Source organism: Nocardia anaemiae NBRC 100462 (assembly GCF_001612725.1).
Taxonomy (GTDB): Bacteria; Actinomycetota; Actinomycetes; order Mycobacteriales; family Mycobacteriaceae; genus Nocardia; species Nocardia anaemiae.
The window spans coordinates 1-113095 of sequence record NZ_BDAZ01000004.1; the positions used below are offsets into that span (position 1 = coordinate 1).

At 65.1% G+C, this 113095-nt stretch carries 117 protein-coding genes and 2 pseudogenes (1 of these 119 cut by a window edge); 46 read left to right on the forward strand and 73 right to left on the reverse strand.

Annotated elements, in window-relative coordinates:
* The 9 genes from NA5_RS03315 to NA5_RS42780 all read right to left on the reverse strand — a co-directional run.
* Window positions 1–1075 (reverse strand): Ppx/GppA phosphatase family protein (locus NA5_RS03315; RefSeq protein ID WP_245672070.1); only part of this gene is annotated, 1075 nt, incomplete at its 3' end.
* An 818-nt stretch (window positions 1076–1893) separates the two neighbouring features.
* The gene (locus NA5_RS03325; protein WP_063813161.1) at window positions 1894–2508 is read right to left on the reverse strand and encodes a hypothetical protein; all 615 of its coding nucleotides are present in this window, start codon (window positions 2506–2508) and stop codon (window positions 1894–1896) included.
* 626 nt (window positions 2509–3134) lie between these two features.
* Window positions 3135–3287 carry a hypothetical protein gene (locus NA5_RS42020; protein ID WP_245672071.1) on the reverse strand — a complete coding sequence of 51 codons (153 nt, stop codon included), beginning with the start codon at window positions 3285–3287 and terminating at the stop codon, window positions 3135–3137.
* Window positions 3288–3424: 137 nt separating this feature from the next.
* The gene (locus tag NA5_RS42025; RefSeq protein WP_062981794.1) at window positions 3425–3724 is read right to left on the reverse strand and encodes an FAD-dependent oxidoreductase; all 300 of its coding nucleotides are present in this window, start codon (window positions 3722–3724) and stop codon (window positions 3425–3427) included.
* A gap of 253 nt (window positions 3725–3977) precedes the next feature.
* Window positions 3978–4475, reverse strand: a complete 498-nt coding sequence (locus NA5_RS03340; protein WP_245672072.1) for an alpha/beta hydrolase — start codon at window positions 4473–4475, stop codon at window positions 3978–3980.
* Between the two features lie 155 nt (window positions 4476–4630).
* Window positions 4631–4855: a translation initiation factor IF-1 gene (gene infA / locus NA5_RS03345; RefSeq protein ID WP_062981796.1), complete on the reverse strand. Its 225-nt coding sequence runs from the start codon at window positions 4853–4855 to the stop codon at window positions 4631–4633.
* Complete coding sequence (locus tag NA5_RS03350; protein ID WP_062981798.1) at window positions 4852–5649, reverse strand: GNAT family N-acetyltransferase; 798 nt, start codon at window positions 5647–5649, stop codon at window positions 4852–4854. The genes infA and NA5_RS03350 overlap by 4 nt, the downstream gene beginning before the upstream one ends.
* A gap of 394 nt (window positions 5650–6043) precedes the next feature.
* Complete coding sequence (locus NA5_RS03355) at window positions 6044–6688, reverse strand: class F sortase (RefSeq protein WP_245672073.1); 645 nt, start codon at window positions 6686–6688, stop codon at window positions 6044–6046.
* Window positions 6685–7566, reverse strand: a complete 882-nt coding sequence (locus NA5_RS42780) for a hypothetical protein (protein WP_062981800.1) — start codon at window positions 7564–7566, stop codon at window positions 6685–6687. Before NA5_RS42780 ends, NA5_RS03355 begins: the two co-directional genes overlap by 4 nt.
* Window positions 7567–8008: 442 nt before the next feature.
* On the opposite strand from NA5_RS42780, the gene NA5_RS03365 reads away from it, so the two are divergent.
* The 4 genes from NA5_RS03365 to NA5_RS42785 all read left to right on the forward strand — a co-directional run bounded on the left by NA5_RS03365 (window position 8009) and on the right by NA5_RS42785 (window position 12074).
* Entirely contained in the window at window positions 8009–8854 is an 846-nt protein-coding gene (locus NA5_RS03365; RefSeq protein ID WP_062981802.1) for a 3-hydroxybutyryl-CoA dehydrogenase, read from the forward strand.
* Window positions 8855–9053: 199 nt separating this feature from the next.
* On the forward strand, window positions 9054–10241 hold the full coding sequence (locus NA5_RS03370) for an Ig-like domain-containing protein (RefSeq protein WP_062981804.1): 1188 nt from the start codon (window positions 9054–9056) through the stop codon (window positions 10239–10241).
* 325 nt (window positions 10242–10566) lie between these two features.
* A complete protein-coding gene (locus tag NA5_RS03375; RefSeq protein WP_157110210.1) occupies window positions 10567–11019 on the forward strand; it encodes a hypothetical protein in 453 nt (150 codons plus the stop codon).
* A gap of 563 nt (window positions 11020–11582) precedes the next feature.
* Entirely contained in the window at window positions 11583–12074 is a 492-nt protein-coding gene (locus tag NA5_RS42785) for an STAS domain-containing protein (protein ID WP_062981807.1), read from the forward strand.
* 17 nt (window positions 12075–12091) lie between these two features.
* Here the strand turns inward: NA5_RS42785 and NA5_RS03390 are convergent, their stop codons facing one another.
* Window positions 12092–12523, reverse strand: a complete 432-nt coding sequence (locus NA5_RS03390; protein WP_062982350.1) for a MarR family transcriptional regulator — start codon at window positions 12521–12523, stop codon at window positions 12092–12094.
* A 137-nt stretch (window positions 12524–12660) separates the two neighbouring features.
* On the opposite strand from NA5_RS03390, the gene NA5_RS03395 reads away from it, so the two are divergent.
* Window positions 12661–13158, forward strand: coding sequence for an SPW repeat protein (locus NA5_RS03395; protein WP_084483880.1), 498 nt, complete (start codon window positions 12661–12663; stop codon window positions 13156–13158).
* Between the two features lie 434 nt (window positions 13159–13592).
* Here NA5_RS03395 and NA5_RS03400 read toward each other — a convergent pair whose 3' ends face one another.
* From NA5_RS03400 to NA5_RS03420, 6 genes and pseudogenes are all read right to left on the reverse strand, one after another.
* Window positions 13593–13781 (reverse strand): AAA family ATPase, encoded by a 189-nt coding sequence (locus NA5_RS03400; protein ID WP_062981808.1) that lies wholly within the window; start codon window positions 13779–13781, stop codon window positions 13593–13595.
* Window positions 13782–13825: 44 nt separating this feature from the next.
* The gene (locus NA5_RS42040) at window positions 13826–14041 is read right to left on the reverse strand and encodes a hypothetical protein (protein WP_062981809.1); all 216 of its coding nucleotides are present in this window, start codon (window positions 14039–14041) and stop codon (window positions 13826–13828) included.
* A gap of 88 nt (window positions 14042–14129) precedes the next feature.
* Window positions 14130–14375 (reverse strand): annotated as a pseudogene (locus tag NA5_RS42045) (cold-shock protein); the annotation flags it as partial.
* Window positions 14347–14562 carry an Rv3202a family protein gene (locus tag NA5_RS03410; protein ID WP_062981810.1) on the reverse strand — a complete coding sequence of 72 codons (216 nt, stop codon included), beginning with the start codon at window positions 14560–14562 and terminating at the stop codon, window positions 14347–14349. The pseudogene NA5_RS42045 and the gene NA5_RS03410, both read right to left, overlap by 29 nt.
* 188 nt (window positions 14563–14750) lie before the next feature.
* Window positions 14751–15053 (reverse strand): hypothetical protein, encoded by a 303-nt coding sequence (locus tag NA5_RS03415; RefSeq protein ID WP_062981812.1) that lies wholly within the window; start codon window positions 15051–15053, stop codon window positions 14751–14753.
* A 40-nt stretch (window positions 15054–15093) separates the two neighbouring features.
* Window positions 15094–15513 carry an Hsp20/alpha crystallin family protein gene (locus tag NA5_RS03420; protein ID WP_062982352.1) on the reverse strand — a complete coding sequence of 140 codons (420 nt, stop codon included), beginning with the start codon at window positions 15511–15513 and terminating at the stop codon, window positions 15094–15096.
* Between the two features lie 147 nt (window positions 15514–15660).
* Between NA5_RS03420 and NA5_RS03425 the strand changes: the two genes are divergently transcribed.
* Complete coding sequence (locus tag NA5_RS03425) at window positions 15661–15996, forward strand: MerR family transcriptional regulator (RefSeq protein WP_062981814.1); 336 nt, start codon at window positions 15661–15663, stop codon at window positions 15994–15996.
* 45 nt (window positions 15997–16041) lie between these two features.
* On the opposite strand, the gene NA5_RS03430 is transcribed toward NA5_RS03425, so the two are convergent.
* Window positions 16042–16272 (reverse strand): hypothetical protein, encoded by a 231-nt coding sequence (locus tag NA5_RS03430; protein WP_062981816.1) that lies wholly within the window; start codon window positions 16270–16272, stop codon window positions 16042–16044.
* A gap of 212 nt (window positions 16273–16484) precedes the next feature.
* Between NA5_RS03430 and NA5_RS03435 the strand changes: the two genes are divergently transcribed.
* The 4 genes from NA5_RS03435 to NA5_RS03450 all read left to right on the forward strand — a co-directional run bounded on the left by NA5_RS03435 (window position 16485) and on the right by NA5_RS03450 (window position 20177).
* Entirely contained in the window at window positions 16485–17264 is a 780-nt protein-coding gene (locus NA5_RS03435; protein ID WP_062982354.1) for an enoyl-CoA hydratase-related protein, read from the forward strand.
* Window positions 17265–17434: 170 nt separating this feature from the next.
* Window positions 17435–18505 (forward strand): CHAP domain-containing protein, encoded by a 1071-nt coding sequence (locus tag NA5_RS03440; protein WP_062981818.1) that lies wholly within the window; start codon window positions 17435–17437, stop codon window positions 18503–18505.
* A gap of 60 nt (window positions 18506–18565) precedes the next feature.
* Window positions 18566–19039, forward strand: a complete 474-nt coding sequence (locus NA5_RS03445) for a CinA family protein (protein WP_084483853.1) — start codon at window positions 18566–18568, stop codon at window positions 19037–19039.
* 145 nt (window positions 19040–19184) lie between these two features.
* Window positions 19185–20177, forward strand: coding sequence for a TIGR03557 family F420-dependent LLM class oxidoreductase (locus NA5_RS03450; RefSeq protein WP_062981820.1), 993 nt, complete (start codon window positions 19185–19187; stop codon window positions 20175–20177).
* A 22-nt stretch (window positions 20178–20199) separates the two neighbouring features.
* Here the strand turns inward: NA5_RS03450 and NA5_RS03455 are convergent, their stop codons facing one another.
* Both NA5_RS03455 and NA5_RS03460 read right to left on the reverse strand, forming a co-directional pair.
* Window positions 20200–20517, reverse strand: a complete 318-nt coding sequence (locus tag NA5_RS03455) for a protealysin inhibitor emfourin (protein ID WP_157110212.1) — start codon at window positions 20515–20517, stop codon at window positions 20200–20202.
* A 29-nt stretch (window positions 20518–20546) separates the two neighbouring features.
* Window positions 20547–21593: a M4 family metallopeptidase gene (locus NA5_RS03460; RefSeq protein WP_062981823.1), complete on the reverse strand. Its 1047-nt coding sequence runs from the start codon at window positions 21591–21593 to the stop codon at window positions 20547–20549.
* 448 nt (window positions 21594–22041) lie between these two features.
* Here NA5_RS03460 and NA5_RS03465 point away from each other — a divergent pair, with 448 nt between their 5' ends.
* Window positions 22042–22941 carry a glycoside hydrolase family protein gene (locus NA5_RS03465; protein ID WP_062981825.1) on the forward strand — a complete coding sequence of 300 codons (900 nt, stop codon included), beginning with the start codon at window positions 22042–22044 and terminating at the stop codon, window positions 22939–22941.
* Window positions 22942–23011: 70 nt separating this feature from the next.
* Here NA5_RS03465 and NA5_RS03470 read toward each other — a convergent pair whose 3' ends face one another.
* From NA5_RS03470 to NA5_RS03480, 3 genes are all read right to left on the reverse strand, one after another.
* On the reverse strand, window positions 23012–23896 hold the full coding sequence (locus tag NA5_RS03470) for a DUF4231 domain-containing protein (RefSeq protein ID WP_062981827.1): 885 nt from the start codon (window positions 23894–23896) through the stop codon (window positions 23012–23014).
* On the reverse strand, window positions 23893–28068 hold the full coding sequence (locus NA5_RS03475) for an nSTAND1 domain-containing NTPase (protein ID WP_063813167.1): 4176 nt from the start codon (window positions 28066–28068) through the stop codon (window positions 23893–23895). Before NA5_RS03475 ends, NA5_RS03470 begins: the two co-directional genes overlap by 4 nt.
* 226 nt (window positions 28069–28294) lie before the next feature.
* Entirely contained in the window at window positions 28295–29764 is a 1470-nt protein-coding gene (locus NA5_RS03480; RefSeq protein WP_062981831.1) for a multicopper oxidase family protein, read from the reverse strand.
* Window positions 29765–29981: 217 nt separating this feature from the next.
* On the opposite strand from NA5_RS03480, the gene NA5_RS03485 reads away from it, so the two are divergent.
* The gene (locus NA5_RS03485) at window positions 29982–30464 is read left to right on the forward strand and encodes a hypothetical protein (protein WP_062981833.1); all 483 of its coding nucleotides are present in this window, start codon (window positions 29982–29984) and stop codon (window positions 30462–30464) included.
* A 19-nt stretch (window positions 30465–30483) separates the two neighbouring features.
* On the opposite strand, the gene NA5_RS39040 is transcribed toward NA5_RS03485, so the two are convergent.
* Complete coding sequence (locus tag NA5_RS39040; RefSeq protein WP_176580243.1) at window positions 30484–32697, reverse strand: glycoside hydrolase domain-containing protein; 2214 nt, start codon at window positions 32695–32697, stop codon at window positions 30484–30486.
* Window positions 32698–32932: 235 nt separating this feature from the next.
* Between NA5_RS39040 and NA5_RS03495 the strand changes: the two genes are divergently transcribed.
* A complete protein-coding gene (locus NA5_RS03495; RefSeq protein ID WP_169811256.1) occupies window positions 32933–34063 on the forward strand; it encodes a helix-turn-helix transcriptional regulator in 1131 nt (376 codons plus the stop codon).
* Window positions 34064–34704: 641 nt separating this feature from the next.
* Here the strand turns inward: NA5_RS03495 and NA5_RS03500 are convergent.
* From NA5_RS03500 to NA5_RS39045, 6 genes are all read right to left on the reverse strand, one after another.
* Complete coding sequence (locus tag NA5_RS03500) at window positions 34705–35613, reverse strand: formylglycine-generating enzyme family protein (RefSeq protein ID WP_062982359.1); 909 nt, start codon at window positions 35611–35613, stop codon at window positions 34705–34707.
* 46 nt (window positions 35614–35659) lie between these two features.
* On the reverse strand, window positions 35660–38011 hold the full coding sequence (locus NA5_RS03505) for an arylsulfatase (protein WP_084483881.1): 2352 nt from the start codon (window positions 38009–38011) through the stop codon (window positions 35660–35662).
* Between the two features lie 311 nt (window positions 38012–38322).
* Window positions 38323–38532: a TOBE domain-containing protein gene (locus NA5_RS03510; protein ID WP_062981837.1), complete on the reverse strand. Its 210-nt coding sequence runs from the start codon at window positions 38530–38532 to the stop codon at window positions 38323–38325.
* Between the two features lie 152 nt (window positions 38533–38684).
* Window positions 38685–38831 (reverse strand): hypothetical protein, encoded by a 147-nt coding sequence (locus NA5_RS40115; protein ID WP_174555193.1) that lies wholly within the window; start codon window positions 38829–38831, stop codon window positions 38685–38687.
* A gap of 73 nt (window positions 38832–38904) precedes the next feature.
* Entirely contained in the window at window positions 38905–39312 is a 408-nt protein-coding gene (locus NA5_RS03515; RefSeq protein WP_062982361.1) for a TIGR03668 family PPOX class F420-dependent oxidoreductase, read from the reverse strand.
* Between the two features lie 57 nt (window positions 39313–39369).
* Window positions 39370–39963, reverse strand: a complete 594-nt coding sequence (locus NA5_RS39045; protein WP_157110213.1) for a cupin domain-containing protein — start codon at window positions 39961–39963, stop codon at window positions 39370–39372.
* Between the two features lie 32 nt (window positions 39964–39995).
* Here NA5_RS39045 and NA5_RS03525 point away from each other — a divergent pair, with 32 nt between their 5' ends.
* Window positions 39996–40811 carry an RraA family protein gene (locus NA5_RS03525; RefSeq protein ID WP_245672075.1) on the forward strand — a complete coding sequence of 272 codons (816 nt, stop codon included), beginning with the start codon at window positions 39996–39998 and terminating at the stop codon, window positions 40809–40811.
* 45 nt (window positions 40812–40856) lie between these two features.
* On the opposite strand, the pseudogene NA5_RS39050 reads toward NA5_RS03525, so the two are convergent.
* Window positions 40857–40991: pseudogene (locus tag NA5_RS39050) on the reverse strand (DnaJ family domain-containing protein); the annotation flags it as partial.
* Here NA5_RS39050 and NA5_RS03530 point away from each other — a divergent pair.
* From NA5_RS03530 to NA5_RS03560, 7 genes are all read left to right on the forward strand, one after another.
* Complete coding sequence (locus tag NA5_RS03530) at window positions 40990–41919, forward strand: N-acetylglucosamine kinase (RefSeq protein ID WP_062981841.1); 930 nt, start codon at window positions 40990–40992, stop codon at window positions 41917–41919. The pseudogene NA5_RS39050 and the gene NA5_RS03530 sit on opposite strands and share 2 nt — an antisense overlap.
* Before the next feature lie 63 nt (window positions 41920–41982).
* Window positions 41983–43512 carry a sodium:solute symporter gene (locus NA5_RS03535; protein WP_062981843.1) on the forward strand — a complete coding sequence of 510 codons (1530 nt, stop codon included), beginning with the start codon at window positions 41983–41985 and terminating at the stop codon, window positions 43510–43512.
* Window positions 43512–44672 carry an anhydro-N-acetylmuramic acid kinase gene (locus NA5_RS03540; protein WP_062981845.1) on the forward strand — a complete coding sequence of 387 codons (1161 nt, stop codon included), beginning with the start codon at window positions 43512–43514 and terminating at the stop codon, window positions 44670–44672. The genes NA5_RS03535 and NA5_RS03540 overlap by 1 nt, the downstream gene beginning before the upstream one ends.
* 2 nt (window positions 44673–44674) lie before the next feature.
* The gene (locus tag NA5_RS03545; protein ID WP_062981847.1) at window positions 44675–45538 is read left to right on the forward strand and encodes a MurR/RpiR family transcriptional regulator; all 864 of its coding nucleotides are present in this window, start codon (window positions 44675–44677) and stop codon (window positions 45536–45538) included.
* A 16-nt stretch (window positions 45539–45554) separates the two neighbouring features.
* Window positions 45555–46451, forward strand: coding sequence for an N-acetylmuramic acid 6-phosphate etherase (murQ, locus tag NA5_RS03550; protein ID WP_084483855.1), 897 nt, complete (start codon window positions 45555–45557; stop codon window positions 46449–46451).
* Between the two features lie 95 nt (window positions 46452–46546).
* Window positions 46547–46984 (forward strand): nuclear transport factor 2 family protein, encoded by a 438-nt coding sequence (locus tag NA5_RS03555; protein ID WP_062981849.1) that lies wholly within the window; start codon window positions 46547–46549, stop codon window positions 46982–46984.
* A 414-nt stretch (window positions 46985–47398) separates the two neighbouring features.
* Window positions 47399–48289, forward strand: coding sequence for a class I SAM-dependent methyltransferase (locus NA5_RS03560; protein ID WP_062981851.1), 891 nt, complete (start codon window positions 47399–47401; stop codon window positions 48287–48289).
* Window positions 48290–48336: 47 nt separating this feature from the next.
* Here the strand turns inward: NA5_RS03560 and NA5_RS03565 are convergent, their stop codons facing one another.
* Entirely contained in the window at window positions 48337–49104 is a 768-nt protein-coding gene (locus NA5_RS03565) for a trans-aconitate 2-methyltransferase (protein ID WP_062981852.1), read from the reverse strand.
* Between the two features lie 133 nt (window positions 49105–49237).
* Here NA5_RS03565 and NA5_RS03570 point away from each other — a divergent pair, with 133 nt between their 5' ends.
* Complete coding sequence (locus NA5_RS03570; RefSeq protein ID WP_062981854.1) at window positions 49238–49648, forward strand: nitroreductase family deazaflavin-dependent oxidoreductase; 411 nt, start codon at window positions 49238–49240, stop codon at window positions 49646–49648.
* 44 nt (window positions 49649–49692) lie between these two features.
* Here the strand turns inward: NA5_RS03570 and NA5_RS03575 are convergent, their stop codons facing one another.
* Window positions 49693–51210, reverse strand: a complete 1518-nt coding sequence (locus NA5_RS03575) for an FAD-dependent monooxygenase (RefSeq protein ID WP_157110214.1) — start codon at window positions 51208–51210, stop codon at window positions 49693–49695.
* Between the two features lie 224 nt (window positions 51211–51434).
* Here NA5_RS03575 and NA5_RS03580 point away from each other — a divergent pair, with 224 nt between their 5' ends.
* Window positions 51435–52925 (forward strand): carboxylesterase/lipase family protein, encoded by a 1491-nt coding sequence (locus tag NA5_RS03580; RefSeq protein ID WP_062981856.1) that lies wholly within the window; start codon window positions 51435–51437, stop codon window positions 52923–52925.
* 51 nt (window positions 52926–52976) lie between these two features.
* On the opposite strand, the gene NA5_RS03585 is transcribed toward NA5_RS03580, so the two are convergent.
* Window positions 52977–53864 carry a LysR family transcriptional regulator gene (locus NA5_RS03585; RefSeq protein WP_062981858.1) on the reverse strand — a complete coding sequence of 296 codons (888 nt, stop codon included), beginning with the start codon at window positions 53862–53864 and terminating at the stop codon, window positions 52977–52979.
* Between the two features lie 72 nt (window positions 53865–53936).
* On the opposite strand from NA5_RS03585, the gene dapA reads away from it, so the two are divergent.
* Window positions 53937–54821: a 4-hydroxy-tetrahydrodipicolinate synthase gene (gene dapA / locus NA5_RS03590; RefSeq protein ID WP_062981860.1), complete on the forward strand. Its 885-nt coding sequence runs from the start codon at window positions 53937–53939 to the stop codon at window positions 54819–54821.
* A gap of 69 nt (window positions 54822–54890) precedes the next feature.
* On the opposite strand, the gene NA5_RS03595 is transcribed toward dapA, so the two are convergent.
* The gene (locus NA5_RS03595; protein WP_062981862.1) at window positions 54891–55472 is read right to left on the reverse strand and encodes a P-loop nucleotide/nucleoside kinase family protein; all 582 of its coding nucleotides are present in this window, start codon (window positions 55470–55472) and stop codon (window positions 54891–54893) included.
* 19 nt (window positions 55473–55491) lie between these two features.
* The gene (locus NA5_RS03600; RefSeq protein ID WP_062981864.1) at window positions 55492–56694 is read right to left on the reverse strand and encodes a DUF418 domain-containing protein; all 1203 of its coding nucleotides are present in this window, start codon (window positions 56692–56694) and stop codon (window positions 55492–55494) included.
* Window positions 56695–56799: 105 nt separating this feature from the next.
* On the opposite strand from NA5_RS03600, the gene NA5_RS03605 reads away from it, so the two are divergent.
* The gene (locus NA5_RS03605) at window positions 56800–57552 is read left to right on the forward strand and encodes a TetR/AcrR family transcriptional regulator (protein ID WP_062981866.1); all 753 of its coding nucleotides are present in this window, start codon (window positions 56800–56802) and stop codon (window positions 57550–57552) included.
* Window positions 57553–57555: 3 nt separating this feature from the next.
* Here the strand turns inward: NA5_RS03605 and NA5_RS03610 are convergent, their stop codons facing one another.
* Window positions 57556–58359 (reverse strand): aldose epimerase family protein, encoded by an 804-nt coding sequence (locus NA5_RS03610; protein WP_062981867.1) that lies wholly within the window; start codon window positions 58357–58359, stop codon window positions 57556–57558.
* A gap of 193 nt (window positions 58360–58552) precedes the next feature.
* Here NA5_RS03610 and NA5_RS03615 point away from each other — a divergent pair, with 193 nt between their 5' ends.
* Window positions 58553–59062: a GtrA family protein gene (locus NA5_RS03615; protein ID WP_062982369.1), complete on the forward strand. Its 510-nt coding sequence runs from the start codon at window positions 58553–58555 to the stop codon at window positions 59060–59062.
* Window positions 59063–59119: 57 nt separating this feature from the next.
* Window positions 59120–60040: an LLM class flavin-dependent oxidoreductase gene (locus NA5_RS03620; RefSeq protein WP_062981869.1), complete on the forward strand. Its 921-nt coding sequence runs from the start codon at window positions 59120–59122 to the stop codon at window positions 60038–60040.
* Between the two features lie 3 nt (window positions 60041–60043).
* On the opposite strand, the gene NA5_RS03625 is transcribed toward NA5_RS03620, so the two are convergent.
* Window positions 60044–60433, reverse strand: a complete 390-nt coding sequence (locus tag NA5_RS03625; protein ID WP_062982371.1) for a VOC family protein — start codon at window positions 60431–60433, stop codon at window positions 60044–60046.
* Window positions 60433–60711, reverse strand: coding sequence for an ArsR/SmtB family transcription factor (locus tag NA5_RS03630; RefSeq protein ID WP_062982373.1), 279 nt, complete (start codon window positions 60709–60711; stop codon window positions 60433–60435). The genes NA5_RS03625 and NA5_RS03630 overlap by 1 nt, the downstream gene beginning before the upstream one ends.
* Window positions 60712–60808: 97 nt before the next feature.
* Between NA5_RS03630 and NA5_RS03635 the strand changes: the two genes are divergently transcribed.
* Window positions 60809–61495, forward strand: a complete 687-nt coding sequence (locus NA5_RS03635; RefSeq protein ID WP_062981872.1) for a hypothetical protein — start codon at window positions 60809–60811, stop codon at window positions 61493–61495.
* A 189-nt stretch (window positions 61496–61684) separates the two neighbouring features.
* Here NA5_RS03635 and NA5_RS03640 read toward each other — a convergent pair whose 3' ends face one another.
* The 3 genes from NA5_RS03640 to NA5_RS03650 all read right to left on the reverse strand — a co-directional run bounded on the left by NA5_RS03640 (window position 61685) and on the right by NA5_RS03650 (window position 63752).
* Window positions 61685–62170: a carboxymuconolactone decarboxylase family protein gene (locus NA5_RS03640; RefSeq protein ID WP_062981874.1), complete on the reverse strand. Its 486-nt coding sequence runs from the start codon at window positions 62168–62170 to the stop codon at window positions 61685–61687.
* Window positions 62167–63246 (reverse strand): NAD(P)H-dependent amine dehydrogenase family protein, encoded by a 1080-nt coding sequence (locus NA5_RS03645; RefSeq protein ID WP_062981876.1) that lies wholly within the window; start codon window positions 63244–63246, stop codon window positions 62167–62169. The genes NA5_RS03640 and NA5_RS03645 overlap by 4 nt, the downstream gene beginning before the upstream one ends.
* Window positions 63247–63323: 77 nt before the next feature.
* Entirely contained in the window at window positions 63324–63752 is a 429-nt protein-coding gene (locus NA5_RS03650; RefSeq protein WP_084483856.1) for a MarR family winged helix-turn-helix transcriptional regulator, read from the reverse strand.
* Between the two features lie 74 nt (window positions 63753–63826).
* Here NA5_RS03650 and NA5_RS03655 point away from each other — a divergent pair, with 74 nt between their 5' ends.
* From NA5_RS03655 to NA5_RS03685, 6 genes are all read left to right on the forward strand, one after another.
* Window positions 63827–64864, forward strand: a complete 1038-nt coding sequence (locus tag NA5_RS03655; RefSeq protein ID WP_062981880.1) for an ABC-2 transporter permease — start codon at window positions 63827–63829, stop codon at window positions 64862–64864.
* Between the two features lie 399 nt (window positions 64865–65263).
* Complete coding sequence (locus NA5_RS03665; protein ID WP_063813169.1) at window positions 65264–65785, forward strand: hemerythrin domain-containing protein; 522 nt, start codon at window positions 65264–65266, stop codon at window positions 65783–65785.
* A 91-nt stretch (window positions 65786–65876) separates the two neighbouring features.
* Window positions 65877–67247 (forward strand): tetratricopeptide repeat protein, encoded by a 1371-nt coding sequence (locus NA5_RS03670; protein ID WP_062981884.1) that lies wholly within the window; start codon window positions 65877–65879, stop codon window positions 67245–67247.
* 324 nt (window positions 67248–67571) lie between these two features.
* Window positions 67572–69845: a serine/threonine-protein kinase gene (locus tag NA5_RS03675; RefSeq protein ID WP_062981886.1), complete on the forward strand. Its 2274-nt coding sequence runs from the start codon at window positions 67572–67574 to the stop codon at window positions 69843–69845.
* Between the two features lie 153 nt (window positions 69846–69998).
* Window positions 69999–70220 (forward strand): hypothetical protein, encoded by a 222-nt coding sequence (locus NA5_RS03680; protein WP_062981887.1) that lies wholly within the window; start codon window positions 69999–70001, stop codon window positions 70218–70220.
* The gene (locus tag NA5_RS03685; protein ID WP_062981889.1) at window positions 70217–71482 is read left to right on the forward strand and encodes a hypothetical protein; all 1266 of its coding nucleotides are present in this window, start codon (window positions 70217–70219) and stop codon (window positions 71480–71482) included. The genes NA5_RS03680 and NA5_RS03685 overlap by 4 nt, the downstream gene beginning before the upstream one ends.
* Window positions 71483–71576: 94 nt before the next feature.
* On the opposite strand, the gene thpD is transcribed toward NA5_RS03685, so the two are convergent.
* The 11 genes from thpD to NA5_RS03740 form a co-directional block, all read right to left on the reverse strand.
* Window positions 71577–72452, reverse strand: a complete 876-nt coding sequence (thpD, locus tag NA5_RS03690) for an ectoine hydroxylase (protein WP_062981890.1) — start codon at window positions 72450–72452, stop codon at window positions 71577–71579.
* An 8-nt stretch (window positions 72453–72460) separates the two neighbouring features.
* Window positions 72461–72859, reverse strand: coding sequence for an ectoine synthase (locus NA5_RS03695; protein WP_062981892.1), 399 nt, complete (start codon window positions 72857–72859; stop codon window positions 72461–72463).
* Window position 72860: 1 nt separating this feature from the next.
* A complete protein-coding gene (gene ectB / locus NA5_RS03700) occupies window positions 72861–74129 on the reverse strand; it encodes a diaminobutyrate--2-oxoglutarate transaminase (RefSeq protein WP_062981895.1) in 1269 nt (422 codons plus the stop codon).
* Window positions 74126–74710, reverse strand: a complete 585-nt coding sequence (gene ectA / locus NA5_RS03705) for a diaminobutyrate acetyltransferase (protein WP_062981897.1) — start codon at window positions 74708–74710, stop codon at window positions 74126–74128. Before ectA ends, ectB begins: the two co-directional genes overlap by 4 nt.
* Window positions 74711–74859: 149 nt before the next feature.
* Entirely contained in the window at window positions 74860–75570 is a 711-nt protein-coding gene (locus tag NA5_RS03710; RefSeq protein ID WP_062981899.1) for a response regulator, read from the reverse strand.
* A gap of 232 nt (window positions 75571–75802) precedes the next feature.
* Entirely contained in the window at window positions 75803–76201 is a 399-nt protein-coding gene (locus tag NA5_RS03715) for a hypothetical protein (protein ID WP_245672076.1), read from the reverse strand.
* A 126-nt stretch (window positions 76202–76327) separates the two neighbouring features.
* Window positions 76328–77113 (reverse strand): RNA polymerase sigma factor SigF, encoded by a 786-nt coding sequence (locus NA5_RS03720; protein ID WP_062981904.1) that lies wholly within the window; start codon window positions 77111–77113, stop codon window positions 76328–76330.
* A complete protein-coding gene (locus tag NA5_RS03725; protein WP_062982375.1) occupies window positions 77103–77534 on the reverse strand; it encodes an ATP-binding protein in 432 nt (143 codons plus the stop codon). Before NA5_RS03725 ends, NA5_RS03720 begins: the two co-directional genes overlap by 11 nt.
* A gap of 115 nt (window positions 77535–77649) precedes the next feature.
* Window positions 77650–78357: a PAS and ANTAR domain-containing protein gene (locus NA5_RS03730; protein WP_062981906.1), complete on the reverse strand. Its 708-nt coding sequence runs from the start codon at window positions 78355–78357 to the stop codon at window positions 77650–77652.
* A gap of 44 nt (window positions 78358–78401) precedes the next feature.
* Window positions 78402–78800, reverse strand: coding sequence for an STAS domain-containing protein (locus NA5_RS03735; protein WP_062981908.1), 399 nt, complete (start codon window positions 78798–78800; stop codon window positions 78402–78404).
* A gap of 218 nt (window positions 78801–79018) precedes the next feature.
* Complete coding sequence (locus NA5_RS03740) at window positions 79019–79519, reverse strand: DUF6328 family protein (RefSeq protein WP_245672077.1); 501 nt, start codon at window positions 79517–79519, stop codon at window positions 79019–79021.
* Between the two features lie 202 nt (window positions 79520–79721).
* On the opposite strand from NA5_RS03740, the gene NA5_RS03745 reads away from it, so the two are divergent.
* The gene (locus NA5_RS03745; RefSeq protein ID WP_062981910.1) at window positions 79722–80054 is read left to right on the forward strand and encodes a hypothetical protein; all 333 of its coding nucleotides are present in this window, start codon (window positions 79722–79724) and stop codon (window positions 80052–80054) included.
* Window positions 80055–80132: 78 nt separating this feature from the next.
* Here NA5_RS03745 and mbp1 read toward each other — a convergent pair whose 3' ends face one another.
* Window positions 80133–80378: a microaggregate-binding protein 1 gene (gene mbp1, locus NA5_RS03750; RefSeq protein WP_062981911.1), complete on the reverse strand. Its 246-nt coding sequence runs from the start codon at window positions 80376–80378 to the stop codon at window positions 80133–80135.
* Between the two features lie 158 nt (window positions 80379–80536).
* Between mbp1 and NA5_RS03755 the strand changes: the two genes are divergently transcribed.
* Both NA5_RS03755 and NA5_RS03760 read left to right on the forward strand, forming a co-directional pair.
* On the forward strand, window positions 80537–82057 hold the full coding sequence (locus tag NA5_RS03755) for an FAD-dependent oxidoreductase (RefSeq protein ID WP_062981912.1): 1521 nt from the start codon (window positions 80537–80539) through the stop codon (window positions 82055–82057).
* A 142-nt stretch (window positions 82058–82199) separates the two neighbouring features.
* Window positions 82200–84995 carry an aminotransferase class I/II-fold pyridoxal phosphate-dependent enzyme gene (locus NA5_RS03760; RefSeq protein ID WP_062981913.1) on the forward strand — a complete coding sequence of 932 codons (2796 nt, stop codon included), beginning with the start codon at window positions 82200–82202 and terminating at the stop codon, window positions 84993–84995.
* 58 nt (window positions 84996–85053) lie between these two features.
* Here NA5_RS03760 and NA5_RS03765 read toward each other — a convergent pair whose 3' ends face one another.
* The 6 genes from NA5_RS03765 to NA5_RS03790 form a co-directional block, all read right to left on the reverse strand.
* Window positions 85054–85812 (reverse strand): ESX secretion-associated protein EspG, encoded by a 759-nt coding sequence (locus NA5_RS03765; RefSeq protein WP_062981914.1) that lies wholly within the window; start codon window positions 85810–85812, stop codon window positions 85054–85056.
* 137 nt (window positions 85813–85949) lie between these two features.
* Window positions 85950–87128: a WXG100 family type VII secretion target gene (locus NA5_RS03770; RefSeq protein WP_062981915.1), complete on the reverse strand. Its 1179-nt coding sequence runs from the start codon at window positions 87126–87128 to the stop codon at window positions 85950–85952.
* The gene (locus tag NA5_RS03775; RefSeq protein WP_062981917.1) at window positions 87125–87646 is read right to left on the reverse strand and encodes a hypothetical protein; all 522 of its coding nucleotides are present in this window, start codon (window positions 87644–87646) and stop codon (window positions 87125–87127) included. The genes NA5_RS03770 and NA5_RS03775 overlap by 4 nt, the downstream gene beginning before the upstream one ends.
* 55 nt (window positions 87647–87701) lie before the next feature.
* On the reverse strand, window positions 87702–88289 hold the full coding sequence (locus NA5_RS03780; protein ID WP_245672078.1) for a DUF3558 domain-containing protein: 588 nt from the start codon (window positions 88287–88289) through the stop codon (window positions 87702–87704).
* Window positions 88290–88476: 187 nt separating this feature from the next.
* On the reverse strand, window positions 88477–88683 hold the full coding sequence (locus NA5_RS03785) for a DUF397 domain-containing protein (RefSeq protein WP_062981921.1): 207 nt from the start codon (window positions 88681–88683) through the stop codon (window positions 88477–88479).
* Window positions 88680–89570, reverse strand: coding sequence for a helix-turn-helix domain-containing protein (locus tag NA5_RS03790; protein ID WP_063813172.1), 891 nt, complete (start codon window positions 89568–89570; stop codon window positions 88680–88682). The genes NA5_RS03785 and NA5_RS03790 overlap by 4 nt, the downstream gene beginning before the upstream one ends.
* A gap of 307 nt (window positions 89571–89877) precedes the next feature.
* On the opposite strand from NA5_RS03790, the gene NA5_RS03795 reads away from it, so the two are divergent.
* The 3 genes from NA5_RS03795 to NA5_RS03805 all read left to right on the forward strand — a co-directional run bounded on the left by NA5_RS03795 (window position 89878) and on the right by NA5_RS03805 (window position 90901).
* The gene (locus NA5_RS03795; RefSeq protein ID WP_245672079.1) at window positions 89878–90024 is read left to right on the forward strand and encodes a hypothetical protein; all 147 of its coding nucleotides are present in this window, start codon (window positions 89878–89880) and stop codon (window positions 90022–90024) included.
* A gap of 353 nt (window positions 90025–90377) precedes the next feature.
* On the forward strand, window positions 90378–90608 hold the full coding sequence (locus NA5_RS03800; RefSeq protein WP_062981927.1) for a hypothetical protein: 231 nt from the start codon (window positions 90378–90380) through the stop codon (window positions 90606–90608).
* Window positions 90608–90901: a hypothetical protein gene (locus NA5_RS03805; RefSeq protein ID WP_062981928.1), complete on the forward strand. Its 294-nt coding sequence runs from the start codon at window positions 90608–90610 to the stop codon at window positions 90899–90901. The genes NA5_RS03800 and NA5_RS03805 overlap by 1 nt, the downstream gene beginning before the upstream one ends.
* Before the next feature lie 84 nt (window positions 90902–90985).
* On the opposite strand, the gene NA5_RS03810 is transcribed toward NA5_RS03805, so the two are convergent.
* The 5 genes from NA5_RS03810 to NA5_RS41160 all read right to left on the reverse strand — a co-directional run bounded on the left by NA5_RS03810 (window position 90986) and on the right by NA5_RS41160 (window position 95071).
* A complete protein-coding gene (locus NA5_RS03810; protein WP_245672080.1) occupies window positions 90986–91528 on the reverse strand; it encodes an AAA family ATPase in 543 nt (180 codons plus the stop codon).
* A 47-nt stretch (window positions 91529–91575) separates the two neighbouring features.
* On the reverse strand, window positions 91576–91905 hold the full coding sequence (locus tag NA5_RS03815; RefSeq protein ID WP_062981932.1) for a hypothetical protein: 330 nt from the start codon (window positions 91903–91905) through the stop codon (window positions 91576–91578).
* Window positions 91905–92180, reverse strand: coding sequence for a hypothetical protein (locus NA5_RS03820; protein ID WP_062981935.1), 276 nt, complete (start codon window positions 92178–92180; stop codon window positions 91905–91907). The genes NA5_RS03815 and NA5_RS03820 overlap by 1 nt, the downstream gene beginning before the upstream one ends.
* A 112-nt stretch (window positions 92181–92292) precedes the next feature.
* A complete protein-coding gene (locus tag NA5_RS03825) occupies window positions 92293–94545 on the reverse strand; it encodes a serine/threonine-protein kinase (protein ID WP_084483857.1) in 2253 nt (750 codons plus the stop codon).
* A gap of 145 nt (window positions 94546–94690) precedes the next feature.
* Window positions 94691–95071: an ester cyclase gene (locus tag NA5_RS41160; RefSeq protein WP_062981937.1), complete on the reverse strand. Its 381-nt coding sequence runs from the start codon at window positions 95069–95071 to the stop codon at window positions 94691–94693.
* Between the two features lie 90 nt (window positions 95072–95161).
* Between NA5_RS41160 and NA5_RS03835 the strand changes: the two genes are divergently transcribed.
* Window positions 95162–95746 carry a TetR/AcrR family transcriptional regulator gene (locus NA5_RS03835; protein ID WP_063813192.1) on the forward strand — a complete coding sequence of 195 codons (585 nt, stop codon included), beginning with the start codon at window positions 95162–95164 and terminating at the stop codon, window positions 95744–95746.
* A 198-nt stretch (window positions 95747–95944) separates the two neighbouring features.
* On the opposite strand, the gene NA5_RS03840 is transcribed toward NA5_RS03835, so the two are convergent.
* The 8 genes from NA5_RS03840 to NA5_RS03875 form a co-directional block, all read right to left on the reverse strand.
* Entirely contained in the window at window positions 95945–96601 is a 657-nt protein-coding gene (locus NA5_RS03840) for a double zinc ribbon and FHA domain-containing protein (protein WP_062981941.1), read from the reverse strand.
* Window positions 96601–97887, reverse strand: a complete 1287-nt coding sequence (locus NA5_RS03845) for a vWA domain-containing protein (RefSeq protein ID WP_062981943.1) — start codon at window positions 97885–97887, stop codon at window positions 96601–96603. The genes NA5_RS03840 and NA5_RS03845 overlap by 1 nt, the downstream gene beginning before the upstream one ends.
* Window positions 97884–98948: a PP2C family protein-serine/threonine phosphatase gene (locus NA5_RS03850; RefSeq protein ID WP_062981945.1), complete on the reverse strand. Its 1065-nt coding sequence runs from the start codon at window positions 98946–98948 to the stop codon at window positions 97884–97886. The genes NA5_RS03845 and NA5_RS03850 overlap by 4 nt, the downstream gene beginning before the upstream one ends.
* Window positions 98945–101359, reverse strand: a complete 2415-nt coding sequence (locus NA5_RS03855; protein WP_084483858.1) for a serine/threonine-protein kinase — start codon at window positions 101357–101359, stop codon at window positions 98945–98947. The genes NA5_RS03850 and NA5_RS03855 overlap by 4 nt, the downstream gene beginning before the upstream one ends.
* On the reverse strand, window positions 101356–102534 hold the full coding sequence (locus NA5_RS03860; RefSeq protein WP_062981947.1) for a hypothetical protein: 1179 nt from the start codon (window positions 102532–102534) through the stop codon (window positions 101356–101358). The genes NA5_RS03855 and NA5_RS03860 overlap by 4 nt, the downstream gene beginning before the upstream one ends.
* A gap of 4 nt (window positions 102535–102538) precedes the next feature.
* Complete coding sequence (locus NA5_RS03865; RefSeq protein WP_062981949.1) at window positions 102539–103477, reverse strand: glutamate ABC transporter substrate-binding protein; 939 nt, start codon at window positions 103475–103477, stop codon at window positions 102539–102541.
* 38 nt (window positions 103478–103515) lie between these two features.
* Window positions 103516–104790 (reverse strand): GlnX family signal transduction membrane protein, encoded by a 1275-nt coding sequence (locus tag NA5_RS03870; RefSeq protein ID WP_245672082.1) that lies wholly within the window; start codon window positions 104788–104790, stop codon window positions 103516–103518.
* 72 nt (window positions 104791–104862) lie between these two features.
* Window positions 104863–105759, reverse strand: a complete 897-nt coding sequence (locus NA5_RS03875; RefSeq protein WP_062981953.1) for an IclR family transcriptional regulator — start codon at window positions 105757–105759, stop codon at window positions 104863–104865.
* Between the two features lie 314 nt (window positions 105760–106073).
* On the opposite strand from NA5_RS03875, the gene NA5_RS03880 reads away from it, so the two are divergent.
* Genes NA5_RS03880 through NA5_RS03900 form a run of 5 tightly spaced genes read left to right on the forward strand, consistent with a single transcriptional unit; the run spans window position 106074 to window position 112507 of the window.
* A complete protein-coding gene (locus tag NA5_RS03880; protein ID WP_062981955.1) occupies window positions 106074–106580 on the forward strand; it encodes a hypothetical protein in 507 nt (168 codons plus the stop codon).
* A gap of 12 nt (window positions 106581–106592) precedes the next feature.
* Window positions 106593–107327, forward strand: coding sequence for a vWA domain-containing protein (locus NA5_RS03885; RefSeq protein WP_062981957.1), 735 nt, complete (start codon window positions 106593–106595; stop codon window positions 107325–107327).
* Window positions 107328–107333: 6 nt separating this feature from the next.
* Entirely contained in the window at window positions 107334–108806 is a 1473-nt protein-coding gene (locus NA5_RS03890; RefSeq protein WP_062981959.1) for a protein phosphatase 2C domain-containing protein, read from the forward strand.
* A 9-nt stretch (window positions 108807–108815) separates the two neighbouring features.
* Complete coding sequence (locus tag NA5_RS41165) at window positions 108816–109904, forward strand: protein kinase family protein (RefSeq protein ID WP_169811257.1); 1089 nt, start codon at window positions 108816–108818, stop codon at window positions 109902–109904.
* Between the two features lie 14 nt (window positions 109905–109918).
* The gene (locus tag NA5_RS03900; RefSeq protein ID WP_169811258.1) at window positions 109919–112507 is read left to right on the forward strand and encodes an ATP-binding cassette domain-containing protein; all 2589 of its coding nucleotides are present in this window, start codon (window positions 109919–109921) and stop codon (window positions 112505–112507) included.
* A gap of 344 nt (window positions 112508–112851) precedes the next feature.
* Here the strand turns inward: NA5_RS03900 and NA5_RS03905 are convergent, their stop codons facing one another.
* Window positions 112852–113095, reverse strand: the 3' end of a protein-coding gene (locus NA5_RS03905) for a serine/threonine-protein kinase (protein WP_062981965.1). 1100 nt of this gene lie beyond the right edge of the window; only the last 244 of its 1344 coding nucleotides appear in the window; the start codon falls outside the window, past its right edge — the gene reads right to left on this strand; its stop codon occupies window positions 112852–112854.

Here is a 113095-nt window from a genome sequence, read left to right on the forward strand (position 1 = left end):
AAGCCTCATTACCGTCCGATGCCGTCGATCCGCCTGGCTCGGAGATGGCCGCGGTCGCATGCGGCGTTCCCTGGTCCGGGCCCGGTGACGACGGCGTCAATAGTCGCACCGGTGCGGCGGGCTGATCTTCGGGCATGGTGAACGGCCGCAGCGGCATGGCATCGTCGGTGGCGATCATGGTGGAGATATGTTGCAGGACAACGCCTTCGCGCAGTGCCCAGGGGCTGACCTCCAACCTATCGATACCCAGCGTCGACATCGTGGCATCGGCGATCGACGCCCCCGCCAATATCTGCCGGGCGCGCGGGCGTGACACGCCGCGCAGTGTCGCCCGCTCCTGGGCAGAGAGTGTCGACATCAGCCGCGCTGCCGCGCGCACATCGCGATGACGCAGCGGTCGCACCGCAAATGGTCCGTCCCGTTGCGGCGGGGCACCGGCAAGGCGTGCCAGTTGTTTGAAAGTCTTGGAACTGCCGATCACCCGCCGCGGTTGGCCCTCCCACAGCAGCCGGTCACGCACCTCTTTCAAACAACCCTTGATGTGGCTACGCATCGCCTTGTACTCATCTCGCGTCGGTGGATCCTTGCTCAGGAACACCCTGGTCAACCGGCCCGCACCCAGCGGCAGCGATAGCGCCAGCGCCGGTTCGGCATCGCGCCCAAGCGCCAATTCCATTGATCCCCCACCGATATCGAGCATGAGCAGTGTCCCGGCGCGCCAGCCGTACCAGCGTCGCACCGCCAAATACGTCAGGCGTGCTTCCTGCAAGCCGGTCAGAAACTGTGGACGGATGCCAGCGGCGTTCTCGACGCGGTCGAGCACCAACTGTTGGTTCGGTGCGTCACGAATAGCGGCGGTGACAAAGACATAGAAACTGTCGATTTCATATCGCCGCGCGGCCGACAGAATCCGTGTAATCGCCTCGACGAGGCGGTCGGTTCCCGGCTCGCTGATGACCCCGAAGGCATCGATGTCTTCGCCGAGCAGTACGGGCTCCTTCAATGCCCGAATCGGCAACGGCGGCGCTCCCGGCGAGGCATCCACGACAAGGAACTGCGCCGAGTTCGAACCCACGTCCAGCACACCGAGTCTCACCCTCGGGACGTACCCACCTCGGGCGAACCCATGTCTATGGGGTGAACCCGATATCGGTGGTCGGCGTGCACGACGGTAAGGCCGACCCGATGCCGATACGAGTGGTGTTCGGCAAACATATCGGCTGGACCGAAGGGGTCACATGTCGATGAGCGTGAGCGGCGCGGCGATAACCATGGAAGCCCACTTGACAGGCCCTCTTGCCATTGCACCGTTTGGTGATATTTTTTCTGTAGGGTCGGCTAGATCTCGTACTCGCTTCGCATCGAGGGAGATGTTGTGTTAATGGCCGGAAGCGTCGCCATCGCAAGGGCTTGCGCGGGAATTCTCGGTACTCTCGCGTGTCTGGTCGGAGTGAGTAACGCGCACGCCGATGATGAACCTGGCCCGTTAATAGTCGGTGGCACAGCATATTTCGCTATGGGCAGTTGGAACTGCTCGATCGGTGCGGATGGCACGGTGGGTTGCGACCTCGCAGCCCCGGCCCCGTCCATGAATGTGCTGTATGCCGGAATGCAGGTCACCCTGCCGAATGCGCCAGCCATAATCATCGACTCGACCATGTGGCCCGCACATCCTCAGTGGAACTCCAACGGCAGTCATACTGTGCCGGGCGGAAATCCGCCGCTGCCGCGCATCGAACCCGCGAGTTACCATGACCCACAGTATTCGTTCTCATATGCCGGAGCGAATTGCCAAATCACCTATCAAGGTGCGGCAGTGTGCACATCGATGGGGCACGGATTCAGCCAATGGGGACCAGTGCCGCACGGCTACTGATCCCCACGAATCACCGGCTACCGGTACCAGACACCGGAATCCCAATCACCGTAGTCCCACACGTTGAAATCGTAGCGACCATGCGCACCCCCGAACAGATAGCCCCACCATCCAGCCGAGGTGTCGCAGATCTGGTCGTCGTGGTTGCACACCGTCAGCACCGGAAAGTCGCCGAACCAGTCGTCGACACCGGCCAGTGGATAACCGACGATCCCACTCCCGGGAGTCGACGACAGACCACCCCAACCGGGCCCGGGGGCTCGCTTGGGATCCGACAGGAGAATAGCGTTGGCATCGCCGACATCCTGGTGGGCGGTGACCCAGGCGTGGACGATACCCGCGCCTTCGCTGTGCCCGATCAACCTGATGTGGTCGTATGGACATTCGCTGCGATGCAGCCAGAACAAGCGGTCGAGTTCGTTCAATCCCGACATCGGATCGAGCGAATTGTAACCGACAGGTTGATCCACGAAGGGGATGAACACCGACGAGGTGTTATCGCCGAGACCGCCGATACCGATGGCCCAGTCGCCAATACAGTTGTCGGCGTGCGCCTTCGGCTCCATCTCGTTGGTGAAGGAAAGGATGATGGCCAACAGTAATGCGGCGAAGAGCGCCGTTGCTCTACGCATGGTCGTACTTCTTCATTTATAGTGCCTCCGGGTCCAGCCCGGCTCGAATCAGGGAGTACCCAGAAGTTGCTCGCGTTCTTGCTTTCTGGCGAAATAGTTATGCAGACGATCTATATATTGGCCGTAACGCAATGTCGGAGACCATTATCCACAAAGGGGATCCGCTGGCCGAGTGTCGTCGCGAGCTCTACACTCCCCCTTTGCCCGAGCTTCGACGGTCGAATGTCGTGGGGCATGGCTGTGGGGAATGGTTGTTGCGGTGGACTTTTGGGATCAGGTGTCCGCAAGGTTGCCCCCAGCCTTACGGCAAAACGTTCAGGCCTCCGAATTGGGAGAGCTTGCCGGGTCGCCGTACTCACAGGTTGGCAGCGCGCCCTTGATGCTGCCACTGTCGAAATCCGAATAGCTTGTGGTCCGCGGGGTTTTACGCCGAGTCCCTTTCTCCTCGCCCGACCACCTCGTCCCCCGACCTCGAAGGCATGCAGCACACCCCGGTGATCTACCATGCGCGCGGCGCGATCGTCATCGTGCTCATCGCCGCCGGGCCCTGAACTCGCCTGGCCGAAACTTCGCTGTTCCCATTCTCTGGCCGCTGCGGCAACTGTCTCGTCTCGAGTACGCGTGGGTCACTCGGTGGCCATTTCGACAGCGACCACACCCGCGCCGAGAATCGCGAGCCGACCGGGCGCTTCCGCGGCGCTGGTGGCTTCGCGACCTGTCCACGGCTGCAACGCATCCAGACCCGGCAGCGGCGGCAGGCCGCGGCGGTGCCGGTGCACACCGTCACCGCGTGCCGGGCGGTGAGCCCTACGATGCCAGCCTCGGAGGTGTGGACGGTCACCCGCCGGGATCCGTCGAGCCTTGCGTGGCCGCGAATGAGCTCGACCCGCACGAAGTCCAGCCAGTCGACCTGGTCTCAGTCGCTCCAATCGGCCACCATGCGATCACCGTGCTTCAACACCGCGGGCGCGTCGAGTCGTCCGGTGATCGCGCCGCCGACGCCGGGGAACCGTGCGGCCTCGCGGTAGAGCAGGGCGGGGCGCAGCAGCGCCTTGCTGGGTTCCCAAGCCCAGTACGAAGATTCGCCACCGACCAGTTCGGATTCGACGATCACGGTGCTCAACCCGGCGGCACGGGTCCGATCGGCGACATTCTCACCGACCGGCCCGGCCCCGATGACCACGACATCGTAGGTACGAATTTCCTTGTCGGCCATGGGTTCACCGGCAATGCTGGAATCAGCGGCCCGGCGCGCGCTGAGTGACTTCCTGTAGCAACCAGCCGTTGCCGTCGGGACCGGTGAACGCGGCGAACGAACCGTAGCTGCGTCGCTGCGGATCCACCCCGGCGACGCGGTGCTGGGTTCCGGCGTGGTGGAAGACACCGGTGGCGTCGCGGAACGGTCCATCGACCGCGATCCCGCGCTCGGACAGCTGCGCGACGGTCTTCTCGAAGGTTTTTCGCGGTGGTCAGTGGGCAGAGTCGCGGGTCGCCTGCTCGATCACCCCGACGACCCGGTCGGGATGTGAGACGGCCACCGAATGCGATGCGGCGATTTCGGTGACCTGTGCGTGCGCCCGCTCGGCCATGAACCACTGTGCGGCGAACGGGATATTCAGGTCCTCGGTGGTGATCACGTCCCAGCTGGGCTTGTCCGTCCACGCGGCGACGGTAGCCTTCTCCTCCAGTGCCGCCTGCGCGATCGGGCGCTGCGCGGCGCCCGTCAGGGCGGCGCGGTCGGCGGGCACGTCGGCGGCGAACTGGTCGTGGAACTTGGCCTGCTGGATGTACAGATCGGTGCCGACTCTGCCGTCGGGCCCGGTGAACGCGACCGGGTCGAGCGTGCCGGGCAGCGTGGAGCCCGGGAACTTGTTCGTCAGCTCGAGCGCGGTTTCGCCCGGCGCGGGCAGGAACGCCGCGACATACACCCCAGTCGGGCGGTCATCGTCGATGAGGCCGTTGGACATTCGCCGGATCCCGCACACGCATCAGCGTCCGCGCTGCCGTCTGCGGCCGATCGGAACGAGGCAACCCCGGAAAACCGGTTCTTCCAGTGGTTATCGGCCAGTGTCAGCGTCACTGGCCGATAAACACGGGCGGGAAAGGATGCGTGCGCCTGCGCTTACGTCCTGTACCGGAAGAGGATCCGGCCGCGGGTGAGGTCGTATGGGCTGAGCTCCACGAGCACCCGATCATGCGGCAAGATCTTGATGTAGTTCTTCCGTATCTTCCCGCTGATGTGTGCGAGCACCTTGTGCCCGTTCTCGAGCTCCACCGTGAAGGTGGCGTTGCGCAAACACTCGACTATGGTGCCCGTTATTTCGATGCCCCTCGAAGTTTTCGTCATCGCAGCACCAACTCCAAGTTGCTGCTCGCACGTCGAGCACCGATACCCTCGAACAGCGCCATGGCCGCAGCGTTGGATTCGTTCACATCGGCTGATGCCGTTTCGATCCCGTTGCGGTGCAAGGCGATCAACGCGTGGGCCAGCAGCGTCCGAGCGATACCGCGACGGTGCTGATCGGCCCGGACTGCGACGAGTCCGATGCGTGCATGTCGGCGTCGTGGTACCACTCGCACCAGTCCCACATATCGATCGGACTGCGCTGCCACCACGTACTTCGACGGGTCCAGGATGGTGTTCCCGTCCGGGAGGGCCAACACCTCGGCTGGCATCTCCTGCCATCCGACGGTTGCCTCGACCTCGTCGCGAATCTCGCGGTCCAATGCGCGCAGCGGGGCTTCCTTTGCCTCACCGGCGGACACGATCGTGACGCCCGGCGGCGGGAGCACCGCGTCGAGCCCAGTGACCTGCGGATCGGTGGGCATGAGGTATTCCCACTCGCGCCGCCGGGTCGTGAAACCGGCCCGCTCCCAACTGGAGATCGAGTGCCGGTCGGTCTCGTCGACCACCGTGTACAGCGGCGTCGGCAGGTCTGCCGAGATCGCCTCGGCGAGTTGGCCGAAGACCGCGTCATGCCATGAGTCGATGCTGACGAAGATCCGCCCGTCGGGGCGACGCGAGGCGTCGCTGCGGCCGACCACCCGGTCGTCCTCCATCGCGTGCCACTGCGTCTGTGTGACCCGCGTGATCACTACGGAGGGCTCGCCCATGCCCGAAGTGAGGTTCACAGAATTCATAGGTGTTGCCTTTCGGGATGCCTTGTTGCTCAGGCACTCCCGGCGATACCTACGTCGATCGCCCAACCGTGAACACGAGGGGGAGCACCCACATCGATACAGCGTTCATGGGTCTCACCTCCTCGCGTGATGGCACGGTCTCCCGGAGGCTATCAGCCCGAATATCGCCCGCGCTAATCATTTTTCCGCTGCACGCCGACAACGGTGACATCGGGTCACGCAGCCCACAGGCGATCCCGCAGGCCCTGTGGCTCCCGGGCGAGACGTTCTCGGGATTCACAGGTGACCTTGCGGAATCGCCTGTCGATGTCTTCTCGGCTGTGCTGTGTGTGACGGCTCCACGAATTGACGGTTCAGCGGTGATGCGCCGCGGCGCCGTTCGGGATCCGGGCGTCTAGGTGACCGAGTCGAGTGAGGAGAACACGACCACGTTGGATAGGTAGCTCTTTGCGGTCTGGTCGAACTCGCCGCCGCAGGTGACGACCTGAAGGGTCGCTCCGCCGCGGGCACCGAACACGGTCTGATCGGGAAACTGGGATTTCTGGTACATCCGCACGTCCGTGACCTTGAAATGCGCGGTCTTCCCGTCCGCGCGGGACACCTCGATCATGTCGCCCGGCTTCACCTTCTTCAGCTCGAAGAACACCCCGGCACCCTGGTAGGAGTCGACGTGGCCGAGGATGACCGCTGAGCCCTGCTCACCCGGCGCGGGCCCCTGCTGATACCAGCCAGCCTGCTGATAATCCGCGGGCACCTGCACCGAGCCATCGGAATTGAGGCCCAACGCGATCAACGACCCCGAGGCGTTGATCGATCCGATCTTGAACGACATCGGAGTCGACCGGCCGATCGGCGCCGCGGTCTGCACACCCGTGGTCGGCGCGGCCGCAACGCTCGTACTCGCGGTCGAGCCGGTGCCAGCAGACGACCCGCAGCCCGAGAGCAGCGCCGCAGTGGCCACCGCTATGGAGACGAAAACGCCGAGCATCCTCCGGCGGGAGCTCAGCATGGACACGGCCGATATGCCTGATGTGGTCATCTGGTCACTCCCGCCATGCCGCCCGCGCCGGTTTCGGGCGCGCCCTTGGGGATCACGTACCCGCCGGGCGGGACCAGGTCGGTGACTGCAGGGCCACCGGGGATTCCGGTGGTCGCGCCCACGGGAATCGTCATGCCGTACACGATGTCCGCACCCGCCGCGCCCGCTCCAACAGCCGCCAAGTCGATACCACCCAGCCCGCCGGCTTGTACTCCGACCCCGGCGCTCGCACCGACCTGTCCGCCGCCACCGAGGTTCCCATTGCCGCCGACCTGCACGCCGCCTCCGGCGTTCCCGCCCGCTTGCACACCGCCGCCGACGTTGCCCCCGGTTTGTACGTCACCGCCGACCTGGACGCCGCCGCCGATGTTCCCACCCGTCTGAGCGTCACCACCGGCGTTCCCACCGGCTTGCCCGCCGCCTCCGGCATTGCCACCGGCTTGCACACCGCCGCCGAGGTTCCCGTTGCCCCCGGCCTGGACGCCGCCACCGGTATTCCCGCTGCCGCCGACCTGCAGGCCACCTCCGGCATTGCCTCCCGGTGTTGTGCTGGCACTCGGCGCGACAGATCCACCGACGTTGGCGCCGAGCCCGCCCCCGCCCTGCACATCGACACCCGTCCCGACGCCCCCACCGACACCGACGCCCCCACCGACACCAACTCCTCCGCCGAGGTTTCCGGTGCCTCCGCCCGGCACACCCGCGCCGACGGTCGACGAGGCGCCACCACCGCCGCCGATCTGTACGCCCGCGTCGGCTCCGAGATCGATGCCCGGGGCGGGAGCCGTTGTCGTCGTGGGGTCCGCAGCAGCCGACGTTGCGCACACAACGACGGCAGCCGCGACGACCACCGCAGCCGAGAAAGTTCTTGCCGACATTGTTCAGTTCTCTTCCAGCAGTTGTTATTCGACAACCTCTCCGTCGGATGTATCGCGTCTTGTGTTACGGAAAATTGTCCAAAGATCTCGAATCGGTAGCCGATTCGGTCATAACCGCCGTTCAACCCCACGTAGAGCCGTCAACTGAAACGTAACGGGGATATTCGAGACCGCACGTCTGAACAACCCCCTAAACCGCTTAGGGGCTGTCGACAGATCCCTGATATAGGAACGTCGGCGGTAATGCCGTAAGTCGAATTGCTGCCGTATGCAACGGTTTTCGATGTGGGCAGGTTGGCATAGCACGCTTCGCGACATCGGATTGCAGCGGCGGTCGCTCGCTCGCGGCCGATCAGACCTCACAGTGCCCGCCCAGCTGATGGTGGGTGTGGCAGGTCTAGAAGGATGTGCTGGGAGTAGCCCAAGTGCAAGGAGAAACGAAGTGGAACGCATCGGCGTGATCGGCGGCGGCACCATGGGTGCCGGTATCGCCGAGGTAGCCGCCCGCGCGGGCGGGTCGGTCCTGGTTCTCGAACGCGATACCGAGGCGGCCGATGCCGCCGTCGGGCGTATCGAGAAGTCCCTGGCCCGCGCGGTGAAGTCCGGCCGCCTCGAACAGGCCGCCGCCGACGCGGCCCGCGCCAATATCACTCTCACCACGTCGATCGACGATTTCGCCGACCGCGAGCTGGTCATCGAGGCGGCGCCGGAGATCGAAACGCTCAAGGCCGACTTCTTCACCAAGCTGGATGCCATCGTCTCTCCCGAGACCATCCTTGCCACCAATACCTCATCGATTCCGGTGATCCGGCTTGCCAACGCCACCGCCGAGCCGGGCCGGGTGGTCGGTGTGCACTTCTTCAACCCGGTCCCGGTACTGCCGCTGGTCGAGATTGTCGTGACTCTCAAGACCGAGCGCGCGGTCGTCGACAAGGTGACCGCCTACGCTCGCGACGTACTGGGCAAGCGCACCATCGAATCCAAGGACCAGGCCGGATTCATCGTCAACGCCCTGCTGATCCCGTACCTGTGCAACGCGATCCGCATGTTCGAGACCGGGTTCGCCAGCGCCGAGGACATCGACGAGGGGATGGTCAGCGGCTGCGCCCACCCGATGGGTCCGCTGCGCCTGACCGACACTGTCGGCCTGGATGTCACGCTCGCCGTCGCGGAGTCCCTCTACGCCGAGTTCGGCGAACCCCAGTACGCGCCACCGGTACTGCTACGCCGCATGGTCGACGCCGGATACTTGGGCCGCAAGTCTGGCCGAGGTTTCTATACCTATTGATCCATCGTGAACGGCCGCCCGCGCGACGAGCGCGGGCGGACCCACGAGGACCGTCTCGAGAAACCGGATCGATCGCGGAACGGTGTCGGTTGTGCGACGGATCGGTGGAGATCCCGCTCGTTGGTACCTCGGTCGGCGCGTCGCTGCCACATGCTGGCGCAGAGAGGTCTGCCCTGTACCCAGCGAAGGGAGATACCCCGTGGCATTGGGACGTCGTCGGCTGCTGATCGGCTTCGCGGGTACCGGTGCCCTGGCCTTGGCCGGATGCGGGCAGCGAGAACCCGAACCCAAACCCGCCACACTCCGATTCGATCCCCCACCCGGCGTCCACGACGTCGATGCCCGAACCCCCGGCACGGTCACGGTCACCGACGGGACGCTGCTGTCGGTCGAATGGATCGATGAATCGGGCAGACCACTGCCGGGCGTATCGGCACCGGATCAACGAACATGGACCAGCGCCGAGCCACTCGGCTACGGACATACCTACACCGCGAAAGCCGTGGCACACGGCGAGACCGGCGACGTCACCGCGACAACAACCTGCGCCACCGTACAACCGCGACAACTGATCGACGTCTCGCTGCGGTCCGCCAATCTCGTCGAGCTGACCGAAAACGACACCTACGGCGTGGGGTTCGTGCTTGTCGCCCATTTCGACGAACCCGTCGACCGGGCGGCCGCGGAATCCCACCTGAAAGTCACCACCCAACCCGCCGTCACCGGCGCCTGGTACTGGCTCGACGATCAGAACGCACACTGGCGGCCCGAGCAATATCACGCACCGGGAACCAGGATCACGATCGCGGCCGAACTCTTCGGCGTCGCGCTCGGCGAGGGCCGCTACGGCCTGCGCGACCAACGGGTGTCGGTGATCATCGGCCCCGCACACGTCGCGATCGCCGACGACAACACCAAACAGATCGAGGTCTTCGACAACGGAAACCTGGTGCGCACCATGCCCACATCGATGGGCCGTGGCGGCACCGCGGTCGTCGGCGGCAGATACATGTCGTTCTGGACTCGCCCCGGTATATACACCGTGCTGGACCGAAAAGACCCGGTGATCATGGACTCCGCCACCTACGGCCTGCCCAGCAACTCCGGGCTCGGCTACCGCACGAGCATCAACCACGCGGTCCGCATCAGCCACGACGGAATCTTCGTGCACGAATTGGCCGCAAGCATGTGGGCCCAAGGCAACACCAACGTCTCACATGGCTGCCTGAACCTCTCCCCCAACGATGCCGCATGGTTCTACGACTTCGTCATTCCCGGCGATGTCGTGGAGGTCCGCAACACCGGCGGTGACCCACTCGATATCTGGCAGAACGGTGATTGGGGCATCCCCTGGTCCGACTGGCTTCGCGGCGGCACCCACACGTGACACGGAAAACCAGGCCCCCATCTCGGTGACTTGCCTCTGTGAACCACCGGCCACCTGAGTGCTGAGCCGCAACGTCGGCAGCCTTATACCAGGGCATGGGAGGGGCGGTCAGGACGGTCTCGGGTCCTGAGTGTGTCCGGCTGCCGCGTGGCGCGGCACTTTTGCCCGGTAATGCCGGGCCCCTAGCTCGTCGTCGGCTCTAGGTCGCGCCGTGCCTGGATCGAATGTCGCCGACGAGATCGTGCCCGCCGCATACCAATACGCGAAACCGTCGAAGAATCAATCGAATTTGATCTTGCAATTCGTAGCATAGGTAAAGATCAAATTGCGTTACCTCGGCAAAATGTATCGTTTGCCGATTATTAACCGTGATTATTCGCACAATGCTGGAAGTGGATTTGCCGATTTCTTTTTCATAACATTTGCGGTGTGCGACGTGATGGCGTCGTTATCCACCTGTGAAAAGGAAGCTCCATATATGATCTCTCGCAAGGCCCTTGCCGCCGCCGCAACCGTCTCCGCCGCCGCCCTGTTCTTCGGCCCGGTCGCGGTGGCCTCCGCCGCTAACCCCGTCGCCAACTCCGCCGCCACCGGCTCGGCGGGCTCGGGTTCGGCCGACGGCGGTTCATCTACGGGTTCGGCAGGCTCGTCCTCCGGTTCCGCCATGCTCGACTCCGGCAGCTCGGCCCTCGACGGCGGCACCTCCGCCATCCTCAACATCATCAATTCGATCGCCGGTATCAGGGACCTGAACCAGCCCCCGAAGCCCGCCTCCTGATTCGGTCTCGGTAGACCACCGCTTCCCCCGCGTCACCCCGCGGGGGCCGGATTTCTTTCCCGCTGCGCTACGCATCGGTGCGTGCGCGCTATTGCAGCGAATTTGCCATAACCAAACCGGTCATTCGCCGTGTCGAGTAGCCACGGCGGGTGGCCTGCTAACGATTCCGTTTGCCTGCCAACGAGATAGCCCTCCGCACGGTGCGTCCGAACCTTCTTTGGACACCGGGTGGTTTCGTGGGTCTTTCGTAGCGGCGATCCCGAATCTTCGGCATCTGGAATGGTTTCACGACGACGTCCGCATCGATCGAATTTTCGACGGGACGCTCGATCCCGGCGGGTGCCACCCGCCCCGATCCGACCGGGCCTGCCCCTGGGTGAGTCGATTCCGTCGGATCGCCTGTACCGCTAGGCCGGTAAGATCAAGGTGAGGATGATCAGTCGGGGTTGGGGTATACAGCCCGGGACCTCGGTAGCACCCCCAGGTGCGGCCATCGACAACTGGACGGCAGGAATCTTCGGCCCATATCTATCGCGCGAGTGCGAGCAGAATGCGGGATTCACATGCCATTCAAATACCTGGCTACGGCGAGAAGAAGCAATCCCACGGATTCGGGCCTCGTCGGACCCTCGATTCCAGAATTCGCACGCCGTGGCCTGACCTCGCCCACCGATGTGCGCCGACGATCACGGTCGGCCTACGTCCGTGTCGTCCGAACGCGGCCATGTGTCGGTGTCACGCTGTACAGCGTGCTCGGTGAGGTCGACTCGTGCACCGCGGCGAAGTTCGAGCGGCAACTGCTCGCAACGCTGCACACCGCCGCCCCGACAATCGTCATCGACCTGTCCGAACTCGGATTTCTCGGAGTGGCAGGTCTGGAAGTGCTCGACGACGCTCGAGTGTGGTCGCAGCACACCCACGAGATGTACCTCGTCACCGGCACCGACTGCGTGGACCATGCGATCGCGGCCAGCGGTATGTCCGCATGCTTCGACACCTTCGCCAATCTCGACGATGCGCTGCGTGAAGTGGCGAAGCGGCACGGTCGTGGATGAGCACGCGGCCCCGGTGCTCACCCGGCCTGTGGCACCGGTGCGAGATCGTCCAGTGCGCTGAGCAGCGGGGCCAGTCGCTGTAGTTCTTCCAGATGTGTGCGCCCGAGCAGGGCCAGGGTTTGCTTGCCCGCCTCCGTCAGCATGAGTCGGACGACCCGGCGATCCTTGCTCTCTCGTCGTCTGCGGGCGACGAGGCCGAGTTGCTCGGTGCGATCGATCAGTTGCACCACACTGTGGTGGCGAGCGGACAGATATCCGGCGATATCACCGATGCTGGGCCCGTCCGGATCGGAATGTCCCCGGATCGCCAGCAGCAGCTGATGCTGGGTATCGGTGAGTCCCACTTCGGCCGCCCGGCGCTCACTCCACCGCATCAGCTGGCGCAGCCCGGTCCGGAACGCCAGCAACCTCGAGTACTCCTGATCGGTCAGGTGGGCGGTTGACTCCATCGACCCATCCATCATGCAGTGATATTATCACAGCATGATATAAGTGCGGCGATCAGGACGGCCGTGTTCCGGACCGGTCTCGGCCGCCCCGGCTCGACAGAGCTTTTATTCGCCACTACGTCCGAGGAGTGGTGGAAATGACTAGTGAAACCATGATGAGTCGGCATCCCGACATCGTGGAGTTGCGGGAAAAGTACGAGCGCGCTTCCGAGGCGCCGGACGCGCAGGCGGTTACCGGACTGCTTTTTCTGACCGGGCTGTATATCGCGATCTCACCGTGGGTGGTCGGATTCAACGGATTGTCCACCTTGACCGGCAACAACCTCATCGTCGGTATCGCTCTCGCGATGCTGGCAGTCGGATTCGCCTCGGTATTCGGCCGGACCCACGGCATCGTCTGGGCTGCTCCGCTGATCGGCCTCTGGACGATCCTTGCTCCGTGGATCGTCAGCGGGAACGTCGATACCACATCGACGATCTGGAACAACGTCGTCTCCGGCGCACTGGCCGTCCTACTCGGCCTGGGGTCGATGTTGCTCGGGATGAGGCGGACCACACGACTCACCGGCCAGACACCCGCCGCGACTCGAACCCCTCGTCCCTCCGGGCTGCCACCGGAAACGACCACAGGGTGAAACGACCACAATGCCGACGGCGAAACTGAAACCGCTTCGCCGCAGCGCGATCGGCGGTTCCCCCGCCGCGGAACAGTGAAGTCGATGGTGCACTAGCACCTCGAAGCGAACGACCCGGCTGCGCAGTGCGTAGTCGGGTCGGTTCGTGTCAACCCGGCGTGCTTCCGGGCGCACACCGGCATCGAGTCCTCGAGCCCTTCGGACCATTCGCGGCAATGATGGACCGTGCTCGAGACGCCATCGGCGAACCCCGCATGAACGATCAGCGCGCTTTCGGGCCTGGCGCACACTCGGCGCGGTTCGGGACTCAGGTCTCGAGGGCTTCGCCGGGGTCCGACCGGGTCGCGAAGCGGGAGATGGCCACGAGTCCGGGCTGGTAGCCGTGTGTGGTGTCCACGGTCAGCGTGGGCAGTTCACCGATGGCAGGGTCGAACTCATGCGGGCCGTTCGAAGGCCGGGACGAGGCCTGCGGTCCGGGTCGGCGAGTTGGCCAGGACCATGCCCTGGGCGACCTCGTCGTGGACGATCGCCGGGCAGCCGAGCTCGCGGGCGAGGGTGTGGGCGAGGGTCGTTTTCCCAGTGCCTGGTCGACCGGTCACCACGGTCAGGACTGGCTGGGCCATACCTCATTGTCCCCGTCCAGCGCGAACAAGCACGCCCCCGGCAACTAAGCGCCGAGTGGCGCGCCACGAGTATTCGACAGCGGGCGCTGGCTCGCCGAGACGCCGTGATCACCGCTCGGACGTGGTTCTCGCAGTACGGCGGCGAGGATGGCGCAACCGAGTGTCGCGGTCAGCAGGAGCAGGGTGATCGGCGGGGCGGCGAGCAGGGTGAGGCCGATGAGCAAGGTCAAGGCGTACCGGGGAACGTTGTGGAGTGCCATCGGTGCTGTGTGGTTCCGGTGTTCGAGAACGGGTGAGATGGTTCTTGGCTGGATCGGGCAGGGTGCGCGTGTAGGGGCGGACGCGATCGGCTTGCGGTCCGCGCGGAGTGTGCTCGGTGGTGAACACTACGGGCTGGCCCGCGGAAAGTGTTCTGTATCCGGGGGTTTCGATGCTCGAGTATTCGACGAAGACCGCCGCGGTGCGGTCATCAGGGGTGAGGAATCCGAAGCCTTTCTCGGAGTTGAACCAGGCGACGGTGCCATGCCGCCAGCCGATCCGGTCGGCGCCGGTATGTGGATGGGTGTCAGTAGGCGAGGGGGTAATCGTCGTCATCGGGTAGTGGGGTGATGAAGGATTGCTCGATTCGGTCGGTGATGTCGGCGGCGTCGAAGGCGGCGCGGATGCGTTCGGCCACCGGATGCAGTGCGCGGGTGTCCAAGCCGACGTCGTGGTCGGCGTCGTGGACGAGGGTGCGCTGATCGGCGTGGTCTGCCTGGTCACGGTCGGAGAACGTGGTCATGGTCGACCTCCTACGTCGTGCACTGGTGTCGGGATAAAGGGGGCGGGCCCATGTGATCGCTCTGGCCCGCCCCGCGAAGGAGTACGTGACTTGCGAGAAACGGATCCGCGGGCAGTGGCCGATTGCGCTTGGTCGGCGGACATCGCCGTCCTCGCACCCCGCGGATCGGTCGGGAATTGTCGGTGTCATCACCTCACTTTCATCTCGTGGACGTTGCCGAACCGCTCGAGGTGCGGAGGGCCGCGCTGGGTCGCACGCATTCTCGGCGGCACTCGACCTGTCAACCTCGGCGTCAGCCGATCGCGGCGTCCGTCGCCGGATGGGCGGGGTGCTCGCGCCCGAAACTTCCGCCGTCCCGAAACCGGTTCGCGCGCAAGGGCTTCGGCTAGGATGTCATCGATTTCGGCGAATAGCGGTTGGACATCGGGGTCGAGCATCAGCAGCCGCTCATCGAGCGGGTCGTAGACGTCGAGCGCATCGATTCCGGTCATAGCCTTACCTCCGGGTGGGAAGGGGCGGGCCCGCCCCGGCTCAGGCGTTGATCGCCTTGTGCCCGTTACCGCAGGCGATCTCGATCCGGCGGGGCTTGGCCTTCTCCTCGACCGGGATCGTCAAGCGCAGCACACCGTCGGTGTAGTCGGCGCTGATGTGATCGGCATCGAGGGTCTCGCCGAGGAACAATTGGCGGCTGAACACACCGCGTGCGCGTTCCGCGGCGACCATCTCCCGGTTCGCCTCTAGTTCCGGGCGCGAGGCGCGCACTGTCACAACGTTGCGCTCCACACCCAGGTCCAGCGAATCGGGATCCATCCCCGGCAGATCGAACTCGACGACGAACTTGTCACCCTCGCGCCAGGCGTCCATCGGCATTGCCGCGGGATGCGCCGCTGTGCCGAACACCTGCTGCGCCAGACGATCCAGATCACGGAACGGATCGGTACGCATGAGCATGATCGCCACCTCCAACTAGCTGTCTTCTCGATAGTCGGACCCAGATAATCTATGTCATCCGGTACAGATTTCTTATAGCACTATGAGAAGATAGTCGCAAGGGGTTAGCATAGAAAATCTCGGCAGCAAGAAGTATCGAGGAGCAGGATGGCTCGGCCTCAGCACCAGCCGCAGCAGCCCGATCCCGGGCGCGCGGTATATGCGATCTCGGTGGCCGCCGACTTGGCGGGTATCGGCGTACAGACGCTGCGCCTCTACGAACGGCATGGGCTGATAACCCCCGCGCGCAGCGACGGCGGCACCCGCCGCTACAGCGGCGACGACCTCTCCCGGCTACACCGAATCACCGCGCTGGTCGCCGAAGGCATCAACCTCGCCGGGATCGGCCGCATCCTCGACCTCGAAGACGCCAACGCCGAACTCCACGCCGACAACCGTCGTCTCCGCGGGCAAGGCACGGCGGGACCAAAGGCCCCGCGTTGAAGTAGATCTACAACTCCCAGGACATCGATCGAGCGCGGTTGGCGATCAAAGCACTCGGCGGAACGCACCCGAGGCCGATACGAGCCGCCACCACGCCAACCGCTCGGCAAGTTCGGGCAACCAACCGGCTGGCGCATCACAGAGATCGCGTTGCGCGCGGGCAGCGGCGGCGTGTAGAACGTCGGCGGCGACAGCGGGAAAGTCGTGTCGAAGGTGCTCGATCGCATCGGCGACGACGACGTCCGGCGTGGCTATTTCCGATCTCACCGATGTCATCTCGTACCTCTCTGCCCCATCATTCGTGGATCATTTTGTCCGCCGATGTTATTGGCTCGATCGTGGCGTGGGGCAGGGCCACTGGTCCCACTGTCGTGGGCCGATCGGCACTGCCGAGCACTGTCGACGAGGCGCCGACGGGGCTCTACCTCGGCCGTGCGCGCCGCTGCGGAGGTGTCGTGTCGTTGCCCGCGGAGATCTACGGTGGAGATATGACCGCCTTGGAGTATCGGCACGTGCTGGTCGCGCGGGACGGCGACACGGTGCGCATCACCATGAACCGGCCGGAGCGGCGCAATGCGCTGTCGGGCGAACATCTGGCCGAACTGCTCGCCTCGTTCCGGGCCGCGGGCGAGACCGACGCCACCGGGATAGTGCTCGGGGCGCACGGTCCGGTGTTCTCCGCGGGACATGATTTCGCCGACGTCGCCGCGCGTGACCTGCTCGGCGTGCGGGAACTGCTCGCACTGTGCACCGAGCTCATGTCGACCATCGAGTCGGTGCCACAGGTGGTGATCGCCCGGGTGCACGGTTTGGCCACGGCTGCCGGTTGCCAGCTGGTGGCCTCATGCGATCTGGCCATCGCCGCCGAATCGGCCGGGTTCGCGCTCCCCGGCGGCAAGGGCGGCTGGTTCTGCCACACTCCCGCAGTGCCGGTGGCGCGAGCCGTCGGCCGCAAACGCCTGATGGAGCTGGCCCTCACCGGCGACCCGATCGATGCCCGCACCGCCGAACAGTGGGGCCTGATCAATCGAGCGGTGCCAGACGCCGAGCTGGACCGTGCCGTGGGCGAGTTGCTTGCCCGCGCTACCCGGGGCAGCCGGACCAGCAAGGCACTTGGCAAACGCACCCTCTACAGCCAACTCGACCGCCCTGAAGCAGATGCCTACGCTCTCGCCCTGGAAGTCATGGCCGCCGCCGCCCAACTCCCCAGCGCCCGTGAAGGTATGGCGGCCTTCCTCGCGAAGCGCCCACCCGTCTGGCGCGATTAGCGACCCATTGCCCGAATTCTGGTGTCCGGCCTGCGATCTGGGCAACAGGGCTGAACCGTCATTCCCGATTCTGGGAATGGCCGATACTCATTCGCATCGGTCCGTGTGAGTAGAGGATTACGGATGTCGCTATTCGTTGGTCCACAGCCGAGCGACGACGGGGTGCCGCGATGAGCCCGACCGTCGACCACTATCGGATCATTCCGGAGCTGACCGTTCCCGATTACGCATCGGACTTCCTGAAGGGCGTCGTCAGCGCCACCCACACGGCGGTTCAAGTCAATGTCGACAACCTCGGCGCGGGTACGCCGTCCAGGGCCCCGAAATTCGTAAAGCTATTGCGGGACAAGAACATTATCGACGACAAGAATCAGTCGGTCGCGACCACCAACCACAACGAAACCGTCTCCGCCCTGCGCGAGATCGAAGCGTCGATGGATGCGAACGACGAAGGCGTCGACAGCTCGACCTATGGCACCTACTCCGTTGCGGGTGACGCATATGTCGATATCGAGCGAGCGGTCAAGCAACTCCGCGGCACCCTCGAGGACGCGAAGCAGGCACCCGGACCGAGCTACGACGCGGCAGGCAAAGCGTACTGGCCGGAATCGGTGGAGGGCCCACTGCGGACCGCATGCGCCGCCACCGCCGCGACCGTAGAACAGCGGATGCGCGACGCCGCGACCGACATTCAGCGCCATGCCGACCACATCGACAACTCCGCCCCCGATAACCCGGTGAGCAGCGGCTACGGCGGGACCACGGCGCCGTTGACGACACCGTGGTCCGGCCACAGCTTTGTGCCACCCGCCGACGCGAGCACCATCGACAAGATCAAGGGTTTCGCCGCGAACGAACTCGGCGTGGCCGAAACCGGAACCAACCACGTGAACCGCCCGTACAACATCGATGACGCGTGGTGCGCGTCATTCGCCACCTGGGTCTGGAAGCAGTCCGGTATCGACGTCGACTGGAGCAACAAGAACTACGTGCCCAGCGTATGGTCCGACGCCGCCAACAGGGGCTGGGCCGATAGCGACATGTCGAGCGCTCGCCCCGGGGACCTCGTCGTTTTCGGCGGACAACACCACATCGGGGTAGTGGTGGCGCGCGACGGCAACACCATCACCACCATTGAAGGCAACTCCGGCGACGCCGTACGCCAGCACACCTACAACCTCTCCGGTGGAAATTTCACCGGCGTCATACATCCGCCCGCCAAGACCCCGGCCAACGTGTAACCCGCCAGCTACCCGTACTGAAAAGGTCGGAGCATCTGCCGGGGTCGATAGGGTGGGTCTGTGTCCAGAATCGATGAGTCTGCGAGTCGGGTGGCCTCGGTCGCCATGCGGTCGAAACGGACGGTGGCGGTTGCGGAATCGTTGACCTGCGGGCAGCTGTCGTCGGCGTTGGGCGCTGCCCCGGATTCGGCGCAGTGGTTGCGGGGTGCGGTGGTTTCCTACAGTGCGGATGTCAAACGGCAGGTGCTCGGTGTTCCCGAGGTGCCCGTGGTATCGGAGACCGCGGCTCGCGCCATGGCGATCGGCGTGCGGAAATTGCTCGGCGCGGACGTGGCTGTGGCTGTGACCGGGGTCGGCGGCCCCGATCCCCAGGACGGTGAACCTGCGGGGTCGGTGTGGCTGGCGGTCCACAGCGAGGGCGGGATCTGGGCACGGCATGAGCTGTTCGATGGTGAACCCCAAGAGGTGCTGAGGCGGACGGTCGAGGTGGCGCTCGACATGGTGCGGGAGGCGATGGACGACACCTCGAGCTGACCGTACGCGGCGGTGACCCGGCACCGGCATACCCGAGGCGGGGGGTTGCGACTGCCCGTTGCTCGAATGCGTGGAAACCGTCACCGATAACTACGCGGTTGACGGGTAGCCCACCGATATCCACCGCCGAGCGAAAGGAGCGACAGTGACCCGATTCGGATACACACTGATGACCGAGCAGAGCGGCCCGCGCGAACTCGTCCGCTATGCCGTCGCCGCCGAGGAGGCGGGATTCGACTTCCTGGTCAGCAGCGACCATTACGCACCGTGGCTCGAAGAGCAGGGACACGCGCCGAACGCGTGGACCTCCCTCGGGGCGGTCGCACAGGCGACCCGGCGAATCCCGCTGATGACCTACGTGACGTGCCCGACCATGCGCTACCACCCGGCGATCGTCGCGCAGCAGGCGGCGACCTTGCAGATCCTGGCCGAAGGGCGGTTCACCCTTGGGCTCGGTAGCGGCGAAAGCCTCAACGAACACGTGATCGGTGCGGGCTGGCCCGGGCTCGAGGAACGGCTGGAGCGACTCGCCGAGTCCATCGGCATCATCCGTGATCTGCATGCGGGCGGGACAGTCAGCCGACTCGGTAAGTGGTATCGAGTCGACGCCGCCAAGGTCTGGGACCTGCCGGACCAGTCGGTACCGATCGCGGTCGCGGTATCCGGGCCACGATCGGTGCAGCGATTCGCCCCGCTGGCCGATGAGATGGTCAGCACCAGTCCCGACCCCGAACTCGTTCGGTCATGGCATCGCGTGCGCGCGAACGACTCGGGCGCGGCGCGGTCCCGCGTGACCGGGCAATTGCCGATCAGCTGGGATACCGACCGCGACAAAGCAATTCAGCGCGCCCATGAACAGTTCCGGTGGTCGGTGGGCGGCTGGGATGTCAACTCGAACCTGCCGACGCCAGCGAGTTTCGCGGCCGCGACCCAGTTCGTGCGCCCGCAAGATGTGGCCGAGACGATCCCGTGCGGGCCCGATCTCGATGCCATAGTGGCTGCCGTGCGGCCCTACCAGGACGCTGGCTTCACCGATATCGCTGTCGTCGAAATCGGCGACGAGCAGCAGGACCGCTTCCTCGCCGAGGCCGCCGAACCGCTTTTGGCGAAACTCCGTGCGGCCGATACCGATTCCTGAGTTCTGTCGGAGTCGCGTTCGGTCAGGTAGCCGAATCAGGTTCGGAACGCTCGGCCAATTCGGCGATCAGCGGTTGTGCCGCCTCGGGGATCTGCATATCGGTCCAGTGATAGGTGCTGGTCCGATGGCCGTCGGTGACCGTGAGTTCGTAGTCGAACTGATCCGGCATCGGCGGACGGTGTGTCGGCGTGTCTTGCTCGGACAGTGTGTCATTGAGCAGGTCGGTGATGACCGGTGCCTGCTCGGCGGGCAGATCGCGGGCGTCGACCGAGGTCGTCATCTCTATTCCGGCAAGGCCGCCGCTTCGCCGGAATTCGAGATGTACATCGGATGTGGCCATGGACACGATGGTATGCGCGGCCATCGGGTTCAGCGCAGCGGAACTCTCACAGCATCCCATGCGGATTGCACCGCCTGCGCTTCGTTGCTGACCCTCCCGAAACGGTAGCGGGCCTGCTTCAACGTCAATGCGGCGAAGTTGCTGAAGGTGGCGTTGGGCCTGAGCCCGGGATCGACGAGTGCGTCGTACCAGACTGTTCCCGGCGTCTTCCACGCTTCCCCGCCGAGTGTGGTGGCGAGCAGGTAGAAGGCGTGGTTCGGGATGCCCGAGTTGATGTGGACGCCGCCGTTGTCCCTGGTGGTCTGCACGTATTTCGACATATCGGCGGGTTGGTTGTCGTGCGGGTTGGCTGTGCCGGGGGCCTTCAGCGATCGCAACGCGGGTGTCAGCAGCGGTCCCACGATGTCCGCACCGATCAACCAATCGGCTTGATCGGCGGTTTGGGCGAGGTGGTATTGCTTCACCAACGATCCGAACACGTCGGACAAGGATTCGTTCAGTGCGCCGGACTGGTTGGAGTAGGTGAGATTCGCCTCGAACTGGGTGACGCCGTGGGTCAACTCGTGTGCGACCACGTCGAGGCTGCGGGTGGTGTCGGTGAATACCTGGCCACTTCCGTCACCGAAGAACATGTGTCCCTGGCCGTCCCAGAACGCGTTGTCATATTTGGTGCCGAAATGGACCATCGCGGCGATCGGCATGCCCTGGTCGTCGATGGAGTCGCGTTGGAAGACGTTCCAGTAGAAGTCATAGGTGGCGCCGAAGCTGTCGTAGGCGGAGTTGATCGACGGGTCGGCAACCGGCGGCTGTCCCTCGGCTCGAGCGAGCGTTCCCGGCACCATCGCGGTGGAATTCTGCTGGTCGAAGATCGATCGCTGCGGTACCCCGTTCGATACCGCGCCGACGGCCTGCTGCGGCTGTGGTCCCTGTCGGCCGACGGCCTCGGCCCGCAGCATTCGGATGCTGTTGTCCAGATCCATGGATGCGAGCAGTTCTGCTCGCTGTTCCGGTGGGAGTTCACGCGCGACCGACTGCAGTAGGTCGGGTGGGAGGATGCACGCTGTGGGGTATCGCATTTTCTGCTCCGTTTCGGATGCTGTGCGGCGGCTGATGTGGATGGGGGCGGGCCGGTTCCGGCGCGGCGATGGCGACGTTATCCGGGCGCCGATATTCTTCGAAAACGCTTGTGGCGCTGACGATTCAACTTGTTGCCGCACGGTTGCGCGGGACCTATGAGCGGTTTGTTCCTTACCGCTGAACCGACGTCGACCTGCGCATTCATTCTCGGATTGCAGATAGCCGCGGACACGGGTAGGCGACTACTTCTTATCCCTGTCGGAGCAACCGACCGGGGCAAGTAGCCCACGGCCGCACGGGCGGCGGTCACGAGAACAGCGGGCACCTCGGCACCGTCGAAACGGTAGACGAGTGTGCGAAAGGTCGAGCGGGGCTACCGTTGGGCGCACCGATACCCCGCTCGGCGTGTCGACAAGTGGTCGGACAACATCACGGCACAATCAGTGGATGGGGCTCAGCCGAAGATCGTTGCTGGCGTTGGCTGCGGCGCTACCCGCCGCTGGGCGCGCGGCTGCCGCACAGCGACCACGTTCGGTGCTGCGGTACACCATGACCGCGTTCACCGATGACAGCGAAACCGATTTGTATGTCTACGAATCCGACGATGCGATCAGCTTCCGGCAACTGTGTGGACCCGCCTACCGGCCGCCGACGGGGCTGCTGCGCGACCCCAGCGTGTTTCGCAATATCGATGGCTACTACTACCTCACCTACACCACCGGCTGGGAAGGACGAACCATCGGTTTCGCCTACAGCGCGGACCGGCTGAACTGGAGTCATCTCTACGACATCATGGTGCCGCTGCCTGGCGTGACATCGACCTGGGCGCCGGAATGGTTCATCGACACCGACGGAAGTATCAACGTCATCGTGTCGCTGTCGGACGGCTACCGATTCACACCGCACCTGACGACCGCCGACCCGAAACTGCGCTCATGGAGCGCACTGAAGCCGATAGTCGGGCTGGCCCAGCCCGACAGCACCTCCTACGGCTATATCGACACCACCGTGATCCGCGCCGACGGACGCTACTACGCGTTCACCAAGAACGAATCCACCAAATACATCGAACTCGCCGTCGCGGATCGGCTGCTCGGCCCGTATACCTTTGTGGCGACCGATGATTGGGCCGGGTGGGGTGCTCCGGTCGAGGGACAGTGCGTCATCGCGCTCCCGGGCGGTGGCTGGCGAATCTATTTCGACGCCTACACCGACCACCAATACCTCTACAGCGACTGCCACGACGACTTCCGAACTTGGACAACACCTCTCGAACTCCCCGACCTATCAGGCACAGTCCGCCACTTCACGGTCTACCCAGAGCTCCTCGAACAATCCGAGAGTTGATCTCGAGCGCGCCGCCTGTTCGCGGGCGTGACTGCCCGCTGCCACCGTGGCGCACCGCTCCGGCATTCATTCACCGGGCGTCGGCCCACTTCCCCAGCCAGCTTTCGTTTTCGGCAGCGATGGCGTTCTCACAGTCGTCGACGAATTTCGACCATCGCGGCGGATCGGTCGGAGATCCCGCAGTTCGCCAGTTGTCGAGCAGTCGCTGTAACCGGTTGGCGGTCGCGAGATAGCTGACGGCCAGGAAGTCGTATCGCTTGCTCGCGAGATAGCCGAGGAGCGAACCGCTGAGCGTGGTCAGGACGGCGATCCACGGTGCGATTCGGGTGGCGGCGTCGGCGCTTGCCGCGGTGCTGACCGAAGCCGCGATCGTGGCTGTCAGCCCCAGCGCGATGGCGATCCGGCGCAGGAATTGTGCTCGCGCGGAACAACGTAGAGCGGAGGGGCGATAGTAGTTGGCTATCTGGCCTTCCACGCGTTTGCTCACATACTGCTCGGGGGTCAGCGCACCGGGTGCGGGTCCCACGGTCGCCGTCGTGTCGAGAAAGCACAGGAGGTCCTCGGCCGCCTGTTCGAGCTCTTCGACTTCGGTCCGAAGCTGCGCGGCTGTTCCCGGAATCGCGCGAAACCTGAAGATCTGCTGCCGCATTCCCTCCGACACCGCCCGCGCGCGGGTCCACCGCCGGACCGCTTCCGAGGTCAGAAACTGAGCACCAACGTAGGTGGCACCTGCCAGTGCCGCCGCACCGGTGGCCGCGACGATACGCGAGGGCAGACCGGAGGGCCGCAGCACTGTAGCCGTCGATGCGGCCGCGATCGCTCCCCAACTGCTCAGCCACAGTACCGTCAGGCGGAGCCGGTCGATCCGCAGCTTCATCCGGGTGGCCGCATGAGACCAGCGAATTCGCTTCTCCCACAGGGCGTTCACCAGCTCGTCATCGGAAGCCACGGTCATTTGCCCTCCTCACCGGCGATCGGCAGATTCGGGCACAATTTGACGTAGTCGATCTTCGGCGAGATCCGGGACTTCCAGGTTTCCCGGCTCATGTTGTAGGTCATCTTCTCGCACAAGATTTCTGTTGACGCGATCGGGACGGGCCAGAGGCGGATGGTTCCGTCGATGCTGGTCGACACGACGCGCTTACCATCGGGGCTGAAATCCACATGCGTCACCGGTTGTGTATGTCCCATGAGGGCAGAACCGATCTGGCGGCGCTCCTGTACATCCCACAAACGCACGGTGCTGTCCCCACCTCCGGTGACGAGGGTGCGGCCGTCGGGGCTGAACGCGAGGTCGATCACCCAACCGTCGGTCCGCATGGGCTTTCCGATCGGATCTCCGGTCTGCGTGTTCCACAGCTGTACTGTTTTGTCCTTGTATGCGACGGCGAGAGTGCGGCCGTCGCGACTGAATTCGATCTCGCTGACCCAGCCCTGCCCCTCCAAGACCTTACCGATCTGTTGGCCCGAGTTCGTGTCCCAGAGGCGGACCTTGCTGTCCGAGCCGCCAGTGGCCAAGCGCTGGCCGTCGGGGCTGAATTTGAATGTGAACGTCGACAGCGCTGGGTGAGGGATTGGAATCCCGACCGGCTGCATCCTGTCGATGTCGCGTATCTGGATATCGGTTCCGTTATCCGTCGCGATCTTTCGGTCGGCGACATCGAGTACCAGATTCTTGGTGTCCGGCGGTATAGCGATCGAGTTCCCGACCGGAGCACCGCTGGCCAGGTCCCAGCGCTGCAGCGTGGTCGTAGCCGTGACGATCTGCGTGCCGTCGAAGCTGAAGTCCCAGGTGGACACATCCCCGAGCGGAATAACCGGAGCCATGCTTTCACCGGTACGGGCATTCGAGCGCCGCATCGTCGCGTCAACACCGATGGATACGATCCGAGTACCGTCCGGGCTGAATCCCGCGTCGAAAACGGCTCCGTTGTGCCCGCGGAAGACCTTCCCGCCACCGGCGTCCCATTCACGCAGCGTTTCGTCGAAGCTGCTGGAAATGAGACGCTGCCCGCTGGGGTGGAAGGCGACCGCGCTGACCGCGAATTCGTGTCCTACCAGCGGTTCCCCGACCGGCTGTCCGGTCGCGGCATCCCACACCCGCACGGTCTTGTCGTCGCTTGCCGAGGCGAGGCGGGTGCCGTCGCGGCTGAACACCACTCGCTCGACAGTGCCGGTGTGTCCGCGCAGCGGCTCGCCGATCGGCTGGCGGGTGTGGGCATCCCACAACCGGATCGTGTTCTCGGCGCCGCTCGCTGCGATTCGGGTGCCATCCTGGCTGAACGCGACACTGGTGAGCGCTGCTCCGGGTACGCGCAGCAGCTCGCCGATCGGCTCGCGGGACCCGGTATCCCACAACCGAATCGTGCCATCGAAACTTGCTGACGCGACCGTGTCATCCACGCCGATCGCGACACTCGTCACCTCTCGCTCGTGCCCGCGCATCGGCTCACCGATCTGTTGCCGGGACTCGGCATCCCACACTCGCAGCGTCTTGTCCGAACTGCCCGACACGAGCCTGCGGCCGTCCCGACTGAACGCGACGCTGGTGACCTGTGCTTCGTGTCCGCGCATCGGCTCACCGATCGGCTGGCGGGATTCGGCATCCCACAACCGCAATGTGCTGTCGACGCCGCCGGTCACGATACGTTTGCCGTCCGGGCTGAACGCGACCTGCAACACCTCACGCTTGTGCCCGGTCATGAACTCGCCGATGGGCTTCCAAGTCTTGGCGTCCCACAGCTGGATGTGCTCACCATGACTGGACACGATGCGCGTTCCGTCGGGACTGAACTCGACGCTGTGAACGTAGCCACCTCTGGTGGGGATGATCTTGCGCAGGTCGCGTAGCTGATTCACTGCGCTGAGTAGCGAGTATTCGCCGTTATTGCGGTTGGGAAAACTACGTGCGGCAAGCACACTCTGCATGGCGAGAACGTCATCGTTTGCGCCCGGATACGAATCGGACAGCATCAGTTGCGAATTCGCGATCAATGCCAACGCGGTCGCATCCCTGCTCCGCGCGGTCGCCTCTTTCTCCGCTCGCGACGCTTTGAAGAACAACAACCCGGCGGCCAGGGCCGCGACAACCGCTATCGCCAACGCCACCCGCAGAATTTGCGAACGCCGCCGCAGCACCCGGGCGTACTCTTGAGCCTTCTCCTTGGCCTGAGTTTCCGCCGCCGCCAACGCTTCCGCGGATTCCTGACGTTCTCGCGCCGCCCGCAGGTCGGCCTCCACGCGCTCGTCCGCTCGCCGCCGGGAGGCGAGCAGGAACTCGCGCGTCGGATTGAGCCGTTCCCGGAAACCCGGTGTGGCGGCGAGGGATTCGGCGTCATCGAGTCGGCTGCCGGTTAGCAGCCATTCGTCGCTGCACGCGTTGGCTTTCCAGGCGTGCGCCGCGCGTTCCAACTCGTCGGCGCCCTTCAAGTCGGTGGCCTGTTCGCGTAGCCACCCGGCGAGCATGTCCCATTGGCGCAGTAGGCTTTCCAACGCGACTTCGACGACGACCTCGCCGTCGCGCTCATCGCGGACCAGCAGCCGCCTGGCGATGAACGCCTCGAGCAGCGGATGGCTCTCCGACGGCAGGTCGAACCAGCGCGCTGCGCGCCGCATCGGCTGGTCGTTGTCCGGATTGATCGTCGCCAGCCACGGCACGAACGCCGTCCGCAGCACCGCCAATTGCCGTTGCCTGATTCGAGAATCCACCGCGAGCAGCTCGTCGATCTCGCACTGTACGACGCGGCGCAGCCCACCCATCGCGTTGTACTCGGCGAGCGTGATCTCTCCGTCGCCGTAGTCCTGGTAGAGCCGGGCCAGCGTGAGCGAGAGCAGCGGCAGCGTATCCGCGCCGCGCGACCAGTCCTCGAGCAGCCGGTCGACCAGGTCGGGTGCGAACGACAGTCGGCTCCCGGCTTCTCGCGCGCGTCGAACAGGCCCACAGATCACCTCTTTGAATTGGGCCTGCGGCATGGGTTTCAGATCGTCGAATGGGCGAACCTCGAGGGCGGCCAATTGCGGTGCGGTCTGCAGTGGCTCGTACCGGTCCGAGCGAATTGTCGCGATCGCGATCATCGGCAGCGCGTCGTCCCCGCCGAGCAGGTCGGCGAGCACACCGAGGAAGGCTTGCGCCTGCTCACCGGCGTCGACGCCGAATAATTCCTCGGTCTGGTCGATCGGCAGGACAAGCGTGGGTGGCACCTCATCGGTCGGATCGATAATGCGATCCTTCGCGGCCTGCTGTGCCTCGGCCAGCCACGCGTGCACCCGCGCGACATCCCGAATTCCGTCCTTGATCGCACCGAGGCTGGGCGTGTGCAGCCCGACACTGCCGCGTAGGTCCTGAATCGAGTGCGCCAATCCGCTGCCGCCGGTGAGCGCGTTACGTTGCGGTCGGACGATGCCCATCGGCCGGAAATGGTGGTCGTCGCGCTGGAGCCTGGGCAGCAAGCCCGCGCGCAGGAACGACGATTTACCGACACCCGACGGCCCGAGAATGACGAACATTCGAGCTTCGCCGGAATTGCGCATTCCCCGTATCGAATTCAGCGCGCGGCCGATCTGGGTGTCGCGTCCGAAGTACACCGCGGCGTCCACCTGTTCCAGTGGCTGCCAGCCACGATACGGCGCGCGATCCGGTTCGTCGGGTGGCGGCCAGGCAAAGGTATCCGCCCCGATCCCGGCCGCGCGCAAGCCGTCCCGCAGTCGCAATAGACCCTCGGTGAGAAATTGCACCGGCGGCGACTCATCGCCCACGGCTATCTCCGTTTTCGGACCGGCACCGAACAGGTCGCAGCGCTGCCACTCGCTGGTGATATCGCGACCGGACAAAGGCTGCAACCGAGCCGCGAAGATCGGCTTGCCGAGGTCCTCGGCGTGGCGGTATTCGACCTTGCATTCGCGCGATGCGTCCCAGTTATCGGAGACCAGACAGATAACCGCTTCACACCGATCGCTCGCGCGGCGCAGCGCGTCTTTCCACCGCGTACCTACCGGAATTCCGGTCGTCCGGTCGAGGTCGAGGAAGATCTCGCCGGTCAGTCCGGGATCGGCTTCGGTCAACCATGCCTTGAGTGCCATCGCTTCGCGATCGTCCCGGCTGGAGTGACTCAGGAATACTCTGGACATTGCCTTACACCACCGTGCACAGCCCCCGGTGGGAGCCCGCGTCGAACATCGCAAGCGTCATACGAAAATCCTGCGCTCGAGCAAGCCGACGCACGCGAGTATCGCCTACTCGATATTGCCGCAAAACACTACGCAAACGCCAAGGCGAACGCTGGATCCTCATGCCTGGAAATCCCATCACCGCCCGACCGCGGAGCGGTTTCCCGGGCGGACAGCAGAACATGGTTCATACGGTGTTCAGCAGCGTCATGAATCCAAAATCCATGTGTAGTTGAGCATGGCAATGCAGCAAAGCGAGGCCTGGTTGGTCGGCGCGGAAGTCGACGTCCATCCGCTGGTAGCCACCGAGCATTGCCACGTCCTTGTGCAGTCCGGCGGTGGGTGTGCCCGCAATGTGGGTGATTTCGAAACTGTGGCGATGCAGATGCATGGGGTGGCGGTCGTCGGTGGCGTTGTAGAAACGCAGGCGGTACCGCTTGCCGCGCACGATATCGACGACCGGATGCTTGTTGTCCATGTCGAATGGGGTGCCGTTGATGGTCCACACGTTGAATCCGTCTCGGGCGGCATTGCGCTTTTCGATGACCATTTCGATGAGATCATCGGCGGCCGGTGGCATTTGGTCGCGCCCGGTGAAAAGCCGATAATCCCATCGGAACGGTGGCGGCGGAAGCCATTGCGGTTCGCCTGTGCGGTCGGCGTATTCGACGACTATGCCCATCCCCGCTTCCCGGTCCTCGTCGGACAGATCTCCGAGCACCCACACACCGGGGTTCGTCATCTCCACGATCGCCGAGATCCGTTCGCCGGTGCCGAGCCACAGGACGGGCACCGGAGTCGGGCTGGGCACCGGATTGCCGTCGAGGGCGAGGACAGTGAAGGTGTGGCCGGGCAGAGCGAGGCTGCGAGTTTCGGTGGCGCTGCCGTTGAGCACATGCAGTAGCACTCGATCGCCGTTCTCGACCCGGATCGGATCACCATGACTGAGCATGCGGCCATTGATGGTGAAGGCCTCATAGCCCACCTCGTAGCCGTGCGGTTCCCCGCGTGCCAGCGACGCGGCCATTACCGCCTCCCCCCGATCTCTGAGATCGGGCACCGGGTCTCCGGCCAGGAAGTCCTCGGGCATTTCGCCTTCCTGACTCAGGCTGGGTTCGAATTCCTTGAGAGTCAGGAACACTTCGTGGTCGTAGGCTCCAGGGTTGGTCGCCGGTTCGATGTAGACCGGGCCGACTTGGCCGCTGTACTGGCCGCCGGCCAGATTCGCACCGGGGTTCAGATGGGTGTGATAGAAGCGGAAGCCGGATGGTCCCGGATCAAATGAGATTCGCCGCATCCCGTGTGCGGGGACGAACGGCGTACCTTCCTCGGCCGATCCGTCCACTTCCACACCGACGTGTTGGCCGTGCCAGTGCAACTGTTCGGGGGTGTCGGTGTCGTTGTGGATATCGACCCAGGTCCGTTTCCCTTCGGTGAATCTCAGCAGGGGGCCCGGGAATTGATCGTTGTAAGTAATGGTCGACACCACGCGTCCCGGTGCGAGTTCGATATCACCTCGATCGATGCGCACGGTGTAATCGGCCTTACCGCTCGGCGGTGTATCGGAGTTGCGCGCGCAGCCTGCCGCAGCCACACCGGTGCTCGTCAGCAGGGCCAGACTGCTCCATTGGAAAAAATCACGTCGATCGATACGCACGCTGAATCACTCCCCTCGCATTCCGCGACAGCTCGAATCGAACAGCGTTCACCGGGTGATCCGGACTGGAACGACAATATCCCGGCCGCGCGTGTCCATTCATCCCAGACTCCGGGCGGGTCGATGCCCTGAGTATCGCGGCTCGGGTTGTTTACTTGGGAGGGTGCTCATGTCTTCGGCATCGATGCAGGCCGGAATCGACTTTGAGGAGGGGCTAGTGACGGACGATGTGGTTCGCCGGGCTGTCGGAGTGAGTGCCAAGCTGGGGTTCGTCGGTGCGATGGTGAGTGCGTTGGTGCTGGGGCAGCACACCATCGCCCGCGCCGGGGAAGTGATCACCTTCCAGCTCCCACTGGTGAAAATATCTCAAACTTGGGGTGTCCCAACGCAATTCAGCATCTACTTGACGGCAACCGTCGGCGACCAGCCCGGAGTCACCACCTTCGGTGTGGCCAACCCCGGTCCCTTCGGCGGCAGCGTCATGCTCGACTCGCACGCCCGGATCCAGTGGTTGAACGTGACGACCGGAGCTGCCGGTGTGGTCGACGTGGCAGATCGGGAAACGGCGCAGCAACCCTGCGATTGTGCCCCCGCGCCGGTGCCGGTGTTCACCGGAGCGGGCCGAATCACCGCACTCGCGACCGCGGGCGGCCTCGCCGTCACCATATCTTCGGGGTTCGGCACGTTCACGGCCAGTTGAGCCCGCCCGGCGTTACGTCTCAGGGTGAGTCGGGCAACGGCTCGTCATGTCCGGTGGCCGACCGCAGTGCGAGGGTCTGTTTCGGTGTCCAGTAGATCCTGCCGTTTTCGAACTGCTGGTAACTCCCCGTGTCGAAGGGAATTTCGTCGGATGTCGGCCAGCCGAGGGGTCCGTTCTCGAATCCGCTCCGATTCCATCGGTCGCGGATTTCGCCGTGCACCCAGAAAACCGGTTGGCCGTTGCGGTGGTAGAGCGCCCCGTTCTGGAAGCCCTCCACCTCGCCCCATTCCACATCCTTCGGGTCGCGCAGTACCGTGTTATCGGTGATCGGATAGCCCAAAGGCCCGGCTTCCCAACCAGTTTCGGCATATTTGTCGAATAACGATGACGGGATCGGGTGCGCTCCGGTGGAGGGATGCCAGTAGATGTATCCATTCTTGAATTGAGCGAATCGGCCGACACCGTCGGCGGTCCGCATTTCGCCGTCGGTGCCGAGCCGCTGGCCCAGCCACGGCGATTGCGCCGCCTTCGCATCGATTTCTCCGGCCGGTGCGGCACCGGAGAACTCTCGGACGTGGCCTTCGAAGACGTCCCACGGGAAGTTCCAGCCGACGTCGGTATGGGTGCCGATGCCCAGGCATTCCGTCACATATTTATGGTCGGAGATGCCGTCGCGCCGCGTATACGGCGGGGCGATGACGTCGGTGGCGAAACCGTACTTCTTCGCGTCCTTGACCGCCAGCCACGCGGCTATGCGCAGGTCGTCGTCGATTGCCATCCATTCGTCCCTCGACCATGACGCCTGGCTGCCCGCGAAGCAGAGATTGATCGTGTTCGCGTTGGCATCCAGGACCGACCACGACGCGTAATCCGTATCGACGACATCGCAGACGATCCCGTTCCTGAGCGTGTAGTGATACGAGGCCCCATTGGCCGTGTTATTGAGGTACGCCGCCAGCGATTCGGCCGTGCCGTTCCCTTCCTGGGTGTGCAGCAGAAAGTTCGTGATGCGAGCCCCCCAGCGCTCCGACCGGGAGTTTCCCATTCTGTCCAATTCGGTGAATACAGGGGCGTTCACGGCGTGTTCTCCTTGTGCCTGAGTACGTTGCATGGACCACTGCCCGAAGTCGGTCGCCAAGATGTCGTTGACGTCGACGGAACTGCCGTCGATGTCGGGGCCGGGGTTGGATGGTGTATCGATGACGCGCTGGTAAAGGACGGCCTCGGGGGTGTCGAGCCGATTGCCGGACCAGGCGCGCGTCTGCCAGGCCCAGTACCGGTCCTCGGAGGTCCGGCCGATCACACCGTCTTGGATGGCCCAGGCGCATACCTTCGACGAGCCGTAGACTCCGGTCCACTCCCGCCCGATCGCGTCGTTGATACCACGAAAGAACTCGACCGCTTCGTCGTTCCACTGATTCAGCGAAATGTCCTCGTCCACCGCGAAGAAGATCGGGCACCGGTCGTGTCCGCCCGCGGCGGCATGGATTTCCCTGGCCTGCAGGCCCATCCGATGCCCGCCGTCGTATCCGGTGGTCCAGTCCGAAGGCGCCTGCGCATTGCCGGGCTTGCCGTACTGCCATACCGAAACGATCTCGAGCCCGGCAGCCTGCACGCTGTCGGCATATTCCCTGGTCACCGGCTTGGCGCCGAAACTGGATCCGGGTCTGCTCGGTGACACGTAGACAAGGACAGCGCTGTGTCCGGCTGCCTTGATGGCATCGGGATCGATGAAACGCGCGGCGAAATCGACTGCGGTCGACATGCGGGGACCTCCATTGGTCGAGGGTTGTGGGTCTTCGGCTTCGGCCAGCAGCGGCAGCGGGTCGAGTCGGTCGGGTCCGGGTGGCACCCAGACGTGCCGATGCCACTCGAGGTGCAGGTGCGGGGCGACTCCGCCATTGGATGCGGAATCGGGATTGATCCGGGCGATCCGCCGCCCGGCTTCGACCCGGTCGCCGACCGCGACTTCGCGAATCACGTGTCCGTACACGGTCGTGCCGCCGCCGTCCGCGGCGGGATGGTCCACGACGACCCAGCCCGCCGGGTCGGGGCCGCCGAATCCGGAGGCCGGACCCGCGAAGACCACCGTGCCGCCTTGGACCGCGTAGACGGGCAACCCGCCGCTGCCACCCGGCCAGCCGAGATCGACTCCCCAGTGGAAACCGTCGTCGCGGGGACCGAATCGAGAGGTGATGATGCGGCCACGCGCCAAGGGCCAGTATCTGGTCATGTCGTCCCCCTCCGGGAAGTCACCGCACAGTTGCGAAGCAGTTGCCCATCCGAGTAGAGCAGCGCCGGTGACGCGGTTCGTCATCCAAACCGATGAAAAGGCGGTCTCCGTCGACGACATTCGGGAGAATGGAATCGAGTGTCGGACTACTCGTGTGCAGTGCCTCCCGAAACACCTATGATCCGCCCCGGTATGATTGCCGTTTCTCTTGTGTCGCAGGTCATTTCATATGCCGATGACAGTCGAGAGGTTCTCCGCGATCGTCGCGCGAATCAATCGCGCGGCGCTATATCCCGCTGACTGGTCGCAGGCCGTGCACGATATCGTCACGGCGCTGGACGCGTACTGCGGCGGGTTGGTGGTCTCGGCATCGGGTAGCCGACTGATGACCGCGTGTTCACTCGGCGCGGACGATCTGCGCGACAGCTACAACACCCGATTCTGGCGTATCGATCCGATCGCGAGTGCGCTCGAACATGAACCCGCCGGTGTCATTACGACATGCGAAGAGTTGCTTGGGCCGCAGTACCTGCACCGGCATCCGTTCTTCTGCGATTGGATGGTGCCGCATCGGCTGGGCAACGGGATGCTCGCGCTGGTGACCAGCGGAACCAGCACATCGTGGCTCGGGGTGTATCCCGAGCTCGGCCGCGATCTCGACCGCTCAGCGGCGACAACGACTATGCGCCTGCTGCTTCCGCATCTGCGGCACGCACTGAACGTGCAGTCGTGTTTGATGGAAGCCCGCAACGAGCATGCGCTGGCGATCGCCGTGCTCGACACGCATCGGCACGGGCTGGTGATCGTGTCGAATTGCGGCGCGATCAGCTACGCCAACCCCGCGGCATTGACGATCCTGGAATCGCGAGACGGCCTCGGCATCGGACGCCGCGGCCACCTCGAATCATCGGACGCCCGAACAGCGGTCGGGATGCGCGCCATGATCGATTCCGCGGTGCGCAAGTATGGGCCGTACGTCGGGGGGCGGGCCCTCATTCCCCGGCACAGCGGTCGCAGCTCGTACGCACTGCTGGTGCTACCGCTGGATCCCGAGGAATGCCCGTCGGCGGCGCTCGTCGTCATCGTCGACCCTGATCATGAAATTCCGAGCGGGCCGAAGGCGCTGCGGCAACTATACGGCTTGACCGGAGCCGAAGCCCGCGTCGCGGCGGCGGCATTACGCGGCGAAGGCCTGCGGTCGATCGCTGAGGAACTGGCGGTATCGGCCAATACCGTGCGCACCCACCTGCAACACGTCTTCGAAAAGACCGGTACGCATCGACAGGCCGAACTGGTCCGGGTGCTGACTGCCGTGCTGTCCGGAACCGGTCAGTTCGTCGAACGCGACGAGAGTAGGCCACTTTAAACAGGAAAAGCTATCTTCGAAAGGTTTCCCGTTCCGGCCGACTCGTCTGGTAGCCAGCGGTAAGCTGTCGTGGACGCCTTTCCGCGGTACCAGAAGGTGTCCTGTTCGGTCCGGCCGATGCAGCAGCTGTCGGCCTCGCCGGAAGATGTGCTCCCACCGGGGCAAATCATATGCAATTCACCGAGCAACGAATCGCGTGTCAGCAGTCGATTCGGCACGTGACGCATTCATATCCCGAGTCCGGCAACTCGGCAGCGTGGCCGAGTACGCGGATGTCATACCCAGCTTGTCGGGGTCTACATCACCGAATTCAGTGCCCCCACGTCGAACCAGACAAGAGCGGCGCATGGCCCCAGCAGGGCCGCCACGGAGATGTTGAGAACAACTCTTGATTCCAAGCATTCAGTCGAAGGATGAAAAATGTCCAGCAAGACAGTCAAAACCTTTGCCGCCACTGTAATGGCCTTGCCCGTGCTCGTCCTCGCAGCTCCCGCGGCTTCTGCCGACCCGACTCCATCCCCCGCCACTCCAGCCGCATCGCCCGTATTCGGATCGGCCGTGTGGTGTATCAATCTCGGCAGTGTCATCTGGTGCATCTGAGCTTCTCGGCTCACCCGGGCTGACCGGGCGAGAACGCGATTTCACGCTTCCGGTGCGTCGTGCGCGACGCACCGGAAGCCGAGGTGGCAGGTAGCGGTGTCCTCGGTCTGACCTTGTCGGGCGGCGGGCCGGTATCGAAGGCAGTAATCGGCCGCGCACAGATACGATCCGCCCTTGATGATGCGGCGTGGAAAGTGTTGCGGCGCTGTCGGTTCAGGGGTGTCGACGTGCGGGTTGCGTGGGGCGCAGCAGGTCGGCGTCGCGTGCTGCGGACGGAAGTAGTCCACGGTCCATTCCCACACGTTGCCGGTCATATCGTGCAGACCGTAGCCGTTCGCTGAATAGGTGCCGACCGTCGTGGTGCCGGGTGTCTGCGCCTGACCTCGGCCGGGGTCGAATCGCCACGGAAATGCGCCGACCCAGATGTTGGCCATCCGTCGGCCGGTGGGTTCGAACTGCTCGCCCCAGGCGAAGGTGGCACCATCCAGTCCGCCGCGGGCGGCATATTCCCATTCGGCTTCGGTCGGCAGTTGTTTGCCGACCCAGGCCGCGTATGCCGCCGCGTCTTCGTAGGCGACCTGGGTGACGGGGTGGCGGTCGAGCCCGTCGAGTGTGCTGCCGGGCCCGCGCGGGTGGCGCCAGCACGCGCCGGGGACATACCGCCACCAGCGGCGCCAATTGTCCAATGGCACCGGTCCCCTGGTCGGCTGGAATACCAGTGCGCCCGGGATCAGGTTCTCCGGCTCCGCGTCCGGATAATCCTCGGCTGCCGGAGTACGTTCGGCGACCGTGACGTATCCGGTCTGCTTCACGAAGCGTCGGAACGCGGCATTGGTCACCGGGTGCGGGTCGATCCAGAACGAATCGACCCGCACCCGGTGCACCGGGCGCTCCTCGGGGAAGAAGTCCTCCGATCCCATCGCGAAGCTGCCGCCCGATATCCGGACCATGCCTCGCCGGATGTCGTCACGGGTCGCGGTAGCCACGGATCACGCCTCAATCGCGCGAAAATGCCGCAGCCGCAGCCATTTCCAGGTCCTGGTACGGTTTGCCGCTCACGTCCTCGATGACCTGGTGCATCGTTCCTCCGGTGAACGGGAACGGTGCGCGGTAGCGCGCGGAAACGGACTGACCGTTGTCGCGGCCGACACGGATTCCTTCCCCGACGCCGGAGAACACGACGGGCTGGGTCCGCATGTCCTCCAATGAGCCGACCGGGTTCTCGTCGATGTACAGGACAGCCTCACCCGTGGGTGTGAAGTTGTCGGGTCGGGTGCCGCGGCGTTCGTAGCGGATCCCGAGGATGTGGTCGCCAAGCGGCACCGTTCGATCGGAGATGATGGTCTGCTCTTCCTCGCCGAGGAAGTTGTAGGTGTAACAAAGGTGGCCGTCCTTGACGTACAGGGTGTGTCCACCGAGTCGGCCGCCGTGTGCGAACAGCACCCCTTCGGCCTCGGCAGTGTCGATCGTCGTCTCCGCGAGCAGCGCGAACGATCGTCCCTGAATCTCCAGCGCCGCACCGGGTCCCACCTCCGCGACGCCCGGATAGTAGACAGCATTGTCGCGCTTGGCACCGTACGTCGGACGGTAGCGGGTCATCATGGAGACGACGTCGAGATCATTGAGTGGCAAGCCGTTATATTTCTCGGCCTCCGAAAACCACAGTGCCTTCAGCTCTTCCAGCTTCTCGGGATGAACCTCGGCCAGGTCGTGCATCTGGCTGCGGTCCTGCTCGATATGGAACAGTTCCCAGCGATCCTCGTCGAAATGTCCCCAGCCGGACGGGCACGCCGCATGGACGGTGTCGGCGAACCATCCGCGATGCCAGATCCCGCGCGTACCGAGCATCGAATAGAACTGTGTGTGCTTGCCGACGTCCGCGTTCGCGTCATCGAACAGGGCCCGGAAGCTGATGCCTTCCAATGGACGCTGTCGCACGTTCTTCACGATGTCGGGGGGTGTAATGCCGAGCAGGTCGTAAACGGTCGGGGTGATATCGCAGACATTGATGTACTGATGGCGCACCTCGCCGCGGGCCGCCAGCCCGGCTGGCCACGACATGAGGCACGGGTCGGCGATGCCGCCTTCGTGCGAGGCATATCGCTTGTACAGCTTGTACGGGGTGTTGAACGCCATCGCCCAGCCGATGCTGTAGTGGCTGTAGGTGGTCGGCGAACCCAGCTCGTCCAGCTTGGCCAGACTGTCCTCGATCGTGTCGATGTAGCCATTGAAGAACTTCATCTCGTTGGCGGTGCCATTCGGACCGCCCTCGCCGCTGGCGCCGTTGTCGGAGAAGGCGACGATAATGGTGTTATCCAGTTGGCCGCTTTCTTCGAGATAGTCCAGCAGTCGGCCGATCTGCGCGTCGGTGTAGGACAGGAATCCGGCGAACACCTCCGCCTGCCGTCGGAACAGCCGCTTTTCGTCCTCCGACAATGAATCCCATGCTCGCACCGTGTCCAGCATCGGCCACGGCTTGCCGTCGGCACTGGTGGCATTCGCGTACGGGTTCATCGGCGACAGCTCGGTGTTCTCCGGCAGCAAACCCAGGCGCTTCTGATTCTCCAGCACGATCTCGCGGTACTTCTCATAGCCCATGTCGAACCGGCCGCGGTACTTGTCGGCCCATTCCCATGGCACGTGGTGCGGCGCATGCCCGGCGCCCGGACATAAGTAGGTGAACCACGGCTTGTCGGGGGCGATCACTTTGGAGTCGCGGATGAACTCGATTGCCCTGTCGGCCAGATCCTTCGACAGGTGATAGCCGTCTTCCGGTGCGTACGGCTGCGAGATCATGTGATTGTCGTACACCAGGTTCGGGTACCACTGGTCGGCCTCTCCGCCCAGGAAGCCGTAGAAGCGCTCGAACCCACGCCCCAATGGCCAATGCCGCTTGGACGCCGCCAGATTCTCCTCTTCCAGTGGTGTCATATGCCATTTGCCGACCGCGTACGTGTTCCACCCGCGCTCGCTGAGTACTTCCGAGCACAGCGCGGTTTCCTGCGGTATGCGACCACACATACTCGGGAAGCCGTCGGTGAACTCCTCGATGGTCGCCATACCGACCGAGGTCGCATTCCGGCCGGTCAGCAAGGAGGCACGAGTGGGTGAACACAGGGCGGTGGTGTGGAATTGGGTGAACTGCACACCACGATCGGCGATGCGCCGCATATTGGGCATCTCGACCAGGCCGCCGTAGCAATCCCAGGTGCCGATCCCGATGTCGTCCCACACCAGATACAGCACATTCGGCGCGCGCTGCGGAGCCGTCGGTTCACGGAAAGGCCCCCAGTCGGGCTCCGAATCACGTATGTCGAGCGCGATTTTTCCCTCGAACTTCCTTGCCATCATTTACCTCCGGTAACGAGAGCTGTTCGTTTGCCATCGATCCTGTTGCCCGGGGTCGAGACCTCATGCGGGGTACACGCGAACGCCGACCGATGCGGCGGTGGTGTCGGGATAGGCACGCCCAGCTCCGTGTTACCGCGGAGCGGGTTCGGATATTCGACGTGTGGTGGTCACGGTCCTCGCGGACATGATGTCCGGATGTTCGCTGATCAACGCCTTCCGTACTCAGAGAGTACGGTGTCGGACCGCGCTGTGTCACCAATTGCGGTCAGTCGCGCAGGATGGGGTAGGCCTCGTATGTGCGCGCGTGCTCAGTCGACGCCGAGGGCGACTTCGGTCGATTTGATGAGGACTGTGACCCGGGAGCCGTCGTTGAGTTCGAGGTCGTCGGCCGCATCGCGGGTGATGGAGGAGGTGATTTCGTCGCCGCCCGCCAGTCGGACGCGGACGACGGCCATCGCTTCGCCGCGGGTGACCGAGACGACTGTTCCATCGAGTTGGTTACGTGTGGATAGTCGCATGTCGGTGATCCTACGCACCGCTGCTACCTACTCACAGGATGTTCGCGCAGGTCGCAATGGGTGCATGCGCCCATCACGCCAGCGGCTCGAGGTCACGTGCTCACTGTCGCCGCGTCGTCCTCACCGGCGATTCACGCGTCGAGGTTCCAGCCTCAGGTTGTGCCCGCGCTCATGCCGCCGGAGATGGTGATGGCCTCGCCGTTGAAGTGGCCCCCGGATTCGCCGACGAGCAGCAGGATGGCTTGGGAAACCTCTTGCGGCACAATGAGATCACCATTCGGCGGACCGGCGGCGCACATCGGCCTGCACCGCGACGCAACGCCGCCCGGTCTCCTCGACGAGCTTGACGGTTTGGGCCAGACCTTCTTCGGGTCAGCTCGCGGACCAGCCCGACCAGTGGGTGACATCGATGGCGAGCACCGGTCCGGGCGGCGGCTGGGTGCGGTAGACGGGATAGCGCTCGGTCAGAAGGTCCAGGGCATGCTCGGCTTCGGGGCCGTCGGTGATTCGTGCGGTGCCGTCGGCTCTGGTCCACCACAGATGCGTCCAGTCGTCGCTGTAGTGGTCGGCGAGCACCGCTACCGTGGGGTTCGCGGCGATATTCGCCAAGCGGCGCAAGGCAGTTGTCGTCTTGGGCTTCGCGTCGACAGCGCTGTAAATGGTGTCCTCGGCGACCGCGAAGACGATCGGCACGATGTGTGGACGCAGGTCGCTGGATACGGTGGCGAGTCGGGCTACCGGTTCTGTCATGAACCGTTCCCGCGCCGCTTCCGCATCCAGTCGCACCGCACCTCCGCATTACGCTCGGCAACAGCCCCATTCTTACCTGATCGGCGACTAGACGCGGACGAACAGTGGCCGCGCGGGATCCACGGGAATCGGTATGGCAGGGCCGATTCCGAACAGGATGAAAACCGCGGGCTCCGGGCTGTCGCGCAAAGTGCCGTCGTAGTGCGCCGTACCCGCTGTGCGCGTGGTGAATTCGCCGGGGTACATGGGCAGGCTGGTGGTGAGGTCGATGGAGGGGCCCGCGCCGACGGTCCAGACGCCCGAGAGCATTACGGCGTGGCGGTCGAAGGTATAGGCGTGCGGGGCGCTCATCCAACCGGGGTGCCAGCGGGCATAGCTCGCGTAAAAGCCAGGGCCGCGATAGGAACCGAGCACGTCGGCGGTTTCCAAGCTCTGCGGTGGTGCCCCTGGCGCGGGCTGCCAGTTCAGGTCGGCCCAGCCGTGAATCGTGCTGCCCGGACCCGGGGACCGGTCCTGGACGGTCGGGAATTCCACGGTCGACGGCTCGGCCGCGTTACCGTTCGAGCCCTGCCGGACCACGGGCAGCATCAGCCCGAGCGCGGGCAGCGCCAGTGCGATTCTGCGGCGCATTTCGCGTACTGATTCGTCGTCGGCCTCGGCCAGGTATCGGTTGTCTTCCACGCGCATGACCTCCTGGACGTCATCGCAGCAGGGTGAACCGAATTCTTGACGCATCATACGGTGGTGTGCCGATGGTTTGCTGGAAATCCGCAGAGATCAACTCCACCGCGCTGCTGAACGCATGGTCTTTCCGCACACCCGTACGATGCGAAACCGACCCGCTATTCGAGTACGAAGGGGCGTCATCGATGCCGACCGACCAGCTCGTCCAGAAATTCCGGGCCGTCGATACGACGGCGATCTGCGATGCCGATAAGTCGATTCGCGTGCTGGACAGTGCTATTCGCCTGCGATCGGCCGAGCCGCGGATACTGGGGCCCGCCTTCACCGTGCGCTGTCGCGGCGACTTCCTCGCTGTGCTGCGCGCGGTCGAGACCGCCGCGCCCGGCGATGTCATCGTCGTCGATGGTGGCGGTGCCGAAATCGCCTTCGCCGGAGAACTATTCGCGCGCGGCGCACTGGTGCGCGGTCTCGGCGGGATTATCGTCGATGGCGGGTATCGCGATATCGCCTATGTCCGAGGTTGTACGTTGCCGGTGTACAGCCGCTTCGTCACGCCTATGGCCGGTAGCACCGTACAACTCGGCGAGCTGCAGATACCGGTGACCTGCGGCGGCGTCGAGGTATCCCCTGGTGACCTTATCCTCGCCGACGAGGAAGGCGTCATCGTCGTAGATCCGGACCGCCTCGGTGCGCTCCTCGACACGGCGGCAGCGGTCAAGGACGCGGAAGCCGAGCTCGTCGCGCTGCTCGACACCGGGTCGACGCTCGGTGATGGCCTCAATCTCGCCGAGCACACCGCTGCCTTGGACCGCGGCGAACCCTCGACATTGCGATTTCTGGTCTGACGGCAAAACACCTTGCACTGCAAATAGATTCAGTCCATCGCCACGCACGCCCTCGCGGCGCAGGTAGCTCTTCAACCACCAGTTCTCGTCGTCGACGGAGTTCGGTATCGGTTTGCCGGTGCCGGGGAGGTTCTCGAATGCGCCCCGTTCGGTGGCCTCGCGGACTAAAGATGGTCCCATGACCAGCCATGTCCTCGCGATCGATCTCGGCAAGACCGGCTGTCGTGGTTCATTGCGCGTCGACGGAAGTCAGGTTGGCTATGCGGAAGCGCCGGGGGCGCCTGGCCTGGCACATGCCACGGGCGTTACCGCGGCGGAGCGCGCGATCCGCGCGGTAATCGATCAGATCAGCTCGCTGCCAACCAATTTCACGCTGTCCGTCGGCGCGGCCGGTGCCGCATCGGCACCGGATGCGGCCGCCACACTGGCCCGGCGGCTGGCCGAGGTTTCCGGCGCGGTCGCGGTCGCCGTGACTTCCGACGCCGTCACCGCACACGCCGGGGCGCTGGGAGGATCCCCCGGCGTTGTGCTCGCCATTGGAACCGGAGCCGTCGCGACCGCCGTCGACGCGGCGGGCCGGTTCGCGCGCGTCGACGGCTGGGGGCCGCAACTCGGCGATGAGGGCAGTGGCGGCTGGATCGGCCTCGAAGGTCTACGCGCCGCGCTCCGGGCCCATGATGGCCGCGGGCCACGCACCATCCTGACCGAAAAAGTCCGCGAACACTATGGCATCGAATTGGACGCGCTGCCGAAATATCTTGGCGAGCAAGATAATCCGGCCCTGGTCGCCGCCGAGTTCGCGCCCGTAGTTGCCGCAGCAGTCGACGATACCGCGGCCGCGATCATGGCCGCCGCCGCACGCGCACTCGCGCGCACCGTTCTCGCCGCGATCGAACGATCCGGAATCCACCCACCGGTCCCCTATGCGATCACCGGCGGCCTCACCAAGCTCGGCGCACCACTGCTCGAGCCGCTCGACCATCAGATCGCGCACGCGATCGATCGCCGCGACCCGCTCGGCGAACCCATCGACGGAGCTGCGTTGCTTGCCCTCGACCGGACAACTGCGCTCGAAGCGCTGGTCACCCGAAGTTATGACACTTATTGACAGAGTTTGCGTAACACCTGACACTTAGTTGCATTCAGTCCGCCGCGTCACCGGGGAGCTGCGTTGAACGCACTCAATCTCGCCGTCATCGTCGTCTATCTCGTCACCGTCGCGTGGATCGGCCTGCGGCTGTCCGGAAAACAGAAGTCCAGCAGCGACTATTTCGTCGGTGAGGGCCGAATGCCGTGGTGGACGGTGTGTTTCTCAGTGGTGGCCACCGAAACCAGTGTGCTCACCGTCATCTCGATTCCGGGCGGCGCGTACACCGATCAGGCCTTCGGAAATGTCGAGCTGGCCATCGGGTACATCATCGGACGCACAGCCGTGGCGATCGTGCTGATCCCGCTCTACAAGCGCGGCGGATTCGTCAGCGCCTACCAGTACCTCGAGCTGCGTTTCGGTCGCTATCTGCAGGGCGTGGCCTCGGTGACCTTCGTGTTCACCCGGCTGCTCGCCGAGGGCGTGCGATTGTTCGCCTCCGCCATTCCGATCAAGTTGCTGCTCAGCGAATTCGGACTCGATTTCGGCTACGACGCGATCATCGTGGCGCTGACGCTGCTCACCGTCGTCTACACCTACCTCGGCGGCATCAAGGCGGTGATCTGGACCGACGCACTGCAGATGGGCCTCTACCTCACCGGTGCCCTCATCGCGATCTGCGTGCTCACCGGCCACGTCGGCGCATCCGGCTGGTCGGATGCACTGCATGCGGGCAAGTTCCGCGTCTTCGATACCGATTTCGGTCTCGCGCACATTCTCACCAGCACCTTCGCGCTGCCGACCGCGATCATTGGTGGTGCGATCTTCGCGATGGCCTCGCACGGCTCGGATCAGCTGATCGTGCAGCGCATTCTGGCGACGCGGTCGCTGCGCGACAGTCAGAAGGCGATGATCGGTTCTGGCATCTTCGTCGCCATCCAGTTCGCCGCCTTCTCACTCGTCGGTGTGCTGCTGTGGTCCTACAACGGCGGAAAGACGGCCAAGGACCTCGGATTGGCCAGCGCGGACAGCCTGTATCCCAACTTCATTCTGCACGGCCTGCCGGTGGTGGTCTCCGGGCTGCTGGTCGCCGGAATCCTCGGCGCGGCAATGGGTTCGCTGTCCTCGGCGTTGAATTCCATGGCCAATTCGACGGTCGCCGATATCATTCGCAGCTTCTCCCGACGCACACTCGCCGATGACACGCTGCTGCGCCTGGCGCGCGTGATGACGCTGGTGTGGGCGGCGCTGATGGCGCTGTTCGCCATGGGTTTCAGCGCGACGACGGGCAATGTGTACCTGACGGCGCTCACCATCGCGGGCTACACCTACGGCGCGCTGCTCGGTGCGTTCCTGCTCGGGCGACTTGTCGCGCGCGCCAACCAGTTCGACGCGATCGTCGCCTTCATCGCCACGGTGATCGTGATGACGTTGGTGGTGCGGGTGGTCAAGATCGATGTGACCGTCGCCGGGAAAGTGGTCGAAAAGGGTATCGCGGCACAGTGGTTGGTGCCGATCGGCGTGCTCGTCACCTTGATCGTCGGTGGTATCGCGAGCCTGTTCCATTCGGCGTCCGCACCGGATGAGTCGGAACCTGTTGCGGTGGTGGCGTAGTGCGTGTCATCGGGTTGATGTCGGGAACGTCGCACGATGCGATCGATGCCGTCGGTGCGGATATCGTTTTGCACGACACGGTGATTCAGGTGCGCCTCGTCGGACAGCTCAGCCGCTCCTACCCCGATGACCTGCGTTCGGAACTCATCGCCGCCTTGCCACCGGGTGCCATAGATATGGCTGCCGTGTGCCGTCTGGACACCGCGATCGGCCAGGCCTTCGCCGACGTGGCAGCTGCGGCACAGCAGGAGTTCTTCGGCGGGACAGCCGATCTCGTCGCCTCCCATGGGCAGACCGTCTACCACTGGGTGAGCGATGGTGCGGTGCGAGGCACGCTGCAGCTGGGTCAGCCCGCATGGATCGCCGAACGCACCGGCTTGCCGGTGGTCAGCGACTTTCGTTCGCGCGATATCGCCGCGGGCGGACAGGGCGCACCGCTGGTGGGGCTGTTCGACCTGCTGTGGCTGGCGGGACGTCCGGAACGCGCGGCCGCGTTGAATATCGGTGGGATCGCGAATGTCACGGTCACCGGCGCCGAGCCGGTCGCCTTCGACACCGGACCGGGCAACGCCCTCATCGATGCGGCCGTCGAGCTGTGCACCGGCGGTACCGAACACATCGACCGCGCGGGGGTACGCGCCGCCCGCGGCCACATCGATACCGAACTGCTGGAAACCCTTCTCGCGGAACCCTATTACCGCGCACCAGCCCCCAAGAGCACGGGGAAGGAACTGTTCAACAGCAGCTATCTGCATCGCGTGTTGGACCCCCGTGTGCCCTGCACCGACGATATTGTCGCCACTGTGACCGCGCTGACCGCCCGCACCATCGCCGACGCCCTCGCGCCGCTGCGCCCGACCGAGGTCATCGCGTCGGGCGGCGGCATCCGCAATCCCACTCTGATGGCAATGCTCGGCGCATATCTGAGCCCAACGAAATTACGCACCTCCGACGAACTCGGCCTACCGTCGGCGGCGAAGGAGGCCACCGCATTCGCGGTGCTCGGCTTCCTCACCGCGCACGGCCTGGCGGGCAGCGATCCCGCCTGTACCGGAGCGAACCGCGCGGCGGTGCTCGGTTCCATCACCCCGGGTGCGGCCGGATTCACGCTGCCCAGCGCACCGACCACCGTGCCCCGACGACTCACGCTGGCGGGGTAACGATGCCCGATTCCGATGACGTACGCACTCGCCTGCTGGCGGCATTGCCACGACTCACCCCGACCGCACTGCGCGTCGCACAGGTGATCCGGCACGACCCGGCCGCGGCCGCACAGCTCACCGTGAGCCAACTCGCCGAGCGGTCGGCGACCAGCACCTCCGCGGTGGTCCGGCTGGCGAAAACCCTCGGCTACGAAGGTTATCCGCAGCTGCGACTCGCCATGGCCGCGGTCGGCGGCGATGACGGCTCGCCGGTATTCGCCACCGATATCGATGCCGACGACGCCTTATCGAAGGTGCTGCACAAACTGACCGCCTTCGAAACCGAGGGCATGATGGCGACCGCCGAACTCGCCGACCCGGCGACCATGGAGTCCGTCGTCGACGCACTGGTGGGCGCGCGACGGGTACACTTGGTCGGCATCGGCGCGTCCGGACTCGTCGCGATGGATATGGCGCAGAAGCTGACCCGCATCGGAATGTGGTGCGGCGCATGCACATCCGAGGACGACGCCCTCGTCCAGGCCAGTCTGCTCCAGGCCGGTGATGTCACCGTCGCGTTCTCGCATTCGGGCGAGACCGCCGCAATCGTGGAAGCCGTCCGCCGGGCGGCCCGCGCGGGCGTGACCACGGTCGCCGTCACCGCGGGAGCACGATCCGGACTCGCGAATGCCGCCGCGCATACGGTGCTGGTGGCCGGACGCGAGGACGGATTCCGTTCCGCGGCAATGGCGAGTCGCATGAGTCAGCTCCTCATTGTCGACACGCTGTATGTCGGCGTCCTGCAACGCACGCCGTCGGCGGCCAGGGCGCTGCGGCGCACCTACGAGGCGGTAGCCGATCGCCGAACCAAGGAGGCCGAATGAATTACCCGGTGTCGCGGTGACCGAGATCGGTGCGCTGACAACCGAAGCGTCGAATCCGCGCAGCGCCACGCTGGATTCGATGCCGGTCGAGGAGCTGCTGCGCACCATGAACGCCGAGGATGCCGGTGTGGCTTCGGCCGTGGCGCAGGCGATTCCGCAGATCGCGCGGGCGGTCGAGCTGATCGTCGCCCGGCGGCGGCGCGGCGGTCGACTGATCTACCTGGGCGCGGGCACCAGCGGCCGCCTCGGCGTACTCGACGCAGTGGAATGCCCACCGACCTTCGGCACTGATCCCGGCGAGGTCCTCGGCATAATCGCGGGCGGACCCGATGCCTTTCTTCGAGCCGTCGAAGGTGCCGAGGACGATCCCGTGCTGGCCGCCGCCGACCTGTCCGCCATCACACTCGGCACCGACGATGTGCTTGTCGCGCTGGCTGCCAGCGGCCGAACCCCCTACGCCGTCGGTGCGCTGCGATACGGCCGCTCGATCGGTGCCGCGACGGTCGCGATTTCCTGCAACCGCAACGCCGAAGCCAGCGCGTACGCCGATATCGGCATCGAAATCGACACGGGCCCTGAGGTTTTGACCGGTTCCACCCGATTGAAGGCTGGCACGGCGCAGAAGATGGTGTGCAATATGCTCTCCACCGCCGCCATGGTGCGGGCGGGCAAGGTCTACGGCAATCTGATGGTGGATGTGAAGCCCACCAATGCCAAACTCGTCGATCGCGCCCGCCGCATCATCGCCGAGGCGACCGGAGCCGACCCCGCGACGGCCGCGGCACTGTTGGACGCGGCGGATGGTCACGTGAAAACCGCGATCGTCATGCGCTTGGCCGGAGTCGACGCTTCAGTGGCCCGCGCACTGCTGCACGACGCGGACGGACGGGTGCGCGACGCCGTTCAACACTGATATTCCGTTCGCCGAACCCGCACGCGACCAACCGCTACCCTGACCCACAGTTCCGCGACCCAGCCGGAACGATGTGTCGGCAATTCGGAGGCACCATGCTGTCCCTGCAGGAGATTTCCGACCGCCTGGAGATCGAGGACCTCATGGTCCGGTACTCACATGCGGTCGACACCCGACAGTGGGATCTGCTCGACGAGATCTTCACCGCGGATGCGCATATCGACTATTCGGCCATGGGCGGCGCGGTCGGTGATCTCGAATCCACCAAGAAGTTCCTCGCCACCGTCATGCCGAATTTCCTTGCGTTCCAACATCTGATCAGCAATTCGTCCATCACCGTCGACGGCGACAGCGCCACCGGGCGCACCATGTGCCACAACCCTATGCTCGTTTCGACCGGCGAAGGTCAGCAGAGTCTGATGCTGTGCGGGCTCTGGTATCTGGACACCTTCGCCCGCGTCGAGGGCCGGTGGCGGATCAAGCGGCGTGTCGAGGAGAAGAGCTTCATGTTCGTCGCGCCGGGCACTGCCTGAATACGAATCGAGGCTCCCGAATACGGGCGCCTCGATCTGTCATTCGTGTCGGCATTCGTCTCCGCATGAGCATTTGCCGCCATCCTGGCAACCACACCGACAGTCCGGACCGCAGGCACAGGGAAGAACGCTGAGAGCCATCGCAAAACCTTTCCGAAGTAGGGATTGCCGCCTGAGCTATAGCCGGAAAGTATAGGTGTTCTGGTCGTAGTCGCTCCGCAGGTACGGTCGCGGACCCGCCGGGCGGTACCGGCGTCCCAGTACACGACTTCGAGGACGTGTTCGGTGCGGGCGGCACCGCGGCGGCAGGTGCGAGGCTTGGCGCCTTGCATTTCACCGGGCACCAGCGCGGCGCGGATCCGGTGTGGCTGAGTTCACGGTGCTCGCGTCGCGTTTATGAGTAGGTTCTCGAGTATGGACAATGAGGGACCCAGCCGGACAGCGCTCGTGACTGCTTACGCCCGTGCCTATCATCAAATTGCTGACCGGCCAAGGATTCTTACCGATCCACTGGCGGCACGTCTGCTGGGCGTCACTGTGGATGAGCTGACCGAATTGGGTCGGCCCGCAGAGGATCGTTCCGGTAGCGATGTCGGCCCGGGAATCCTGCGGCTGGGTGTCAGTGATCGGCCGCGCCGCCTGTTCTTCGCTGCTCGTGCCCGTTTCGCCGAGGATCGTGTGGCCGAGGCCGTCGCCGCAGGCGTGCGACAGGTCGTGATCCTCGGCGCGGGCCTGGATACCTTCGCCTACCGCAACCCGCATCCTGGCCTGCGTGTATTCGAGGTCGACCATCCCGCTACCCAGGCGTGGAAACACCAACGCCTCGCCGCATCCGGTATCGACCAGCCTGAGCGGTTGACTTTCGTGCCGGTCGACTTCGAAACCGACACACTGGCAACACGATTGGAGGCCGCCGGATTCAGCCGGACCGATCCGGCCGTATTCGTGTGGCTCGGTGTCGTCTACTATCTGACCCCGGACGCCGCCCGCACCACCCTCGAATACATTGCTGGTCAATCCGAGCCTGTCGAGGTGATCTTCGACTACCTGCAGGCGGCAGACACCGACGAGGATCGTGCGAAGATGCAGGCGCGCGCACATCGAGCGGCAGCTCTCGGCGAACCCTGGTTCAGCTACTTCACTCCTGACGACATCGCCGCACAGTTGCGCGCGCTCGGCTTCACCGACGTCGAAGACCACTCCGCTGCGGACGTCATCGCTGGGTACCTCGATGGATCGGCGGAATTCGAGGGCGAACCACCCCAGGCACTGCGCCCGGTCCGCATACTACGGGCGAGCCGCTGAGGATTCTCCCCAGCACATCGTCGTCGATGCCCCGTATAACCGCGTGCTCAGCGGGGCTTTTGTGCCACGGCGAAGACCCTTCGGAACGGCAGCCAGGTGGTGCCGTCGAGTTGGCGCGGGTAGGCAGCGCGCAAGAGCGGCGCCAGTTGTGCGGTGAAGTCCTGCCAGTCGGTGTCGTCGAGTGCGTTGCGCACCGGACGCAGGGCCGTTCCGGTGACCCAGTCGAGTACCGGATCCTCCCCCGAGAGTCGTTGCAGGTAAGTCGTTTCCCATGCGTCGACCTGGCAGCCCGCGAGCGTGAGCAGCTGGGCATATCCGCTGGGGTCCAGGACATCGCGCGGTTGCAGGATGCCTGCGGGTGCGAGCCGGTCGCGCCATTCGTCGCGGCCCGCGAGCTCCCGAATCGATCGGTGTGACGGGGCGTCGAAGTTGCCGGGAACCTGCAGTGCGAGCCAGGCGCCCGCAGGCAGCGCGTGCGCCCATTGCGGCAGCAGGGTGGTGTGCGTGGGCACCCAGTGCAGTACGGCATTGCTGATCACAACGTCGGTATCCGGTGCCGGTCGCCAGTCCTGCACCGTGCCGAGTCGCGCGTCGATGCCGAGACTCCTTGCCGCAGCGACCATTTCGGGCGACGAATCCGATGCCTCGATGGTCGCGCCCGGCCAGCGCTCGGCCAGCGAGGCGGTGAGATGTCCTGGGCCGCAGCCGAGATCGACGACGCGGCGCGGATTCTCGGCACCGATTCGGCCGAGCAGTTCGAAGAATGGGCGCGAGCGGTGGTCATCGAAGGCCAGGTACTTCTTGGGATCCCACATCGGCGGCTCCAAGATCGATTCAACCAAACCGTACGCACGTACTGTATTCCTGGTCGGCGGGTTCGGCAAGGAGCGGGCCGGAATTTCCGAGCCGATCCGTGGGTTGGTGCGGAAAACAATCGATGGGAGTGCAGTGAACGACTTCAACGCACAGGTGATCAACGAGTTCCGCGCCAATGCGGGCAAGGTCGGCGGCATGTTCGAGGGCGCGCCGATGGTGCTGATCACAACGACGGGCGCCAAATCCGGCCGCCAGGTCACCAGCCCGCTGGTCTACCTCCCCGATGGCGAACGGATCGTGCTCATCGCATCGAACGGCGGTGCCGACAAGCATCCGGCCTGGTACCACAACCTGCGCGCGAATCCGGAATTCACCGTTGAGATCGGTGCCGAGAGCTATCCGGCGAAGGCCGAGGTGGTGACGGGCGCCGAACGCGACGAACTGTATGCGCGGATGGTCGAGATCATGCCGGGTTTCGGTGAGTATCAAGCGAATACGTCTCGGGTGATTCCGGTCGTCGCGGTCTATCGCCGAGAGGCCTGATGCCTGCCGGCCCGGTCTGTTATGTCCGGGCTGGCACCAGCCGATCAGGATTTGTCGCCGAACCAGCGGCGCAGCGCTTCGGCAAGGCCATCGCGAGCGCCAAAATCGGCGGCCCAGGCCACGTAACCGTCCGGTCGGATCAGCATCGCGGAAAGCTCGCGTGGTGCAACGGGTTTCGCTGTCACTATGCGAACCCGGTCCGCCCATGGTGTAGCGATCGTTCGCAGCTCCGCGCAGTCGGCCAGGTCCAACAGGATTGCCCGGCCGTCGGTGAAGTGCGCACCGAGCCGAGTGCCGTCGGACAGTTCGATGTCCGGGGTGAGCGCGCCGACCAGCTCGTGGCCACCGCCGAGATCGTAGCGGTGCAGTACGCCGGAGATCTTCTTGAAGATCGCGGTACTACCGTCGCGGGTGGCGAGCAGTTCGGTCATCACCTCGCGTAATGCCTTGCTGCGCTGGTCGAGTCGCATCAGCGCGACCTGTGCGCGGGTCCACTCCAGCACCCACGCACCGACCGGATGACGTTCCGTGGTGTAGGTGTCGAGCAGGGTTTCACTCGCATCGCCGCGCACCACCGCGGCCAATTTCCAGCCGAGGTTGACCGCATCGCCGACGCCGAGATTGAGTCCCTGCCCACCGAAGGGCGAATGCACATGGGCCGCATCGCCGGCGAGCAGCACACGGCCCTTGCGATAGTCGGTGACCTGGCGGGTGTTATCGGTGAACCGCGTTGCCGTATGCACGGCGGTGACCTCGACCGGCACGCCCGACACCGCGCGGAGGCTGGCCTGTAATTCGGCCGCGGTGACCGGCGTTGTCCGGTCGGTGGGCGGACCGTCGAGTTCCACGGTGAGTATCCGACCCGGTGTCGGACCACTGGTGTAGATCCCGGTCTCGGTGGTGTTCCAGCCAGGCCGCAAGCCTTCCGCGCCGGTCATTTCGACGACTGCCTGATGGCCGGTGATCTCGGGATCCAGACCGGGGAAGTCGAATCCGGCCAGCTTACGGACGGTGCTGCGGCCGCCGTCGCAGCCCACCAGCCAGTCCGCGCGGACAGTGCTGTCACCGAGGTGGACGGTGACACCGGTTCCGTCATCATCGAATTCGGTCAACTCCCTACCGCGCCGGACGTCGATGCCGAGTTCGGCGGCGCGGCGAGCCAATATCGCCTCGATGGCCTGCTGGGCCACCAGCACCGCCTCGGCGCCCGGGCCGAGTTCGGCGAAAACCGGATCGTCGAAATCGATTTCGTCGGTGCGCAGCATGATGCCCGCGAAATGACCGGCGATCGGCAGGCGCTGACCCGAGGCGTTCGGGAACATACCCGCCGCCCGGATGCGCTGCACCGTCGCATTCTGCTGTTCGAGCAGGTCGGGCAGCATGCCGCGACGGTAGAAGGCCTGCGCGGTCGGCACATTGATCCCACCGGCCTTGATCGTCATATCGGGTGCGGTCAGCCGCTCGACCACCAGTACCTCGGCGCCGCCGAGGCGAAGTTCGCAGGCCAGCATCAGTCCGACCGGTCCGGCACCGGCGACGACCACATCGAATGTCTCGTTCATGAACTCGACTCTGCCGATGGGCGATTGCGGCGGGCTTACATCGCCTTGCATGCGCCTTGCGTCGCGCCCGAACGCCGCAGTGGAGTCGATCGACGGCGACGAAGCCACGCCGGAGACGCCCCATGCGCCCATGACGGTTTCGCCGCGGAAGTTCTGCGAGGTGCTCGAAACTGTGGTCCGACACCGGGTGGCGCGTAGAGAATCGAGTCGAGCGAAGGAGATTCATGGAACCGATTGTTTCCGTCACCGGCGGCAAGATCCGCGGCCGGACGACCGCCGGTGTCAGTGCATTTCTCGGAGTGCCGTACGCGGCGGCGCCGGTCGGGCCCGCGCGGTTCCGGCTGCCGACGCGAGTGCCGGACTGGCAAGGGGTTCGTGATGCGCTCACCCATGGCGCGACCTGCGTGCAGACCCCCTATCCCCCGCCGATCCACGCGCTGATCGGCAGCGACGGGATACCGGGTGAGGAATATCTGAATGTCAATGTGTGGACACCGGATCCGGGCGGTGCCGGGCTGCCGGTCATGGTGTGGATTCATGGCGGCGCATTCACCCGAGGGTCCAATGCCAGGGCGATCTACGATGGTGCGGCGTTCGCGCGCGACGGGATCGTGCTGGTCTCGATCAACTACCGGCTCGGCATATCCGGCTTCGCGGCGATGCCGGACGCGCCGCTGAACCGTGGGTTGCACGATCAGCTCTTCGCGCTGCGGTGGGTGCAGGAGAACATCGCGGCCTTCGGCGGGGATCCGAACCGGGTCACCATATTCGGTGAGTCGGCGGGCGGAATGAGTGTGGCGACATTGATGGCTTCGCCGCTGTCGCGTGGGCTGTTCCGGCAGGCGATCATGCAGAGCGGCAATGGATCCGCCGCGGTGGCCGTCGAGGATGCGCGCAAACTCGCGGGAGAATTGGCCACGAGTCTCGGAATAACCCCCACCGCAGCAGATTTCGGCGAGCTGGGTCCCGATGAGCTGCGCGCGGCGCAGGACGCACTCATGCTGGCGCTGATGAGTGATCCGGATCCGGCGCGATGGGGGTCGTCGATCATCGCCAACGGAATTGGGATCATGAGTTTGCTTCCGGTGATCGATGGTGAGGTGGTCGAAGGGCAACCCGTCAAAGTTCTCGCCGCGCAACCTGACCGGGCCGTGCCACTCATTGCCGGATGCACCGCCGAGGAGTTCCGGTTCTTTACCGTCCCGACCGGTATTGCCGCCGGGATCACCGCGGAGACCCTGCCCTTGGTCCTCACCCGCTACGGACTCGATCCGAGGCTCGGGGATATCTACGCTGCGAATCGTCCCGGTGCCACTGCGGCGGATGTCTTCGCCGCGATCATTACCGATCGGGCCTTCCGCTCGGACACCCTGCGGATCGCGCAGTCGATCGCCGCCGCGGGTGCGCGCAGCTACGCCTATGAGTTCGCGTGGTCATCCGGCATCGAGGGGCTCGGTGCTTGTCATGTTCTGGAGGTGCCTTTCGTCTTCGATGCGCTCGCGGGCGCGCACACCCTGACCGGTCCCAATCCACCGCAGGCGCTCGCCGACGAAATCCATTCGGCATGGGTGGCATTCGCCGAGACCGGTGATCCGGGTTGGGCGCGCTTCGAGGAGAATTCGCGGTTGGTGCAGATCTTCGATAGTCCGGAGTCGGGTGTGGTGAGTGATCCGCGTGGGGACGAATTGGCGGCGTTGCGGAAGTCGGTCGCCTGACACGGCGATTGGATCCCGCCGATCGAGATCAGGTGGAGTTGATGGTGAGCACTACTTGTCGAGAGTGCTGGAAATCGTTGCGGCAGAGGCGCATAGGGCGGCGCGGGCGGCGACCACGGCCGGGTGTCGTCCGGTCCCGCGCCGGTAGGCCAAATGGGTTTTACGTCGGGTGGGCAGAGCCGTGAGCACGATGTTCGGCGGTGAGGTCAGTGCACCGAGTTCGGGGACGAGCGCGACACCCTGACCAGCCGCGACCAGGGCGAGGACGGTGCTGAAATCGTCCACGTGATGGCGGACCCGCGGGGTGAATCCGGCCGCCTGGCAGGCCCGGATCGTCATGGTGTGGCAGAGCGTGCCGGGAGTGCCAACGATCCAGGAGGCGCCGCGATGGTTTTCGAGCGGTGTCGCGGTCGGGGCGGCCAGGTAGATCGTCTCCTCGAGGAGCGGCTCGGTGTCCAAGGCGGGATCGGGTTCGGCGGGCACGTAGTCGTACTCTTGGACCAGCGCGACGTCGAGGGTGTCCGTGCGGAGTGCGTCCGGGACGGTGGCCGGATCCAGTTCTGTCACAAGCAATTCCAGGCGCGGATGGTCATGGCTCAAGGTGACCAGAGCCGGGGCGAGGATGGTGGCGACGGCCGTCGGGAAAGCGCCGATGCGCAGTGTTCCGGTGAGTGCGGCGCGGGCGGCGGCGAGGTCGGCGGTGGCCTGTTCGAGGGCCGCGAGAATCGTCTCGGCGTGTTCGACCAGGGTGAGTGCGGCGGGGGTGAGAGTGACGCGTCGCCCGGTTCGTTCGAGCAGTGGTACGCCTGCCTCCCGCTCCAGTCCGGTCAGTTGTTGGGAGACCGCCGACGGCGTGTAGCTCATCGCCGCCGCGACCGCCGCGATCGTCTTGCGATGGGCCAGCTCGCGTAGTAGGCGCAGCTTTCGAACATCGAGCATCAGTTCAGCTTATGCTCAGCGGAAGAAATGTGAACTGGACCTGATGTATCGCGGCGGGCCAGTCTTGAAATCATGACGCTCACCGGCCTCTTCGTCCCCCTGATCACGCCGTTCGACGCCAATGGCGAACTCGCCGCCGACGCACTGGCGGGCTTGGCTCACGAGATGCTCGACGACGGCGCAACCGGCATCGTCGCACTCGGCACGACCGCCGAAACCGCAACCCTCACTTCGGAAGAGCGCGCCCGCGTCCTCGATATCTGCGGCACCGTCTGCCGAGAACGCGACGCTGCCTTGATCGCCGGTGCGGGCACCAACTCCACTGCGGATTCGGCTCGAGCGCTCGCTGCCCTCGGCCCCACCGTCACTGCCGCACTTACTGTTGTCCCCTATTACACCCGCCCCTCCGAAGCGGGCGTCGTTGCCCACTTCCGTCAGCTGGCCGCCCACAGCCCAGTGCCGCTCATCGTCTACAACATCCCGCATCGCACCGGCCGCATCCTCAGCCACGACAGCCTCCACGACCTCGCCCACATTCCGAACATCATCGGCTTCAAACACGCCGTCGGCGGCATCGACGACACCACAACCACTTTCATGGCCACCCACCCATCCGACATCACCGTCCTAGCCGGTGACGACCTGCACGCCGCCGCACTCCTGGCCCTCGGTGCTCCCGGCGCCATCCTCGCCACCGCTCACCTGGCCACCTCCGATTTCGCCACCCTGGTCCACCTCTGGCGCAACGGCCCCATCGACGAGGCCCGCACCCTCACCCACCGCCTCACACCGCTGTCCGCAGCCCTCTTCGCGGAACCCAACCCGGTAGTCATCAAATCCGCCCTGGCCGCCCAAGGCCGCATCCCCACCCCAACCGTCCGCCTCCCCCTCCTCCCCGCCACCCCCGAAACCACTGCCGCCGCCCTCGAAGCCCTCCCCACAACCATCCCAGCCTGATCGCCAATCCATCAGCACCCCAACGCGTTTCACAATCCCGCAGCCCTTCGGGCGAGTTCCTCCCGTACATCACCGAGTGTGCGCAGACGACTGTCCCGCCCCGGCCGCATGGACCGAAGCGGCGACCATTCCGATCTCGTCGCCGAGCCTGACCGCATTCGTCGGCTTCGTGGTGTCGACACGGATCACCGGGGTCAGTTCGAGCGGTCGACCGTGCGCTGCCCACTTGTCCCAATCGCGCGCGAGGCGAAGCCCGTCGTTGTGCACCGCGGCACGCTGTCGCCGCGCATACCTGGCCCGCGCCGTCCCGACGGAAGCGTCACACCAGATCTCGATCGCCCGATCGGCGCCGACACGGTGAATGCCCGCTCGCGCGAACTCGAGGTCGCGCGGTCGGAACCACCATGAGTCGATCACCACCGTCTGCGGTATCGCCGTAGCCATCGCCCAGACAGCCTCCATCGCGATCGCGCCGAGCGAGGGCACGTTCTCGGGCCGGGAAATGTATTCCGCCAAGGCTTCTTTCACTGTGTCCTTGGACAGCAGTTGTGCATCCAGTTCGCGGGCGAGCAGCGCCGCCAATGTCGACTTGCCCGAACCGGGTAGCCCGTTGACCAGAACTAGGAGTTTGTCCTTCGCTCGTTGTGTCATCCCGTCATCCTTGCTGGCTTCATGGTTGATTCAGCACCGGCTCGGGCGGGATTTTGCGCCAGGTGGGGCGGTGGGCGTTGGTGATCCAGCGGAGGGTCCATTCGGCGGGGCCGTAGCGGAACCAGTGGAGCCACAGTGCGCTCGAGGCTAGTTGGAGGGTGAAGACGAGCAGGGCTGTGATCATGGTGGCGAGGGGGGAGAAGGTGCCTGCGGTGGCTAGACCGATGCCAGTGAAGATCAGTAGGCCTATGGCTGATTGGGCCAGGTAGTTGGTGAGGGCGATGCGGCCTGCGGGAGCCAGGGCTGTGCGAATGAAAGACATACGGGGGCTGTGCATTACGCGAAGCAGGGTTGCCACGTAAGCGGCGGTCAGCAGGGGTGCGGTGGCGACACTGATTGCTACCGCGAGGGTGTGGCCGACGCCGCCGCCGATCGCGAAGAGGATGCTGCCCGCGAGGCCGATGGGAAAGCCGATGAGTTGGATTCGGCGCAGGATCGGTTCATCGCCGTGTACATGGGCGAGCAGTTTGCGGCGGCCCGCGACCATGCCGAGTAGGAACATGGCCAGTGCGGTCGGTCCCTGCAGGGTAAGTGCTTGCAAGACAAGGAGTCCGAGGCCGTCGAGGTGTTCGCCTATCACCTCGCCCCAGCCGCCGAGCATGGCCTGGGTCGCGCGCTCGGCATTGGCTTGCGCCTCCGCGGTCGAGGGCAGTAGTGCCGACGCGTCGATGAACACCGCACCGAGCAGCAGGCTCGCCACGACCAAGCCGTACAGAATCGCCGCGACGCGCAAGGCGGTTCGGTCGCTGACCCGGCGCATCCAGAACAACACCAAGCACGCCACCGCATAGGTGGTGAGCACATCGCCCGCATACAGGAACACGATGTGCAGCACGCCGAGGACGAACAGGCCGCCGATGCGACGCAGCATCCGCGGTTCGAAGGCGGTTCGCGCCGCCACCGCCGACTCCATCTGCAGAGTGAAGCTGTAGCCGAACAGAAATGAGAACAGCAGATAGAACTTCATTTCGATGAACACCTCGGACAGTCCGCGCACGGCGTCGTCGAGGACGGAGGTGTATGCGGGGTCGGTCACGAGATTGCCGGGATAACCCGAGGCCATAAAGGTGATGTTCACGATGAAGATGCCCAGCAGAGCGAAGCCACGCAGAGCGTCGACGTCGTGTACTCGCGATCTCGGGGCGACTAGCTGATCGGTCATTACGTTCTCCGCAAATCTTTAGTATCCAAGGGATACTATCCACCATATACTATATCTGGCGCTAATATCCGCCCGAAGCATTGCTGATCCCGAGGAGGTAAGGCCATGGCCGACGAGGCGCCGCCCGCCGACCTGGGCAGACTCTGGCGACTCCCGGCCCCCGCGCGCCTCGGACGACCGGCGGAACTGGATGTCGACCGGGTTGTGCGCGCCGCGGTGGATCTCGCCGATCGCTCCGGGCTCGCCGCGGTCACGCTGCTGAAGGTCGCACAGGCACTGGGTTTCACGAAAATGGCGCTGTACCGCCACGTCGGTTCCAAGGACGAACTCTTCGAGCTGATGGCCGATTTCGCCATCGGCCCGGCACCGGATCTCGGTACCGGCCCCCTCGACTGGCGGGCCGGGCTGCGGCAATGGGCGCACGCGATGCGCGCGGTCTACGCCGAGCATCCGTGGCTGCCGCAGATACCGGTCTCCGGGCCGCCGCGCGGTCCGAACACGATCGACTGGATGGACGCCGCACTGCGCGCACTCGCCGACACCGGACTCGACTGGGCCACCAAGGTCGGCATCCTGATGTTGGTGAGCGGGCATGTGCGGCAAGCCAGTCTGCTCACCCAGGAGATCACCGAGGCACGGCGCGGCACCGGTCTCGACGAGGCGCAGGCCAATCGGAACTACCGCCGCACGCTCGCCGTCCTCGTCGATCCCGAGCGTTTTCCCGAGGCGGCCGCACTGTTCGCCAGCCCGCTGTTCGAATCACCACCGGACGGGGATACCGACGCGGCCGACCAGGACTTCGTATTCGCGCTGGAACTGATTCTCAACGGTGTGGCCGCCGAGATCGACGGCGGATAGGACTCAGTCGAGTAGACGCCAAGCCCAAGTGGTGGACAGTTCCAACGGGTCACTCGCCGTGACCGGTCGTGCGTGGGTGTTGATGCCGTTGGGCGGACCGGATTGCGGCTCCACGCACACGGCCTCGGGTTGCTGGTCGAAGACGACGACCCATTCGGCGGGACTGGTGATGGTCAGCTCCAGGGCGTGCGGCCAGGTCAGGGTGACAGTGGTGCCATCGGGCATGCCGAAACAGTCGTCCCAGGGTCCGGCTTGCGGGGCGATGCGGCGTCCGGTCGGGAGATAGTCGGGGCCACGCTCCTCCTGCCACGCGGGAGTGAAGTCGAACTGGACGTCCTTGCCGGAGCCCAGATTTCGCTGGAACCAGGGATGCCAGCCGACCTGCGCCGGAAACGGCTCGCCAGCGGTTTCGACCCGCATGGTCAGGGTGATCGAGTGCTCGGCGAGCTGGAATTCCTGAGTGACTCGCCCGCGATAGGGCCACGGGTCGGTGAGTTCACAGCTCAGCGCGGCGGTGGATTCCGTCGTGCTGAGAACATGCCACGCCCGGTCGCGGGCGGTGCCGTGGATAGCGTGCGGATCGGCATTGATCGGCATCTGATGCAACGTCGCGCCGTACCGGAACTGCCCCGATCCCATCCGCCCACACCAGGGCGCCATCGGAAACGCGCCGTACCGTGCGCCCTGCCGCAACAGCTCCAGCTCACCGACCCGGAAACTGGTCAGCCGCCCGCCGTTCTGCGGGTCGATGCCGACCTGCGCCTTGCCCGCGGTCAGCACAACACCGGAATTGCCTGCATCGACCATGAGCGTTCCTCCTCCGACTATGGGGTCAGATAAGACACAGTGCCATGAGCAGCACGGTCACGCTGACCGACGCGGCGTGCCCGAATCACTCGAGGTGACTTACCTGGCGCGACTGGCGCGGGCATGCTTGGGTTAGGGCGGCATCGGCGGTCGGAAACGTGAGGTGACGGATTTGCTGGATATAGTGCGGGGCGTGTCCTTCGTCCAGCTTGCGCTCGACCGGATCCCGGAGCCGTACCGGTCGTATCTGATCCAGCGGCGTGAGCTGCTGAAGTTCGCCGTGGTGGGCGGGATCACCTGGTTCATCGACACCGGAATCGTCTATGCGCTGAAGTTGACGGTGCTCGGCGAGAAGCCACTCACCGCGCGCGTGCTCGGTGTGTTGATCGCGACCATCGTGTCTTATGTGCTCAACCGGGAGTGGTCGTTCCGGACCAGGGGCGGTCGCGAGCGGCACCACGAGGCGGCGCTGTTTTTCGCGATCAGTGCGCTCGGTATCGGCGTCACGCTGTTGCCGCAGGCGATTGCGCTGTATGTGCTCGATATTCGGGTGCCGCACGTCAGTCCGGTCACCCAGGCCGTCTCGAATTTCATTACCGGCCAGATTCTGGGCGTGCTGCTCGCCATGGCGTTCCGGTACTGGGCGTTTCGGCGGTACGCCTTCCCCGACGATCTCGTCCAATCGGAGCTCGAACCGCGCTAGCTCGCTTACCTTCGAGGTAATTGCCGCGGATCGGCAGCCGGGGCGAAGATCGCCGGTATGACCCAGATCGGCCTACTGCTACCCAGCCGCGAAACCGCGATGACCGGTGAACATGATGCCGCCGGATTGGTCCGGTTCGCGCGCGCCGCCGAGGATGCCGGTTTCGATTCGGTGTGGATCGGCGATTCCCCGCTGGCACGAACCCGAGTCGATCCGCTGCCGCTGCTCGCCGCCGTCGCCGCCACTACCGGGCGCGTCAGGCTCGGCACCGCCGCGCTCACCGCGACATTGCGTCATCCACTGCTCGGCGCCCACACCGCCGCCACTGTCGACCAGCTCAGCAACGGTCGGTTGATCCTCGGCCTCGGCGCCGGATTCCCGCTCCCCGAAAGCCGCGACGAATTCGCCGCTGTCGGTGTGCCTTTCGACCAACGCGTCGGCCGACTGGACGAAACGGTGGCCATCTGGCGTCGGAGTTGGTCCGGCGGAACCGAATTCGACGGCCGCTACTGGCAACTCGACGATCTGACCCGCACTCTCCCGGCTGCGAGTCCGGCCGGTCCCCCGCTGTGGCTGGCGGGCAGTGACACACCGCGGGTGCTCGAACGGGTGGCCCGCCACTACGACGGCTGGCTGCCGTTCCTACCGGACCCGGACGCCTACGCCCGCGCATGGCGCACCCTGCGCGAAAAGACCACCCGCTGCATCACCCCCGCCCTCTACGCCACCATCAACATCAATCCGGACGCCGCGGCCGCGCGTACCGAACTAGACGGCTACGTCCGTCGGTACTACCGCCGATCACTGGATAAAATGTCCACGATTCAAGCCTATTTCGGCGGTTCCGCCGACGAATGCGTGCACTGGCTCGGGCGGTACATCGATGCGGGTGCGCAGCATCTGGTGCTGCGCATCGGCTCATTGCAGGCCGGTCGCCAACTGGATCTCCTCGCCGAGGCAATTCTCCAAACGGCTTGAGTCTCAGCTCTTCAGCTGGGCGATCTGAATCAGATTGCCGCAGGTGTCGTCGAGCACCGCGGTGACCACCGGTCCCTGATCGAGCGGTTCCTGAGTGAATCGCACGCCGAGCCCGCGCAACCGCTCGTATTCGGCGGACAGATCGTCCACCGCGAACGAGGTGAACGGAATCCCGTCCTCGACCAGCGCCTCCTTGAACGGCCGGACCGCCGGATGCCCATCGGGCTCCAACAGCAGTTCGACGCCGTCCGGTTCCTGCTGCGAGACCACCGTCAGCCAGCGCGCCTCGCCGAGGGGAACCTCGGTCTTCTTCACGAAGCCGAGCACCTCGGTGTAGAAGCGCAACGCCTTGTCCTGATCGTCGACCAGAACACTGGTGATATTGATGCGGATCATGGGTCCTCCTGGAGCCAGCGGTCGGTGAGCCGCCGCAATGGTTCTCGATTCAGATGGTGGAACTTGTACCGGCCGTCCCGGCGCGTGGTCACCAGACCGGCGGCCGCCAGCACATCGAGATGCTGCGAAATCGCCTGCCTGCTCGAGGTGAGCTGGTGCACCATGGTGAGCCGCGCGCAGAGCTCGAACAACGTCTGACCGTCGCGATCGGCCAGTTCGTCGAGGATCGTCCGTCGCGTGGGATCGGCCAGCGCCTTGAAGATATCGCCGCTCACGACACCACTATAGGCAAGTAACCACTTGCCTATCAAGTGAGGTTCGAAGCGAAAACAGGGCGGGCGAATGTGTCGGTGGCCGAGTTAAATTGGGTTGATGAGCTATGAGTTCGTGGTGCTGCCCGCGGGCGCGGCGGCATCGCCGGGGGACGTACTTCCTTACTTTCGATCCAGACGCGGGCAACCCGCCGATGACCACCTCTACCGCACTGTCATCGCCGGACTGCACAGCTGGAACAGCCGAATTCCGGCCGCCGCCCGGCATGCCAGGCTGCGGATCGAGGCGGCCGGAGACTCGGTCCGGGTAACCGCCGCCGACAGTGTGGATCGCCGCAGGACGCGCGGCTCCGCCATGGACTATGCCGCGCCGCGGGTGCGCGAGCTCATCGAAGCCCTCATCGCGGGTTTCGCATATGAAATCTACGATGCGCGAACAAACACCTTGACCAGCCCGGAAATTCGCCGCTACGCCTCGATCGATATCGGTGGTGAACACCGATACTCCTCACTCACCCAGCGCGAGATCTTCGACTGGATTCGCCAACTCCACCTGTTGGCCGCCACCCCGTTCCTGATCGCCGAAAAGCGAAACGACGCAGATAGTTTCATCCACACCCGCCGCAACTCCCCCACCGACTACACCCTCGAACTACACCACCCGATCCGCAACCAACGCCTCGGCGCCACGCTGACCGACGGCGCGACAGTCGCCCAACTCATCTGGGACTGGGCCTGCGACGAATGGAGCCGCCTGGACGGTATCGATTGGGCACCATTGGACTGAATCCAGCAGCGCACTAAGTAATTCGCACCGCAGCCGCGCGTCGCTCGGCGTCCGCCGCGGTCGTGCCACCAATTCGTTCCCGCCCCGCCGCTGGCGTGGGCGAGGCCGAGAGCGCGGGTTATCGCGTCGTCGAGGCATTCGATCGCCCAGGCCAGGGCGCGGGGTCAGCTCTGGGACAAAGGCATTCGCCTACGTCGAATGTCCGGGCAGTACGCAGACCGCGTCCAAGCCGAGTACATGGTTGAGTCGCCCGAAGGCCAACCATGATCCGATGCTCATGCTCAATTCGACGATTTCGGTCTGGGAGTACTTGGCTCGCATTCGATCCCAGAACTCCTCGTCGAGATTGTGGTGGTCGGTGGCGTAGCGTTCGGCGTATTCGGCGGCCAGCCGGGTGCGTTCGTCGAACAGGTCGGTGGTGCGCCAATTGCTGACCGCGTCCGCGAACTCGGGCTCCACCTTCTGGCCGTCGCGTTCGGTGCGCCAATCCAGGCAGAAGATGCAGCCGTTGACCTGGGCGATCTTCAGCCGCGCCGCCTCGAATTCGCGCAGACCGAGGGTCGAATGCGAATACACCGACAGCGAGAAGTTCGAGGCGGCCAGGCCGATGCCGGGCACCATCTCGCCCCATACGTAACCGATCGGGTCCTTGCCCTCGGGGATGTCGATGATCATGGATATTTCCTTCCGAGCTTGCCGACTGCGGGACGCAGTGGGACATCGAGCGCGTCATAGAGTCCGGGTTCGGCGTCGACGAGCCAGTCGATGGCATTCACCAATCGGCCGACCGCGGTGGCATTGCCGCCCGCGGAACGGTTTCCGTCCTCGTCGGCGGCCTCGATGGTGATTTCGATGCGCGGGTGGCCCTCGATGAGCACGCGGTGCGCGCCCTCGCCGTCCGGTGGCGTCGGCCAGTCCGGCGCGCAGGCGGGATGGATCCGGGTGACGTGCTCGATGACGATGCGTGCCTCGCCCTCGACGATCCCTTGCACCTCGAATCGCAACGCGCCCTGTGTACCCGCCGCGAACTCACCCATCCGCTCGGTGCTCACCGTGGCGTCGAGCGCGCGCCGGTCCAGGGTTTCGCGGATCTCCTCGAGTTCGACGCCCAGCGCCCGCGCCATCAATCGAATCTGCCCGCCCCACACCATGGTCGGGACGCCAGACGCCACCATCGGCGGCAGGTAGTCCATCGGCTGGCCCATGCCGACCAGATAGCGCACCGAATCGGGCTGGTCGTAGGTGGTGTAGTCGAATATCTCCTGGCAGCGGATCACATCCACGCTGCTGCCGAGTCCGCTCATCAGCAGCGGCAGCACATCATTGCCCCAGCCGGGATCGACACCGGAGACGAAAAGTGACCCGCCGCCCCGCGCCACGGCCGCAAGCACCGGATCGCGCATTTCGGATGGCGCGCTGCGTGGATCGTAGAGCGCGTACAGCGCCGGGGTTACCACCACCGCGCCGGATTCGATGGCCCGGACGATGTCGGCGAGCGCGTCATCGGGACGGGTATCACCCGACGCCGCGTACACCACCGCGCGAGGTCCGGCGGCCAGGGCGACCTCGATATCGGCGGTCGCCGGGACGCCGAGGTCGTAGTCGAGCCCCGCGAGCCGACCCGCATCGCGGCCGACCTTATCCGGATTGTGGACGAGCACGCCCGTGAGTTTCAGCGCCGGGTGGGCGTCGACGGCGCGGATGGCCGCACGGCCGACATTGCCGGTGCCCCAGACGATCGTGGGGATCATCGAGTGAGCGTAGCAAGCGCTTGGTTCGGGGACCGGGGTAATCGGAATTACGCAGTGGTGCTGGGGAATTCGCGCGACTACTTTCCGGTGTTGTAGCGGACCAGATAGTCGGCGAAACGTCGGATATCGGCGTCATCCCATGCCGTCAAGCGCTCGGCGAACTCCTGATGGCGACGACGTTCGGCCGCCCCCGCGACCCGCCGACCCTCTCCCGTCGGCCGCAGAATGTGGTTGCGCCGGTTCTCCGGATCGACCTCTCGAGTCAGGTAGCCCAAGCGCTCCAGTGCCCCCACCTGCCGACTGACCGTGGACTTGTCGAGTACGAAATGCTCCGCGAGATCGGTCGCCTGACAACCGTCGCGCTCGATGACCAGATCCAGAATGCTCGACGCCACCAGCGACAACTCCGGATGCAGCTCCGAGGCGCGGCCACGGGCTCGCCGGGCGAAGGCGGTCAGCTCGCGCTGGATGATATGGATCGCCGCGCTCCGCGGTTCGCTGGTCATGGTTGCACTATACATCAGTTGTATGATACAACAGTGATAGTTGCATTTACCAACTATTAGGAGTTGACCCCCTCATGCGTTCGCACCAGCTACGGCATGTCGCCGGACATCTGCTGACCCCACTGCTGATGTGTCTCGGTATGGCGCTCGCCTATCTGGGTGCGTTCCATCAACCCGAGCCGAATCACCTGAAGGTGGCGGTGGTCGGCACATCCGCGCAGGACATGGTGCTGGCACAGACGATGAAGGACAAGGCCGGTGACGCACTCGAGGTCCTCACGCTGCCCACCCGCGATGATGCCACCGCGCAGTTGCGCGACCGCACACTCTCCGGCGCGTACATTCCCGACCCGCGACATCCCGAACTACTTGTGGCCAAGGCGAATTCCGATACCACCGCCATGGCGGTCGAATTGGTGTTCCGGCAGGTCGCCGGGACGCAGGGGATGCCGATGACGCTCACTGATATCACCCGGACCGCCAGCGGCGACCCCACCGGACAGGGCCTGTTCTTCCTGCTGGTCGCCCTGAGCATCGGCTCCTACGGCAGCGTCGCCGCGATCGGTGCGGCGGGCGCTGGACTGTCGATGCGGGTGCGCGCGGTGATCGGCCTGGTGACCTCGCTGGTGGTCAGCGTTATCGGAATCGCGGTGGCCGCACCGGTCTTCCACATCGTCGACCACGACTACGCGGCGATCTGGGCCATGGGTTGGCTGTACTCGGCGGGCATCATCACCGTCGGCATCGGACTGCATACATTCTTGAAGCGTTGGACCACGCTCGCACTCATGGTGCTGTTCGTCATGCTGAACTTCACCACCTCCGGCGGCATTTACCGGCCCGAACTGCAGAACGGTTTCTTCGGTTCGCTGCACGCCTTCTGGAACGGCGCGGGTTTCGTGGAGGGTGCGCGCAGCTTGCTGTACTTCGCCGGTGGTGCGGGATTCGCCGGTCGCATCGCGAGCCTGTTCGTGTGGCTGGCCGTCGGCGCGGTAGCGCTGATGGTCGCCGCGCGATATGAACGGCATAACTTCCCCGCCCCCGCCGCTGCGGTGCGCGTGCAGCGACCGGTAGCGGCCGAAGAGGAAATCGAAGAGGCGGTCGGCGTCTGACGCCGTTTCGCGGTCACGTCGCATCGCGGGCCGGGACCGGGTACGATGATCACATCGCCGCTCTGGCACTCGAATTCCGCAGAACCTGATTTATATGTAACCGCGAGTTACATATAAATGCGTGCCGTCGTCAAATCGGGCACGGTCTGCAATATCGCATGGCGCGCAACGTCACCCGAGTTGATGGAAGCGCATATCAGGGTGCAAGATCATGAATGTGTCGCGTGGCGGCGCCGGGTGGACGGCGATCGGCATGGAGGCACCGTGATCGAGGAGTCCGCCGTGCGTCCACCTTCGCGCTCGCACTGAGGTCGAGCGGGGCATTGATGCCCCACTGCATTCCAGCACCCTGCGCGGAGCCGCACGGCTCGCGCGTCTTCCTCGAGCGAGAGACGATTTATGGCATCAACCGAGCACGACGCAAACCGAGCGCGTGCCCTCGGACAGGAACTGGTGGCGGTACACGACTGGCTGCGAACCGAACTCAGCAGAATCCGCGCGGATGTCACCGCCTATGCAACCGGTTCCGAGCCGCGGCCGATGCGACTTCGCGCGCACTGCACCGCATTCTGCGCCGCGCTGACCAGGCATCACACCGGCGAGGACACCGTGGGGTTCCCGGCACTAGCCGACCAGTTCCCCGAATTGGCACCGGTTTTGGCCGAACTGCGCACCGACCACCAACTGGTCGCGGATATCCTGCGCAGACTGACCGAACTGCTCGACTCGATCAGGCCGGACAATGCCGATACCGTACGGCGCGAACTCGACGGACTGGCCGCCGTCCTGGAATCGCACTTCCGCTGGGAGGAACGCAGGCTCGTGCAGGCTTTCGACGGACTCGAAATGGGTACCAGGACGGGCGAGGAACTTCTCGGCGTCACGTTCGCGCTGGATCGCATGCGCTCGGCGCGGGACTGAGACAGCCACTAGATCAGAGGCGGGTACGGTATTACCGGCCGGGCCGCGTAGACAGGGGCGAGGAAGCATCGGTGAAAGGTCGGGGCGCGATATGAATCAGCCGTATTCGCACTGGTATGCCCAGAATTCGCCGGAAAACCTACCGCTGGCCGCCCGGTATCAATCCGCCGACCCGATCACCTGGAACGGCAGCCTGATCTACCCGATGTACACCGAACAGGTTGGGCCCGCGCCGATCCTGGTCACCATGAAGTTGCTGTCCGCGGCACCGCCCGCGGGTCTGCGCGGACACGGAATCGGGTTGTCGGTGGTCGACGGGCATATCGGCATCGACGGCAGACGTCTGGCCGGAGTCGATGTGTGGAGCGATGCCCTCGCCACCGGCGTCACCTTCGAGGTGGTCCCGACCGAACCGAGTGCCCTGTTCTCGCTGACACCGGTCTGGGTCGACGGATTCGGCGCACAGAAATCCTGGTCGGGCAACTACGGCATCCTCATCGAACAGCCACCGAGCGGGCGGATCGTCCTGTGGTGCAGCGTCGGCGAGGGCCCGCCCAATTTCGCCAACCTGGTGATCGAGGTGGACACCGCGAGTTCGCCCGCCGCCTCCGTCGCGGCCCCGGCGGCCGCCGCCCCCGAGCCAGCGCCACAACCGTCGCAGCCCGCGGAACCGCGCCAGGAAAGATCGGGGCAGCCGACGCCACCGACACAGCCGCAGCGAACCGTGCCCGTTGCCCAGGAGCCGTCTGGACTTCCTGAGCCGCAGCCGACACCGGCGCAGCGGACCGTGCCGGTTGCGCCAGACCAGACTCGCCTCCCCGAGCCGCCACCGACACTGCCACATCGAGCCATGCCCGTCGCGCAAGAGCAGACTCGCCTCCCCGAGTCGCCACCGACACCGCCGGACCTCGAATTGGTTCGGTTTCCGGAACCACTGGAAACGGCATTCGCCCGTCCCGAACTTCCGGCGGCCGAGCAGACCACGCCGTTGCAAGCCGCGCGCAGCCGGTTGGCGGAGCCGTCGGTTGCCGCGCAGGTGCCGGAGCGGGCAGCGGAATCCGACCATATCCCGCTTCCGGAACCGCCGAAGTCCGAGCAGCCGAAGTCGCAGCAGCGGAACAAGGACGGCGACCGCGGCTATCGCGCCGCCCTCTACGATCTCGGCGTCGCTATGTTCGGCCGCGGCGAGGAGGAACAGGCGTGCGGTCTATGGGCACAGGCCGCCGAGGCCGGGCATGCCGGGGCGGCCTATGACCTCGGTGTCGTCCTGTTCAATCGTGGCGAACTCGGCGATGCCGAGCGCTGGTGGCGTACCGCGGCCGAACGCCGCGAATCACGCGCCATGACCGGACTCGCCGAGCTTCTCGAACGTCAGGGCAACCACGCCGAAGCCCAGATGTGGCGCGCCTGCGCGGCGGAGGAGAAGACCGACGAACACAATCAATCGGTAACTTCCGGCTGAGTATCAGCGGATCGGTGTGAGGTGTTGATCCCTGATGGCCATCAGCGCGTAACAGAGCAGGTCGAGTCCATCCCAAAGCAGCGGGATTGTCGGCGCGCGGATCGTCGCCGCCAGACGAAATTTCCGGTCTCGGCGGCTGCCTGGCTGCCACGCTGCGCCGGGCCTATCCGGCCCACCTGATTCGAGCGGCCTGCGTCGTGGCCGGAATCGCCCTCGACGAGCCGGTCGGCCTCGTCTCCCCCGACCGCTGGCTCACCCTCCAGCTAGCAAATCAGTTGAACAACTCGGCCGCCATCGGGGTATCGGCGGAGCTACGATGCGCAGATGGCGCACCCCGCTCCGCCGGTTCTGGGGGCGACGGTCGCTCCGGACCGCTCGCCAGGTGGTTCACGCGGCACTGGGGTCGCCGAGGTCGTCGAACGATTCGCCGAAGCCTGGCGGGCCGCTGACACTCCCCCGGATCTGCCCGCGTTTCTGCCGGACTCCCCCGCTATCCGCCGGGTGTCGCTGATCGAGCTGATCAAGGTCGACCTGGCGAACCGGTGGATGCGCGGCACCGAGCCGAAGCGTCTCGCCGAATACGTCGACGAGCTGCCGGAATTGCGTACCTGGCCGCTGCCGCCGGATCTCATCTACGAGGAGTTCCACGTCCTCAGGCGCGCGGGCGCCTCGGTGGATGTCGAGGAATACACCGCGGCCTATCCCGAACAGGCCGAGCAACTCTCGCAGATGCTGGCCACCGACGACTACCGCAGCACTCTCCTGGCCGTCTACGCCGACCCGGCGAATCTCGACGAGATCGACGTCGGCCAGAAGATCGATGACTTCGACCTGATGACCGGGCTGGGGCGCGGCGCGTTCGCGCGGGTGTTCCTGGCCAGGCAGCGCTCCATGCAGCGACTGGTCGCGGTGAAGATTTCCCAGGACAAGGGCGCGGAACCACAGACGCTGGCCCAACTCGATCACGACTACATCGTGCGGGTCTTCGACCAGCGCGTCTTGGCGAGCCGTCGCCTGCGACTGCTGTATATGCAGTACGTGCCGGGCGGCACGCTGTTCACCGTACTCGAGCGGGTGCGCCGTACACCCGCGGCTGAACGCTGCGGCGCGCTGCTGCTCGATGTCATAGATTCCGTCCTCGCCGACAAAGGCGAGATCCGCCCCAGCGAATCGCCCGTGCGCGCCGAACTGGCCGAATTGTCCTGGCCGGAGACCATTGCCTGGCTCGGCCGCAGGCTGGCCCAGGCCCTGGACTACGCCGGACGCTGCGGGGTGCTGCACCGCGATATCAAACCGGCCAACGTGCTGCTGACCGCCGAGGGCATCCCCAAACTCGCTGATTTCAATATCAGCTTCAGCGGCAACGTCTCCGGTGACAGCCCGGTCGCCTACTTCGGCGGCTCGCTGGCCTATATGTCACCGGAGCAACTGGCCGCCGTGCACCCCGACATGTCGACGACGGCCGCCGACCTCGACACCCGCAGCGACCTCTACGCCTTGGCCGTCATGCTGTGGGAATTGCTCACCGGCCGTAAGCCTTTCGATGACGATGCGGTGACCGGCGGCGATCGCACCGCACTCGACGGCATGTTGAACCGCCGCTGTGGCAGTCCGCAATCGCTGCCGTATCAGGACCTTCCGGCCGATTGCCCGGCCGCGCTGCGCCGCGCACTGGTCCGCGCGCTCGACCCGGATCCGGATAAACGGTGGGCAAGCGGTGCGGATATGGCCCAGCAATTCGATGTCTGCCTGGACGCCCGCGCCCGTGACCTGGTCGACCCGCCGCCGCACAGTTGGCGACTGCGGGCCCGAGTACTCATGCACCCGATCATGGCGCTGGCCATCGGCGGCCCGAATGCGCTGGCAATCCTGTACAGCTACAACCACAATCGCACGCTCATCATCGCCAAACTGGACGAGCAGGCGCAGCACCGATTCGACCAGTTCGCCGTAACCACTTACGGCATCTGCTTTCTGATCGGGGTCATCGTCACCAATGTGCTGGTGGTCGATCTGTGGTCCATCTCGCGCGGACTACGCAAGGGCAAGTCCTACGATGCGCCCACGCTGGCACTCGCCCGCAGCGACGCGCTGCAACTCGGTCGCCGAAATGTGTTGACCTGCTTCGCCTTATGGGTGTTGGCGGGGGTCGTAGTCCCGGTTTCGGTGCAGGTCTCCGGCAATCACCTCACCGCCGAGGCCTATGTGCACTTCTTCATCACCCAGATAGTGTGCGGCGCGATCGCCATGGCCTACCCATATTTCCTGGTCAGCTTCTATGCGGTGCGCAGCATCTACCCGATGTTCCTGCCGCACGGTGGACTCGGCGCCGCCGACGGCGCCCAACTGCGCCAACTCGACCGCCGCAGCACCTACTTCCTCGCCATCGCCGCCGCCGTACCGCTGCTCGGCGTCGCGGGTGCGACCTTCATTCCCGCCGAGGATATTCCGGCGGTCATCGTGCCGTTGCGCGTGCTGTGCGTCGGCAGCGCGCTGGCCTTCATCGCCATCTACTGGTTGTTCCGGATGCTCGAACAAGACCTCGCCGCCCTGGAACGCATCGCGTCTCGGCTTGTGCGCAAACCCCCCCACAGGTAACAGTTAGGCCAAGAGCCCGACGCTTGCCGGAAGATTGCCAGACGGCGCGATACCGGCCAACCCGGTCCGGGGGGCCATGCCGCACTGCACAATGTGTTCTAGAGGTGCTTCGTGCACTGTCATTGCGCGAGAACTGGGGAACCGGGAGCGAATATGACCGCCAGAGCAGATCTCGAACAGGAACTGGGCGGCCCCGTCGCGGCCCTCGATCAACTCTCCGAGGCCGAGTCGGCGGAATTGCTGAGCATGTTCCGTGACGCGCGCAGAGCTGAGACGGCCGGACTCGCCGAGGCCGTGGACGGATTGGTCGGTGCGCTGCCCTGGCCGTTGAGCACCGCGGCGAAGAAGGTCATGTTCGGGAATCGGCTCGGATGAGTACAGCGTCGCGAAGTGACTCGGTCGGTGGTGGCCGGGAGACGGGCGGGCCGGACCTGGTTACCCGGGCGCAGCTGGTTCTGCTGGCCCGCACACTGGATGTCCCCGTCGAACGCCTGGAGCATTTGGGGAGATTGGGCGCCGAGCAACTGCACGAACTGCAACAACGCATGGCGCGCGTGCTCTTCGACGACCACTCCGTGACCTTCGGGCGGCTCAGCAAGCTGGTGCCGATAATTCCGCTGAGCATTTCGATACCGCTGGTGCAGCGGGTCGTGCCGCCGATGATGGGCGGACGCGCCGCGGGTGCGGTCGGCATCGAACATCCCAAGAAGGCCGCGGAAGCCCTCCGGATGCTGGATCCCAAATATGCCGCCGATTGCGCGCCGTATATCGATCCGCAGACGGTCGGCCGACTCGCCGATGTCGCGCCGCCGGAACCGGTCGTGCAGGTCGCCAACGAGTTGATGCGCCGCAAGGACTATGTCACCGCCGGACCGTTCCTCGGCTTCGCGACGACGCAACTCGTTCGTGCCATCGAGGCGGGCGTGCCCGATGACGAAGGCCTGATCCTGGCTGCCGCCTACGCCTACTCCGGCAGGAATATCAGCGCGATCGTGCGTCAACTGCTGACCGGGCCGCTGGATCGGATACCGCATATGCTCGCCACCGTCCTGGCCGGTTCCACCGAGCTGCGCTTGGCGGCGGTATCGGTTTTCGCCCGCTGCGACGAGGATGTGATCGAAGCACTCGGCGATATCCTGCTCGATATCGGCTCGCCCGAAGCGATTACCGAACTCGTCGCCACCTTCATCGAGCACGGCGCGATCAAGGACATGCTCCGTTTCACCGCCTACCTGAGCCCATCGGCACTGGACACCCTGGCGGCCAACCCGATCACCGCGGATTCGGCGGCGCTGGTGGCCGCGCTCGCGGGACAGCGCGATCCGATTCTTTGGCGTGGGCTACTCGACTTGGTCGAGCGCACCGATGTCGAGATCCAACGCCGAATCGGTACGCAGCTACTGGAATTGCCCGAATCGACGCTGACCGCGATACCCGGCATTGCGACCGAGGGCCGGTTGTGGTCGACACTGCTGCGGATCCTGTCCGTCGCAGATGCCGACACTCAGGCCCGTCTCGGCGAGCTCTGGGCCGAACTGCCCGCCGACGACCGCACGGACATCCAGGGTCGCGCCCGCGATCTCGGACTCGCGACGCGCCTGGCCGCACTGACCGTCACGTTGGACATCTACGGCTGACATCCGATGCATATTCGCACCCTGTGCAACCGAATGTCCACGCGCGCAACCGGTCTCGGGCGAGGCAGCCCGAGACCGGTTGCGCTATGGGGGACTACACCGGTGTGAAGTCCCGGCTCGCGATATACGTCGGTCGTGGGGCCGGGGCGGCGAACGGCTCCACCAGCGTGTTCTCCACGCTGTTGAACACCAGGAAGATATTCGACCGCGGGAACGGGGTGATGTTGTTCGACGAACCGTGCATGATGTTCGAATCGAACAGCAGGGCCGATCCGGCGCTGCCGGTGAACTGGGTGATGCCGTACCGGTTCGCCAGCGCATCGATATCCGCGTGCGTCGGGACGCCGATCTCCTGCTCCTGCAACGACTCCCGATAATGCTCGGCCGGAGTGCTGCCGGTGCACGGCACGAAGGTGCGGTGCGAGCCGGGCATCACCATCAGGCTGCCGTTGATCGGGTAATTGTTGGTCAGTGCGATGGACAGGCTGACCGCACGCGGTGCGGGCATACCGTCCTCGGCATGCCAGGTCTCGAAATCCGAATGCCAGTAGAAACCGGTGCCGCGGAAGCCGGGCATGTAGTTCACCCGGCTCTGATGGATGTAGACATCCGAGCCGAGCACCTGCTTGGCCAATCCGGCCACCCGGGATTCGCGCACCAGATCGGCGATCGCGCTGCTGAGCCGGTGCACCTCGAAGACCGAACGCACCCGGTTCGAGGCCTTCTCCACGATCACCCGGTCGTCACCCTGTAGCGCCGGATCACCGGCGAGACGGTCGATTTCGGCACTGAACTCCGCGACCTCGTCGGGTGTCAACAGCTCTTCGACGATTCCGAAACCATTGGCATCGAAGGAGGCCAGCTCCTCGGAATCGACCGCGCCCCAGAGCGTGGGATCGGTCCGCTCCCGGTGCTCGCCCGCCGTGACGAGCCGAGTCGGGTAGCGATCGTCGGTCTGCACCAACGTCATTGCTCCTCCTATCCGCTTACCTGGGCCGCGACCAGCGGGTAGACACCCTCGCTGTCGTGGACCTCCTGCCCGGTGACCGGCGGGTTGAACACGCACATCATCCGCATGGCGGTACGCACCTCCAGGCGGTGGCGCTCGTGTCCGTCGAGCAGGTACATCGAGCCCGGCGCCAATTCGTAGCTGACGCCGTGATCCAGATCGGTGAGTGTTCCTTCACCTTCGATGAGCCACACCGCCTCCACGTGATGGCGGTAGTGGAACTCGTGCACGGTCCCGGCCTCGATGCTGGTCTCGTGGAAGGAGAATCCGACACCGTCGCCGCCGAGCACGATGCGCTTACTGCGCCAGCCCTGGCCCGCGACATCGCGTTCGGTGCCGGTGATCTCCGCGGTGCTGCGCACGATCATCTCAACGCTCCTGTCCGACAACGGTGCCGATCGCGCCGGTCAGCACCCGTAGACCATGCTCGACCTCCTCGTCGGTGACCGTCAACGGCGGCAGCAGCTTCACCACTTCGTCCAGCGAACCGGAGGTCTCCACCAGCAGCCCACGCTCGAAGGCCACCTGGCAGACCTTGCCCGCCTGGGAGGGATCGTCGAAGACCACGCCGTGCACCAATCCGCGACCACGCGTCGAAATGCCGGGGAAATACTCGGCCGCCTGGGTCAGGGCCGCGCCGATCCGCTGCCCCTTGGCTTCGGTCGAGGCCTGCAGCGTGCCGTCGGACCAGAAGTGCTCCAACGCGGCCTGTGCGGTGATGAAGGCCGGGTTGTTACCGCGGAAGGTGCCGTTGTGCTCACCCGGCGCCCAGACGTCGAGCTCCGGCCTGAACAGCACCAGCGCCAGCGGCAGACCGTAGCCGCCGATGGATTTCGAGAGCGTCACGATATCGGGGGTGATACCGGCGATCTCGAAGGAGAAGAACGGGCCGGTTCGGCCGCAGCCCATCTGCACATCGTCGACGATCAGCAAAATGCCACGCGCGGTGCACAATTCGGACAGATGCCGCAGCCACTCCGGGCGTGCGATGTTCACACCACCCTCACCCTGCACCGTCTCCACGATCACCGCAGCGGGCCGGTCGAAACCGGAGGAAGTGTCGTCGAGCACCCGCTCCATCCACTGGAAGTCGGCGGTGGTGTTGTCGAAGTAGCCGTCGTAGGGCATATGCGCGGCGTGTACCAGCGGCACACCGGCACCGGCCCGTTTGGCGGCATTGCCGGTCACCGACAGCGCACCCAGCGACATGCCGTGGAAGGCGTTGGTGAAGCTGATGATCGTCTCGCGTCCGGTGACCTTGCGGGCCAGCTTCAGCGCGGCTTCGACGGCATTCGCACCGGTCGGGCCGGGGAATTGGACCTTGTATTCCAGGCCGCGCGGCGCGAAGACGGTATCGCGCAGGGTTTCCAGCAGTCGACGCTTGGCCACCGTCGACATATCGAGGCCGTGGGTGATCCCGTCACCGGCGATGTAGTCCAGCAGCGGCTGCTTGAGTACCGGATTGTTGTGGCCGTAGTTCAACGCCCCCGCTCCGGCGAAGAAGTCGAGGTACTCCTTCCCGTCCTCGGCGCGCAACCAACTCCCGGACGCGGTGGTGAACACCGTCGGCCAGGCGCGGCAATAGCCACGGACATTGGATTCGAGCTCCTCGAAAATGGTCGTCTCGGCGGTAATCAACGTCGATCCTCCTGCTTTCGGGCGGTAGGGGCGATCAAATAGAGGTCTTCGGCAGCGTGGCTGTCCGGGAAGAGTGCGGAATCGAATAGGGGTTGTTTGGTCAGCTCGGCCGACCGGCGACGCGCCACCGAGGCGAACATCGCGATCGAGGCCGGATTGTCCGGTGCGATGGTGGTCTCCAGTGCCGAGACACCGGCACCGGCCACGGTGTCGAGCAGCGCGTCCAGCAGCGCGGTGCCGAGGCCGCGTCCCCGCTGTTCGTGCTCGACCGCGACCTGCCACACGAATACCGTCTCCGGCGCCTGCGGACGCAGGTAGCCGATCACGAATCCGACAACCCGGTCACCGACTTCGGCAACCACCGAGGTGCTCGCGAAATCACGACACCACAGCAGGTAGGCGTAGCTGGAATTGGTGTCGAGAACCTCCGAATCCTTGGCGATACGCCAGATCTGGGCCGCGTCGCCGACTCTCGGCGGACGCAGCACCGGCTGCGCGTGCGGCCCGGAAATCGGTACGGCCGAAGGGTATTCGGTAACCGACGGCTCGATTGTCGTGGTGGACAAGGTGTGCAGTGACATACGTCTCCCTGGTCGGGTCTGCAGTACTTATCCAGGCTTACGAAGCAACTTTGAGGTGAACCTGTCGATCTCTTTGCGGTTGTATTACGAAAAGATCACAACCGCAGGCAGCGTCACACTTCGGTACCACTGCGCGTTCGGTCACAGGCTCAGTGCTGCAGATCGAGTCGGTAGCCAAGACCTCGCACGGTGACCACGATGCGCGGATCGGAGGCGTCGAGCTCGATTTTGGTGCGCAGACGGCGCATATGGACATCGACGATCCGCTCATCGCCGAAAAAGCCGTCGTCCCATACTCTTTCGAGCAGGACATTGCGGCTGAGCACCCGTCCAGGCGATTCGGCGAGTTCGCAGAGCAATTTGAATTCGGTGATGGTGAGCCGGATTTCGTCCTCACCGCGGCGCACCGCACCGCCGTCGCGATCCAGCACCAGTGGTGCGTCGGGGTGCGCGTCGAGTACGGCCTCGCGCGGCGCTTCGCGTTCCATGGTCAGGCGCGCGCGCCGACGCAGCGCCCGCATGCGCGCGGAGATCTCCTTGATCTCGAACGGCTTGGTGACATAGTCGTCGGCACCGGCCTCCAGCGCGGCCACCACATCATGGGTGTCATCGCGGGAGCTGATCACGATGATCGGGACATCGTGCTCGCGGCGGATCTCCCTGATGCAATCGAAGCCGTCCATGTCGCCGAGCATCAGCTCGACGATCATCACATCGGGAGCGCCATTGCTGCGCAGATATGTCAGCGCGTCCTCGGCCTCATGTGCCTCGGCAACGTCGTAACCCTCGTCTTCCATGGCCGTACGCAGTGCGCCACGTATCACTTCGTCGTCGTCAACGATCATCAGGTTTGCGGTCAAGCCCTCATCCCTTGCAGCCACGCGGACGCGACGCGACGCGGAGACTCGCGTACCCATAACCGACGCGACAGTCCGCCTTCGAGCACCTTTGCCAACTCGTTGAGTACCCGGCTCGACCAACCGGTAAACGGCAGGTCACGGGCAGTCGGTTAGCGTCCGGCTACCTCCACCCTGCGCATGAAGACCTGAATTGTGCAAATTGCACGTGACATGCGGCACATTTCCGCCAGTGTCACCATTCGTCCCGATGGGACTGTTCCAGCCGGTTGAAGTTGCTCGGCCCGCCGTCGGCTCGTCGCTCCTGATAGCGGAACGTCAGTCGGCGCGCATCGAAGGTGGCGAACCATTCGTCCCAGCCCACGGCGCGCAGCACCGCGCCGCCGTACCCGGGGAAGTCGAACCGCAGTACGCCGAGGCGACCGTCGTATTCACTGCCCGGCATGGTGGCCGGACGCGCGCCGCGCTGCTCGGCCCACCGCCGGATCACATCATGACTGCGGGTGACGAGGAAGCGGCCGGGCTGCTGCGGGCCCTCGCCGCGAACGACTGATTCCGGCGGTTTCTTCAGCGACCTCGAAGCCCCCGGTCCGGCGTACGGATCTCGGGTGGCCGGTCGTCGCTGATCGTTCATGACGACCTCCTTGCGCGTCGGCATCAATAGTCCGGTTCTTCTTCGCGTACCCGCACCAAGCGCCGGGCAAACAGTGGATCCGGTCACTATGAAACACATTGCGCCACAATGCATTTCCCTCGTCAGTCAGTCGCGTAGCGCGGCGTCGCGCAACTTGCCGAGCGTTCTGGACAGTATGCGGGAGACATGCATCTGCGAAACCCCGAGCTGTTCGGCGATCTGGGACTGGGTCATGGACTCGAAAAAGCGCATGACCAGCACCTCGCGTTCCCGGTCGGGTAGTTCCTCGATCAGCGGCCGGACCGCCAGATAGTCCTCCACATACTGGTAGCTCGTCTCTTCCTCGCCGAGGCTGTCCAGCAGCGGTTGCGGCGCGTTCTCGATGTCGTCACCGGCCACCGCGTCGATCGAACTCGACTGATAGGCGTTGCCCGCGATGAGCGCCTGGGTCACCTCGACCAGGTCCACATCCAACTCCGCGGCGATCTCGCGGGCCCTTGGCAACCGGCCGAGCCGCTGCGATAACCCCTCGATGGTCGGACCGATGCTGAGCTGGATCTCCTTCGTGCGCCGTGGCACCCGAACCGCCCAGGTGTTGTCCCGAAAGTGCCTGCGCACCTCCCCCATGATCGTCGGCACCGCGAACGATAGAAACGAGGAACCACGCGACACATCGAAACGATCCACGGCCTGCACCAGACCCAAGCGGGCCACCTGCAGCAGATCGTCGAAGTTCTCCCCGCGCCCGGAGAATTTGCGTGCGATGTGTTCGGCCAGCGGTAGGCACCGGCCGATCAGCTCCTCGCGCAACAGTTCTCGACGGTGATCGGCCGGGTCGATGGCGGCGATCTTTTCGAAGAGCGGTTCGATATTGTCGTAACTGTCGCGGTGCGCTCTCGAATCAGCCGCCATCACTACTCCGCGCCCAGCTGAAGTCGACGACGGTCGGGTATCCGGAGACCGTGTTGTCGAACGGCTCCTGTGCCGCTGAGATCGACTGGGTCAGCGTGCGGACGATATGCCAGCCGAATCCGGCCTGACCGACCACCTTTTCCGACACCGCGACCGCGGCGACGCGCACGAACATCTCGTGATCGTTGTAGGTGAAATCACAATCCAAGTTGGAGCCCGGCGTTGCCTCCAGGATCAAGGAGGTGGCCACTTCATCGAGCGCCAGCCGGATGTCGACAACCTCATCGATCGCGAAATCCGCGATGAGCGCGACTGTTTCGGCGAGCGCGCGCAGCATGGTCAGCTGCTCCAACTCCGCGGGGATACGAACCCCTATCGTCGTCGTCTTCTCCGCCGCGGACTGGGAACTCCACTCCCCCATGCCCATCACCACCTCTTTTCCTCCGAGCCGACCAGAACCTGCCTTCGAGTCGGGGGCCATTCGCGACTTACCCGGCCGGTCGCCATCGAAACATTGCGACCGGTGTGGATTCGACTCAGTCGGCCTCGATCCGTTCATGCGCAGTCAACAGCAGATGATCGAATCGCGTGCGCAATTCCGCCATCGAATCGGTCAGCGTGCCGAGATCGGCGATCAAGCTGGCGGCCAGTGCCCGCAGTTTGGTATTGGTCTCCTGCGAGCGCCAGCTCAACACCCGGAACGCCTGTTCGGCGTTGATGCCGTAGACCAGCATCAACGCGCCCTTGGCCTGCTCGATCACCGCGCGCGCCGCATACAGTTCGGGCAGTGCGTCGTCGAGGGTCTCTTGCTGGCGCTCCTCGAGCGCGTCGGTGACATCGATGTAGTACCCCGACGTGCCGATCACGGTTTCCGACTCGTCGAGCATCTGATCGGCTACCACGATGACGTGGTGCACCTGACCGGTCGTATCGGTGATCCGGTGCCGACTGGAGAACGGCTGCGCGTTTTCGATGGACTTGGCCAGGGTGTCGGCGACCTGCGCCCGATCATCGGGATGCTTATGCGACAACAGCAGTTCGGTGGTCGGTGTCACCGTCCCCGGCTCGTATCCGTGCAAGCGCGCTACTTCGTCGGACCACTCCCACCGCTGGTCGGCGAACCAGAAGTTGAAGGTACCGACGCTCTGCGCCTTACCCATGCCGATGACCCGGCCCAAAGCGATCGCCTGCTCGGGCGAAACCGATCCACTCTCCGTCACAGCGCAAGTATGGAGTGTGATCATGCTCGGCGCCGGGATATCGGCTCGACCAGGGACTTAAGGCCTCATTATGTGTCCAGTGCGGCACGCATGGTCGGGAAATCAGAGCAGACCGCGCGTACTCCGGTGACGGCGAGCACCCGCTCTATCTCCCGGCGACCCGCGACGATCCGCACAGCGGGACCGCCGTGCGCGGCCCGCTGGGTGATCGCTCCGATGGCGGCCGCGACCCGAATGCTCAGGAACTTGGTGGCGCGCAGATCGAGGACAACCGCATGACACCGGGTCGTGACGGCGTATTCGAGCATCGCGCGGAACTCCGGGAGTGCGGCCGCATCGAGTTCTCCTTCGGCGCGCACCACCACACATTGTTTACGGCGATCGACGCGTTGCGCCCAGAACCGGTTGCGTGGTCGTTCACCGGCGGGGTGCTGCCCGTTTGATCGGTGCTGAAGAACGGCAGACATGTAAACCTCCCAGAGGGGATTCCGGCCCTGCGGGGCAGGATCGGATCGGCGGGAGGGCGGCGGTATCGGCGGTAGTAGGACGCATCGGTTTGTCGCCACGTTGGGTCAGGTGTCGCTACGCGCTCCCGCTGGCCGAGTCCTGCGCGGTTTACCGCGTCGGACTCAGGGTCGGCTGTAGTCTCAACCTGTCTTAGTCTGGCACGTCGCCTCGGTCCGATTCAACCGCCTGATCCGGCGCGACCGTTGCGCCAGCGCCATGGCGCCACCACCCAGGCCCCCGCGAAAAGCAGCGCGACCAGCACACCCGCCACCGCACCGGCGATGGTGCCAGCGACCGTAGCCATCACCAGAATCGTCGCACCGGTCAGCGCGAGGCCGAGCAGCGCGATCCCGGCCATCGCGCAGCGATGCGCCGCGGACACCACATTGCCCAACCGATGTTGCCGGAACAGAATCCGATGCCACGACACCGGCGCGACCAGGAAAACCGTCGCCCCCATCGCCGTGCAGACCGTGCCCAGATACAGCAGCCGCATCGGCTGCGACAGGGTGGTGAATCCGGCCTGGAACGGGAGGATCAGCAGCGCGCTGATCAAGAACTGCACACCGGTCTGCACGACCCGCAGTTCCTGCACCAGAGAGGCCCAATTGCGGTCCAGCCGTTGAGTTTCGGTCTCATGTCTGGCATTGCGATCCCATTCCTGATCATCGATGGTCACGGCTGGGCTCATCGCCTTTCGAAATCGTCACCATGGCCGCGCCTGGCTGTCGCGACCTTTGTTGGCGGCGTACCCGCGCCGCGGCGGCATACACCCCGCGAACCGCTGAGCGGTGTCCGCTGATTCGGTGTGCGACGCGCGGGTATGTCGAGGCTGACGCCGAGGCGATCGGCGGCATCGTTTCGAGGAGGAGCGATCCATCATGAGAATCACCGGAAACGGCCGAGGTCGCATCGCTGTGGTGGCCGCGGCCGCCGCGCTGGCAGTCCTGGCGAGCGGCTGCGAAGAGGCCCAGAAGGCGGTGAACAAGGGCGGTGACACGCCATGTAACGAATTCGTCGCGCAGGACAAGGACAAACAGCGCATCACGGTGACCAAATTCCTCGAGCAGGAACGCAACGGCAATGCACCGGCCACCAATGACCAGACCGTCGACGCCTCGATCGCCGCCATCGAATTGATGTGCAGGGCGCAGGCCAATCCGGACACCCCTATCCGCAAAGCCGACCTGACCGGCATTCTGGTGCCGAAGTAATTCTGGTGGCAAAGTAATGGGTTGCCGGACATATTGTCCGACAACCCATTACATGTCAGGTGCAGCGGCTATCGAGAATCACTGCCCTTGCTGGTGAGCGCGCTGGCGTTGTTCGTCGACCTTGGCTCCGGCGCGTTCCTTCTCGGCGGCCGCTTCCTTGCGGGCCGCTTCACGCTGTGATTCCGCCTTATCCTGCTGGGCCTTACCTTCATCCCGCAGGTCGTCGTTTCCGAAGACTGCGCCAGCGGCCTCCTTGACCTTGCCCTTGGCGTCTTCGACGACGCCTTCGACACCTTCGCGGGGACCACTCTTGTGCTCGGCCACGATATCTACCTCCGAAATATCGGTTTTCAGGTGGACATTCGCCGCATACCCGGGATCTCCCCGTTGAATCAGAACTCCGCATTTTTCATCCTGGATCGCCGAAATTCTGGCCGCATATCGGGATGTTTCGGCGGTGTGGCAGCGGTTATCGCCGGAACATGAGGTCCCTGTGGTTGAACGATGCCGAGGTGCCCGCCCGATTGCGGCTCACGCCGGGACTGCGGTTCGACACCGTCGTGATCGGAGCCGGGCTCACCGGCCTGGTGACCGCCCTGCTGCTGGCCGAGAGCGGCGTCGAGGTGGCGGTTGTCGAGAGTAAGCGAGTCGGAGCGGGCACCACCGGTGCCAGTACCGCGAAGATCAGTCTGCTGCAAGGCGTTCGAGCGCAACGGATCCGCGCTCGCCACGGTGATCGAGCGGTGACCGACTATGTCGCGGCCAATCGCGAAGGACAGCAGTGGCTGTTGCACTACTGTGCGGAGCATTCGGTGCCCGTACAGCGCGTCCCGGCGCTCACCTACGCCCAGTCCCGGGCCGAAATGTCCGCTGTGCGAAAGGAATACGAGGCGACACGGGCCGCCGGACTGGACACGACGCTCGTCGAGGAGCTCGATGTGCCGTTCCCGGCACACGGTGCGGTCCGGCTCGACGACCAAGCCCAGCTCGATCCGATGGCACTGCTGGCCAGCTTGGCCGCCGATATCGAATCGCGCGGCGCGCCGATCTTCGAATCCACCCGCGCCAAGGGCGTGCACAGCGGCGAGCACGACCGGTTGGTCATCGAAACCGAGCACGGCGATCTGGTCGCGCGCACGATCATCCTGGCCACCGGCACACCGATCCTCGACCGCGGTGGCTTCTTCGCCCGGCTCACCGCCGAGCGCTCCTATCTGAGCGCCTTCCGGGTCGCCGAGCCGATTCCGCGTGAAATGTTCATCAGCGCGGGCGAGCCGACGCGGTCGCTTCGGTATACCCCTGGACCCGATGGCGCGGATCTGCTGCTGGTCGGCGGCAATGGCCATGTGGTCGGCCGCACGAATACGGCCAGCCGCCGGGTCGACGAGTTGATCGCTTGGACACGGCGCTGCTTCCCCACCGCCGAACCGCTGCAGAGTTGGTCCGCGCAGGACTATCGCCCGGTCGACGAACTGCCGTACGTGGGTCCGCTGCTGCCCGGGCAGAATCACATCCTGCTCGCCACCGGCTACGCCAAATGGGGTTTGACCAACGGTGTCGCCGCGGCCTTGGCGCTGGCGGGCCGGATCAGCGGCAAACCGCCGCAGTGGGCCGATACTCTCGCCAGCTGGCGCCCCAGCGAACTCAAATCACTACCCGCCGCGGTATTTGTCAATAGCGCTGTGGCCCAACAACTTTCTTTCGGCTGGCTGCGCATGTTCGGCACCGGCCTCGGTGAAGTGCCCGCCGAGGGGTGCGGCCGCGTGGAACGCCATTGGCTGCGACCGACAGCCGTATGCACCATCGACGGCGCCACCACCGAGGTCTCCGCGGTCTGCCCGCATCTGGGTGGCATCGTGCGCTGGAACGACGCGGAGCAGTCGTGGGACTGCCCGCTGCACGGCTCCCGATTCGACGCCGACGGCACCCTGCTCGAGGGCCCGGCCACCAGCTCCCTGACGCCGATCTCCGGCCCGTTCCCCGGACATGTACCGCCAGCCTGATCGCTTCTCACAGAGCACGGCGGCCTGACACCGGGTAGGAATTCGATCGACGGCGGGGGACAATATTTGTACGGATGAATGTTCCAAGGTGACCTTTCGATAGATCACTTCGCCCACCGATCGAGGGGCGGAAACCGACGACATGCACCGAAACGGCGAGCGCCCGAAAGGGCTTTCTGTGTCCGCGTTGGCGGCGGTAGCGAACCCGTCGTACTCGCGAATGGACACGTGGAATCTGCTCGACGACGCGTGCCGTCGGCTCGCCGATGTCAACCGCGCCGGGCTCGACACCACCCACGAAGCCGCCCGGGTGCGGCGTCTCCTCGATCGTCTCGGCGCCTACGAGCGGTACTGGCTGTACCCGGGCGCGGCGCGACTGGCGGCGTTTCGCGGATATCTCGACGAACTCGCGACGGTGCGGCTCACCGAGGAGGTGTCGCTGGCGGTGCGCCTGCTCTCCGAGTACGGCGACGGTACCGCCGTGTTCGACACCTCCGCGCCGCTGGCCGATCAGGAACTCGTGGCGCGGGCCAAACAGCAGCAATTCTTCACCGTCCTACTCGGTGACGATTCCCCGCCCGAAGCACCCGAGAGCCTGGCGGAGAGTCTGCGGGCACTTCGCGACCCGTCCGAGGATGTGCGGTTCGAGCTGCTTGTCGTGTCCAGCATCGAAGACGCCATCACCGCCGTCGCGTTGAACGGCGAGATCCAGGCGGCGATCATCCGACACGACCTGCCGCTTCGTTCCCGCGACAGGGTGCCGTTGATGACCACATTGCTCGGCGTCAACGACGACGTGGTCGTGACCGATCGCACTCAGAGCTGGGTCGAATGTGGCGAGTGGATCAGGCAGCTGCGGCCGCATCTCGATCTGTATCTGCTGACCGACGAATCGATCGCCGCGGAGACCGAAGACGAGTCCAACGTCTACGACCGCACGTTCTATCGGCTCAACGATGTCACCGACCTGTACAGCACACTGCTCGCCGGGTTCCGGAGCCGGTTCGCGACACCGTTTTTCGGGGCCCTGCGTGCCTATGCGGCCGCGCCGGTCGGCCAATTCCACGCCCTGCCGGTCGCGCGTGGCGCCAGCATCTTCAACTCCAAATCGCTGCAGGATATGGGCGAATTCTACGGCCGCAACATCTTCATGGCCGAAACGTCATCCACCTCCGGCGGGCTGGATTCGCTGCTGGATCCACACGGCACGATCCGGCTGGCGATGGACAAAGCCGCCAGGACATGGTGTGCCGATCAGACGTACTTCGTCACCAACGGCACGTCAACCGCGAACAAGATCGTGGTCCAGGCGCTGACCCGGCCGGGCGACATCGTTCTGATCGACCGCAATTGCCATAAGTCGCACCACTACGGCCTGGTGCTCGCCGGGGCGTACCCGAGATACCTGGACGCCTACCCGCTCGAACCGTTCGCGATCTACGGAGCCGTGTCCCTGCACACCATCAAGAAGGCGCTGCTCGACCTCGAGGCAGCCGGACAACTGGACCGAGTTCGCATGCTGCTGCTCACCAACTGCACCTTCGACGGCATCGTTTACAACCCCCGTCGTGTGATGGAGGAGGTCCTGGCGATCAAGCCGGACATCTGCTTCCTATGGGACGAGGCGTGGTACGCGTTCGCGACCGCGGTGCCCTGGGCCCGGCAACGCACCGCGATGGTTTCCGCCGAACAACTCGAATCGATGTTGTCCTCGCCCGGGTACGCCGAGGAATACCGCACATGGCGTGCATCGATGCAGGGCGTCGAGCGCGCCGAATGGAGCAACCACCGGCTGCTTCCCGACCCCGAGCGCGCACGGGTACGCGTGTATGCGACGCATTCCACGCACAAGTCGCTGTCAGCGCTTCGGCAGGCGTCGATGATCCACGTTCGCGACCAGGATTTCAAAGCTCTCGCCCGAGAGGCGTTTGGTGAGGCGTTCTTGACCCACACTTCGACCTCGCCGAACCAACAACTGCTGGCGTCGTTGGACCTGGCGCGTCGGCAGGTCGACATCGAAGGCTTCCAGCTGGTCCGGCACGTATACGACATGGCGCTGGTCTTTCGTCACCGCGTCCGGAAGGACCGGCTGATCGGCAAGTGGTTCCGCATTCTCGACGAGGACGACCTGGTGCCCGACGAGTTCCGGTCCTCCGAAGTCAGCTCGTACCGACAGGTCAGACAAGGTGGTTTGGCGGAGTGGAACGAGGCGTGGCGGGCCGACCAATTCGTGCTCGATCCGACGCGGGTCACCCTGTTCATCGGTAAGACCGGCATGAACGGGTTCGAGTTCCGGGAGAAGGTCCTGATGGACCGGTTCGGTATCCAGATCAACAAGACCTCGATCAACAGTGTGCTTTTGATCTTCACGATCGGCGTCACCTGGTCGAGCGTGCACTACCTGCTCGACGTGCTGCGCCGGGTGGCCACCGACCTCGAGCACAGCCAGCGCGCGGCCGGAAAGGCCGATCGCGCCCTGCAACAGCGCCGCGTCGAGGAGATCACCAGGGAGCTGCCCGCGCTGCCCGACTTCAGCGAGTTCGACAGCGTATTTCGTCCCAACGGCGCCAGCTCGTTCGGTGACATGCGATCGGCCTTCTACGCCGGATATGAGGAGTCCGACCGCGAACACATCCTGCTCGGCGACGCCGGGCGACGGCTCGCCAAAGGCAAGACCCTGGTGTCGACCACTTTCGTGGTCCCGTATCCGCCCGGCTTTCCGGTGCTGGTCCCGGGGCAGGTGATCTCGAGGGAGATCCTGTATTTCCTGGCCGAGCTCGACGTCAAGGAAATCCACGGATACAACCCCGAACTCGGTTTGTCGGTCTTCACCGAGGCCGCACTCGCGCGGCTGGCCACAGCTCGGCACGCGATCGCCACGGCGTTCGACGGTGCGCCGCAGCCAGATCGGGCGCTGGATCGGATGCGGTCGCGATAGGGCGCGCAGGGCATCGGCGCGTGAGATCAGCTGGTCGCCCTGGATGGCGAGGATCGGATCACCAGTCGTCGGGTTCGTCGCCGCGAAGTCGTTTCAGGGCCAGGTCGATCCAGGATTCGAAGTAATTGGTCAGATCGCCGGTGGTGGCGGGGCGGATGGTGATGTGCTCGCGGGTTTGCTGCTGGATGTATCGGCCGTCGCCTTCGGCATCGAACCATCCGATGGCATACCAGGGCGCGGGGCGGCTGTGCAGGTACCCGGCGAGCAGGCCCGCGACACCCGCGCCGGAGCGGTGCTGAGTCAGACGATCGAACCGTTCCAGCGGACTGTTGCGACCATGGCCGTGGCCGTTATTGCCGGAACGCAGGTCCGCGATGTGGAAGGTGTCCGGTTTGGCGCTGCCCGGAGGAACCGAGGGCAGGATGGCGGCCAAGCGTGCCGCCAGCTGTTCGGTGCGGAACAGCCGACAGCGGATAGGGCTGTCGACACCGCCAGCGGCGGTCTGGGTGAGCATCACCGCGTGAAAGGGGGTCCGGGCGCCGAGGACGCGGTACTCACGGGATTCGCCCTTGCCGAGAACCGTTGAATCACCGGCGATTTCGATGCGCAGCTCGGAGGTGGTGAGGGTGTGCATGGCGAGGTTGATCTGCTCGGTTTCCTCGCTGTCGTAGCGGGCGCGCACGGCGGCTCGATGCGCGGCGACCTCATCGTTGGTGGCCAAACGGCTGACATAGCGCAGCGGATGCGGGAATCGGTCGTTCGCATCGCTGTACCACAGGGCCGCGAAATCGTCCGGTTCCCAACTCCATTCGGCCATCGTGGTCTTCCAATCAGCAACATGCGACGGCCCGGCAGCGTTCTCGGGCCGGTGTGTGCACCCTGAGATAGGCAGCGGGCCAATGAAATTCAGGTAACAGGTACTTCAGCCGCCGGTTTCGCCCGGCGGCCAGGGGATCAACTCGGTGTCGGTCCGGGTTCGGCGTGGTCGCCGCCGATCACGCCACCGGGAACAGTTTTCGGGGCGGGGCCGAGCAACTCTTCGGTGTTCTCCATGTTCCGAAGCCACTCGGGGAGCTGATGGGACTCGTCCTCGCCCTTGGATTGGCCACGGCCAGCGCCCATTCCACCCATTCCCATGCCCGTGGTGCCGGTGCTCGTGGTCGCCGCACGTACCGCGTTGGCTGTTGTGCCGGTGGCGGTCGGTGTACCGGGCACGCTACTGCCGGGCTTGCCCGTGGTGGTGCCGGAGGTGCCACCCAGCCCGCTGCCCGTGCTATCCAGTCCACTGCCCGTGCCGCCCGGGTAGCTGCTCGGCGTTGTCGAAGTGCTCGTTGTGGGGGTCACCGAACTCGGTTGGGTAGCGGACGTATTCGACGGAGTCTGCGATGACGAATTGGTACTCGTGGGAGTTGTCGACGACGGATCCTGCGAATTGTTCGTCTGATCGGTGGCGGGCTGCGAATCTTCCTTCTGGTCGCCGCCGTTGCCCTGGTTGCCGGTCCCGGACGTCGGGTTACCGTCACCGTTTCCAGTTGTCCCCGGGGTGTAGCCGTCGTTCTTGATTTCGGGTGCCTTGTACAACGGATCGGTTGGGCTGTTCGGCACCGGAAGCACCGGAATCTGCTTATCCGCTGAAACGAATGTATCGACGTAATGATTGCGCATGGCTTCTCGTGCGGCGCTCTCGCAATCGTTGCGCACCGCAGCGGAATTGGGGCCGTGGTAGATACCCAGGTTCCAGCTCTTCGGGTTGTACCAGGATCCGCCGTTCGGCGGTTTATCCACTGCGTTCTGGGTGTCGTTGACGCCCTTGGCCGCTGCTGAAACTCGATCGGCGAGGTTCTGCAGGGGTGTCGTCAAGTCCAATGCGGCCTTGGCGTATTTGCTGATCGCGTCCCGGGAACTATTGGCGGCAGCGCCGTCCCAGGCTGCGGAGCTCGAATGGTTGATCCGGTTGGCGAAAAGTTCTGCGGCCGAAGCCCAGCGGGTGGCGATCTGCGCATACTCGCTGGAGCCGTTGTGCGCCTCGGTTGTGTTCAGCGGAGTGAACGCGTTGTAGATCTGCCAATGGTTCCAGCTGTCGACATGTTCTCCGCCGCCGGGAATCTTTGATGGCTCATACGAATCGGTCATTTCGAGGCACCGATAGCCGGGGGCGCTGTCACGCCCAGTTGGGTTGGGGTGCCGATCTGGCTGGCTTCCACATTCGCCTTCAGCTCGTTATAGCGAGCGGCGAATTCTTGATCCTGCTCTACGTATTTTTCGGCGATTGCTCGGTGGAGGTTTTGGATGTTGTCGACGATCTCGTAGTGCTGCTGGAGAATGTCATAGACGTTGTTGTCCGAGTCGGTGGTTGGATTGACAATCATGGCTTTACCACGGAAACGAGCCACCAGCGTGTTGGCAGAGGTCATGCCATCCGTCGTCTCACCGAGGCCCCAATGCTCACGACGCGAGATCTTTTGCGCGATCCGCTGAAGTTGCGAGATCTCATCTTTGAATGCCTGGCAGTCGCGTTCAATGTAGACGAATTCGTCGGCGTTGACACGCACTTCGTTACTGAAACTGACGGTGAGCTTTCCGTCCTGGGCGTCCTTGATCGCACTGGCCAATGGCCCCCCCGATGACGGTGTCGTGGATTCGCCGCTCATAGTTCGTTTTCCTCCCCAGTGGTCTCCGGCCGGATCGACCGGAGGTGGTTCAAGTCTAGAGGGTGGCCGGTATCGCTGGAACAATCTGATCCGCGAGGCGCTTCGCGATCTCGCAAGAGTGCTGATTCCCAGACTTCCGGCGTGACGGTGGGTTATCGATGCTGATCTCAAGGCTGCCGCCTTTCAGCTCGACGTTGATTGCGCAGTCCGCGTGCGGATCCTGCCCGCTGACGTGGGACGTGAGTGCGGCTCGCCCGCCGACCGTGAGTTCCTCGTCGACCGTAAAGTCCTTGTTGGCTCGCACCATCGCCAGGGTTATGTTCGTGGTATCGATCGTGGCACCGTATCCGTCGGACTGAATCCAGCCGCAGCCGCGCCACTTGATGCCGCCCGGCCTATCTGTTTGGTCTGGTTCGGGCTTGATCAGCTGCTCCTGCTGAATCATCGACTGCGGAAGATCCTTACAGGCATCAAACCCCGCTGGCACATCCGCCGCGACGGTCGGCGTTACCGAAGTGCTGTTTGCGTTGCCGCCCTTCGATTCCCCACCAGAGTTGCATGCCGAAACCAGCATGATCAGCCCCGCACCGAGAACCACACCCCGGACCACACTGCTCCAGCTGGCCATCTCGTCCTCTCGCACCGGTGCCATCCCAGACCTGGGGTCGGACCGGCTTCCCCGCCCCCGCAAGCTCGTCTAGACCGTACCGGCCAGCTCACCAGCACGCAAAGCATTCCTGGCGGTTTCGATCCCGGAGGAACGCTGAATTAGGAAGAACCCCAGATGCCGAAGCACCTGGGGTCGCAATGAGTTCCCATACGCACGCCGTTCAGGACTGCTCGAACTCCCCGCCCTGCACACCCGCCGTAAAGGCATCCCACTCGGCGGGACCGAATACAAGTGCCGGGCCCATGGGGTTCTTCGAGTCCCGTACCCCGACCATGCCACCGTGGAGGTGAGCAACTTCCACGCAGTCTTTTGTCGAGCTGCTGCGGCTGCTCTTGTACCACTTCGCCCCGGACAGATCGACACTCACGCTCTGTGCTCCTTCGCCACAGCCAGGATCTTTCGCCTGGACTTGCTCTCATCCAACGCTACACGTCCGATCTCGGCGAGCGCAGTCCGATAAGGTGCCACCTCCGCCTCGCGTTCCAGGTAGAGGTCACCTGTGTATTCCTCCACGTAGACGATCGGCGGTTCCGTGAGCTTGGACTGCGGCAGGGGTGGAAACTCCATGAGCGAGCACGATCCGACGAGCACACCGAGATGGTTGCGGGCGTTGAACGGGACAACTCGTATCGAAACATTTGGCAGGGCACCGACTTCGGTCAAATGCCGCAGCTGTTCACTCATCACTGCTGGACCGCCCATCTCCTCGCGCAGTACAGCTTCCGAGAGCAATACCTCGACAGTGAATCCCGGATCCTCCAAGCGTCTCTGTCTGCGTATTGCCCATTCAATACGCTTCTCTATCAGCTCAGAAGGCAGCTCGGGAGACTCGATCCAAGCTATCGCACGGCGGTAGTCCGGCGTCTGGAGCAGACCCGGAAGTACGGCCACCTTCCATGCCGTCAGGCGACTGGCAGCCTCCTCCAAAGCCAGATAGTGGTCGAAGTCCCCGGTGATCTGATCGGCATACGAACGCCACCAGCCACCACCGCGTTCCCGCGCGGCTCGCACTTCCTGCACCAGTCCCAACAGGATTCGCCGTTCGTCGTCGGTGGCCGCGTAGGCGTCGCACAGGGCGTTGATCTGAAAGCTGGTGATCCGGGTCGATCGCCCCTCCTCGATGCGGCCGATCGATTGCGGGGAGGTTTCGGCCAGTCTGGCCGCCTCGGCTTGGTACATGCCCTTGACTGTCCGTAATCGGCGCAGTTCACGACCGAGGGCACGACGCGCGAGGGTACTGCCGGTAACGCTCATATCGTTAGCCTCACTATGTAGTGACCGGACTTTTGGAAGCCGTCAGCAGGTGGCGCTCACGTGGCGGTATCCGCGGAGAAAGTTTGGCGATAATACGACGGAAGCGGGCGATTGGGGATGCCGTTTTCCGAAGGCCGGGTGTGTACTTGCATCACCCCCGGTAGCCGGGAAGCGCCCACTGCCTGAGCGAAATAGTTTGTAGCACAGGTAGTTTCGGCCGCGGCTGCCCGGTATTCCAATCCCCCACACCCACATTCGGAGTATCCGCATGAACGGCCTGCCGGTAACGAACCATAGCGAATTGCCCGTGATGACAATCGAATACGCGCATCTGATCATGCAGAGCCACTTGGACTGCCAGGCGTCGATGTGCCCGGTCAAGGCGCAGGCGAAGAAGCGGCTCATCGAGGCCGGTCGGCTCGTCCCGGCCGATGTCCCACACCTGGGGTTCTGATATGGCCACAGATCCCATCCGGCACCAGCTTCCGCGCCATGCGATGTCACCGGCACAGATGCATCGGGAGATCGCCCACGACCGGCACGCCGACTGCACGGTGTGGACGTGTGAAATGTTGCGCCGCTGTTGGACCCGCCTGATCGAGACGGGGCATCCGCACCCCACCGATTCTCCCGCCGACTGCCCCAGTTGCACCAGATCCTCTGCCCGACAATAGATCTCGAATACGGAATAACCAAGGGATGCTGCCCAATGCTTCTGATCGTCCTCCCATCCCGTATGTGGCCGGTCTGTGCCGTGGTGGAACTTCATGCCGATCCGAGCGCGGAGAACACCGGTCAGGCGGGCCGATGAGCGCCAGAAAGCCGAACCGGCGCCAATCCGACCGCAATCCAGCACTGCCGCAACGTAATCCGTTCATCGGTCCCCCGGTCATCTACAGCGGTGCACCAGCCGATGTAGTCGAGCGGTTCGCGGACGCGGTCCGGGAATGGGCGAATCAGCCGGTGCCCGCCAAGCCATCCCAGTGGCTGGGTGTCGATTCCCCCGACACCGGGCGTGCTGACCGAGAAGGGGCGTGATGCGTCGAGATAGATTGCGGACCACCCGAACTCAGAACGGTGGCAAGCTCGCCGTGTGGCAGTTGGCAGGGGTCTCGGCCCGCATATTACGTGCGCAATTCACTTCCGAGTCCTTCGCCGCCTATTGCCTGCCCTCGCGCACGCCGCTTCCGGCAGCCCAACCCGGGACCGTCATATTCGATCCGTATCCCGATCTGGCGGCCGCTCGGGAATTACTCCCCGAGCACGACGACCTGTGGAACGCGCTTCGAGATGACTACTGGGCCGCACTGCGGACGGGTAAGCCACTGTGAGTACCTAATGAATCGAATGCGCGTGTACGGGCCGCCCGTGACCGCTGCGCCGGGTTGAGAACTCATCGCCATGTCGAGGCGAAGTCACTGCACAGTGACTTCGTTGTCCACGGGCTGCGCCCGCTGGAGAATCTCGTCGACGGTCTGCTCCACGGTGAGATCAGATGTGTCCAACCACAATCCGATGCGCGAGGTCTGCGCTCGCAGCACCTCATCCAGGCTGTCGACGGTGAACCCGTCGTAGGCGATCTTGTCCCGGCCCGCCTCGCGCGCGGCGACCGCGGCCGGTTTCGGTGCGAGCACCACCACATACCGCGGCCGGGTCCGGATGCGCTCGAGCGTGTAGGGCAGGAACTCCCCGAGCACGACATCCTGAATGATCGCGGTGAATCCGGCCGCGGCGTACGCATCGGCCGTGCGCGCGGCCAGCGTATGCCGTAACCGCAGTTGCTCCAATGCTTCCGTCGATGGTTCCGGACTCATCTCCGCCCGTCCACCGATAATGAAGCGCCGAAACGCATCCCCACGCACATGCGCCGAACGCGGCAACCGCTCCGCCAACGCCTGCGCAACCGTAGACTTCCCAGCAGCCTGGATACCGGTGATCAAATAAACAGCGGATCCCATACCCGCCATAATCGCAGCCGAGCGCTACTCATTTCGGGCGCGGTTGCTCAGCTAGCGCGGTGGATCGGATGCAGTCGTGATAGGGCGCGCACCGCGTCGGCGCGCGAAATGAGCTGGTCGCCATCGAGTTCGGCGATGGCCGCCTCCATCCATTCCCGGATCAGTGTCGACATGCCTATGCCGCGGCTGTCGGCGAGCTGCTTGACCCGGGTGTGCAGCTCCAGTGGCATGCGAATGGAGCTGGTCACCACTATGTCGTCGCCGGGGGCGAGTGGCGGCGGCGCCTTCTCCGGCGGGACCGGTTCGTCACTGAACCTCAGCCGATCCATGAACGCCGTCACTTCGTCCGGGGTGGACGGGAAATCCTGCTCGCTCATCACCCGTTCTCCTGTTCCCACTCCTCGAACATTTTCAGTTCGTCGGCGCGCATTTCCCGGGCGCCGATGATCAGCCAGGTCCACTGGTCCTGTTGGCGCGTCGCCACGATCAGCGGCCGCCCGGTGCCGGTGCGACCCCAGACGGACAACACCGTCACGTGCCCATCATCGGCGATCCGCGGCCAGCGCCGTGCGCCTTCGAGGACTTGGCGTACCTCCCTGGGGCCGATGCCGATCAGATGCGCGAACGCCCAGTCCGGCCACTCGAACCCCATGCCCACATACTACGCGCATAGTAACCGACCGATCGGTCCCAGTTTCATTTTTTGACGCAAGCTGGGTTCCGCCCGCGCGAAAACAACGGATTTGACGTCGCGTTCCGTGCGATCAAGCCCCGCGGGCGGCGATGCGTTCCAGCGCGGCGAGGTCCTTTTCCAGTATCCGGAACAGCCAATACACGCCGATGAAAGCCAGCGCACTGCTGATGCAGAGAAGCCGCAGCGTCACGATGACGGCGGAAAGGTCTTGGGACGGAATGAAAGTCGCGGCCGCGACACCCAGCAGCGGCACCGCTGCGGCGGCGGCCAGGAAGTACGTGCTGCGTACCTCGAGTCGATGCAGGCGGTGTGCATCCTGGGCGCCGAGTCCGCCGTGCGGGAGGAACATCGGATACAGCGACCGCACAGCGTAGAGGGTCACCAGGAAGTATGGGTAGGCCATTGCGACGCCGCACACGATTTGAGCGATGAAGAAGTAAACGTAGGACTCAACGGCGATATGGTTGCCGGTAGCCTCCATTATCACGGGGACCACCACGCCTGTGATCGCCCACAACGCACAGCAGATCAAGACGGTACGTTTGCCCAGCCGTAACGTGTCGGCCCTGGCTCGGGTGAGGGTGTCCGCGTTATAGGACCGGCCCTTGCGCAGCCCACGCGCGACCGACCAAAGCCTGGCGATCAGGATGTTGATGACGACGAAGCCAATCAGGAAGCCGACTCCATAGGCCACGAACGTCACCTGCTCGAAGCGATATTGAGCCTGCACGTCGAGGTTGTCGATGATCAAAAGGTGATTGTGGCGGTGGTTGTAGATGAGCGCGAGCGCATTCGGTACGGCGATAGCCAGCGCCATGATCGGGTGCATCAGCATGCGGGCACGCAGGCGCCAGCTTGTCGGCGGCGGGTCGATGAGGTTGCGGGCGCGGGCGTCGAGGCAGACTTCTAGCTGCTGGGCCATGTCGGCACCACGCGCCCAGCGGTTTTCCGGTTCGGGGTTGAGCGCCCGAACCAGGGCGCGCTGCAATGCCGCCGGGCAATCCCGGGGCAGATCCGAATACGGCAGCGCCTGTGGGCTGCGTGGTCGACGCTCCAACATCCCGGCCAAGGCGGCACGGTCATCGTCGGCCACGACATCGTCGTCGAACGGCTTGCGCCCGGTGAGCAATTCCCACAGCACGACGGCCAGGGCGTAGAGATCACTGCGAGTATCAAGATCGTTGGCCGTAATCGGCAGGTCCGGATGCAGCGCGGCGAGTTGCTCTGGTGACATGTACGCCAGCGAGCCGCCGAAGTAGGCGATGGGATTGTCGCCGGAGACGTTGCCGCTGAAGCTGATGTTGAAGTCGGCCAGCTTGGGGACGCCATCTGCGGTGAGCAGAACATTGGCCGGTTTGACGTCGCGGTGCAGCACCCCGGCGTTGCCCGCGTAATCGAGCGCCTCGGCTAGCCTGCGCCCGAGCCACGCGACGGTTTCTGGCCAGGACAACTCGGCCAGCTCCGCCCGCTGTGGCGATTCACTTGGCCGGATCTCGCCTTTCGCGGCAAGCACTTGATCGATCACCTCGAGCAGCATCACGCCACTGCGCTGAGCCTGCGGCGTAGCGCGGACGCGCTCGAGCACAGTGAAAAGCGTTCCGCCAGGCACATACTGCATGTACAGCAGACGCAACTTCCTGCGCTCCAGCACCCGCTGGTCGAAGATCCGCACGATGTAGTCGTGGTCGAGCTGAGCCAGCGTCTGTGGCTCGGTGCCGCTGTCACGGGAGATCTTCACTGCGACCAACCGCTGCATCGACCGTTGCCTGGCCAAGAACACCCGGGCAAAGGTGCCTCGTCCGAGACCGGCCATCAGGTCGAAGTCGTCGATCTTCTGTCCGGCGGCGAGGTCATCGAGGTTCGTCGGCTCGATCGGGACCGTCATCGCCGTGCTGTGGTAGTCGTCGGTGGCGAGCATCTCCGAGAGCTGGTCGCTCTGCTCGGGGTAGGCCGCGGTGTACTCGGCGACCGCGACCGAGCTACCCGCCTGCTTGCGGACGTGAAATTCCTCGTAGATCAGATCCGGTGGCAGCGGCCAAGTACGCAATTCCGGCAGTTCCTCGACGTAATCGGCCAGCCGTTTCGGCGTCTTGCCGTACCGCCACCGGTTGGCCAGGTCCACCTTGATCAATTCGATAAGTGACACGCGGCGGATCGCGGGGGATTCCGGCAGGTAGGCGGCCAGCTTCGGCGGTGTAGCCGCCGTCCGCCAGGCCTCGGCAAAGCGCTCCACTGCTTCGGCGACCCGATTGACCTGCAAATTTCCGGGCGCGCGGTCGAATTCGGCCGTCGCCTCCGGACCTGGCGAGGCGGGGGACGCCATGTGATCATCGTATCGCTGCCGCCGGGCTGAGGCCGACGTCAGGCCACGAAATCTCAGATATGAACCCCGAGTTGGGCCAGCCCATGGACGTTTCCGGAACGGACGGTCCTCGTGATGGCCGGATACGGACCGCAGCTGTGTCGGGTCATTCTCTGCTCTGAAGCGGCGCGGCGTATGCCCAATGCTCGATAAGAAGGCCGTCGACGACGCGGACCATGTCGACGCCGCCGGTCACGAAAGGCTTGCCAGTAGGTGCAGCGCCGAAGAAGTCACCGGTATGGGTGCCTCGGATGGTGTATCGGTTTGCGACCCATTCGCCGTTCTCCACGCTGTGCTCGGTGATCACTTCCATGTCGGGGCACCCGGCGCGCATCTGCTCCCACTTGCGCCGCCAGTCCTCTCGGGTGACCCGCACGCCTTGGTCGAGCGATTCCGGTGCGATGAGTCGCAGGCTGGTCTCGATGTCTCCATTGCGGCCCGCAATGATGGCTTGCACCACGGCCGCTGGCGATTTGGTGTCGGTCACGTCTCTCCTCTCACAAAACGGGGAGTAGTCCCCGATTGATAGGTCGACGATACGGGGAGTAATCCCCGGTTGGCAAGTACTCTGTGCCACATGACTTCTCCCCCTCCACGTCGGGCCGACGCGCAGCGGAATCGCGAACGTCTGCTGTCCGCCGCCGAGGCCCTCCTCAACGAACGAGGCCTGAGCGCCTCGCTGGATGACATCGCCAAGGCCGCAGGGGTTGGCAACGCCACGTTGTATCGCCACTTCTCTTCACGGGAAAAGCTGATCGAAGCCGTCTACGACCAGCGGATCCGGACGCTGTGTGACAGCGCAGGCAACCTGGAGGCATCTCGACCGCCCGGTGAGGCGCTGGTGGCCTGGCTTCGGGAAGTGGTCGTTCACATTACCGAGAGCCAGGTTCTGGGCGAGGCCTTCATGGCCGACTATGAAGGCCCCGCCGACATGGAGCCTCCGCAGGTCACAGCCTGGCACCGCGCGATCCACCAGGCCGCTGCGCCGCTGCTCAGCGCAGCGCAGGAGGTCGGCGCGATCCGTCGCGACCTCGGAGTGACCGAGTTGCTGGCCCTCACCACCGCCGTGGCCCGGGCTGGCAACCCGGCTCAGGCCATCCACTTCCTCGAGGTGTTACTAGATGGCGTTGTGCCCCGTGAGAACAACATGTTCGGCATGTAGCGAACGAGCGCAATGATCAGCGCTGCTGTGCCCCAGGCACGAGAGTTCGGATGTCCGCGCAGCTCGACGCCCGCGCCCGCGACGACGAACTACCGGGGCTGCTGCCGAGATCGATCCGAGGCCGCACCCAAGGAGCGGTGGATGCGTTGCCGGGCATTGGTTTCGGGCAATCGTCGCCCGCGTTGAGTCTGCGGGCGCTCAGATGGTTCCGGCTGTGACCACGATGGTGGTCCAGCCGCCGAGGTGGATGCGGTCACCGCTCTGGAGCGGGACGGGCACCTCGGCGGGGATCAGGTCCTCGCTGTCATTGAGGCTGGTGCCGTTGGTGGAGCCGAGATCGGTGATGGTTATGCCGGTTTCGGTGATGCGCAGGATCGCGTGGGCGCGGGAGACACCGGCATCGGTGGGGGCGATGCCCAGGTCGATCTCGGGTTGCAGGCCCTGTGAGACGCTGTGTTTGCCGATCAGGATATCGTTGCCGCGCAAGGTGATTCGGCGCTCCGGATAGAACGCCGGGAATTCGACCTGATCGGCGTCGGGACCTTTGCGGGCCTGCACCCGGTCATAGAACTCGCGATCGGCGGTGATCGTGGCGACCCATGTCAGCGCGCGCGCTGGGCCCTGGACCTCGGCCGCGGTGGCGATTTCGGTGGCCGCGGACGCATGCGGCACCGGCGTCGGCAGCGCCGAATCCGCGCCGCAGACTTCACAGAAACGGCCGGTGCTCGGCGACCCGCACGACGGGCACAGCGCCGCCGCGCTCGTCGGTGCGGGCGCGCCGATCGGCGAACCGCACACATCGCAGTAATCCGTCGCGACGGACTGATGCCCGTCCGGACAGGTGGCAATCGCCATCACCCCTCCTTGCGTACCCGCGCCGTCTTGGTCGAGCGTGCGTCCAAGGCCATTTCGTCCGCGGCCTCGACCCTGGCGCGCAACCGCACCGTGCCATTGCGCTCGTCGACCTCGACAACGCCGCGCAACAGCTTCGCGGTGCCCTCGTTCCCGGATTCGGCGGCGAGTTCGACCGCGCGCCGCAGCTTCGCCGTCGCGGTCTCCACATCACCGTTCTTACGCGCGCTCAACCCCTCCTGCACGACCTGCGCGAGTTCGGCCTGCCCGGTGTAATGCGCGACGCGCCTGCTGATTCGGGCCGACAGCTCGGTCTCGGTGGTCCACACCGCGCGCACCAATCCCTGCCCGACCACCTCGTCTCCCGCGACCACACTGATGCGGGCCGCGAGCTTCTCCCGTCCGGGCGCGGCGGGCTCGACCCGCACCTGCACGTGATAGTCGCGGTCCTCCGCACCCCACGCCCCGAGCGGGTACTCCCCCAGTTGCGGTCCGGCATCGGTGCGGCGCGCGGTCAGATCCTCGATCGTCGGCGCGACCTGCTTGACGAACTGGACGGTGGCACCGGCCGGTGTCCAGACCCGCAGGGTGAGTTCCGGAATCGCCTTTGCCATCGATGTCTGCGTCATGGCGGCGAAGTCCGCGGCCAGATTCGCCGGATCCGCGACGATATCGACGGTGCCGTGCAGCGCCGAGGCGATGGTGCGCAATTCGTCCACCTGCCAGTCGGTTCCGACGCCTCGGCAGTCGCAGGTGAAGATCCCCTCGGACTGCTTTATTTCGGCGGCCAGCGCCGTGGGCTCCTCGTGTTCGTTCTTGCCGTCGGTGAGCAGAATGGCGTGCACCATCGCACCCGGATGTTTCTTGGTCAGCTGACGGGTGAGCCCGAGCCAGGTGCCCATGGCGGTGCCGCCGTTGGGGCGCAACTTATCCAGCGCGCGCCGGGCCGCGGCCCTGGTGTCGCGGTTGACCGGCACCGATGGCTGATCACTCGGATAGGTCAGCCGCGCCATCGACGTGCCCTCGATGATCGCGAACCGGGTGCCGTCCTTCAGCACATCGAGTGCGGCCAGGGTGGCTCGGCGCGCACCCTCGAACTTCTTCCCGGTGGCCATCGATCCGGAGCAGTCGATGATCAGCACCTCCAGCCGCTCCGGCTCCGGTCCGGCCGCCACGAAATCCGCACCGGTCTCCACGGTCACCACCGCGTCGACCGTGTCCGCGCCCTCGGCCAGATGTTCGTTCTGGTCTATCGCTACCGAAATGCCGTTATCCGCAATCGAACTCACTGTGCTACTCCTGCATCGACCGATGGCCCGATCGGCACCAGCGCGACGGTGATGTTGTCGCTCCCCCCGGACCGTAGTGCAAATTCGACAAGCACCCGCGCGGCCTGCTCGCGCGGTAATCCGCTGACCATCCGCGCGAGCGCCGTCGGATCGGAGATGTAGTTCCAGAGTCCGTCACTGCACAGCAACAGCACCCCGGGACCCGTGGTGTGAAAGGTCTTCACACATCGGTCCGACCATGGTTTGTCCTCGCTGTCCGCACCGAGCCAGCGCAGCAAGGTATGGGCCCGCGGATCCCGCATCGCGGCCTGCTCGTCCATGGCACCGGCATCGACGAGCGCCTGTGCCCACGAGTCGTCGACGGTCAACCGGGTCGACGGCAGATTCCCACCCGCGATCGGCTCGATGCCGCTGCCCTGCAACCAATATGCCCGGCTGTCACCGACATTCGCGACGGTGATCTCCACTCCGTCGCCACCGTATCCGCGCACGATGGCCGAAACATACGTGCATGAGGGAGCGTGACCATCGTGCCGCGCGATATCCCGCACGGCCCGCGACGCGGCCGTGAGCCCGGCCAACACCACTGCCGTGCCGGATCGTGCCTCGGCCAATGCGGTGAGGCAGGCATCGACGCCCGCCCGCGCCGCCGCACCCGAGGCCGCCTGCGGATCGTCGGAGGTGGAGACACCGTCGCTGACCGCGATAACGGTGACGATCGGGCGATCGGCCCCGTCCTCCACTACCGCGGCGGCGACCGCATCTTCATTGCGCGCGTGCGCGATACCGCGATCGGTCATGACATACACCGCGCCGAGATCAGCCTCGAATCGGTCCGGCTGCGGCCGCAATTGACCGCAGCCGCCGCAATAGCCGTCGGCGTCGTAGCGGGTGCCGCCGCAGCCCTCACACGTCGGCGCCGCGTTCGGATCCGACCGCGGCAGCGCGATTCGGCGCGCACCGAGTTCGCGGCCGCAGGCCTCGCAGAACCGGTCGGCCACCCCGACCCGCGCCGCGCATTCCGGACACCGCCGCTCTACCGCGGTCTCGGGCTGGGTCATAGGGTCGTCCTCGGCCGGATCGCATTGGCCCGATCCACCAGCTCGAATCGGGTCCACATATCTTCGGTTTCGCGGGCGAGGTCGCGATAGCAGCGCTCCAAACCGGTTCGTACTCCATCCTGATCGAGGTTGGCGCCGAGCAGCGCCCCGTGTGTTGTCGGTGCTTTACCCGCACGTAGCCATTTCAATGCGGCATCCAGCACCCGCATCCGCACCTGTGCGCCACGGCTTTTCGATTCGATCCGCAATGCCTCGACCCGTCCGCCCGCGTCGCGCAGCAGCGCTTCGGACAGTTCGTCGGGGGTGCGGTCGGCCAGCATTATCTCCACGGCAGTCAGCCGTGCCTCGGTGTAGAGCGCCGAGGCCGAATCCACCTGATCGAGTATGGCGACGGCGCCGTCGCGATCGCCGTCCGCATTGCGCAGGCGGGCCAGTCCGAAGGCGGCGCTGACGAAGCCGTGGTCGGTGCGCCAGATCGTGTCGTAGTAGCGTGCGGCCTGTCGCCGATCCGGCTGTGCGCCGGTCAGTTCGGCGACGGCCGCCTGCGCCAGTTTCGGTGCGGCCTCGCCGGGCAATGCGGCGTACACGGCATCGAATTCGGCATGGGCCGCATCGATATTGCCCGCGAGCAGTTCGGCTTGGCCGCGATACCAGGCCAGCCGCCAGTCACCGGGCAGGGTGGTGGCGAGTTCGTCGAGTCGGCGCAGTGCATCGGCCGGATCGCCGATCTCGAGGGCGGCGCGCACCAGCCGCAATGGAATCTCCAAGGACGCGCCGCGAGTCATGAGTACCGAGCGCAGCCCCGCCTCGAAGGCCGGTTCCAGTTCGGCGGGTGAGGTGCCGCCGGTGGTCGCCAGTAGAGCCGCACCGCTGTCGTTCGGATCGACCAGCGGAACCGGCAGTGCCGCAACGATACTCGTCGGTGTCGGTGCTTCCTGAACACCGAATACGCCGCGTGGTGGCCCGAAGTAGGCCGACATACCGGGACGCGGCACCCCGTCATCGATGCTCAGCACCTCCCGCAGCACGCCGGTCAGCTGATCGGCCATCTCCTCCATCGAGGAGAAGCGCGCCTCCGGATCGGCGTCGGTGGCGCGCAGGATGAATCGGTGCAGCGAATCGTATTTCGCCAGTAGCGGTTCGGCGTCCGGGGCGGGCAGCGCGCCGAAATGTCCGCCCTGCTGGGAAACATTCATCAGCAATACCGCGAGGGTGCGGCCGACGGTGTAGACCTCGGTGGCGACGGTCGGCCCGGTTTCGGAGATTTTCGGATCCTGATATCCGATAGTGCCGTAGATGGGGCTGTCCTGATCGTCCATGGCGATCACCGCGCCCATATCGATGAGTTTGAGCTGCTCATCGGTCTGCATCACATTGTCGGGCTTGAAATCACAGTAGGCCAGGCCGAGCGAATGCAGGTAGCCGAGGGCGGGCAGGATCTCCAGAATGTAGGCGATGGCCCGCGGCGGCGGGAGGTAGCTGCCATCGGCATCGCGGCTGGCGCGCAGGATCTGCCTGAGCGAGGTCCCGCCGACGTACTCCATGACGATGTAGCCCACCGCGATACCGTCGGTGCCGCGGTGCTCGACGAAGTTGTAGATCTTGACGATGCTGGGATGTTCGACCTCGGCGAGGAACCGTTTCTCGGCGACCGCGGCCGCCATCGCGTCCAGATCCCCGGAATTGAGTAGACCTTTCAGCACTACCCAGCGGTTGGCGACATTGCGGTCGGTGGCCAGATAGATCCAGCCGAGCCCGCCGTGCGCCAAACAGCCGACGACCTCGTACTGTCCGCCGACCAGATCGCCCTTGCTCAACTTCGGTGTGAACGAGAACCTGGTGCCGCAATTGGGGCAGAAGCCCTCGGTGCGGCCGGGCGTACCGTCACGGCCGCGGCCGACCGGTCGTTCGCATTTGCCGCAGAAGCGCTTGCCCTCCGCGACCTGCGGATCGGTCAGGACCGCGGTGGCCGGGTCGATGCGCGGCATCCGCGGCACCTCCACCATGCCCGCGCCGAGTCGGCCGCGAGCGCTGGATTTCGATGACGTCCGTCCCGTGCGCACCGAACGTCCGGAGGCGCGGGTGCTTCCGGAACGCACCGATAGTGCGGAAGTCTTGCCCGGAGCTGTCCCGCAGGCGTCACAGTACCCACCGACGATGGTTCCGCCGCAGCCTGGCTCGGCACAGATAGCCTGTTGTGATTCAGCCGGGGCCGTCCCGCAGGCGCCACAGTAGCCGTCGACGATGGTTCCACCGCAGCCCGGTTCTGCGCACGGCTGCTCCTCGCTCGAAACCCCCTGCGGGACGCGCACTTCCGCCGATACCGTGGTCGCCTCGGCGGGCGCGGTGCCGCACACCGTGCAGTAACCGTCTTCGATCGTGCCGTCGCAGCCCGGCTCATTACAGGTCATCTGCCCCGCCCCGATTTCTCCCCGATGATCTGCTGGAAGTCGGCAACCGCCCGGGTAACGGCCGCCAGGTCGCACGGTCGCCGCGCGAGCAGACCCGCCGCGATCTGATTGCAGGCCAAGACATCTCGGTCCTCGCTGACGCCGAGCCGAGCCGCCTTCGCCTGATAGGCGGCCAGCCGCCCACGCAATTCGCTGCGCCGATCGAGCAGGCCCTGAGCCAGCTTCTGCGCGGTGGCCGCCCCGGCGGTCGCGTCGGCGATCCGCATTCGCAACCGCACCAAATCCGCTGCCGCAACCGATTTCGGCGATAACGCGTCGAGTTCCGTTTCGAGCGCGGCGGTGTTGTCCTCGTATGTCGGCAGCGGGCCCGCCAGAATCTTCGCCTCGACCCGCGCCCTTGCCTCCGCCGCGCGGGCTCGGGTTTCGCGTAGCGCCGCCAAGCGCCTGCGCGTCTCGGCGATGGCGGCGGCCCAATCTGCCGCTACCGCATCGAGTTCGGCGAGGATCGTGGCAACGTGCCGCAACTGCTCGGACAACTCGGCGACGCGCGCATCGATCTCCGGCGCCGTCAGTGCGAGCGGGTCGGTCGCGGAACGGCTCAGCAATTCGGCGATGCCGTCGCCGATCGCGCGCAGCTGGGGGGTCTCGCCCCCGGCCGCGCCCGCCTTGTCCAGGGTTTCCTGCAGCGGCGCGAGGCCCGCCATCACCCGGCTGTTCACCGCGTCGACCGCGTCGAAGAATTCGGCGATTTCCGGGAAGGTGGCCCGCATGCGATCAACGGTATCGGCGAGTCCGACGAATAAAACCTCTTCGGCGGGTCCGGTGAGCGAACGTTGCGCCATCGGTATCGGCGTGCGCGCGGCCTCATAGGGACGCCCGCGCAGCAGTCGGGTGAGTTCGGCGCGCTCACCATCGTCGAGGCGGGTCCGAGTGCCGCGCACCTTGCGCGCCGAATCCAAGATGATCTGCAGACGGCTGTAGTCCTCCCACATCAGCGCGAGCGCGGCGCGGACCGGCAGCCAGCGCTGTTCGGTCACACCGGAGGGCGGATAGCGCTGCAGCAGTGTGTGGCCCTGATGCTTGTCCAGTTCCAGCAGGGTGGCCGTGATGGCATCGAATTCGATTGTGCGGGTTGTCAATTCGGCATCGATTTCGGAAAGAGTGAGTAGCTGCATGGTCTCACTCTTTGTAACGCAGGTCCGGTGGACCCGGCGACGGGCCGAGGGCGCTGAGTCTGGTGTTGTAGAGCTGCTGCCAGGTGCCGTCACCGCGGATGCGTTCGAGCACGCCGTTGACGAAGCGGACCAGATCCGGATGCCCCTGCGCGATGCCGACCGCGTAGGCGCCGGTGCCGATCACCTCCCCGACGATCTCGAGATTTCGGTCTTGGGCCACCAGACCGACGAGGATCGGATCGTCGCCGCTGATCGCGTCCACGTGGCCCTGTTGCAACGCGGCCAGACAGTCGGTCCAGTTGGACGCGCCGAGGACGACGGGCCGCTTGGCCAGGCTGAACAGTGGTCCGGGCGAGGTGGTGCCCCGGGTGACGCACACCCGCTTGCCGCCCAGATCCGCGCTGGATCGGATGCCGGAGTTGCGGGCGGCCAGAAGACGTTGGGTCGCACGGTAATAGACGCCGGAGAAGTCGACGTCACGACGCCGCTCACAGGTCGCCGAGAAGGTGCGCACAATCAGGTCGACCTGTTTGTTCTGCAGGGCCGGTATCCGCTCGGCCGCGGTGACCGACCGCAATTCGATCCGGTCCGGATCACCGAAGAGGGATCGGGCGATCTCGCGCGCAATATCGATATCGAAGCCCTCGAGCTGTCCGCTGCTGGGATTGCGGAAGCCGAACAGGTAGGTGTTCTGATCCACCCCGACCCGCAGTTTGCCACTGGCGACGATGGCCGCCATCGCCGAACCCGACGGCATCGCACCGGGACTCGGCAACGGACCTGGACGCAGGGTGGTCTCCGGATCGCAATTGCCGCCGGATTCGGACTGCGGCGGTGTCGTGATCTCGACGAGATCGGGTTTGGGGTTGACCGCGGCCACATTCGTGGAGGCGGGGGCCTGGATGCCGGAACCGCATGCGGTCACCAGCGCGACCAACGCCATCCATCCGAATCCGGACCGCCGCAGGGTGATTCGCCGTCTCACAGGAACTCCTTCACCCGTGGCCAGAGGCCGGTGACGGTCGATGCCGCAGCGCCGAACAGGAGTACCAGTGTCCCGGCGGGGCTGAGCGTCAATGTCGCACCCGCCGAGTCGACCCCGACGCGCAAATCGCCGCGTTCCTGAATGAGGTTGTCGCGCAACAGCTGATCGAGATGGGCGAACAATGTCGCCGAGGTCTCCGGACCCGTACCGATCGCCTGAGCGACGGCCGCGGGGTAGTTCGCCGCCTCGTAGGCATCACGCTGTTTGGCATGTCCGGCGGTCCAGCCCAGCACACCGCGCGAGGCCGCGGAGTCCGGGCCGGTGACCGTCGCCAACCGGTCCGTCAGTTCGGTGGTGTGCTTGCGGTAATCGGTTTCGCTCGTGGTGATATCGCCGCGGGTGATCAGCTCCAGGGTTTCGTCGGTGCGCGCTTGCTGGGCAAGGATCCTGGCCTGGGTCAGGGTTTCGAAGCGACTGGTCGCCCCGGATTTACCGGTATCGAGTGCGACGGCGGCGATGATCGTCGCGGCGACCACCCAGAACAGCGCGAGGCCCGTAGCGCCCGCGGCGACCGCGAGACCGAGGTTCACCCGGCGATTGGTGCGGTGCAGCAGGACCCAAGTGCCGCCGCCACAGCCGATGAGCACCAGTATCAGCAGCACCATGGTGGTCCACGGCAGCGCGCCGATATCGTGCTGATCCCGGCGGACCGCGGCCATGCGGTCCTTGCTGAGTGTTTCGGCGTTGGGCAGCAACGAATTCTGCATCAACAGTGAGGCCTCGCGCAGATAGGACGAACCGACCGGGAAGCCCTGCCGGTTGTTCGCCCGTGCGGTTTCGACCAGGCCGGTGTAGGCGGGCAGGTCGGCGGCGATCTTGGCGACGATATTCCTGGTCTGTTGATCGGCGGCTCCGGCGGTCGCCTCCGCGAGTGCGGCCGCCGCTTCGGCGAGTGCCTGCTGATATCGCGCGCGCACTTCCGGTGATTCGATGCCGCCGGACAGGAAGGCCGTGGCCGCGGACGCGTCGGCGGCCGACAGCGCGACATACAGGGTCTGCGCGGCGTAGGCCAGCGGTTCGGTGCGTTCCAGCACAGCATCGCGCCGAGCGATCTTGCCGCTCAATTGATCTGCGGAGGTCAACCCGGCGAGCAGACACAACACGACGGTGACGACGGCGACCGCGCCGATGGCACCCGGAGTCGTCCCGGCGAAGCGCCGTACCCACGCACCCCCGTTGCGCATGGTCGCTGGTAGGCGAATCTCCAACACCGCCCCCCTTCATCTACCCGGCCGGTGTTCCCGATCGCGATAGTACGGGAGGGAATTCGGGTTTGCCGCCCATCACGGCGGGGGCATCGAAATCGGCGGTCGATCCGGTGTCACATCGAGCAGCGGTGCGAGGTTCGGTGTCCAGCGCGGGTACTGAGTGAAGATCTCCCCGAAGGATTTCGACGGTTTGCCGAGCTTCACTCCCGCCGCCCTGTCTTCGCGCAGTTCGTGCTGCAGCGATTCCACCGAGCGCACCAATCCGGTGTGCAGACTGCGCTGTTCGATGGCGGCACTGCGGCCGGTGATCCCGATCGCGCCGATGAACGCACCCGAGCTGTCGCGCACCGCCGATGCCACACAACTCCAGCCGACCGCCGTCTGCTCACGCTCGTGCGCGAACCCGGTATCGCGGGCCTCGTCGAGCAGTGCCCGCAGTTTGCGCGGATCGGTCACCGAGTACTGGGTCAGCGGCGCCCAGCGCATGGCGAGGATCTGTTCGGCCTGTTCCTCGTGGGCGGCGATCTGCAGCCGCCCCGCGGCGGTGAGGACCATACTCGGCCCGAACGATGCCAGGCTCGGCCAGTTCTGCCGCTTCATCACCTCGGCGTAGTTGCGGCCGAACGCCGAACCGTTGAGGGTCAGCTCCCCGCCGTACAGGCTTGCGCACCAGACGATTTCGCCGCGCGTGCGCAGGTACAGGTCCTGGATGTAGGGCTGCGCGGTGACGACGAAACCGTGCTGCTGGGCCGCGCGCAAACCGTGGTAGATCAGCAGCGTGCCCGCCCGGTAGCCGTCCGGGGTCACTTCGAGCATGCCGCGTCGGGCCAGATCGTTGGCGATACGACGGACGGTTGGTTTCGGAATGCCGGTACGGCGCGTCAGCGTGGCCAACGAGACCGGATCCCGGGAATCGGCGACCGCCTCGATGATCGCGACGGCGCGCCCGACCACGGTTTTGTCATCGGGCATATCGATGAGTGTGCGACCGCATCGGCACGGGTGTCAAACCGATACCGCGTTGGACGGCCGTTGGTTATTCGTTGGTCGGTGCCGCGAATCTCATGGGGCCGAAACGTACCGACCCATGTTCGGTACCGACCCCCAACGCACCTCTATCCAACCCTCCAGCCTCGCACCCCGGGGGGACCGTAATCAATGCGCGCACAGCCAATTTCGATGAACGTGTCACTCAGTGATACGGCGGGGATGTTTCCGCACCGGATTTGCCGGACGCTGATTCCACGTCCCGTCCACCGGGCTTGGCGCGCAGGAAAGTGAGCCCAGTGAAGTACCTACTTACCGCCGTTCTCGCGGTGGTCGCGGCGGCCGCGGTTTTTCTCGCGGTCGGCAAGTCGAATCTCGATATCCATCTGCCACAGGTAGATCAGGCGTCGAATCAGGACCAGACCACCGGTGAGAGCACCGGATCCCGTGGTGGAAACGGCAATTCGAATACAAACAACAATTCTGATTCCACCAAGCCCACCGGCCCGACGACAACGGACAAGACCAAGAAGCACACCGTCGTCTTCGATGTGAGCGGCAGCGGCAAGGTTCGCGACCTCAGCTGGAGTGACGGCGCCAGCAGCTACCTCGGCGCGGGCGCTACCACACTGCCCTATTCGCGCACCCTGGTCAGCAACCGGTCCGGTGGTTTCGTCGTCTTCATCGAGGGCACGCCCGATCCCGCCGGTGCGGCCCACTGCAAGATCACCGTCGACGGCAAAGTCGTCGCCGAGCAACAGTCCACCGCTCGCGGATTGTCGTGCCGCGCAGAAATTTCCAACTAATCGGAGCCAGGAATGCGTGAGGATACTCGTTTCAAACTCACCCAGGCCGGAGTGAGCGCCAGCCGGGTGTTCCCGTTCTATGTCGTCTGCGATGTCTCCCGTTCGATGTGGGACCCCGCGTGGACCGACCAGAAGATCACGCCACTGGAGACGGTGGAGCAAGCGCTGCCGGACATGCTCAATGTGCTCGAGGAGGATCCGACCACCTATGACACCGCGCATCTTTCGGTCGTCGCCTTCGGTGATTCCGCCGTCGCGGTGCTGCCCTTGACCCCGCTGCGCATCGACCCATCCATTCCGGCGCTACCGCGCCAGGGCGCGACCGACTACGCGGACGTATTCCGTTATCTGGACCGACAATTGCGCGCCGACCACAAGCGCTTCGCCAGCGCCCGATTGGACACCTACACCCCGGTGATCTTCTTCCTCACCGACGGAAATCCGCAAGTGCGCGGCAAATTCCAGCCCGACAATGTCTGGGTGCCGGTGCGGGCCGGACTGGAGGCGCCCGGCCACCCGTTTCGACCGGTAGTGGTGGCACTCGGCATCGGCGATGTGCGTGAGGAGACGGTCCGGCAGTTGCGCTCGCGCAATCCGGTCGGCGTCGCCTGTGTCGCCGAGGGCAGTGTGGCGCCGGGAGATCTGTTGCGCGCCATCATCAACAGCATCAAGTTCTCGATCAGCAGCAGTGTCGGGCAGGGCAGGTTCCTGTTCCGTACGCCCCTCGGCATGCGGGAACTGGACTGAATAGCCATGACGCTGAATACGTTTCGTCGCCGACCGATTCTGTTCGTAGTCGCGACCGCGCTGCTGGGCACGCTGCTGTCGATCATCGTGCAGGTGCTGGCCGATAGCGGCCCCGACGGCTGGACCACGGCCGCGGTCGCCGAGCGAGTGGCCCACGATGTCTCGGGCTGCCCGCAAGTGCCGGAAGCCGCTGTCGGTCGGTTGAAATCGCCAGTGCGCGCGGAACTGCGCGACAAATTCGGCAATACCTGCGCACCGATCTCGGGCCTGCCGATTATCTTGGCCAGCGGCAGCCAGTTGCCGAAACCGCAGTCGGAGCCGATTCTGCTGCACGATATCGGTAGCCAGCAGGTCAGCGCCCGGCCCTCCGGCGAATTCGGTGACGTGCTGCTGGTCTCGATCGCCGACCCGGCACCCGATCGCGGATTATGGTGGCTGCCAACGACTCTGATGTGCCTGCTCGCCGCGACGGCGACCGGAGCCGCGGTCGTGCTGGTGCGGCCCGGACCTGGAACCAGTTCGGTCGTGCCGATCGCCGATCGTGGCGGTCCGGAACGCTCCGAGCTGGCCGAGGGTGCCGAGGCCGCCCGCCCGGTCGAACTACCCGCATTGACCACCTCTGGCGTGAGCGGACTCACCGTCGACCGTGGCCGCAGCGGCCGTTACGACGTGTACGCCGCCACGCAGGTGGGACTGTCGCACGCGAAGGACGGCCACACGCGCGAGGACGCCTACGCCATCGGAGGCGACCCGGATCGCGGCTGGGTCTACCTCGCGGTCGCCGACGGGCTCGGCTCGGCCGCCAATTCCCATGCCGCCGCCCAGCGTGCGACCCGCGCCTGCCTGACGCTGCTGCACCGGTATGCGAGTTCGCTCGATCGCATCGGATATCCGTCCACCTGGGAGCCGCTCGCCGCGGAGATCACCGCGAAGGTGGCCGCCCAACTCGACACGGGGACGATCGACGAACTGGCCGCCCAGATCGATTACCGCAGCCCGCACGGCGCAAGCGATAACAAGCGCACCTCGAGCCCGGCCTGCACCTTGGCCTTCGCCGCGCTCGGCCCGGTTTCGGCGGACGGCTACCCGCTGGCCTGGGCGACCATCGGCGATTGCGATCTACTGCTGGTGGACCTGGATTCCGGTGCCACCAAATGGCTTACCCAGCACACGACCAAGCGCGGCATGATCAGCAATGTCACGCCGTCGCTGCCACGCGATGCCGATCGCGTGATCGCCGGGCTCACCTTCGTGCCGTCGAATCTGATGGTGGTGCTGGCCAGTGACGGGATGGCCGACGCGATCCGGCTGGTGCCCGAACAATTCGCCACGCTGCTGCCGCAGATCGCCGGGCCGCGGCCCGCCGAGCATGTTTTCGGACAGCTCGTCGGATTCGACCTGCCCGGCCTGCACGATGACCGCACCATCGTCGCGGCCTGGCCGACACGCGGGCGCGGGCCCGCCCGGAACATACGTTAGGCGGGGGCTATGACAATGCCGGGGTGGTCGGCAGCCGGACGTACCGAGTACCGCTTGGACGAACTGCGCATCATGGGCGATTTTCCGCTGGGTGAGGGCGGTTCCGCGCAGGTGTGGCGGTGTACGACACCGGATGAGGTGTCGGTCGCGTTCAAGCGCTATGACCGGGATACGGTGCGTCAATTGCGGCCGCGGGTGCTGCGTGAGTTGGTCGCCTGGCCACACCGGCTGGATCAGGACGACCGCAAGCGCCTGCTGGAGCTGTGCGCGTGGCCGCATGCAGTGGTCGTCGAAAACGAAACGGTGGTAGGCATTCTCATGCCACTGGCGCCACGCGAATTCTTTTTCGAATCGCGCAGCGGTCCGCAGCCGCGGGCCTTCACCCGGGTCGCGGTGCGGGTGTCGGATGCGCAGAAGCGCGGGCACACCTATTTCGATTTCCCGCACAAGATCGCGCGACTGGGGCAGTTGCTGGTGGATCTGCAGTTCCTGCACGATAACGACATCGTGGTCGGGGACCTACAGCCCAACAACATCCTGACCACCGACGCGCGGCCGGTCGACGGTGTCGTCTCGGCGCACAACTACTTCCTGGACTGCGATTCCTTCCTCATCGGCGGCCGCGGCGCGACCCCGCGACTCGATCCGCTGCCGTGGCGGCCGCCGTATCCGGTGCAGCAGTTCACCGCGACCACCGATCTCTTCAAATTCGCGTTGCTGATGATCCGTTGCCTCGCCGAGGATCTGGCCGCGAATCGGCTCGACTATCGGCAGTACGCCCAGTTGCTGCCCAGCGGGGATTTCCAGAAGGTCGACCGGCTGCTGACCACCCCGCATCCGGATCTGACCTCCGCCGATCTGCGGGCGCTCGCACTGGCCTGGCAGTCGGTGGTGCGGCCGGACGGTCGGGTGTATCGGCGGACCGACTTCGCGCTGCGCGAACCATGGAACGAGCAGACTCGCGCCGCGCACTTCACCGGGTTCGCCGCGTCCGCGCCGACGAGTACTGCACCGCGCCAACGTATTTCACCTGTTGTGGTGGTCGCGTGGATCGCATTGTTCATCGTGCTGCTCACCATCGTGATCTCGCTCGCATGATCAGGAATGAACCGATGTCCGAACCTGCCCTCCTGCTCACCACCGGTGCGATCCGCCATCGGATCTCCGGGCGCACCCATTCCCTCGGCTCCGGATCCGGCGCCGATATTTCGGTCAGCGACGACGGCCCGGCGGGCCAGTGGCTGCGGTTCCGGTATGTCAACGGGTGGGCCATTCGCGCCGTGGATCCGACGATCGAGGCGACCCTCGATGACGAGCCGATCGGCCCGCGTACCTGGACGGCGGTCGATGGTTCCGGGACGCACGAACTGCGGATCGTGGTGCGCGGTCGTATTTTTCGCCTCGTTGTGGCCGAGGCGGACGGCAACAGGAGCTTCACGCCGCCAACGGCTGTCGGTTCTTCGGGTCGAGGACCGGATCCGACGGTCGACCCCCGCGCATCGCGAACGCCGTCCCCACCTGCTGCGGTCCGACCGACGGCGCGCAGTGGGCATGGCGCCGCGGCGAATCCCCGGCCGGTCAACCCCGCCGCGGCCGCGACCCAGCCCCCTCCCAGACGCGCACATTCGACCCCGCCAGCCGCTCGCACGCCGAAAGCACGCCCGATAGCCGACCCGACGCTGATCGATGAGCCCGCGCAAGCATTGCCGATAGGCATCGCCCATCACACTTCCCCGCAACCCGATCCCACACCGCGACAACAGGTCTCATCGGCGCCTGGATCGTGGTCGGTGCCGAGCGATCGGCCGCTCGCGATCGGCCGCGCGGGTGGTGATGCGGAAATCGCCCTGCCCGGCCTGGATCTGGCGCATCGGCACGCGACGGTGCGCTGGACCGGGCGTGCAGTGGAGTTGCGCGGACTCGCCACCAATGCGCGGCCGTTCGTCGACGGCAAACCCGTACTGCACGCGCGACTGCGGGTCGGCGAGCAATTCATGTTGGCGCATCACACCTTCGAGGTATCGGGCCCCGCCCAGCTGACACTGGTACCCGCCGCGGTCATCGCGCGCGAACCGCTGCTGCGCTTCGACGGCGTGAGCCTGCGGTATCGGGGTCGTACCGAACCCACCCTGCGCGATCTGACCTTCGAACTCGGGCGCGGTGAGGTTCTGGCCGTGATCGGACCGTCCGGGGCCGGGAAGTCCACCATGTGTTCCGGTCTGCTCGGCGAGGTCGCACTGGCGGCGGGCTCGTTGCGGCTCGGCCGAGTCGACCTGGTCGCATCCCGAATGCAGGCCAGTCATCTGGTTTCCTTTGTGCCGCAACAGCCCGCCATGTTCGGCGATCTCGCGGTGCGCGACGCATTGCTGTGGGTGGCGGGTCTGCGCACGGCCAGCGATACCACCCGGTCCGAGCGGGCGGCCCGGGTCGACACCGTGATCGCCGAGATGGAGCTGGCGGGCGAGATCGGCAAGCGGATCGTCACGCTGTCGGGCGGACAGCGCAAGCGTGTCTCGACCGCCATGGAATTGCTCAGCGATCCGCAATTGCTGGTACTGGACGAGCCGACCTCCGGGTTGGACGAGGGTTTGGACCGCGCCATGATGCAGCGGTTGCGGGTGGTCGCCGAAACCGGTTGCGCTGTCATTGTCGTCACCCATTCGATGGTCAATGTCGACTGCGCCGACAAAGTGCTCGCGGTGACCGGTCGCGGGCGACTCGGATTCTTCGGCCCGCCCCGAGAGTTGTTGGGCGCCTTCGGCGTCGACAGCTACGCCGAGGTGATGGACCGGCTGCGCGCCGACCGGCAGGCGGGGCAACCCGCCGCACCCTCGGCCCCGCAACCGGCCGAGCATGCGGTCCCCGCGCCGATGCGTGGTTCGCTGCACCGGCATCTGCCGCGCCTGATCGGTCGGGAATGGGCCCGCCAGCGCAATGGATTCCGCACGCTCGCACTGGGTTCAGCGGCGGGCATCGGCCTGACCGCCATGCTCGGTGCGGCCGCTTCCGACCAGGGACTCGGCGGTGACCCGCGGGCGATCAGTTCGGTCATGATCGCCTTGATCGTCTGCCTCACCTTTTTCTCGATGGCGCAATCCTTCGCCGCCATCGTCGACGATCGCGTGGTCATCGAACGCGAAGCGCGCTGGGGAATTTCGGCGGCATCAGTGGTGTTGGCGCGCGCGATCACCTGTACGCCGCTCGCGGTGCTGCTGGGTGTGGCATCGACCATCGGCTATCTCGGTATCAAGTCCGGGCCCGCGAATCCGATACTGCCGCAACCCTACGGCCTACTGCTGTTCGCGATTACGCTGCCGCTGGCCGCGATGGCACTCGGGCTGCTGGTATCGGCATGTTCGAAATCATTGCGGCAGGCGGTTTTCGTGCTGATGGGCGTGCTGGCGCTGCAGGTGGTGATGACCGGGCTCGCACCGCCGTTCGAAGGCACGCCCGGTGCGGTACTGCGGATATTCGCGTATGCCGCGCCGTCGCGGTGGGCGGCGGCCGGGCTCGGTGCCGATATCGGACTCACCGGTGGGGCGGATCCACCACCGGGGCAGCAGAAGCCGTTCGCCGATTCGATCTGGACCCACGATCTGCATCACGTCGAGACCGCCGCGGCGGTGCTGGTCGTGATCGCGATCGTCGCCACCGCGTCGACCATTCGGGTGCTGCGGCGGCAGCTGATGGCCATGAAATAGGAGGTCACTTTCGAACCGAATTCATCTGCTGTACTGCATTACCGATGGTGCCGGGTTCGAGTTGTGCACCGGAACTCGTGTGGCTGCGGGGAATCGTACCGCTGGAATTCGGTGCGCAGGAACGTGCGGAGTCTTGCCGGTGATCTACCGCGGCCTTCTCCAGCGAAATGCGCTGGCATCCAGATCTTTTCTGGCGCCGCGAATGCGCGACCCGGCACCGGTCGCATGTCGGCCGTCGGTGGATTCTTCGTGTCGAATCGGGCGAGTGATATTTTCCGGGGCAGCCGACGAGTACCACCTCCGATTCGGAGACCGGTTCGCAGAACTGATACGCGCCCGACGAATCAGCGAGGCAGTACGCCCCTTACGGCCAGTAGGGATATGACCACGAGCACCGCTGAGGATATCCCCAGAGAAATCCAGCCGAGCCGGATCAAGTGGGCGGCCGATGCAGGCGGTGCGACAAATGCACGTCGAGCATGAACGCGTTGTCGGTGACCGCGCACGATCGTAACCGGGCCGAGCACGATGCCGTATCCCAAGAGTGACAAGACAATTGTGGTCACTTCGATCAGAATTCGGCGGGCC

Coding starts and splice junctions, on each gene's coding strand:
- NA5_RS39040 (WP_176580243.1), bottom strand. CDS start 32,697: ATGACCAGATACTGGCCCTTGGCGCGTGGCCGCATCATCACCTCTCGA.
- NA5_RS03425 (WP_062981814.1), top strand. CDS start 15,661: ATGGCTCGGCCTCAGCACCAGCCGCAGCAGCCCGATCCCGGGCGCGCG.
- NA5_RS03675 (WP_062981886.1), top strand. CDS start 67,572: ATGGCGCACCCCGCTCCGCCGGTTCTGGGGGCGACGGTCGCTCCGGAC.
- dapA (WP_062981860.1), top strand. CDS start 53,937: ATGACGCTCACCGGCCTCTTCGTCCCCCTGATCACGCCGTTCGACGCC.
- NA5_RS03620 (WP_062981869.1), top strand. CDS start 59,120: ATGACCCAGATCGGCCTACTGCTACCCAGCCGCGAAACCGCGATGACC.
- NA5_RS03575 (WP_157110214.1), bottom strand. CDS start 51,210: ATGAACGAGACATTCGATGTGGTCGTCGCCGGTGCCGGACCGGTCGGA.
- NA5_RS03765 (WP_062981914.1), bottom strand. CDS start 85,812: ATGGCCGAATGGAGTTGGGAACCGGACGATTTCGCGGCCCTGTGGTAC.
- NA5_RS03465 (WP_062981825.1), top strand. CDS start 22,042: ATGGGGCTCAGCCGAAGATCGTTGCTGGCGTTGGCTGCGGCGCTACCC.
- NA5_RS03635 (WP_062981872.1), top strand. CDS start 60,809: ATGAGCTATGAGTTCGTGGTGCTGCCCGCGGGCGCGGCGGCATCGCCG.
- NA5_RS03840 (WP_062981941.1), bottom strand. CDS start 96,601: ATGGCGATTGCCACCTGTCCGGACGGGCATCAGTCCGTCGCGACGGAT.
- NA5_RS42780 (WP_062981800.1), bottom strand. CDS start 7,566: ATGTCGGCAAGAACTTTCTCGGCTGCGGTGGTCGTCGCGGCTGCCGTC.
- NA5_RS03760 (WP_062981913.1), top strand. CDS start 82,200: ATGCACCGAAACGGCGAGCGCCCGAAAGGGCTTTCTGTGTCCGCGTTG.
- NA5_RS03860 (WP_062981947.1), bottom strand. CDS start 102,534: ATGCAGCTACTCACTCTTTCCGAAATCGATGCCGAATTGACAACCCGC.
- NA5_RS03460 (WP_062981823.1), bottom strand. CDS start 21,593: ATGCGATACCCCACAGCGTGCATCCTCCCACCCGACCTACTGCAGTCG.
- NA5_RS03610 (WP_062981867.1), bottom strand. CDS start 58,359: ATGGTCGATGCAGGCAATTCCGGTGTTGTGCTGACCGCGGGCAAGGCG.
- NA5_RS03680 (WP_062981887.1), top strand. CDS start 69,999: ATGACCGCCAGAGCAGATCTCGAACAGGAACTGGGCGGCCCCGTCGCG.
- NA5_RS03565 (WP_062981852.1), bottom strand. CDS start 49,104: ATGTGGGATCCCAAGAAGTACCTGGCCTTCGATGACCACCGCTCGCGC.
- NA5_RS03875 (WP_062981953.1), bottom strand. CDS start 105,759: ATGCCCGATGACAAAACCGTGGTCGGGCGCGCCGTCGCGATCATCGAG.
- NA5_RS03715 (WP_245672076.1), bottom strand. CDS start 76,201: ATGAACGATCAGCGACGACCGGCCACCCGAGATCCGTACGCCGGACCG.
- NA5_RS03835 (WP_063813192.1), top strand. CDS start 95,162: ATGACTTCTCCCCCTCCACGTCGGGCCGACGCGCAGCGGAATCGCGAA.
- NA5_RS03500 (WP_062982359.1), bottom strand. CDS start 35,613: ATGGTCCGGATATCGGGCGGCAGCTTCGCGATGGGATCGGAGGACTTC.
- NA5_RS03475 (WP_063813167.1), bottom strand. CDS start 28,068: ATGTCCAGAGTATTCCTGAGTCACTCCAGCCGGGACGATCGCGAAGCG.
- NA5_RS03400 (WP_062981808.1), bottom strand. CDS start 13,781: ATGGCCCAGCCAGTCCTGACCGTGGTGACCGGTCGACCAGGCACTGGG.
- NA5_RS03355 (WP_245672073.1), bottom strand. CDS start 6,688: ATGACCACATCAGGCATATCGGCCGTGTCCATGCTGAGCTCCCGCCGG.
- NA5_RS03790 (WP_063813172.1), bottom strand. CDS start 89,570: ATGAGCGTTACCGGCAGTACCCTCGCGCGTCGTGCCCTCGGTCGTGAA.
- ectA (WP_062981897.1), bottom strand. CDS start 74,710: ATGTCACTGCACACCTTGTCCACCACGACAATCGAGCCGTCGGTTACC.
- NA5_RS03885 (WP_062981957.1), top strand. CDS start 106,593: ATGCGTGAGGATACTCGTTTCAAACTCACCCAGGCCGGAGTGAGCGCC.
- NA5_RS03805 (WP_062981928.1), top strand. CDS start 90,608: ATGCGTCGAGATAGATTGCGGACCACCCGAACTCAGAACGGTGGCAAG.
- NA5_RS03730 (WP_062981906.1), bottom strand. CDS start 78,357: ATGATCACACTCCATACTTGCGCTGTGACGGAGAGTGGATCGGTTTCG.
- NA5_RS42785 (WP_062981807.1), top strand. CDS start 11,583: ATGCCATTCAAATACCTGGCTACGGCGAGAAGAAGCAATCCCACGGAT.
- NA5_RS03665 (WP_063813169.1), top strand. CDS start 65,264: ATGGCATCAACCGAGCACGACGCAAACCGAGCGCGTGCCCTCGGACAG.
- NA5_RS03470 (WP_062981827.1), bottom strand. CDS start 23,896: ATGACCGTGGCTTCCGATGACGAGCTGGTGAACGCCCTGTGGGAGAAG.
- NA5_RS03725 (WP_062982375.1), bottom strand. CDS start 77,534: ATGGGGGAGTGGAGTTCCCAGTCCGCGGCGGAGAAGACGACGACGATA.
- NA5_RS03645 (WP_062981876.1), bottom strand. CDS start 63,246: ATGATCCCCACGATCGTCTGGGGCACCGGCAATGTCGGCCGTGCGGCC.
- NA5_RS03850 (WP_062981945.1), bottom strand. CDS start 98,948: ATGACCCAGCCCGAGACCGCGGTAGAGCGGCGGTGTCCGGAATGCGCG.
- NA5_RS03640 (WP_062981874.1), bottom strand. CDS start 62,170: ATGATCATCGACATCCCCGAGGGCAAGGACCCGATCGGTTACGTATGG.
- infA (WP_062981796.1), bottom strand. CDS start 4,855: ATGACGAAAACTTCGAGGGGCATCGAAATAACGGGCACCATAGTCGAG.
- NA5_RS03415 (WP_062981812.1), bottom strand. CDS start 15,053: ATGACCGGAATCGATGCGCTCGACGTCTACGACCCGCTCGATGAGCGG.
- NA5_RS42040 (WP_062981809.1), bottom strand. CDS start 14,041: ATGGCACTCCACAACGTTCCCCGGTACGCCTTGACCTTGCTCATCGGC.
- NA5_RS03670 (WP_062981884.1), top strand. CDS start 65,877: ATGAATCAGCCGTATTCGCACTGGTATGCCCAGAATTCGCCGGAAAAC.
- NA5_RS03810 (WP_245672080.1), bottom strand. CDS start 91,528: ATGGGATCCGCTGTTTATTTGATCACCGGTATCCAGGCTGCTGGGAAG.
- NA5_RS03605 (WP_062981866.1), top strand. CDS start 56,800: ATGGCCGACGAGGCGCCGCCCGCCGACCTGGGCAGACTCTGGCGACTC.
- NA5_RS03585 (WP_062981858.1), bottom strand. CDS start 53,864: ATGCTCGATGTTCGAAAGCTGCGCCTACTACGCGAGCTGGCCCATCGC.
- NA5_RS03505 (WP_084483881.1), bottom strand. CDS start 38,011: ATGGCAAGGAAGTTCGAGGGAAAAATCGCGCTCGACATACGTGATTCG.
- NA5_RS03410 (WP_062981810.1), bottom strand. CDS start 14,562: ATGACCACGTTCTCCGACCGTGACCAGGCAGACCACGCCGATCAGCGC.
- NA5_RS03815 (WP_062981932.1), bottom strand. CDS start 91,905: ATGAGCGAGCAGGATTTCCCGTCCACCCCGGACGAAGTGACGGCGTTC.
- NA5_RS42025 (WP_062981794.1), bottom strand. CDS start 3,724: ATGGCCGACAAGGAAATTCGTACCTACGATGTCGTGGTCATCGGGGCC.
- NA5_RS03865 (WP_062981949.1), bottom strand. CDS start 103,477: ATGGCGTTGGTCGCGCTGGTGACCGCATGCGGTTCCGGCATCCAGGCC.
- NA5_RS03340 (WP_245672072.1), bottom strand. CDS start 4,475: ATGTCCAACGGCCTCATCGACGATGACCGCCCGACTGGGGTGTATGTC.
- NA5_RS03530 (WP_062981841.1), top strand. CDS start 40,990: ATGACCAGCCATGTCCTCGCGATCGATCTCGGCAAGACCGGCTGTCGT.
- NA5_RS03900 (WP_169811258.1), top strand. CDS start 109,919: ATGTCCGAACCTGCCCTCCTGCTCACCACCGGTGCGATCCGCCATCGG.
- NA5_RS03545 (WP_062981847.1), top strand. CDS start 44,675: ATGCCCGATTCCGATGACGTACGCACTCGCCTGCTGGCGGCATTGCCA.
- NA5_RS03695 (WP_062981892.1), bottom strand. CDS start 72,859: ATGATCGTGCGCAGCACCGCGGAGATCACCGGCACCGAACGCGATGTC.
- NA5_RS03775 (WP_062981917.1), bottom strand. CDS start 87,646: ATGAGCGGCGAATCCACGACACCGTCATCGGGGGGGCCATTGGCCAGT.
- NA5_RS03825 (WP_084483857.1), bottom strand. CDS start 94,545: ATGGCGTCCCCCGCCTCGCCAGGTCCGGAGGCGACGGCCGAATTCGAC.
- NA5_RS03435 (WP_062982354.1), top strand. CDS start 16,485: ATGACCGCCTTGGAGTATCGGCACGTGCTGGTCGCGCGGGACGGCGAC.
- NA5_RS03720 (WP_062981904.1), bottom strand. CDS start 77,113: ATGGCGGCTGATTCGAGAGCGCACCGCGACAGTTACGACAATATCGAA.
- NA5_RS03430 (WP_062981816.1), bottom strand. CDS start 16,272: ATGACATCGGTGAGATCGGAAATAGCCACGCCGGACGTCGTCGTCGCC.
- NA5_RS03560 (WP_062981851.1), top strand. CDS start 47,399: ATGGACAATGAGGGACCCAGCCGGACAGCGCTCGTGACTGCTTACGCC.
- NA5_RS03855 (WP_084483858.1), bottom strand. CDS start 101,359: ATGACCTGTAATGAGCCGGGCTGCGACGGCACGATCGAAGACGGTTAC.
- NA5_RS03600 (WP_062981864.1), bottom strand. CDS start 56,694: ATGACCGATCAGCTAGTCGCCCCGAGATCGCGAGTACACGACGTCGAC.
- NA5_RS03650 (WP_084483856.1), bottom strand. CDS start 63,752: ATGACCAGCGAACCGCGGAGCGCGGCGATCCATATCATCCAGCGCGAG.
- NA5_RS03655 (WP_062981880.1), top strand. CDS start 63,827: ATGCGTTCGCACCAGCTACGGCATGTCGCCGGACATCTGCTGACCCCA.
- NA5_RS03820 (WP_062981935.1), bottom strand. CDS start 92,180: ATGGGGTTCGAGTGGCCGGACTGGGCGTTCGCGCATCTGATCGGCATC.
- NA5_RS03755 (WP_062981912.1), top strand. CDS start 80,537: ATGAGGTCCCTGTGGTTGAACGATGCCGAGGTGCCCGCCCGATTGCGG.
- NA5_RS03745 (WP_062981910.1), top strand. CDS start 79,722: ATGAGAATCACCGGAAACGGCCGAGGTCGCATCGCTGTGGTGGCCGCG.
- NA5_RS03510 (WP_062981837.1), bottom strand. CDS start 38,532: ATGCGACTATCCACACGTAACCAACTCGATGGAACAGTCGTCTCGGTC.
- NA5_RS03440 (WP_062981818.1), top strand. CDS start 17,435: ATGAGCCCGACCGTCGACCACTATCGGATCATTCCGGAGCTGACCGTT.
- NA5_RS40115 (WP_174555193.1), bottom strand. CDS start 38,831: ATGTGCGCCGCCGGTCCGCCGAATGGTGATCTCATTGTGCCGCAAGAG.
- NA5_RS03890 (WP_062981959.1), top strand. CDS start 107,334: ATGACGCTGAATACGTTTCGTCGCCGACCGATTCTGTTCGTAGTCGCG.
- NA5_RS03420 (WP_062982352.1), bottom strand. CDS start 15,513: ATGCTCATGCGTACCGATCCGTTCCGTGATCTGGATCGTCTGGCGCAG.
- NA5_RS03555 (WP_062981849.1), top strand. CDS start 46,547: ATGCTGTCCCTGCAGGAGATTTCCGACCGCCTGGAGATCGAGGACCTC.
- NA5_RS03455 (WP_157110212.1), bottom strand. CDS start 20,517: ATGGCCACATCCGATGTACATCTCGAATTCCGGCGAAGCGGCGGCCTT.
- NA5_RS03325 (WP_063813161.1), bottom strand. CDS start 2,508: ATGCGTAGAGCAACGGCGCTCTTCGCCGCATTACTGTTGGCCATCATC.
- NA5_RS41165 (WP_169811257.1), top strand. CDS start 108,816: ATGACAATGCCGGGGTGGTCGGCAGCCGGACGTACCGAGTACCGCTTG.
- NA5_RS03495 (WP_169811256.1), top strand. CDS start 32,933: ATGACAGTCGAGAGGTTCTCCGCGATCGTCGCGCGAATCAATCGCGCG.
- NA5_RS03685 (WP_062981889.1), top strand. CDS start 70,217: ATGAGTACAGCGTCGCGAAGTGACTCGGTCGGTGGTGGCCGGGAGACG.
- NA5_RS03735 (WP_062981908.1), bottom strand. CDS start 78,800: ATGTCTGCCGTTCTTCAGCACCGATCAAACGGGCAGCACCCCGCCGGT.
- NA5_RS03395 (WP_084483880.1), top strand. CDS start 12,661: ATGACTAGTGAAACCATGATGAGTCGGCATCCCGACATCGTGGAGTTG.
- NA5_RS03350 (WP_062981798.1), bottom strand. CDS start 5,649: ATGAATTCTGTGAACCTCACTTCGGGCATGGGCGAGCCCTCCGTAGTG.
- NA5_RS03770 (WP_062981915.1), bottom strand. CDS start 87,128: ATGACCGATTCGTATGAGCCATCAAAGATTCCCGGCGGCGGAGAACAT.
- NA5_RS03800 (WP_062981927.1), top strand. CDS start 90,378: ATGAGCGCCAGAAAGCCGAACCGGCGCCAATCCGACCGCAATCCAGCA.
- NA5_RS03580 (WP_062981856.1), top strand. CDS start 51,435: ATGGAACCGATTGTTTCCGTCACCGGCGGCAAGATCCGCGGCCGGACG.
- NA5_RS03595 (WP_062981862.1), bottom strand. CDS start 55,472: ATGACACAACGAGCGAAGGACAAACTCCTAGTTCTGGTCAACGGGCTA.
- thpD (WP_062981890.1), bottom strand. CDS start 72,452: ATGACGTTGGTGCAGACCGACGATCGCTACCCGACTCGGCTCGTCACG.
- NA5_RS03390 (WP_062982350.1), bottom strand. CDS start 12,523: ATGGAGTCAACCGCCCACCTGACCGATCAGGAGTACTCGAGGTTGCTG.